The sequence below is a fragment of the Moorena sp. SIO4G3 genome, assembly GCF_010692305.1.
Classification (GTDB): domain Bacteria; phylum Cyanobacteriota; class Cyanobacteriia; order Cyanobacteriales; family Coleofasciculaceae; genus Moorena; species Moorena producens_A.
Genome location: NZ_JAAHIG010000010.1, coordinates 1 through 90,713, shown reverse-complemented (window position 1 = coordinate 90,713; position 90,713 = coordinate 1). Strand labels below are relative to the sequence as shown.

88 protein-coding genes, 2 tRNA genes and 1 pseudogene are annotated in these 90,713 nt (G+C 44.0%); 37 read left to right on the top strand and 54 right to left on the bottom strand.

Annotation, left to right across the window (positions count from 1 at the left end):
• From F6J99_RS03465 to F6J99_RS03455, 3 genes are all read right to left on the bottom strand, one after another.
• Nucleotides 1-680 (bottom strand): effector-associated domain EAD1-containing protein (locus F6J99_RS03465; protein WP_293111714.1); only part of this gene is annotated, 680 nt, incomplete at its 3' end.
• 43 nt (nucleotides 681-723) lie between these two features.
• Complete coding sequence (locus F6J99_RS03460; protein WP_293111713.1) at nucleotides 724-2,430, bottom strand: CHAT domain-containing protein; 1,707 nt, start codon at nucleotides 2,428-2,430, stop codon at nucleotides 724-726.
• Between the two features lie 240 nt (nucleotides 2,431-2,670).
• Entirely contained in the window at nucleotides 2,671-3,054 is a 384-nt protein-coding gene (locus F6J99_RS03455; RefSeq protein ID WP_293111712.1) for a trypco2 family protein, read from the bottom strand.
• A 274-nt stretch (nucleotides 3,055-3,328) separates the two neighbouring features.
• On the opposite strand from F6J99_RS03455, the gene F6J99_RS03450 reads away from it, so the two are divergent.
• Nucleotides 3,329-3,472: a hypothetical protein gene (locus F6J99_RS03450; RefSeq protein ID WP_293111711.1), complete on the top strand. Its 144-nt coding sequence runs from the start codon at nucleotides 3,329-3,331 to the stop codon at nucleotides 3,470-3,472.
• Between the two features lie 45 nt (nucleotides 3,473-3,517).
• Here the strand turns inward: F6J99_RS03450 and F6J99_RS03445 are convergent, their stop codons facing one another.
• Together F6J99_RS03445 and F6J99_RS03440 are read right to left on the bottom strand one after the other, a co-directional pair.
• Nucleotides 3,518-4,582 carry a ThiF family adenylyltransferase gene (locus F6J99_RS03445; RefSeq protein ID WP_293111710.1) on the bottom strand — a complete coding sequence of 355 codons (1,065 nt, stop codon included), beginning with the start codon at nucleotides 4,580-4,582 and terminating at the stop codon, nucleotides 3,518-3,520.
• A complete protein-coding gene (locus tag F6J99_RS03440) occupies nucleotides 4,575-5,168 on the bottom strand; it encodes a hypothetical protein (protein ID WP_293111709.1) in 594 nt (197 codons plus the stop codon). Before F6J99_RS03440 ends, F6J99_RS03445 begins: the two co-directional genes overlap by 8 nt.
• A 216-nt stretch (nucleotides 5,169-5,384) precedes the next feature.
• Between F6J99_RS03440 and F6J99_RS03435 the strand changes: the two genes are divergently transcribed.
• On the top strand, nucleotides 5,385-5,525 hold the full coding sequence (locus F6J99_RS03435) for a hypothetical protein (RefSeq protein WP_293111708.1): 141 nt from the start codon (nucleotides 5,385-5,387) through the stop codon (nucleotides 5,523-5,525).
• On the opposite strand, the gene F6J99_RS03430 is transcribed toward F6J99_RS03435, so the two are convergent.
• The 7 genes and pseudogenes from F6J99_RS03430 to F6J99_RS03400 all read right to left on the bottom strand — a co-directional run bounded on the left by F6J99_RS03430 (nucleotide 5,522) and on the right by F6J99_RS03400 (nucleotide 11,381).
• Complete coding sequence (locus tag F6J99_RS03430; RefSeq protein ID WP_293111707.1) at nucleotides 5,522-5,755, bottom strand: radical SAM-modified peptide, FtsH ternary system-associated; 234 nt, start codon at nucleotides 5,753-5,755, stop codon at nucleotides 5,522-5,524. The two genes, F6J99_RS03435 and F6J99_RS03430, sit on opposite strands and share 4 nt — an antisense overlap.
• Nucleotides 5,756-5,821: 66 nt before the next feature.
• Nucleotides 5,822-6,025: a hypothetical protein gene (locus F6J99_RS03425; protein WP_293111706.1), complete on the bottom strand. Its 204-nt coding sequence runs from the start codon at nucleotides 6,023-6,025 to the stop codon at nucleotides 5,822-5,824.
• A gap of 210 nt (nucleotides 6,026-6,235) precedes the next feature.
• Nucleotides 6,236-7,678, bottom strand: a complete 1,443-nt coding sequence (locus F6J99_RS03420) for an SUMF1/EgtB/PvdO family nonheme iron enzyme (protein WP_293111705.1) — start codon at nucleotides 7,676-7,678, stop codon at nucleotides 6,236-6,238.
• A gap of 128 nt (nucleotides 7,679-7,806) precedes the next feature.
• The gene (locus F6J99_RS03415) at nucleotides 7,807-8,931 is read right to left on the bottom strand and encodes an SUMF1/EgtB/PvdO family nonheme iron enzyme (protein WP_293111717.1); all 1,125 of its coding nucleotides are present in this window, start codon (nucleotides 8,929-8,931) and stop codon (nucleotides 7,807-7,809) included.
• 42 nt (nucleotides 8,932-8,973) lie between these two features.
• A pseudogene (locus F6J99_RS03410) lies at nucleotides 8,974-9,228 on the bottom strand (effector-associated domain EAD1-containing protein); the annotation flags it as partial.
• A gap of 113 nt (nucleotides 9,229-9,341) precedes the next feature.
• Complete coding sequence (locus tag F6J99_RS03405) at nucleotides 9,342-10,820, bottom strand: SUMF1/EgtB/PvdO family nonheme iron enzyme (protein ID WP_293111704.1); 1,479 nt, start codon at nucleotides 10,818-10,820, stop codon at nucleotides 9,342-9,344.
• Between the two features lie 96 nt (nucleotides 10,821-10,916).
• Complete coding sequence (locus F6J99_RS03400) at nucleotides 10,917-11,381, bottom strand: hypothetical protein (RefSeq protein WP_293111703.1); 465 nt, start codon at nucleotides 11,379-11,381, stop codon at nucleotides 10,917-10,919.
• 310 nt (nucleotides 11,382-11,691) lie between these two features.
• Here F6J99_RS03400 and F6J99_RS03395 point away from each other — a divergent pair, with 310 nt between their 5' ends.
• Complete coding sequence (locus F6J99_RS03395; protein WP_293111702.1) at nucleotides 11,692-11,823, top strand: hypothetical protein; 132 nt, start codon at nucleotides 11,692-11,694, stop codon at nucleotides 11,821-11,823.
• 2 nt (nucleotides 11,824-11,825) lie between these two features.
• Here the strand turns inward: F6J99_RS03395 and rbsK are convergent, their stop codons facing one another.
• Entirely contained in the window at nucleotides 11,826-12,755 is a 930-nt protein-coding gene (rbsK, locus tag F6J99_RS03390; protein ID WP_293111701.1) for a ribokinase, read from the bottom strand.
• Between the two features lie 251 nt (nucleotides 12,756-13,006).
• Here rbsK and F6J99_RS45390 point away from each other — a divergent pair, with 251 nt between their 5' ends.
• A complete protein-coding gene (locus F6J99_RS45390) occupies nucleotides 13,007-13,393 on the top strand; it encodes a PT domain-containing protein (RefSeq protein ID WP_365972518.1) in 387 nt (128 codons plus the stop codon).
• Here the strand turns inward: F6J99_RS45390 and F6J99_RS03385 are convergent.
• From F6J99_RS03385 to F6J99_RS03375, 3 genes are all read right to left on the bottom strand, one after another.
• Nucleotides 13,282-14,364, bottom strand: coding sequence for a phosphotransacetylase family protein (locus F6J99_RS03385; protein ID WP_293111700.1), 1,083 nt, complete (start codon nucleotides 14,362-14,364; stop codon nucleotides 13,282-13,284). The genes F6J99_RS45390 and F6J99_RS03385 overlap by 112 nt on opposite strands.
• A 37-nt stretch (nucleotides 14,365-14,401) precedes the next feature.
• Nucleotides 14,402-14,776, bottom strand: a complete 375-nt coding sequence (gene ebsA, locus F6J99_RS03380) for a type IV pilus biogenesis protein EbsA (RefSeq protein WP_075899729.1) — start codon at nucleotides 14,774-14,776, stop codon at nucleotides 14,402-14,404.
• A 235-nt stretch (nucleotides 14,777-15,011) separates the two neighbouring features.
• The gene (locus F6J99_RS03375) at nucleotides 15,012-15,419 is read right to left on the bottom strand and encodes a DCC1-like thiol-disulfide oxidoreductase family protein (RefSeq protein WP_075899731.1); all 408 of its coding nucleotides are present in this window, start codon (nucleotides 15,417-15,419) and stop codon (nucleotides 15,012-15,014) included.
• 986 nt (nucleotides 15,420-16,405) lie between these two features.
• Here F6J99_RS03375 and F6J99_RS03370 point away from each other — a divergent pair.
• Complete coding sequence (locus F6J99_RS03370) at nucleotides 16,406-18,094, top strand: NAD-binding protein (RefSeq protein WP_293111699.1); 1,689 nt, start codon at nucleotides 16,406-16,408, stop codon at nucleotides 18,092-18,094.
• Between the two features lie 144 nt (nucleotides 18,095-18,238).
• Here F6J99_RS03370 and F6J99_RS03365 read toward each other — a convergent pair whose 3' ends face one another.
• Nucleotides 18,239-18,610: a hypothetical protein gene (locus F6J99_RS03365; RefSeq protein ID WP_365972508.1), complete on the bottom strand. Its 372-nt coding sequence runs from the start codon at nucleotides 18,608-18,610 to the stop codon at nucleotides 18,239-18,241.
• Between the two features lie 518 nt (nucleotides 18,611-19,128).
• On the opposite strand from F6J99_RS03365, the gene F6J99_RS03360 reads away from it, so the two are divergent.
• Nucleotides 19,129-19,554: a DUF2780 domain-containing protein gene (locus F6J99_RS03360; protein ID WP_365972516.1), complete on the top strand. Its 426-nt coding sequence runs from the start codon at nucleotides 19,129-19,131 to the stop codon at nucleotides 19,552-19,554.
• A 422-nt stretch (nucleotides 19,555-19,976) separates the two neighbouring features.
• Here F6J99_RS03360 and F6J99_RS03355 read toward each other — a convergent pair whose 3' ends face one another.
• A complete protein-coding gene (locus F6J99_RS03355) occupies nucleotides 19,977-20,852 on the bottom strand; it encodes an MBL fold metallo-hydrolase (protein WP_293111698.1) in 876 nt (291 codons plus the stop codon).
• Nucleotides 20,853-21,019: 167 nt separating this feature from the next.
• Between F6J99_RS03355 and F6J99_RS03350 the strand changes: the two genes are divergently transcribed.
• Nucleotides 21,020-21,772: a sucrose-phosphate phosphatase gene (locus F6J99_RS03350; protein WP_293111697.1), complete on the top strand. Its 753-nt coding sequence runs from the start codon at nucleotides 21,020-21,022 to the stop codon at nucleotides 21,770-21,772.
• 355 nt (nucleotides 21,773-22,127) lie between these two features.
• Entirely contained in the window at nucleotides 22,128-22,763 is a 636-nt protein-coding gene (gene ruvA, locus F6J99_RS03345; RefSeq protein ID WP_293111696.1) for a Holliday junction branch migration protein RuvA, read from the top strand.
• Nucleotides 22,764-22,778: 15 nt separating this feature from the next.
• On the opposite strand, the gene F6J99_RS03340 is transcribed toward ruvA, so the two are convergent.
• Complete coding sequence (locus F6J99_RS03340; RefSeq protein ID WP_293111695.1) at nucleotides 22,779-25,676, bottom strand: ATP-binding protein; 2,898 nt, start codon at nucleotides 25,674-25,676, stop codon at nucleotides 22,779-22,781.
• A 1,161-nt stretch (nucleotides 25,677-26,837) separates the two neighbouring features.
• Here F6J99_RS03340 and F6J99_RS03335 point away from each other — a divergent pair.
• A complete protein-coding gene (locus F6J99_RS03335) occupies nucleotides 26,838-27,569 on the top strand; it encodes a response regulator transcription factor (protein ID WP_293060811.1) in 732 nt (243 codons plus the stop codon).
• A gap of 2 nt (nucleotides 27,570-27,571) precedes the next feature.
• Here the strand turns inward: F6J99_RS03335 and F6J99_RS03330 are convergent, their stop codons facing one another.
• Nucleotides 27,572-27,982, bottom strand: coding sequence for a hypothetical protein (locus F6J99_RS03330; RefSeq protein WP_293111694.1), 411 nt, complete (start codon nucleotides 27,980-27,982; stop codon nucleotides 27,572-27,574).
• Nucleotides 27,983-28,252: 270 nt separating this feature from the next.
• Entirely contained in the window at nucleotides 28,253-30,178 is a 1,926-nt protein-coding gene (locus F6J99_RS03325; protein ID WP_293111693.1) for a caspase family protein, read from the bottom strand.
• A gap of 289 nt (nucleotides 30,179-30,467) precedes the next feature.
• Here F6J99_RS03325 and F6J99_RS03320 point away from each other — a divergent pair, with 289 nt between their 5' ends.
• From F6J99_RS03320 to F6J99_RS03310, 3 genes are all read left to right on the top strand, one after another.
• Nucleotides 30,468-31,010 carry a hypothetical protein gene (locus tag F6J99_RS03320; protein WP_293111692.1) on the top strand — a complete coding sequence of 181 codons (543 nt, stop codon included), beginning with the start codon at nucleotides 30,468-30,470 and terminating at the stop codon, nucleotides 31,008-31,010.
• 44 nt (nucleotides 31,011-31,054) lie between these two features.
• Nucleotides 31,055-31,225: a 50S ribosomal protein L32 gene (gene rpmF, locus F6J99_RS03315; RefSeq protein WP_293027472.1), complete on the top strand. Its 171-nt coding sequence runs from the start codon at nucleotides 31,055-31,057 to the stop codon at nucleotides 31,223-31,225.
• A gap of 615 nt (nucleotides 31,226-31,840) precedes the next feature.
• Nucleotides 31,841-32,683 (top strand): universal stress protein, encoded by an 843-nt coding sequence (locus F6J99_RS03310; protein WP_293111691.1) that lies wholly within the window; start codon nucleotides 31,841-31,843, stop codon nucleotides 32,681-32,683.
• A 720-nt stretch (nucleotides 32,684-33,403) separates the two neighbouring features.
• Here F6J99_RS03310 and psbM read toward each other — a convergent pair.
• The 3 genes from psbM to F6J99_RS03295 form a co-directional block, all read right to left on the bottom strand.
• Nucleotides 33,404-33,517, bottom strand: coding sequence for a photosystem II reaction center protein PsbM (gene psbM / locus F6J99_RS03305; protein ID WP_044495836.1), 114 nt, complete (start codon nucleotides 33,515-33,517; stop codon nucleotides 33,404-33,406).
• A gap of 370 nt (nucleotides 33,518-33,887) precedes the next feature.
• Nucleotides 33,888-34,217, bottom strand: a complete 330-nt coding sequence (locus tag F6J99_RS03300; protein ID WP_070393096.1) for a 2Fe-2S iron-sulfur cluster-binding protein — start codon at nucleotides 34,215-34,217, stop codon at nucleotides 33,888-33,890.
• A 366-nt stretch (nucleotides 34,218-34,583) separates the two neighbouring features.
• Nucleotides 34,584-36,431: a TolC family protein gene (locus F6J99_RS03295; protein ID WP_293111690.1), complete on the bottom strand. Its 1,848-nt coding sequence runs from the start codon at nucleotides 36,429-36,431 to the stop codon at nucleotides 34,584-34,586.
• A gap of 251 nt (nucleotides 36,432-36,682) precedes the next feature.
• On the opposite strand from F6J99_RS03295, the gene F6J99_RS03290 reads away from it, so the two are divergent.
• Complete coding sequence (locus F6J99_RS03290; RefSeq protein WP_293111689.1) at nucleotides 36,683-36,835, top strand: hypothetical protein; 153 nt, start codon at nucleotides 36,683-36,685, stop codon at nucleotides 36,833-36,835.
• A 734-nt stretch (nucleotides 36,836-37,569) separates the two neighbouring features.
• Here the strand turns inward: F6J99_RS03290 and F6J99_RS03285 are convergent.
• Both F6J99_RS03285 and F6J99_RS03280 read right to left on the bottom strand, forming a co-directional pair.
• Complete coding sequence (locus F6J99_RS03285; protein WP_293111688.1) at nucleotides 37,570-37,752, bottom strand: hypothetical protein; 183 nt, start codon at nucleotides 37,750-37,752, stop codon at nucleotides 37,570-37,572.
• A gap of 192 nt (nucleotides 37,753-37,944) precedes the next feature.
• Nucleotides 37,945-39,006 carry a mannose-1-phosphate guanylyltransferase gene (locus tag F6J99_RS03280; protein WP_293111687.1) on the bottom strand — a complete coding sequence of 354 codons (1,062 nt, stop codon included), beginning with the start codon at nucleotides 39,004-39,006 and terminating at the stop codon, nucleotides 37,945-37,947.
• Between the two features lie 455 nt (nucleotides 39,007-39,461).
• On the opposite strand from F6J99_RS03280, the gene F6J99_RS03275 reads away from it, so the two are divergent.
• Together F6J99_RS03275 and F6J99_RS03270 are read left to right on the top strand one after the other, a co-directional pair.
• Nucleotides 39,462-40,901 carry an LCP family protein gene (locus F6J99_RS03275; protein ID WP_293060766.1) on the top strand — a complete coding sequence of 480 codons (1,440 nt, stop codon included), beginning with the start codon at nucleotides 39,462-39,464 and terminating at the stop codon, nucleotides 40,899-40,901.
• Between the two features lie 30 nt (nucleotides 40,902-40,931).
• On the top strand, nucleotides 40,932-41,441 hold the full coding sequence (locus F6J99_RS03270) for a pentapeptide repeat-containing protein (RefSeq protein WP_202972101.1): 510 nt from the start codon (nucleotides 40,932-40,934) through the stop codon (nucleotides 41,439-41,441).
• On the opposite strand, the gene F6J99_RS03265 is transcribed toward F6J99_RS03270, so the two are convergent.
• On the bottom strand, nucleotides 41,427-42,137 hold the full coding sequence (locus tag F6J99_RS03265; RefSeq protein ID WP_070393100.1) for a GDSL-type esterase/lipase family protein: 711 nt from the start codon (nucleotides 42,135-42,137) through the stop codon (nucleotides 41,427-41,429). The genes F6J99_RS03270 and F6J99_RS03265 overlap by 15 nt on opposite strands.
• Nucleotides 42,138-42,814: 677 nt before the next feature.
• Here F6J99_RS03265 and F6J99_RS03260 point away from each other — a divergent pair.
• From F6J99_RS03260 to F6J99_RS03235, 6 genes are all read left to right on the top strand, one after another.
• Nucleotides 42,815-43,045 (top strand): DNA-directed RNA polymerase subunit omega, encoded by a 231-nt coding sequence (locus F6J99_RS03260; protein WP_070393102.1) that lies wholly within the window; start codon nucleotides 42,815-42,817, stop codon nucleotides 43,043-43,045.
• Nucleotides 43,046-43,155: 110 nt separating this feature from the next.
• Nucleotides 43,156-43,800 carry a hypothetical protein gene (locus F6J99_RS03255; RefSeq protein WP_070393103.1) on the top strand — a complete coding sequence of 215 codons (645 nt, stop codon included), beginning with the start codon at nucleotides 43,156-43,158 and terminating at the stop codon, nucleotides 43,798-43,800.
• Between the two features lie 29 nt (nucleotides 43,801-43,829).
• Nucleotides 43,830-44,195 (top strand): DUF1818 family protein, encoded by a 366-nt coding sequence (locus tag F6J99_RS03250; RefSeq protein ID WP_070393104.1) that lies wholly within the window; start codon nucleotides 43,830-43,832, stop codon nucleotides 44,193-44,195.
• A gap of 48 nt (nucleotides 44,196-44,243) precedes the next feature.
• Nucleotides 44,244-44,317, top strand: a tRNA-Pro gene (locus tag F6J99_RS03245).
• Nucleotides 44,318-44,780: 463 nt separating this feature from the next.
• Nucleotides 44,781-45,101: a hypothetical protein gene (locus F6J99_RS03240; RefSeq protein WP_293111686.1), complete on the top strand. Its 321-nt coding sequence runs from the start codon at nucleotides 44,781-44,783 to the stop codon at nucleotides 45,099-45,101.
• Nucleotides 45,088-45,546, top strand: a complete 459-nt coding sequence (locus F6J99_RS03235; protein ID WP_293111685.1) for a PIN domain-containing protein — start codon at nucleotides 45,088-45,090, stop codon at nucleotides 45,544-45,546. Before F6J99_RS03240 ends, F6J99_RS03235 begins: the two co-directional genes overlap by 14 nt.
• Nucleotides 45,547-45,827: 281 nt before the next feature.
• Here F6J99_RS03235 and F6J99_RS03230 read toward each other — a convergent pair whose 3' ends face one another.
• From F6J99_RS03230 to hslO, 5 genes are all read right to left on the bottom strand, one after another.
• Nucleotides 45,828-46,283, bottom strand: coding sequence for a DUF29 domain-containing protein (locus F6J99_RS03230; protein WP_293111715.1), 456 nt, complete (start codon nucleotides 46,281-46,283; stop codon nucleotides 45,828-45,830).
• Nucleotides 46,276-46,410, bottom strand: coding sequence for a hypothetical protein (locus tag F6J99_RS03225; protein ID WP_293111684.1), 135 nt, complete (start codon nucleotides 46,408-46,410; stop codon nucleotides 46,276-46,278). The genes F6J99_RS03230 and F6J99_RS03225 overlap by 8 nt, the downstream gene beginning before the upstream one ends.
• A 349-nt stretch (nucleotides 46,411-46,759) precedes the next feature.
• Complete coding sequence (locus F6J99_RS03220) at nucleotides 46,760-48,187, bottom strand: ion transporter (RefSeq protein WP_293111683.1); 1,428 nt, start codon at nucleotides 48,185-48,187, stop codon at nucleotides 46,760-46,762.
• A gap of 109 nt (nucleotides 48,188-48,296) precedes the next feature.
• Nucleotides 48,297-50,582: a chromosome segregation ATPase gene (locus F6J99_RS03215; protein WP_293111682.1), complete on the bottom strand. Its 2,286-nt coding sequence runs from the start codon at nucleotides 50,580-50,582 to the stop codon at nucleotides 48,297-48,299.
• Between the two features lie 224 nt (nucleotides 50,583-50,806).
• Complete coding sequence (gene hslO / locus F6J99_RS03210) at nucleotides 50,807-51,691, bottom strand: Hsp33 family molecular chaperone HslO (RefSeq protein WP_070393109.1); 885 nt, start codon at nucleotides 51,689-51,691, stop codon at nucleotides 50,807-50,809.
• Nucleotides 51,692-52,518: 827 nt separating this feature from the next.
• On the opposite strand from hslO, the gene F6J99_RS03205 reads away from it, so the two are divergent.
• Nucleotides 52,519-52,914, top strand: a complete 396-nt coding sequence (locus F6J99_RS03205; RefSeq protein ID WP_293111681.1) for a hypothetical protein — start codon at nucleotides 52,519-52,521, stop codon at nucleotides 52,912-52,914.
• Here F6J99_RS03205 and F6J99_RS03200 read toward each other — a convergent pair.
• From F6J99_RS03200 to F6J99_RS03190, 3 genes are all read right to left on the bottom strand, one after another.
• A complete protein-coding gene (locus F6J99_RS03200; RefSeq protein ID WP_293111680.1) occupies nucleotides 52,911-53,255 on the bottom strand; it encodes a metal-sensing transcriptional repressor in 345 nt (114 codons plus the stop codon). The genes F6J99_RS03205 and F6J99_RS03200 overlap by 4 nt on opposite strands.
• A gap of 262 nt (nucleotides 53,256-53,517) precedes the next feature.
• Nucleotides 53,518-53,652, bottom strand: coding sequence for a hypothetical protein (locus tag F6J99_RS03195; protein WP_269087024.1), 135 nt, complete (start codon nucleotides 53,650-53,652; stop codon nucleotides 53,518-53,520).
• 87 nt (nucleotides 53,653-53,739) lie between these two features.
• Complete coding sequence (locus F6J99_RS03190) at nucleotides 53,740-53,964, bottom strand: hypothetical protein (RefSeq protein ID WP_293111679.1); 225 nt, start codon at nucleotides 53,962-53,964, stop codon at nucleotides 53,740-53,742.
• Between the two features lie 259 nt (nucleotides 53,965-54,223).
• Between F6J99_RS03190 and F6J99_RS03185 the strand changes: the two genes are divergently transcribed.
• The 6 genes from F6J99_RS03185 to F6J99_RS03160 all read left to right on the top strand — a co-directional run bounded on the left by F6J99_RS03185 (nucleotide 54,224) and on the right by F6J99_RS03160 (nucleotide 62,493).
• Entirely contained in the window at nucleotides 54,224-55,432 is a 1,209-nt protein-coding gene (locus F6J99_RS03185) for an HhoA/HhoB/HtrA family serine endopeptidase (protein ID WP_293111678.1), read from the top strand.
• 224 nt (nucleotides 55,433-55,656) lie between these two features.
• Complete coding sequence (locus F6J99_RS03180; RefSeq protein ID WP_293111677.1) at nucleotides 55,657-56,580, top strand: LicD family protein; 924 nt, start codon at nucleotides 55,657-55,659, stop codon at nucleotides 56,578-56,580.
• A 316-nt stretch (nucleotides 56,581-56,896) separates the two neighbouring features.
• Nucleotides 56,897-58,585, top strand: coding sequence for a phosphoenolpyruvate mutase (aepX, locus tag F6J99_RS03175; RefSeq protein ID WP_293111676.1), 1,689 nt, complete (start codon nucleotides 56,897-56,899; stop codon nucleotides 58,583-58,585).
• A complete protein-coding gene (aepY, locus tag F6J99_RS03170) occupies nucleotides 58,586-59,731 on the top strand; it encodes a phosphonopyruvate decarboxylase (RefSeq protein WP_293111675.1) in 1,146 nt (381 codons plus the stop codon). It begins immediately after the preceding gene.
• A gap of 51 nt (nucleotides 59,732-59,782) precedes the next feature.
• On the top strand, nucleotides 59,783-60,595 hold the full coding sequence (locus F6J99_RS03165) for an aminotransferase class V-fold PLP-dependent enzyme (RefSeq protein ID WP_293111674.1): 813 nt from the start codon (nucleotides 59,783-59,785) through the stop codon (nucleotides 60,593-60,595).
• A 620-nt stretch (nucleotides 60,596-61,215) separates the two neighbouring features.
• Entirely contained in the window at nucleotides 61,216-62,493 is a 1,278-nt protein-coding gene (locus F6J99_RS03160) for a hypothetical protein (protein WP_293111673.1), read from the top strand.
• Here the strand turns inward: F6J99_RS03160 and F6J99_RS03155 are convergent.
• The 11 genes from F6J99_RS03155 to F6J99_RS03105 all read right to left on the bottom strand — a co-directional run bounded on the left by F6J99_RS03155 (nucleotide 62,464) and on the right by F6J99_RS03105 (nucleotide 73,242).
• Complete coding sequence (locus F6J99_RS03155) at nucleotides 62,464-62,805, bottom strand: hypothetical protein (protein WP_293111672.1); 342 nt, start codon at nucleotides 62,803-62,805, stop codon at nucleotides 62,464-62,466. The two genes, F6J99_RS03160 and F6J99_RS03155, sit on opposite strands and share 30 nt — an antisense overlap.
• A 144-nt stretch (nucleotides 62,806-62,949) precedes the next feature.
• Nucleotides 62,950-64,224, bottom strand: coding sequence for a sodium:proton antiporter (locus tag F6J99_RS03150; RefSeq protein ID WP_293111671.1), 1,275 nt, complete (start codon nucleotides 64,222-64,224; stop codon nucleotides 62,950-62,952).
• 169 nt (nucleotides 64,225-64,393) lie between these two features.
• Entirely contained in the window at nucleotides 64,394-65,047 is a 654-nt protein-coding gene (locus F6J99_RS03145; RefSeq protein WP_293111670.1) for a CPBP family glutamic-type intramembrane protease, read from the bottom strand.
• Between the two features lie 67 nt (nucleotides 65,048-65,114).
• Entirely contained in the window at nucleotides 65,115-65,279 is a 165-nt protein-coding gene (locus tag F6J99_RS03140) for a hypothetical protein (protein ID WP_293055420.1), read from the bottom strand.
• A gap of 56 nt (nucleotides 65,280-65,335) precedes the next feature.
• Complete coding sequence (locus F6J99_RS03135) at nucleotides 65,336-65,899, bottom strand: GNAT family N-acetyltransferase (RefSeq protein WP_293111669.1); 564 nt, start codon at nucleotides 65,897-65,899, stop codon at nucleotides 65,336-65,338.
• A 311-nt stretch (nucleotides 65,900-66,210) separates the two neighbouring features.
• Nucleotides 66,211-67,272, bottom strand: a complete 1,062-nt coding sequence (locus F6J99_RS03130) for a DMT family transporter (protein WP_293111668.1) — start codon at nucleotides 67,270-67,272, stop codon at nucleotides 66,211-66,213.
• 231 nt (nucleotides 67,273-67,503) lie between these two features.
• Complete coding sequence (locus F6J99_RS03125) at nucleotides 67,504-67,932, bottom strand: DUF3574 domain-containing protein (protein ID WP_083305243.1); 429 nt, start codon at nucleotides 67,930-67,932, stop codon at nucleotides 67,504-67,506.
• A gap of 165 nt (nucleotides 67,933-68,097) precedes the next feature.
• Nucleotides 68,098-70,779, bottom strand: coding sequence for a glucosidase (locus tag F6J99_RS03120; protein WP_293111667.1), 2,682 nt, complete (start codon nucleotides 70,777-70,779; stop codon nucleotides 68,098-68,100).
• Nucleotides 70,780-71,290: 511 nt separating this feature from the next.
• Nucleotides 71,291-71,404, bottom strand: coding sequence for an amylo-alpha-1,6-glucosidase (locus F6J99_RS03115; protein WP_229424469.1), 114 nt, complete (start codon nucleotides 71,402-71,404; stop codon nucleotides 71,291-71,293).
• Nucleotides 71,405-71,445: 41 nt separating this feature from the next.
• Nucleotides 71,446-71,679 (bottom strand): amylo-alpha-1,6-glucosidase, encoded by a 234-nt coding sequence (locus F6J99_RS03110; RefSeq protein ID WP_293111666.1) that lies wholly within the window; start codon nucleotides 71,677-71,679, stop codon nucleotides 71,446-71,448.
• A 126-nt stretch (nucleotides 71,680-71,805) separates the two neighbouring features.
• Entirely contained in the window at nucleotides 71,806-73,242 is a 1,437-nt protein-coding gene (locus tag F6J99_RS03105) for a glycoside hydrolase 100 family protein (protein WP_293111665.1), read from the bottom strand.
• A gap of 214 nt (nucleotides 73,243-73,456) precedes the next feature.
• Here F6J99_RS03105 and F6J99_RS03100 point away from each other — a divergent pair, with 214 nt between their 5' ends.
• Nucleotides 73,457-73,768 carry a hypothetical protein gene (locus F6J99_RS03100; RefSeq protein ID WP_293111664.1) on the top strand — a complete coding sequence of 104 codons (312 nt, stop codon included), beginning with the start codon at nucleotides 73,457-73,459 and terminating at the stop codon, nucleotides 73,766-73,768.
• Here the strand turns inward: F6J99_RS03100 and F6J99_RS03095 are convergent.
• Complete coding sequence (locus F6J99_RS03095) at nucleotides 73,765-74,271, bottom strand: hypothetical protein (protein WP_293111663.1); 507 nt, start codon at nucleotides 74,269-74,271, stop codon at nucleotides 73,765-73,767. The two genes, F6J99_RS03100 and F6J99_RS03095, sit on opposite strands and share 4 nt — an antisense overlap.
• 233 nt (nucleotides 74,272-74,504) lie before the next feature.
• On the opposite strand from F6J99_RS03095, the gene F6J99_RS03090 reads away from it, so the two are divergent.
• Together F6J99_RS03090 and F6J99_RS03085 are read left to right on the top strand one after the other, a co-directional pair.
• A complete protein-coding gene (locus F6J99_RS03090) occupies nucleotides 74,505-75,890 on the top strand; it encodes an AAA-like domain-containing protein (protein ID WP_293111662.1) in 1,386 nt (461 codons plus the stop codon).
• 878 nt (nucleotides 75,891-76,768) lie between these two features.
• Complete coding sequence (locus F6J99_RS03085) at nucleotides 76,769-77,806, top strand: cupin domain-containing protein (RefSeq protein WP_293111661.1); 1,038 nt, start codon at nucleotides 76,769-76,771, stop codon at nucleotides 77,804-77,806.
• A gap of 340 nt (nucleotides 77,807-78,146) precedes the next feature.
• Here F6J99_RS03085 and F6J99_RS03080 read toward each other — a convergent pair.
• Nucleotides 78,147-78,219, bottom strand: a tRNA-Ala gene (locus F6J99_RS03080).
• A gap of 239 nt (nucleotides 78,220-78,458) precedes the next feature.
• Between F6J99_RS03080 and F6J99_RS03075 the strand changes: the two genes are divergently transcribed.
• Nucleotides 78,459-79,292, top strand: coding sequence for a rhodanese-related sulfurtransferase (locus tag F6J99_RS03075; protein WP_293111660.1), 834 nt, complete (start codon nucleotides 78,459-78,461; stop codon nucleotides 79,290-79,292).
• Nucleotides 79,293-79,559: 267 nt separating this feature from the next.
• Here the strand turns inward: F6J99_RS03075 and F6J99_RS03070 are convergent, their stop codons facing one another.
• Both F6J99_RS03070 and F6J99_RS03065 read right to left on the bottom strand, forming a co-directional pair.
• Nucleotides 79,560-80,231: a class I SAM-dependent methyltransferase gene (locus F6J99_RS03070; RefSeq protein ID WP_293111659.1), complete on the bottom strand. Its 672-nt coding sequence runs from the start codon at nucleotides 80,229-80,231 to the stop codon at nucleotides 79,560-79,562.
• Between the two features lie 79 nt (nucleotides 80,232-80,310).
• On the bottom strand, nucleotides 80,311-80,433 hold the full coding sequence (locus tag F6J99_RS03065; RefSeq protein WP_293111658.1) for a hypothetical protein: 123 nt from the start codon (nucleotides 80,431-80,433) through the stop codon (nucleotides 80,311-80,313).
• 268 nt (nucleotides 80,434-80,701) lie between these two features.
• Between F6J99_RS03065 and F6J99_RS03060 the strand changes: the two genes are divergently transcribed.
• Nucleotides 80,702-82,057: an N-acetylmuramoyl-L-alanine amidase gene (locus F6J99_RS03060; RefSeq protein ID WP_293111657.1), complete on the top strand. Its 1,356-nt coding sequence runs from the start codon at nucleotides 80,702-80,704 to the stop codon at nucleotides 82,055-82,057.
• Nucleotides 82,058-82,142: 85 nt separating this feature from the next.
• Here F6J99_RS03060 and F6J99_RS03055 read toward each other — a convergent pair whose 3' ends face one another.
• Nucleotides 82,143-82,268 (bottom strand): hypothetical protein, encoded by a 126-nt coding sequence (locus F6J99_RS03055; protein WP_267876302.1) that lies wholly within the window; start codon nucleotides 82,266-82,268, stop codon nucleotides 82,143-82,145.
• Between the two features lie 106 nt (nucleotides 82,269-82,374).
• Between F6J99_RS03055 and F6J99_RS03050 the strand changes: the two genes are divergently transcribed.
• Nucleotides 82,375-82,503 (top strand): hypothetical protein, encoded by a 129-nt coding sequence (locus tag F6J99_RS03050; protein ID WP_293111656.1) that lies wholly within the window; start codon nucleotides 82,375-82,377, stop codon nucleotides 82,501-82,503.
• A gap of 134 nt (nucleotides 82,504-82,637) precedes the next feature.
• On the opposite strand, the gene F6J99_RS03045 is transcribed toward F6J99_RS03050, so the two are convergent.
• Nucleotides 82,638-83,408, bottom strand: coding sequence for a hypothetical protein (locus tag F6J99_RS03045; protein WP_293111655.1), 771 nt, complete (start codon nucleotides 83,406-83,408; stop codon nucleotides 82,638-82,640).
• Nucleotides 83,409-83,570: 162 nt separating this feature from the next.
• Nucleotides 83,571-83,714: a hypothetical protein gene (locus F6J99_RS03040; protein ID WP_293066837.1), complete on the bottom strand. Its 144-nt coding sequence runs from the start codon at nucleotides 83,712-83,714 to the stop codon at nucleotides 83,571-83,573.
• Nucleotides 83,715-83,984: 270 nt separating this feature from the next.
• Between F6J99_RS03040 and F6J99_RS03035 the strand changes: the two genes are divergently transcribed.
• Both F6J99_RS03035 and F6J99_RS03030 read left to right on the top strand, forming a co-directional pair.
• Nucleotides 83,985-85,226: a DUF3747 domain-containing protein gene (locus F6J99_RS03035; protein WP_293111654.1), complete on the top strand. Its 1,242-nt coding sequence runs from the start codon at nucleotides 83,985-83,987 to the stop codon at nucleotides 85,224-85,226.
• A 1,253-nt stretch (nucleotides 85,227-86,479) separates the two neighbouring features.
• Complete coding sequence (locus F6J99_RS03030; protein ID WP_293111653.1) at nucleotides 86,480-88,090, top strand: FG-GAP-like repeat-containing protein; 1,611 nt, start codon at nucleotides 86,480-86,482, stop codon at nucleotides 88,088-88,090.
• A 613-nt stretch (nucleotides 88,091-88,703) separates the two neighbouring features.
• Here the strand turns inward: F6J99_RS03030 and F6J99_RS03025 are convergent.
• Entirely contained in the window at nucleotides 88,704-88,847 is a 144-nt protein-coding gene (locus F6J99_RS03025) for a hypothetical protein (RefSeq protein WP_293111652.1), read from the bottom strand.
• Between the two features lie 649 nt (nucleotides 88,848-89,496).
• On the opposite strand from F6J99_RS03025, the gene F6J99_RS03020 reads away from it, so the two are divergent.
• A partial coding sequence (locus F6J99_RS03020; RefSeq protein WP_293111651.1) for an Ig-like domain-containing protein occupies nucleotides 89,497-90,713 on the top strand: 1,217 nt, incomplete at its 3' end.

Genomic DNA, 90,713 nt, shown 5'->3' with positions numbered 1-90,713 from the left:
TTGGCAAATCGGGCTTGATCTGGTCCCTCAACAAAGATGCGACTGATGAGATAGGGTTGGGGGTCTTCGGTTAATACATTAACTCGTACGGAATTTTGGTTAGATTGGAGGATAGTTTGAAGTCCTCCAGCAAAAGATGCAACTGCTTCAGAACTACAGTGGTTGAGTCCTAATAAGACAATATTATTTCCTGAGAATCGTAAACTAATATCTTCCGGTGAGATCTGTTGTCCTGGGGCAACAATTTTAGCTGATGCTAGAAGATGATTGGGATCATCTCGACCCTGTATCGAGATAATAAATAAGTTATCGTTACTTGTTTGTTGGGTTTCTGATGTGGGGGTATTTGTTTGTTGGCTGCTGTTAGGGGCATTACTAGCAGAGTTAGAAGGTTGAGATTGAGAGCTAGAATATTGACTAAAAATAGGGTTATTTGGATAGGATTGTGCAGCAGCTTCAACAAGAGGTAGTAAGTCAGTCCCTGTCGGCAAAACACCCGCTTCGATTTGATTACAAATTTCTCGCCAATACCCTAAAGTCCTATTGTTAGTAGGAAACTCAGGACGCAAATGCTCAGGAAAATCAATTACATCTAGAACAATATCAGCCAGATCTTGCTCCCGAAATAAGGCTGCAAATTGATTTAGTATGCCATTTTTAATTAGCTCCTTTTTGTCCATAGTTTACTTAGCTAAAAAAAAATATCCTCTCTATCATCAACCTCTAATTATCTCGATCATGACTGCAATATTTATTGAAAATAGGATTATTAGGATAAAGAACCATAGCCGCATCTACAAGTGGTTGTAGATTATTTCCTGTAGGCAAAACTCCATTCTGAATTTCCTTACAAATTTTCTGCCAATAACCTAACGTTCTACCTCCAGTCGGAAAAATCGGACGCATATGCTCAGGAAAATCAATTGAGTTTAGTAAAAATTCAGCCATTTCCTCTTCCTTGAAGGAGGCTGCTAACTGATTTAATATTCCATTTTTTATAAATTCTTGCAAATTCATATCTTTTGATATTGAAGACCTAACACACCCTGTTTGCTGATCTGGTTGCTCATGATTAATTCCAACCGCATGATCAGGTGATGCTAGTTGCTCAAACACAAACAACTGTCCCCCCTCTTGATCATACCAACGTAGGTAAAGCACTGGACGATACCATTGATTTCCCTCTCTACCCATTGCACTCTGTCCCATACTCAGGGCAGTAGTTAGGACTTTTTTGTTCCCTAATGCTCGATAAAAGCGTTCAGCAAAAGCAGTTGCACCCGTTACAGTAACATTGTATTGCATAGCTACCACGGCTGGGATCTGTTGCTCAATCAATTTTTGAGCGACACCATTGAACACGGAATCACTTCCCAGTGCCATCCCCGTTTTACAGGCACTCATAACCACTAAACGAATGCCTTGGTCTGGCTGTTGTTCTAAATCCAGATTACTTTTTTGAATCAGGTCACTAATTTCTGTAGCACTAATATAATCGGCGTCTTTGTTCCAATCTTCTGGGTTAGGTTCAAAAAGTAAGTAACCTTGGGGAGATGGGTCTAAAGGAGAGCCACATTTTCGGCATTGAGTCGCTCTGACTTGGTTATGGATAGTACGGCATTGCTCATTATTGCAACGTTTACCAAAAACGCCATGACCATCGAAGTGAATGATATGAGGAGTTTTGTCTCCAGAGATTTGGGTGAGGTAATCTCCAAATTCTTTGAAAGTCGGAGATTTGAGCTGTTCTACCTCAATTTTGCCTTCTGCTTCAGCTTGTTTGAGTCCTCTAAGTATAGCTCTTTGCTCTTGAGAGTCAAGGGGCGGTAAATGCATTGCGCTATCCCCAACAGGGGATGAGACGAGCAAAACCTTTATTTTCTTTACTGCTGGAAGCTTAGGTATATTTTCGACAAAGGCGATTAACCGTGAAAAGGTCACTTGTCGTCGAGCCAGAAATCCGCGATCGTCACAGGCTAATTCCCAAGGATAATCGGGTAAACGTCCTCTCTGGTCAATTTCTTCACTAAATTGAATTTGAATATGTAGTTGTTCATTTGACTCAAGGCGGGCTAACATTCTCTGTAATAAATCCCTGCCCTTTCCTGGGGGAAAAAGAGTGTTATAGATACCTTGTCCAATCTTCTTTAATATTTCAGCATCGAAATAATTCCCCTCTGGGGTAAGCCACCCTTGCGCTACCATCCAGTTCACTTCTTCAGACTTAGGAAACGTATCTGATTGAAACACTACAGCACCAAGGGCTTTAATCATAGTAGTTCGCCATCGGTCTGGAACGTTATGTCCATCGTCAAAAAAGGGTAGGCGCGAAGGATAAACCGCCTGACCAGCCTCTCCTTGGGCATTAATTTGGATTTCTCCTGGTTCTGCCCTTTGCGGTACAGTTAAAAACAAATTCAGTAGTTTCATCGCCTAAGCTGTTGTGCCTTTAAACTGGATATGAATGAAATCAACAACTACAAAGGATAGATATCAATCCAATTTTGCCTTTTGCCTTTTGCCTTGCTAAAACCCATTTTAAATTCGTTTTAGCTTATAGCGTTTCTAGGATTTATGAGGTACGCTTTTCAACCTCAAAGTCCCCCTTGATAAGGGGGATTTAGGGGGATCCCTTTGTACATCATGGCATAGCTAATTGGTATAGCTTTTCTACACAACTCCTCCATCCCCAGAGTCATTCCCTTTCATTATTCCGTTTATACTATTGTTGATTGAAGGTATAACCGTCTCTGGATGTAACTCTGTGCAGTATTTTTTCATTTCCTCTTTGCTATACAATGGTGATAGCTTGACCTTCACTTTTTGAATCTGATCCTGACCAATACCACCACCAGCTTCCGCCCCACCAACGGATAAAACATTCATTTTAATGCCAGCTTTTCCTTCTTTTTTGAAAGTTACTTGAAGCTCTAGTTCAACTGATTCCACAAACAGAAAAGGAGCTGTTGTATCTTGTGCAGGTGTTAGTAATTCCCCTTTGACTTGCTCAATCAATTCGGCAAGTCCAATAGAACCAGTTTCGTTATCAGTCATGACTCTGTTGAACACTATTGTACTTTCGTCTTTCAGGTTAACCTACATTGCTCTAGAGTAATAAGCTGGTCTTCATTTAAATTTGATGGTTCTGACAGCTGGGGAGCTGGGGAGCTGGGGAGAGGGTTTGACGGTTTTTTTTATAACTGAATAATACCCAATTTAAATGCGCAACAGCTTACCAAATCGGGGTTAGCCACCCCCGTTGCCTATTGCCTATTGCTAGCATGCCTATTGCCTGTTGCCTGTCCCCACTATAGCGGCTTTTAGTTTAATGAGGTACATAGGATTTTTTCCCTGTTCCCTGTTCCCTGTTCCCTGTTCCCTGTTCCCTGTTCCCTGTTCCCTGTTCCCTGTTCCCTGTTCCCTGTTCCCTGTTCCCTGTTCCCTAAAAAACCAAAAATTGTACCTTACCTAATTGAAAACCGCTATAATCTATGCAACCCAACCGGATAAGGAACTGCTAGTAATCCAACTCAAACCACTTCAAACCATCCTGAGTTCTCACCCCAAGGATCTCGCCAGGAGGAATTCCCAACATTGAAAGGATCAGATCCTCTGGAACTTGATCTAACTCAAGAGTCGTTCTTGGTCGCAACGGTTTTTGACACTGAGGACACATCTCAACAGATGGCAAGCCCCACCGATTTTCAGCAAAGCCACAATAGAAACATTCAACACCCTGTTGCACTGGCTCCCAAGCCAGAGGGACTGCTAATTTAGGAAGGGCATTTCGTAATTTTAGCATCGTATCCATTGAGCCCACGCCAATTCTGGTTACGGAGTCAATGGACATATGTAGGGGACAATTAGAATCTCGTGTTTGTTGAATTACAACGGTTGTTCCTCGACAGCCATCGATTTTCAGGATCCCAGAGGGACAAGACATCCCCATCAGAAAACGAACAGCAATCATACCCATCCATGTCCCCACCAAAGCAGATGAGGGAATAGCTGCTCCAGTAGGATTTTCTTGTCTTGTATCTAGACAACTCCAAGGGACATCAGCAACGCTACGCTCCTCTGCACTGAGACCACATCCATAACATGGACCATCTGGATCGAGGTAAGGTCGCACTTCTCCTCCCCAGGGATGAGTTCCCCCATCAATATAGGGAGCGCGAACCAACTGACAACGACCTGTAAGTTGTAAGCGAGCTGAACGACTGTCTAAACAACTAAGAACAAGGGAAGCATCTCGAAGTTCACCTAGTCCCACACCATGAACCAGTGGCAGAGGTCGCTGCTCAATGGTAAGTTGAGGATTCAATTCCACTAAAGCCGCCGCTGCCGCTTCCACCTTGAGGCGACTGATATCTGACTGACGAAACAAAATAGTTCGGCTGAGGTTAGATTCTTCTATTCGGTCTGGATCACAAAGAATCAAGTTGCCAACCCCAGACATAGCCAGAATTCTAGCAACTTCGTTTCCCAAAGCACCCATGCCAACAATAACCACAGTCGCATCCGCCAGGTGTTGTTGATTCCAGCCTGGAATCAGATCATGTCGAGCATAACGATTAGCCATCAAGTTTTCGTGAGGTTACAGGACAATACAGTTGACCATTAGCCCCTGGATTCCAAGCATCAAAGCAATGGAGACCATGAATTAGATCTCGATGGACAGCGATCCTACACAGAGGTTTATGGGGACTACAGGGACAAATAACCACGTGATCATTCAACCGTAAGGTATGACCACACACCACACAAGTATGGCGTTGAAAACCAGCAAGGGGTGGAGCAAGAAGTTCATGACCTGCCTCCAGTCGCACAATAGGCATATCTTTAGGTGGCGGCCAAGCTGTATCTAATCCCGCGAAAAAAGCTGAAGTCTCTGGGGATGGTTCAGACCCAGTAGCATTGCCTTGAGCGCAAGGCAGTAAGGCATTATTGTGCCGAACAGTTCTATCTTCAGCAATGTACACTTCATCACCCAATCGAAAGGTATGAGAGCAAACTGGACACCTCTGATGTAACCAGTAGGAATTCAAAGTAGTTATCGCTTCCCCCCCCTGCTGAATCGCCACATTATTGGCTGGATCTATGGCAACAGCAACGCCTTGGTCAAACGCTTTACGAAGATTAAGTGAGGTTTTGGTTTGCTCAGTCATAAGCTGGTCTTCATTTAAATTTGATGGTTCTGACAGCTGGGGAACTGGGGAGCTGGGGAGCTGGGGAGCTGGGGAGCTGGGGAGAGGGTTTGACGGTTTTTTTTATAACTGAATAATACCCAATTTAAATGCGCAACAGCTTATCAATACTAAACTAAGTTGACATTATTCCAAGTCTTTTATAGCGTTTATCGTAGCTATGAGGTACAGTCTTCTTTGACACTGATTCCCTATCTTGATGCAGCGCATCCCGATTCCCGATTCCCGATTCCCGATTCCCGATTCCCGATTCCCGATTCCCTGTTCCCTGTTCCCTGTTCCCTGTTCCCGACTTCTGCAAGAAGTCTAATAAGCTAGCCACAAAGCATTCGTTCGATCTCCTCTGCACCTAATTGAGCGAGTAGTTCTTCTACAAGATGGGCATACATACTGTCCCCTAGAATCTCGACTCCTTCATCAGTTATATCAATACGCACACGGAGCTTTTGTTGTTTAGGGGAATCTAAATAATCCTCTTGTGTAATCAAATCGGGTAGATAAGCCACAAAGCGTGGCTTCGGAGGTAGATTAGAGTCTGAGTGATCCATGATAATAGGGTTTTTATATAGGTGGTCAACATATAGCAATTCTAGGACTTGTGAGGTACACAATTTCTAGATTTTAGGGAACAGGGAACAGGGAAGAGATAAGAGTGAATAGCGATGCGCTGGATTAAAACAGGGAATCAACGTCAAAGAAGACTGTACCTCATGATTCCTAAACGTTGTTACTCCCATTATTCGCTCTAATTTACCAGGGCTAATTGCTTTACGCACAGCGTCTGAAGCCGACTCAAAGATTATTTTTGGTGGCAGCAATACTGAAGCAGCTTATTTGTTAGGTAAGGGAGATTTATTATATCAAAAGGGTGGTAAGTTAGAGCGATTGCAGAGTTTGTTTGCTGAGAGGATTATATGGCCTTGATCAAAGTTTATTCAAATAAAGTTTGACCCTGTGGTGCGTTACGGGGCAGACTATCCAAAAACTGGCTACCGTAAAAATCAAGGCAAGTCCACCCCTAACACACCCTACCCAAAACCCCGAGCCACACGAAAACCGACATTGGTTTTGATGGCATCGCGCGTCAAATTGTTGTCGCGGTGGGCAGAACGGCAAAACCAAGGATAGCTGACCCAGGAGCCGCCCCGCAGAATAGAAAGTTTAAAAGGATGAAATTTTATACTCCAGACACTCCCATCTGTAGGGGCTCCAAAGTAATTACCATGGTAAGGATCCCCACACCACTCCCAAACATTGCCGTGCATATCGTATAAGCCAAAACCGTTGGGGGGAAAACGTCCTACTGAAGTGGTTTCTTCTCGATATTCCCCTTCTGCTTCCTCTGCATAAGTATAGTTACCATTATAATTAGCTAATTTAGTGGTTATGGTCTCTCCATAATGGAATGGTGTGGTAGTTCCAGCTCTACAGGCGTATTCCCATTCTGCTTCACTCGGTAATCTGTATTCCGTTCCTGTGTGATGAGAAAGGCGATCGCAAAATTCCACTGCATCGTACCAGTTGACTTGCTCTACTGGTCGATTGTCTCCTGGAAAGTAAGAGGGGTCTGGCTTTAAGTCCCGCTTAATTTTAGGTAGGTTGGCCACAGCTCGCCATTGCGCCTGGGTTACCTGATATTTCCCCAGGAAAAAGGGTTGGATGGTTACTTGGTGCTGAGGTCTTTCCCTGTCAAGACTCTCCCTCTCGCCTTCAGGGGAACCCATTAAGAAGCTTCCTGCTGGGATATACACCATGTCTAGGTCTACTCCATTCCCGAGATTTTGAGTGAAATAACTTGCTTGTTTATTTTCTCCCTTGATTATTGCTCCTCTAGGGTTAACTGTCACTACTTGAAAGGAAAACTGCTTTAAACCTTTTGGCTCTGCTGGTGGATTTAAGTTTTGTTTGTAAACTAATAAATTATAAAACTTATTGGCATTTTTTTCTAACCATTGCTTGAGTTGCTCAGCCTTTGACTTGGAAAGATTTCCAGTTAATAATAAATAATCGACAAATTTGACAATCAGTTTTTCCTCATCAGTTGGTTGATATATCTCATCCAAATTTTTGAGAATCTCATCAAAACTGCTAGGAATTTTATCTTGACCATCGGGACAGCAAGCTTGATAAGCCTGTTGCATTTGGTTTATAAATTTACTTTCTAAAGGACGCAATATTTTGACTAAACTAGTCGTAATTTTAAAATTTTCAGCGATTGCTTTTAATTGACCATTATCTGGATTATAGTTAAGTGCTCTATCAATTAATTTATCTAACTTATTATAAGCCTGACAATGCTGTATTAATTTGTCAACAATTTCCTGTAAATTTCCACCGCTAGCCACCTCGTTCAGATTTATATTTAATTCACGATAAACCATCATTTCTAATTTAGGTTTATCAGGGAAAGCACTACACAGTGCTTCGTTTATCTTTTCGATGAGATAACCAGGGGTATGTCGAGTATTCATGGATGGTTATTTCAAGACCTGTGAACAATAGAATTTGATACTTTGACTCTAATTTAGTATCTACACTGTGATTATACGGCAGCAACAAATAGAGAAAAAGGAGTAAAAAGTACAAAAAGGGCAAAGGGCTAGCTCCTTGCAACAGCCCTAGCAACACGAAAACCGACATTGTCGTCGATGTAATCATTCGGGTCAGAGAAGTCGCGATAGGCAGAACGGCAATCCCTAGGACCGAAGAGCCACGAGCCGCCCCGCAGTATATAAGAATCAGTATAATTATTATCAATACTCCAGATCCTCCCATCTCTAGGGGCTCCTTTGTAATTAAGATGGTAAGGATCCCCACACCACTCCCAAACATTGCCGTGCATATCGTATAAGCCAAAGCCATTGGGGGGAAAACGACCTACGTCGGTGGTTTCTCGTCGATATCCCCCTTCTGCTTCCTCTGCATAAGTGTTACCGTTATAATTAGCTAATTTAGTGGTTATGGTCTCTCCATAATGGAATGGTGTGGTAGTTCCAGCTCTACAGGCGTATTCCCATTCCGCTTCACTGGGTAATCTGTATTCCGTTCCTGTATATTCGGAAAGGCGATCGCAAAATTCCATCGCATCGAACCAGTTTACTTGCTCTACTGGTCGATTCTCTCCTTTAAAGTAAGAGGGGTCTGGATCTAAGTCCCGGTTAACTTTTGGGAGCTTGGCCACCGCTTGCCATTGCGCCTGGGTTACCTGATATTTCCCCAGCAAGAAGGGTAAGATGATTACTTCGTGTTGAGGTCTTTCCCTGTAATGACTCTCTCTCTCACTTTCAGGGGAACCCATTAAGAAGCTTCCGGCTGGGATATACACCATCTCTAGGTCTACTCCATTCCCCAGATCTTGAGTGAAATAACTTGCTTGTTTATTTTCTCGCTTGATTATTACTCCTCTACGGTCAACTGTTACTACTTCAAAGGAAAACTGCTTTAAAGTTTTTTCCTTTACAACGTTCTTGGCACTTTTTTCTAACCATTGCTTTAGTTGATCAGCCTCTGACTTAGTAATCTTATTATTTACTAATAAATAATAAACAAATTTGACAATCAGTTTTTCATCATCATTTGCTTGAGGTATATCATCCCAATTTTCTAGCATTCCAGCTAAACTGTCAGGAAAGGTATTTTCACAAATATCCCAGAAATCATCGGGACAGCAAGCTCGATAAGCCTGTTGTATTTGGTTTATCAAGTCTTTTTCTAAAGGAATCAATATATTAACTAAACTAGTGGTAATTTTTACTTTTTCCTTGATTGCCTTTAATTGTTCATTATTGGGATTTTGTTTAAGTGCTCCATCAATTAATTTTTCTAACTGATTGGAAGCACGACAATGCTTTATTAATTGGTGAACGATTTCCCTTAAATTTTCACCGCTAGCAACCTCGCTCAGATTTATAGTTAATACATCACTCACCATCATTTCTAATTCAGTTTGATCAGGGAAAGCACTACACAGTGCTTCGTTGATCTGGTTGATAAAATAACCAGGGGTATATCCAGTATTCATTGATGGTTAGTTCAAGACCTTATTTTCCGGCGGGCAGGATGCCCGCTCTACTGCTATTAATTCAAAGACTGACGCAACACCGAAAATGAGGGCGAGCCCTTCCCTAACGTACCCTATTCAACACTCTGAGCCACACGAAATCCGATCAGGTCGCCGATGCAAAAGGGCCCGAAACCGTTGCTGCGGTAGGCAGAACGGCAATTACTAGGAACGAAGTGACACGAGCCGCCCCGCAGAATATAATAATCAAAATGAATATGATGAATTTTCCAGATACTCCAATTAATTTTCCAGACACTCCCATCTGTAGGGGCTCCTTTGTAATTCCAATGATCAGGATCCCCACACCACTCCAAAACATTGCCATGCATATCGTATAAGCCAAAGCCGTTGGGAGGAAAACTTCCTACTGGGGTGGTTTCTCCTCGATAGTATCCTCTTGCTTCCTGTGCATAAGTATCGGAAGCATTATAATTAGCAAATCTACTGGTTATTGTCTGTCCACAATGGAATGGTGTGGTAGTTCCGGCTCTACAGGCGTATTCCCATTCCGCTTCACTGGGTAATCTGTATCGCTTTCCTGTATGTTCAAAAAGGCGATCGCAAAATTCCACCGCATCATACCAGTTTACTCCCTCTACTGGTCGGTTCTCTCCTTTAATTTTAGAGGGGTCTGGATCTAAGTCCCGGTTAACTTTTTGTAGGTTGGCCACAGCTTTCCATTGCGCCTGGGTTACCTGATATTTCCCCAGCAAAAAGGGTTGAATGCTTACTTTGTGTACAGGTCTTTCCCTGTCATGACTGTCCTTCTCAGTTTTCGGGGAACCCATTAAGAAGCTTCCTTCTGGGATAGACACCATCTCTAGGTCTACTCCATTTCCCAGATCTTGAGTGAAATAACGCGCTTGCTGTGATTCTCGGTTGATTATTACTCCTCTACGGTTAACTGTTACGACTTCAAAGGAAAACTGCTTTAAACCTTTTGGATATACTGGTGGATTTAAGTTTTGATTGTGAACTAATAAATCAGAAACGTTCTTGGCATTTTTTTCTAACCATTGCTTGAGTTGCTCAGCCTGTGACTTGGGAATATTTCCATTAAATAATAAATGATCGACAAATTTGACAATCAGTTTTTCATCATCAGTTGGTTGAGGTATATCATCCAATTTTTTAAGAATATCATAGAAACTGTCAGGGAGTTCATCTTTCCTATCATCCCGGAATTCATAGTGACAGCAAGCTCGATAAGCCTGTTGCATTTGTTTAATCAATTTCATTTCTAAAGGAATCAATATATTAACTAAACTAGTGGTAATTTTTACTTTTTCCTTGATTGCCTTTAATTTAACATTATTAGGATTTTGTTTAAGTGCTCCATCAATTAATTTTTCCAACTCATTGGAAGCGTTAAAATGTATTATTAAGTTGTGAACGATTACCTTTAAATTTCCAACGCTAGCAATCTCGTTCAGATTTTTATTTAATTCATAAAGCACCATCATTTCTAATTTATGTTTATCAGGGAAAGCACTACACAGTGCTTCATTTATCTTGTTGATGAGATAACCAGGGGTATGTCCAGTATTCATGGATGGTTAGTTCAAGACCTGTGAAAAATAGAACTTAATACTTTGACTCTAATTCAGTATCTACACCCTGATGATCCTGAATTGAAACCCGCTATACTAACCCCATACTAACACAGCATACACTCCATAGATAAAATAAACACTAAGTACAATCGCAATAATAATCCGAGCGGTCATCGAAGTGTGGCGTCTCCACAATACAAAGCATCCCACTATCACAGCCAACACTTCTAGGGGAGTAAAAATATGACCATAATGACGAGAATCCCAATAAGACACAGGGCTTTCAAAGCGCCAATTTGATAATGGGAAAAAGTGACGGTGGGCATCGTCAGCATGAACAGGAAAATCCCCCAATCCATGAAGAGCCATGCTAGCAAACATAGCAATCAGAAAGGTTTGACCAAAATAGTAGGCTAACAATCCACCTATTAGTATCAATGGAAAAGAATTAAAAATATCGAAAAATACTTGCCAGCTTGGGTTATAATAAGATTCAGACCAGATTACGTTTTCAGAAATTCCTCTGATTAATTTTTCATATATGTAAAAAATTACCATTGGTAAATCCGGTAAGATCGCACCGAACACAATTGGGAAATTATTTTCGGGCTTTCTTTTTTTTCCTAAAATTAGGAGATTGACGATGGCGTGAGCAGGAGTATTCACAAATTAGGGAGTAGGGAGTAGGGAGTAGGGAGTAGGGAATTAAGAATTGAGAATTAAGAATTAAGAATTAAGAATTGGGAATTGGGAATTGGGAATCGGGAATCGGGAATCGGGAATCGGGAATCGGGAATCGGGAATCGGGAATGAATTCAAAATTTTGCTGCTAAGAATCGAGCAATTGTATTTAAAGTAAATTATTGGTTTGGGTTATAGAGCTGGTAGTATTCCGATAATCATCAGAATCAAGCTTTCCTATCGGATTCCCTTCCCTGCTCCGAAGTCCCTGTTCCCTGTTCCCTGTTCCGAAGTCCCTGTTCCCTGTTCCCTTTGCTAAAGCTAATAGCTAATACCTAATTCTGTGAGAAAGGCATTGAATGTCTCTTGATCAGGCAAAGAGGGCTGAGCCCCAGCCTTAGTAACAGCAAGCGCCCCAGCTGCAGCTCCCCATATTACCGCTTGCCGCAACGGTAACCCTTTGGCTATTGCCACAGCCATTGCACCATTAAACGCATCTCCAGCCGCCACAGTATCCACAGCCTCAACAGAAAAAGCGGGGACGAAGAACGATTCAGAACCAGTGGCACAGAAAACCCCCTGCTCCCCTAAGGTCACAATCACCGTATCCACACCTCGTTGCAACAGTACTTCTGATGCGTTCTTGGCTGACTCTATGGTATCGACAGGAAAATCCACTAGTACAGAGGCTTCCAACTGATTCGGTGTCATAATATCCACCATGCCATACAGTTCCTCTGGCAACTCCTGAGCTGGTGCTGGGTCAAGAATCACTGGACAACCCACTTTCTGAGCTGCGGCTGCTGCTAAGAGCACGACGGACATGGGAATCTCCAACTGTATCAATAAAACAGCGGCTTCTGGCAACAAACTACTGAGGCGTTCCACATCAGTTTCATTAACATGCCCATTAGCACCAGCCACGAAAATAATGGTATTCTCCCCAGCCTCATCCACCGAAATCACTGCAATCCCAGAACTCACCCCCTCCTCAACCAAAACACTATCAGTGTCAACACCGGTTACGCCTAGACTGTGGCCTAGCTGAGTTCCAAAATCATCACTACCAACGCGCCCCACCATTTTAGTGGGGATACCCAACCTTGCCACCGCCACAGCTTGATTTGCCCCTTTCCCACCAGGGGCAGTAAAAAATTCATGGCCTTGTAGTGTTTCACCTAGAACTGGTAACCGGGGAGTTTTGGCTACCAAATCCATATTGATACTGCCGAAAACAATAACTGGTTTCATCGTTAACAGAATTAAAAGTTAGCAAGTTGAAAGTTTAAAAGAGTTACAAGGCAAGGAAGCTTAAGTTGTTCGCGTAGCGTGGCCATAGGCCAAGGTTGAACCTTTTAACCTTAAACATTATAACCTGACAACCTTCAAAATTAATGGTGACAAAAACCAGAATTGGTTTCATATTTAGTTGAATAGAGTTACCTTTAACAGAGTTAGAATTTATTTAGTAAGTTTAAAGTTGAAGGTTCAAACGTTGGCCAATAGGCCACGCTACCCGAACAAGCTGCCAATCTGCCAACCTGCCAACCTGCCAACCTGCCAACCTGCCAACCTGCCAACCTTGGCCAATAGGCCACGCGTGCGCGTTCAACCTGCCAACCTGCCAACCTGTCAACCTGCCAACCTGCCAACCTGCCAACCTGCCAACCTGCCAACCTGCCAACCTGCCAACCTGCCAACCTACCAACCTACCCTACACCGAATACGGGGCGAAGAACCTTCTAACCTTTGAACCTTCAACTAATGCATCTTGCATCTATAAAGCTGGGTTCAAACCAAGTAGCTTGATCAACCGCTCAATGTCGAAATATTCATTCATCATCTGTTGCATACACTCCACCTTAATTGCTTCATGGAGATGTACTTGACCAAAAGAATTGTCAATAATCTCAACAGTAGTGAGGGTGTCTAAATCAACGGAAAGTACTGGAATTTCAAACTCTTCAGCACGTCTGAGAATAACCGATTGAGGCTGAACTTGACCGGTGAGGATTAAACAGTGGGTTGAGGTTTCTAGAGCAGCCATCTGAAGGTCTGGGCGATCCCCTCCCGTCACCACTGCCATATTAACGCCCTTGCGTAGATACTTCAGAGCAGCATTGACATTCATCGCCCCAATGGTCAAGGTTTCCACCATCAAATCCAAACGGTCAGGGCAGCATAGCACTTTAGCTTGCAACTGATGTACTAGTTCCCGAACACTAACACTGCGCAACAGATTATTTCTAGGCATCATTCCCAATACTGGGATTTCTTGCCGTTCCAGAAACGGTTTCAATGTTGTTTTTACCTTTGATAGCTTGTCTTGGGGAATATCATTAATTAAAACTCCCAGTAAGCTTTCTCCCAGACGTTGCTTAGCAAATAACAACGCATCTGCTAGTAAAACCGAGTGAAAACGAGCCACCAATAAGACAGCAGCATCAATTGTCTGAGCAACTTTTGGTAATGATAAGTTAAACAGAGTTCCTGCACTCAAGGTTGCTGCTCCTTCCACCAAAATTACATCACTATTTAGTGGTTGGAGATAGTCTTGAAGAGACTGACGGTAATCGGTTGAGTCTTGTCCTCCCAAACGTTTTTCAATGGTTTCAGCATCCATAAACAGCAAAGGCGATCGCACCATGTTCTCTGGCAACTTAAGTATGTCAGTGATAAACTGGACATCTTCCTCTATGGTTGACCCTTGATTGCTACTTAAAAAGGTACCTAGTGGTTTACAGTAGGCAATCGTTATCCCTTTTGCTTGCAGTTGATCGGCAATTCCTAGGATCGTTGCTGACTTACCGCTGTAAGCTTCTGTTGACCCAATTAGTAAATACTTAGCGGATTTTGCCACCCCTTATTTACACTCCTATAACTAGAGAACTGGTTGTTTATTCATCAATGCGTAGCAGTTTGCGGTAGAATGCCTTGGAAAAATCCGTTATGCGCGATCGCTTAAAGTTCATAATCACTTCGATTAAGTAATTCACAAACTCAGAATTTTGCATAGTCAGTTCGTAACTGAGATCCGCGTTACCATCAAATTGTAATCGGCAACGAGTTAGTTCAGAAGGAAGATTAGATACAAACCAACTAGCAACGAAGGGAATACTATCACCGCCTTCTATCTGGCGACGACCTTCTAAAGACCCTTGTTGGTAGAGGCTAATTGCTATAGGTAAAAGATTGCGTTTATTACCCTGGTAGTAGGGAACATAAATCCCGACAGCTCCTTTGTCGGCAGGCTTAAGTTTTTCGATCGACATGGCTGAATATCACTCAATTGCCGTTTCTGGTATTGATATAACTATTCCTATGGAACAATCTCCGTGATGCAAAACCCATCACGATCAGATGATCAGTCCAGGAAAATAAGTATTTTAATACATTACATTGAACTTTCCTATAGGTTAAGCTTATCCCCACAGTTTATAATAGGGGATGGTGTGTTTATTCCTATAAGAAGCGTGGATAAAAGTTGATTGAGTCTCTAGTCTAGCCTCAACTCGGATTAGCCTTGCAACCTACTGGGTAAACTGATTTATACGTAGTAGAACGCTTACCAAACCAAGTGTAACGATTATCCCGAATCTGCTCGTAAACCTGATCGCCTAACGACTTCACCCCAGGCATTGCCCGATAAGCCGATACAAAGATATTACCCAATGGCAATAGACGCCCAATCTCTTCAGCGGCATCACTTCCTTGCCATCGGCAATCATCAGAAGAAGCATCGATCAAAATCATACCCATCTCACACTCAAGAGGTGTTACCCGTAATTTGCCGCAAGCTTCTTTATCCTGCATGGGTATGTAATTAAATAGCTTGCCCTGATCCAGATTTTCTAATAGCTGTACCAGAGTCACACAAAGATTACAGTCGCCATCGTAAATAACGTGATATCCCATTGCTGCCTCTTTCCTAAATCCTAGTTTATCTGCCCCAAAATAGCTTATAACGCTATGTTTGACTACTACTGTAGTCCTAAACATTGCCGAAGCGTGCCCTATCAAGTTTGAATTGAATCGAAAACCCACGCGGAGCGGACCCGTGGCGAATTTAATTCGACGACTGTAAGCACACCGGGACTGTTCGTTGAGGTAAGTTTTGCGAGTTATACACAAATTCAACATTTTGCCAACAGAATCAGCCACATCAGTATTCAAGACTGTAACTAGCTTCCTGGGACCGGACCCGTGGCGAATTTAACTCGACGACTGTAAGCACACCGGGACGGAATTGCTCCATACCGCGCGCATAAAAGACAAAATTGAGGCTGATAACTTAATTGAACAGATTATTACAACTATAAACCTAACCTCCCTCACCTATACTCAGGAGGTCTGATGCAATGATAATACGATGGCGGCAATTATTGGTTAGAATAACAATTTGGCTAGCAGCTGAGATCATCCTCAACTTTCTGGGGCTGGACAATCTAGCTGACTACAGCGAGTTCATATACGAGCAGGAGGTTGCCCTATTAAGTCAATACAGGGTTCCAGCCATTGAGAGGCTACCCCTTTCCTAGTAAACCTTGGTAGATATTTATAGCCAGTTCCTGTGAAGATGAAGTGATCAGGGGGTGACGGGTCGAGGGAGTGATAAGCTTTGAGGCATCTACATCATCTAATTTATATATCTAATTTATTGATTTTATTTTAATTTATATATTGAATCGGCTTGCGAAGCAGGCACGCAGAGGAGCAGGGGATAAGGTTAATCGGTATGCGCGAGCTTACCTCAATCGCTTACGGGGCGAGATTTTACCCTTTCTTTCCCAGCAGCAGTGTCTTCGGCTACAGTTCTTTGAGCTATCTTGGATAAGAATTGTAAAAGAACACTTAGCTAGATGCAAAACGACAACAATTATTTCGGTCAACAAGGTTGACACATGAAACCCCGCATCATTATCTGTGGCTTGGGTCGCACTGGATACAAAATATTCCGCTTACTGAAGCAGCAGGGAGTAGCTGTTGTTGGCATCAGCAACAGAGTAATGCCTGGTGACGAAAACAATATTATTATTGGAGACTTGCGGGCTGTTTCTACCCTACTTGCCGCTGGACTCGAACATTCCCAAACCCTAGTTCTCGCCTGTAATGACGATGCTCTCAATCTGGCAATCCTGACTCAGGCACGAGTGATTAATCCCCGGATTCGGATCGTTAACCGATTGTTTAATAGCAGCTTGGGTACTCGTTTAGATCAGACCCTACCGGATCATGTCAGCATGAGTGTTTCTTCTCTAGCAGCACCGGTATTTGCCTTCGCAGCAATGGGGAATCAAGCGATTGGGCAACTCAAGCTACACAATCAAACCTGGCCGATACAGGAAGAAATTATCACCGAAAGCCACCCTTGGATGGGAACACAGTTGAGTGACCTTTGGGATGAGCGTACGCGAATGTTGATCTACTACCTACCGATGGACTCGAACTTAGATCTAGTTTCCGCAGTAGCTCAGGGCAAACAGTTACAACCTGGCGATCGCTTAATTATTGGTACTCAGCCTCGGTTTCGTCCTAAACGCCAATCCTGGCTACAGAAACTGCTGAAAGTTTTCACAAACTTACAACAGTTTCAGCATCATGCTCAACCAATGTTAGTAGTGACCCTTTTCCTACTCCTGATAATTTTTACAGCCACATTGACTTATGTGTGTGTCAACTTAGAAACCTCTATTGTTGATGCTCTATATTTTTCTGTGGGTATGATTACGGGTGCTGGTGGTCAAGAAGAAGTAGCAGAAAAGTCCCCAGACACTATTAAGGTATTTACTGCTGTGATGATGTTAGTAGGGGCTGGTGTGATTGGGATTTGCTATGCTCTGCTAAACGATTTTGTCTTAGGTACCCGACTCAAACAGTTTTGGGATGCTGCGAGAGTTCCCTACAAAAATCACTACGTTGTATGTGGACTGGGAAATGTAGGAGTCCAAATCCTCTACCAACTTCATGCCCAAGGCCATGAATTGGTGGTGATTGAAAGTAACCCCAACAATCGTTTCCTGAACATTGTTCGTTCTCTTGGTATTGCAGTCATTCACGGAGATGCCAGTTTACCTGCTACACTCACCGCAGCACACATCCAACGAGCAGAAGCCCTTTTAGCAGTTACTAGTGATGATACAGCCAATTTAGAAATTGCTCTTAGTGCCAAAAGTCTAGCTTCAAAATTGTCAGTGGTTGTCCGCAATCAAGACCCGCACTTTTCCCACATGGTACAGCAAGTGTTTGAATTTGAAGCAGTATTGTCTCCCACAGAATTAGCCACCCCTTCCTTTGCAGCTGCCGCATTAGGTGGACAAGTGTTAGGCAATGGTATGATTGGTGATACGCTTTGGGTTGCCTTAGCCACTAAAATTACCACCGAGCATCCCTTCTGTGGACGCCGTGTTAAAGATGCTGCCAGATCTGCTGACTTTGTGCCATTGTATGTAGAAACTAAGTATCAAACGATTCATGGCTGGGATTTATTGGAACTTAACCTAGCCGCTGGTGATCTGTTGTATCTAACTATGCCAGCAGTTGGTTTAGAGCAATTGTGGCGCACAACACCGCCTCAAATGATGGTTAGGTAAGTTAAAAATGGAACCCATGGCATCTAATCGAATCTAATCTGCAAATCATGAACCATGAAGGATGAATGATACAACCCTAGCTATTCTCTAAGGTTCATCATTCATCACTCATTATCCATCATTACTCGTGCAGGATTAGTGCAGTTAGAAAATACCGACTAGGACAATGGAAGTCATTAAGAAACCAGCCAATATTACAAGCATACCAGGTAGGTTCAACCAATGTTTAACTTCCTGTGATCCTTGAGGCCATTCTTCTTGCTGAAGTTGCATCTGCCGAATCAGATCTGAAATTGCTTCAGCATCCTTCACATGGTGTAGTGCCTTGGTGTCACCATCAGGGTATTTCACTACGAAGTAAGTGGGAACTTTGATGTGATCCCCTGTAATATCAATCGTATCCACAGCAACCTGCTTCGCTTTTTCCTCAATAGTTTGGGGTTCAGTGGCAATTCTATCCCCTGGGTTAGCTGTTAACTTAACTCCCATTCCCATTGGTGATGCGTAGCTGACCATAGAAACCTCCAGATAGGTCAAAGTCTTTTATTAGGTGCGCTTTCCAATGGGCGAGTAAATCGCCCTTGGGTCGCACCTCTGGATTTTATTTTACGTAACTTGGAAAACAATTATTCAGCTTAAGCGCGATATTTTATTTATATTATCAATACTTTAGATTTTTTAGTAATTTAGCTAAGATTCGAGCGGTTTCCTGTAATCAAATGTAATCTAGTAAATGTAATTTAGCAATTTTTTCTTGAAAATCGCCCTGACTCCGATAGTTCCTGAATCCTGAGTAAAACCTGTTACTGTTCACGAATCCGATCGGATTGCTATAGATTAATGATTAATTTTTTGTTAATTTCCTTAACCCTTAAATTCACCTAGCTTATAGCCCAAAAAGGAACTTACTGCTCTAAGTCACTAGTTGTGTATAAATTTTATGGGTTGTGTTAAAAACTATAAACTATAAATAGTAATAGATAACTATGTTAAAAAAATGTAAATAAATGATTATTTTTGCTATCGGATGTTAAATTAAGGCGGCAACGATATCGCAATCCAACAAGAGAGCATCTATGGAACTGATTCAACTGTTAACTGAAAATCTGGGAGTGCAAGAAAATCAAGCCCAAGGCGGAGCTGGACTTATTTTCCAACTGGCCAAGGACAAGCTGGGAGATGAGAGTTTTGCCCAAGTAGCGCAATATATTCCAGGGATAAATGATTTGCTCCAAGCAGCACCAAAAAGTGGTGGCATGATGGGAGCCTTGGGAGGATTAGCGGCATCAATGGGCGGTGGCGTTGGACAATTAGGCACTATAGCTAGCCTCGTAGGAGGTTTTGATCAACTAAAAATGGATAGTGATATGATTTCCAAATTTCTACCGATTGTCCTCTCTTTCGTTCAAAGCCAAGGTGGGGACGAGATCAAAAACCTTTTGGCAAAAGTGTTGAGCTAGAGTGATTGGTTGGATGGCTGAAATGTGATGGTAATCAGGGATAAACCCAAGACTTGGGTATGTTTTCCGAAAGTAGGGGCATCAAAGGGATGAGGGGGATGATTTTAGCTTCATCCGCTCTTATGCCTCACAACGAACATGCTACGCCATGAGTGTCAGATGAATCGCGGACAAGATCTTTGCCGTTTTGAGTACCAAGATCTATACTGAAAGTAGTAGGGAAGAAAATTTTGAGCTAACCGCCACCTACTAATTAAAATAGAACTTTTTTGTATTGTTCCGGTGCGGAGGGGCATCCCGTATCGTTAATAAAGCTTACCGAGTATCCGAACCGATAGGTGGAGTTGGTAAGAAGCCCACACTCAACCGGTAGGTCAGTGTGGGAGTATGTCACGTAGTAACTTAATTTGCTCCTTGATGCTTCATCCTTGATGCTTCATCCAGACAAGACACTGGTTCAGCTGATCTTGCATAGTCTTAATATCAGTATGATACCGGCGTCCATGTCCTGGTAATACCCACTCGAAAGAGTAGTTGGTTAACCTCTCCATTGACTTGATTAATTCCTGCCAGGAGTAGAAGCAGTAGCGACGAAAGGCAATCAGTTGCTGAAGTTGATCAGACCAAGCAAGATGGTCACCGGTAAAGAGAAATTTGTTGTTGTACAGTAGAACAGTGTGACCTTTGGTGTGACCAGGAACTGGGATAATCAACAGGTCATTGTCTAAGGGATAAGGCTCAGAACCAGTGAGCTGAATTTCCACATCACGGGTATCAGTGGTAATTTCATCTATATGCAAAATGCGTTCGCACTGGAAATGCTGTCTGTATTTGTGATGATCTGCCACATCATCCTGATGGGTCAGGTACATGTGGCGAATCCCACCCATTGCCTCTAGAGCTTTGACCAGTGGTGGTGTAAAGCGGGGAGAATCGATTAAAATATTGCCTTGGGGGCGTTGGATAAGGTAGCTAGCAGCACCATAAGAGTTTTCTGAATGGTAGCCGCAATGGTAGACATTGTCTGCCACTGGTATCGGGAAACTCTGCTGAGCGTCTTTAATCTCTTTAGGTTTCTCAACAGTACCAATAGAAGAGGTGGGACAAGATAATAGGGCTTGAAGAGCTCTCAAGCGTTCTGTCTCATTAGCAGGTTGATGATAAACGGCAGACTGCTGATCAGCACGATGGAACACTTCCGGAGTCATCCAACGGCAGGCATCACAATCAATACAGCTGCTATCGACGTAAAAGTCACCACTGATATTTTGAGGGCGGCGTTGCTTGAGATGAGCCATAACTTTCTAACTCTCGTTCGTCATAGGGATTGCGCTTGGTACCAGGGGATATAGCTATTTCAATTGTAGCCAAAACGCGATTAACCAACTATGATTTTTAACCCAACTATGATTTTTAACCCAACTATGTAGGACAATAAGGCAATACCCGAACCTCTTAGCATCTCGTGACTAAATTTCTGTTTGTAACTGACCTTGACAATACTCTAGTAGGGGATGATGAGGCTCTGCTTAAACTGAACCCTCTGCTAAGTCAGCATCGCCAAGAACATGGTACAAGAATCGTTTATGCTACAGGGCGATCCCATAGTTCCTACCACCAGCTGAAAGCCGAGAAGCCACTTCTTGATCCAGATGCTCTGATCACCTCTGTGGGTACAGAAATTTATGATAATGATGGCCAAGATACGCCCAATCCAGACTGGTTCTCCAAGTTATCTGAAGGCTGGGATCGGGACATGATTGTGGAAACCGCTGCCCAGTATCCTGACTTAATTCCCCAAGTAGAATCAGAACAACGTCCCTTTAAAGTCAGCTATCACCTGACCGAAGAAGCAGCTTTGAGGGTGCTACCTCAACTGGACTCTGAGCTTCAAGGAAGGGGTGTTAATTTCAAGTTGATCTATAGTGGTGGGAAAGACTTAGACATTCTACCCAGCAATAGTGATAAAGGTCTAGCAGTAGAGTTTTTACGGCAACAGTGGGGAATTGATTCGGAACGGACAGTGGTTTGTGGCGATTCAGGAAATGACATTGCCTTATTTAGCGTTGGCTTTTCCCGAGGAATTATAGTGGGTAACGCCCGACCAGAACTTCGCCAGTGGTACGAAAACAACTCAGCAGATTACCATTACCTGGCTAAAGCTAACTGTGCAGGTGGTATAATCGAAGGTTTGAATTATTTTAGCTTTTTGAGTTAGCTTTTTGAGTTATTAGTAATGATCGCCAATAAATAAGAAATAGTTAATAGTTACAAGTTGCAGGTTAATCGAGTTACAAGTTGCAGGTTAATCGAGTTACAAGTTGCAGGTTGGTAGGTTGCAGGTTATGCTCTCAACTATCCTTCAGTATTTTCGTGGTGGAGTACAACCTTAAACCAAGCGTGGCCTTTTGGCTACGCGTGCGCGTTCAACCAACAAACCTTGGCCTTTTGGCCACGGGTGCGCGTTCAACCTATCCTACACCGAACACCAAAGGCGAACAACCTTAAACCAAGGTTAAACTAACATTCAACCTTAAACATTCAACCTTAAACGAACCTTAAACCTTCAACTAATGATCAGCTATCTCAAGGGGACAGTAGCTAGCATTCAAAAAAGCACTGGTAATCGCGTCACTCTGATTCTAGATGTCAACTACATTGGGTATGAAATACAAATCACTCGCCGTTTGTCCCAGGAGTTGCCCGTAGCTTTATCGGAAAAAACCGTGCAAATCTTCACCCATTTGCAAATCCGGGAGGAGCAACAGGTGCTATACGGTTTTGCTTCAGCCGCTGAGCGGGATTTGTTTCGTCAGTTAGTTAGTGTCAACGGTATTGGTGCTCAATTAGCGATCGCACTACTAGACACCTTGGGATTGCCTAATTTAGTCCAAGCGATTGTCACAGGTAATATTCGTGCCTTATCCAAAACCCCTGGTGTGGGTAGCAAAACCGCTGAACGCATTGCTCTAGAACTGAAAACGAAGTTGGCTCAATGGCATAAGGTATCGGAGGTAGAGTCCCCACTATCTCCTAATGGACTCTCACCAGGGATTCAGGAAGATGTCGAGATGACCCTGTTAGCTTTGGGATATGAAAATGATGAAATTGCTCAAGCACTCCATGCTATTAGTGAGGATGCTCAGGTAGCTAAAAGTAAGAATGCGGAAGATTGGATTCGAGAAGCGATCGCTTGGTTGAGTCGCTGATGATTTTCCTGAAACCTAATAAATTACCCTTCCAGCACGAAATCCTTTAAGAGTCTGGGGCAAAAACGAACAAGCTAGGGTTTTAGATTTTGGTAGATCGCAATCAAGACAATCGGGAGTAGAAGCTTTTACTCGTCGAGGAAACTTGACATGGAAGGTAGACCCCTTACCCACCTTACTCTCTACCGTAATCGTTCCTTGCATCAACTTGACTAAAGATTCTGTAATTGCCAGTCCTAAGCCGGTACCCGAGTATTTGCGAGTTGTGGTTTGATCAATTTGTTGGAACTCCTCAAAAATATGCTCTAAGTTATCCTGGGCAATTCCAATTCCTGTATCCCTAACAGTGAGAATCAGCCAGTCGGTGGAAATTTCCTTGACTACCACCTCTATCCTGCCAATTTCGGTAAACTTAATGGCATTGGAAACCAGATTGGCCAAAATCTGCCGCAGGCGGAGGCTATCATTGATTACGATGGGATTTTGTAAATTGGTTTGGATATATAACCCTAAATCCTTCTGATCGGCTAGGCAACGGAATTCATTGATGGTTTCTTTGATCAACCTGTCCAAATGCAAACTTTCCAAGGTTAACTCCAGACAAACTGCCTCAATTTTGGACAGGTCAATCATATCCTTGATTAGAGTCAGTAGATGTTGAGCATTATTCACAATGCGCTCGATTATATCTGCTTGTTGGTGGGTCAAGGATCCCTGACGCTGACGCAATAGCAGCTGAGAAAAGCCAATAATGGCATTCATGGGAGTTCGTAACTCATGGGATATCGTAGAAACAAACTGGGATTTCAATCGTGCTGCTTCCAACAATTGCAGGTTCTGTAGCTTGAGGGATGCATCTCTCCTTTCGAGTTCCCGATTCTGGCGAGCCAGCATAGTGTTCTGAAACTCTAAACGTGCTTCTTGCTCCTCTAAGGCTTCAATCATACGAGCATTATCAATTGCGATCGCGGCTTGTTCATTAATCATGCGAGCATTATCAATTGCGATCGCAGCTTGTTCACCCACTGCTCCTAGCAGATTCCGACCTGATTGGTCTAATGCCTCTGGGTCTTCCCAATTGCCAATAGCTAGTACTCCCAAGCGTCCTGCTTGCACAGACTCAATCGCCACAGCGTAAATAGCTGTAGGTACTTCCTCTTCCGGATGCCGGTAATCCCAACTCTTGCGCTGAATTAACTGAGATTTTCCAGTTAAAAAGACTTGAGAGAGTAACCCTTCCTCAAGGGGCAAGATGTCTTCCCAGAGGAACTTTTGTGTATGAATTCCCTCGGTAACCCTTAAGACTTCAGGGTTACCGAGGGAATTATTGAGAATGATGAAACAAAATTCAACCCCAGCAATCGCTTTAACTACCTCAGATACGATCTCTTGCAACAGATTTGGAAGGTTAGTCAGCCGTTGATTGAGGAGATTAGTCAACTGGTGTAGGGTTCTCAATTGCTGTTGCTGTTCATTGAGAATCGTAATTACCTGCCTGAGATCATCACTCGCCTGGTTTGCCTCTCGGTATAACCGCGAATTTTCAGTGCCTAGGGCAGCGCGACTAGCTAAATCCTCAGCCAACTTGACATCGAGCTCATTGTAGCGGCGACCTGAGTCACTCCTGACAAACCAAATTGAGCCCAAGATTTGTGAACCCATTCGTAATGGTACACAAATGTAAGACTTAATTTTCAATGCCTGTAACATCCTGAGATGGTCAGGATCCTCAGCAGCAGCACTTAGGAATTGATCAGAAACCTCAAAATAGGTATCCGTACAACCTGTACGTAAAACCTTGCCATTGCCATACTCTTCATCCCCCTGGGGAGGGTAGCAACGGTGCAGTTTCCAAATCAACTCCTCTTGCTCTGGGTTAACATGGGCAACCGCAAGACGCTGGTAAGACTCGGGAGTATCATAGCTATCAATTGGCGATACTACATCAATGGCACACCAATCAGCAAAGCGAGGGATTACCAGCTGCACTAGATTGTCCAATGTAGTCTGGTAATCGAGGGAAGCTGAAAGTACAGCAGAAGCCTCCGCCAGAAATCGCTGGGATTGTTCTGCTCGCTTCTGCTGAGTAATATCAGTAATTACACCAGACATCCGGAATGGTACTCCTTGATCATTCAACTGGGCTTTGCCACGAGCAGTACAGTAGCGATCTTCTCCAAAAGCAAAGGGTAGGTGAAATTCTACATCCAGTTCAAGATAATCTTGTTGGTAACTAGCTACCGCCTTAGTAACTTTGAGTAGATCTGAGGAATTTAGTAACTTAAATAACAGATCAGGAGAAAAGTTATGGTGGTACTTCCCTATCTGTTCAGCCGACAAGCCAGTAATTTCATAGAAGCGGTCATTACAATACAGTTGTTTAGTGATCAGGTTCCAGTCCCAGATCCCGTCATTGGAACCTTCTAGCACCAAGCGGTAGCGTTCTTCGCTTTCTTTGAGCCGCTGATGAGCTATGAGCGCTTCCCGTTCTGCGCGGTAGAGGCGAACCGCATTAGAGATACTACGTAAAAGCTTTTCGGGTGAGATTTGGCTTTTGGTCAGATAGTCCGATGCTCCAGATTTGATCAGCTCAACCGCAATTTGCTCGTTAATTTGCTCGTTCCCCTGGTTACTCAAAACAATCACAGGCACTTCAATGCCAGCATCACGGATTTGTTGAACCAGAGTCAATCCGTCGCCATCCGGTAAGTTATAGTCCAATAGAATGCAGTCCAAACTCGGTTGGGTAAGGGTAGAGTTGGCGCAGCGTGATGCGATGATCGACAAGGCGCTTTTGCTGTCAACTGCAACAGCTATTTTTACGGGTATACCCCCTCTGTTAAGAGCTTTAATGATGGCTTTGCAGTTAACTTGATCATCCTCTACGATAAGTAGTCTGATAATCTCGTCCATGATTTAGCGGTTGAGCTGTTGTCATTGATTATTGGCTAATGATTAGTGGATAGTTGGTAGTAACAGTTCTTGACTGACAACCGACACCTGAGGAGGCTAATTAATTATATTGAGCATACTCTATTGATTGAGTTTAGATATTCCACGAATTTAGTCAACCATTAGGACTTGACAATCTCTCCACGTCCCTTTAAATTGTAGGCTTCTACCTTACCTCGGTACTAGTCAGAGAGCTTCAGTAAAAATACTGATCTGACTAGGTAGAGGAAATCCCAAGGTTGTGTAGTATCACCAGAACATTTGACTAGTCGATTATCATCGACTACGCATGAGTATACTTGTCTAAAAACTCACGCTGCTTAGTAATTTCACTGACCTAGGGCATGAACCAATCCGATTGGAATGAATCAATCCTAATTTTCCAGTGGTATTTCCTGAGAAACAAACTCCCTGAGATAGATTTTTTATGGGGTTTTACCCCCTATTTTATCCTGCTGTTGGATCACGGTGCGTAGGATGCTCTGCAGATGACCATAAAGAGTAGGATTTATGGGAATTAGTCATTTTCTGGTGGTGAGGCTACCGCGCGTTACTTAATAAGCGCATTTGATCCGCCTGTGGGCCGAAGCTAAGCAAATGGCTACGCTAGGTGATAGGTGCGCTTTCAGCTGTTTGTGCGCTTTCTGCATTAAGAATCAAATTCCCGGGTCGGTGCGCCTTTCGGCAAAGCTGACCCGGGGCGCGAACGGGCGCGGACCTGTTGAGAATTTCCTCTCACCGTTGGAATGGGAAATCGTGCCAACCCCTATGACAAGTCGTTTTGGCACCACTAACCCCTTATACTCATAAAGTGTAAAGATTATAATAAGTAACTACCCATAGGTGCGCTCTTACTTGGCGAATTAAATTCGCCAAGGGTCGCACCTCCTGTAACTTCTCAAGAACTTTATATCTGATACCGTAATAGTTTTTGACAAATGCTTTCATTCCAGCTAACTTTAAGTGATCGTTGCCAAGAGATGCTCTTTTGGAAACTCTATCCCAAACTCATAAATATCTACAACTACCAATAGGTGGAGATAATGAGGATTTTTACCAAAACTTTACAAAATTACTCTAAAAATCAATAAACTATAAATCTCACACCCCTAGACGTTAATGATGGGTAAAATTCGTGTGGCTCTCATTGAAGACCATGATCTGACTCGGATGGGTCTGCGAACAGCCCTCCAACAAAACGGTGAAATTGAATTGGTGGGCGAAGCAGCCAATGCTACTGAAGGACTAAAGTTACTCGCGGAATCTAGACCAGATATCGGAATTGTCGATATTGGTCTTCCTGACATGGATGGAACTGAATTAACTAGACAATTCAAAGAGTTTCAAGCTAAACAGGATGATTCTAAACAGGATGATTTCCCCACCAAGATTATGGTACTGACCTTGCAGGATGATCAAGAAGCTGTACTAGCAGCTTTCGCTGCTGGAGCTGACTCTTACTGCATGAAAAATATAACTTTTGATCAATTGGTAGAAGCTCTGAAAGTGACCTATGAAGGTAATGCTTGGATTGATCCAGCCATTGCCAGAATTGTACTTGAGCAGATCAAACCAAGTAAACATACTCAGCATGCTGACGCTAGTGAAACGATCGCTATCCATGCTGCTCCCAATGAATACAATCAAATGATTGAAGCTTATCCTTTAACGGAAAGGGAATTAGAGGTTTTGCAGTTGATTGTAGAAGGTTGCAGCAATGCTGTTATTGCAGAAAGGTTATATATCACTGTGGGAACTGTCAAAACTCATGTCCGAAATATCTTGAATAAACTCTGTGCGGATGACCGTACTCAAGCAGCTGTCCGTGCCCTCCGCTCTGGCTTAGTTATTTGAGATTATACCATAGAGTAACCTTTGACAGTTATAAGGTTGAAGGTTCGTTGGTTGTTCGCGTAGCGTGGCCAATAGGCCAAGGTTCGTTGGTTGTTCGCGTAGCGTGGCCAATAGGCCAAGGTTCGTTGGTTGTTCGCGTAGCGTGGCCAATAGGCCAAGGTTAGATGGTTGAAGGTTAGATGGTTGTTCGCGTAGCGTGGCCAATAGGCCAAGGTTCGTTGGTTGTTCGCGTAGCGTGGCCAATAGGCCAAGGTTAGATGGTTGAAGGTTAGATGGTTGAAGGTTAGTTGGTTGTTCGCGTAGCGTGGCCAATAGGCCAAGGTTAGTTGGTTGAAGGTTAGTTGGTTGTTCGCGTAGCGTGGCCAATAGGCCAAGGTTAGTTGGTTGTTCGCGTAGCGTGGCCAATAGGCCAAGGTTAGATGGTTGTTCTCCCTAGGGGTCCGGTGTAGGGTAGGTTGAAGATTAGAGCCTTAACAACTGAAAGCCGGATGTATAATTGGCAACCTGTAACCTGTAACCTGTAACCTGTAACCTGTAACCTGTAACCTGTAACCTTCAACCTGTAACCTTCAACCTGTAACCTTCAACCTGTAACCTTCAACCTGTAACCTTCAACCTGTAACCTTCAACCTGTAACCTTCAACCTGTAACCTTCAACCTGTAACCTTCAACCCAAATGGCTATCAAGGTCTACCTTGCTCCCATCTAGCGATCGCTTCTTGGGCAGCCTCATAGTAAGGGGTATCTTTGGGGACTAATTTTGCTGTGTTAATTGCGGAGAGAAACTTGCCTCGCGAGGCACGGGACTTAGCAATCCCATAAATCTTATCGCTAGCTTGAGCAATTAACGCTTGTGCTGTGGCATACTTCGGTTGACCCGGTGGAATCTTACGCAGGGTTGCGATCGCACGATTATAACTAGACGCTTGATTACGTTGGACTTGTTTGATGGCTGTTTGGATAGTCTGTTGATTCTGAGACTTCTGTTGGGCGAGAATCTGCCACTGTTTAATGGCATCGTTAGCCAAAGCATAAACAGAAGGGTTATCTTCAGGAACTAGCTGGGCAGCTGCGATCGCTCCTTCAAAATCACTTTTTTTTGCCCGTTTCGTGGCTAGAGCCAAAATTGACTGACTCCAACGAGTGATATATTTTTGTGTCTGCTCATAAAGAGGATCCCCAGGTTTTACCTGACGGGCAATTGCGATCGCATCGCTATACACAGATGCCTGTTTCGGTTCAACTAATTGTCTTGCCTGGTCCAAAGCTGCTTGATTCGCCTTGATCAGACTCGGTTCCAGGGATTTCTGTGGTTTAGTTTCCAGGGGTTTACTCTTGGAATTTGGCAAGGGAGCTGGAGTTGCCTGGGATTTTGACGCTGTAGGCAATGTTACTGGGGAATTCCTGACCTTAGTAGTCTCTGGTAATTTGGTAGTTAATGTGCTAGTGTCTGTTTCTTTAATCACCTGCTGGCTAATCAAGCCTTCCTGGTTACGGACAACAGTTAAGCTCACTAGTCCTAACAACAAAGCTATACCACTACCCCAAAACAACCATTCTCGCCATGACGATAACTCTTCTGTATCAGTTTGAGGCTGGCTGTCTGAATAAGAAACTAAAGCTACTGAGTCAGATAACCTTTGGTTTGAGCTGTCAGTGTTAGTGGGTAAAGAGCTATTCGGGTTTTGCTTTACCACCGATAAAGGTTTTTTCGTAAATTCACTCTCAAGGTGCGCGCCTCCAAGGCCGGGGAACCCGGCCTTGGGTCGCACCTCAAGATTATTCCCATCTTCGGAAAGAACTACCTTGGTAGCTTCTGAGTCAGTGTTCGGGTCAGCCCATTGATTTTCTGGTGGTGAGCTTGCCCCTTCAGGCCAAATTTGTTGTTGTCGATACTCCTGTAAAGGAATCACCGTCAGAGGAATCTGAACTGGTCGCCAATGGTGTTGGCTCAACTCCGGTAGGCGCTCCCTTAGATACTCTTCAAGATTCTCAAGGGTAATGTCAGTATGATAGTAACGCAGTGCTTCTAGAAGTGCTGAGGTGAATAAGCCATTCCCTAGAGCCGAAGCTTCGTGAGAAAACTGGTTGAGTTGACTAGAAAGTATCAGGGAAATACCCATTTGGTAGGCTAATTCCACTGTTTCAGCACCAACCGGTTCACCAGATGGCATTCCCGGTGATCGGTTTATGTCTAACAATACCAGGATTTTATTGCTCCCCATAGTCTTGAGAGAGGAAAACAGGCATTCTATTGGTATACCTGTTCCTGGAATGTCATCTGGGTTGCCATCAATCGGCATGAGGTAGTCAACTTTATCCCAACTGACCCCGCAGCCACTGAACAAGAACCAACGCCAACTTTCTCGGGAAGCTGGACTCTGGCGAATCCTGTCGAGACATCTTAAAATATTTTCTCGGTTGGGGTAGGTTAAAACATCATCAATCGGTGGTGAAGTATCAGTTAATAAAAGAAACTCACTGGGTTGCAGATGAGCTTGCTCTACAAAAAAACCTTGTAGTCTTTGAGCATCTGCTTGACCATAGTTTAGAGGTTGTAAGAACTGATAGTGGTTGATGCCAATTGCTATACCAGCGTAATTTGCCATTTACCCCATACCCTAGCGGCTGAAACTCGTAAATTTTATACCTAATTTTAGGTATGCCTAAATTTATTACTATTGCTGTAGTTTCCCCTTACAGGCAAATTCTAATTTAACCCTGTTTAGCTTAACCTAACGGCTTAACTTTATTTATTAATTAATCAATTATAACACTATCGAACCTAGTCCACCTTTCAAGGCTCTCGAAGTACTTTCTGTCAATCTAGTTGACTTAAAGATTTTCCTTCATGATAAGAATTGACCTTTTTTCAGCCTAATCAAAGGATACAATACTATGTTGTCCAAAGTAATCCGGCTATTGGTGTTACCAGGCTTAGTAGGGGTTAGTTGCTTGACCACAGTTGCCATTGTTCCCCAAAGCGCCGAAGCCAAGACAGCTCGTATTAATGTTACCCTGAATCGTGAGCCTGACGAAACTTACCAAGGCTTTATGCGCCGTGCTGAAGTAGTTGCTAGAGCAGCAGCTCAACGGAGCTTCGATAGTGATATTTTGACTACAAAGGTAGCGATTACTATTCTAGGGCAAAATCAAGGAGAAATTGCCCCAGTCTTGTTGTTAGAAGTCAGCCGTCCATCCTGGCAAAGACGACCGGATGCCAAGTATTGGGCAACTTATTTTCCCAATACCCAGTTCCTACTGCGAGTTGAGGAACCTGATTTTTCTGCTCAAACTCAGCCACAGTCACTGGAAACAGCTTCCCCAAGTCCTCAAGCACCGCCAGCCAACAACCAGGCTCCTGAGCCGCCAGCCAACAACCAGGCTCCTGAGTCATCATTACCTGACAACGAGATAGAAGACCGAGATACAAGACAATGAAATAAGATAGAAAAGCTGTCTAACAATTTAAATAAATTACACTTATGGCTGTTCCTAAGAAGAAAACCTCCAAATCCAAACGGGATAAACGTAAAGCTAACTGGAAGCGCAAAGCGCATCTGGAAGCACAAAAAGCCCTCTCTCTCGGTAAAGCAGTCCTGAGTGGGCGTTCTAGCTTTGTTTATCCAACACAGGAAGAAGAAGACGAAGACTAGGTTTACTACTCCCCACCGGGCTTCGGACGGCGTATCGCTTTTTTCCCATGGTTCCGGTGGGTTAGGTATAACGAAGACAACGCGCTATACACCCTGTTGCCCTAACACCTCTGAGACTTTGGAGTCTCCAAGCTACTTACCTAGCTTAATAGATCTGAAGCTAATACTGAAGCTAGGCGTGATAGTCCTCACTTATCAAGGAGTGCTGTCTTCTGAGCGCCGTTAATAAATTTTCAAAATTTTCTAGCCTCATTATCAGTATCCTGGTCAGTATATACCAGGTAAAGTCAAACCCCCAACCCCTACCGGACAACTATCTGATGTCACGGGTTGCTGGGGATTGAACTGGCATATCTAAACTTGATTTCTGTTCGTTAACTTTTGGTGGTTAACAATTAACAGAAAATCAGGATTCGCGCTGTGGCAATTAGATGTACCACAGCTTAATACCATTGAGTTGAGTTTGAAGTAAGTGCCAGACAATTTACCAAAAATTTTTAAGGGTTAATTGTTAGATTTTGCAACTCAATTTTGCAACTCAATTTTGCAACTCAATTTTTCATCTCAATGGTCAGTAACCAATCATAATTTAGTAACTCCAGCAAGAATTGCCCAATGATAAGAAAAATTTTAATATCTGTAGCTGGTCGGGGACTGTGTGAAGAAATGTTCAACATGTTGGCCGAAATTCCTGCCATACAACAGGCATCGGTCACAGTCCTACATGTGGTGCCTCCTCAAGTCACAGCTGAAGCCATGTCAGCTAAGTTAAAAGAGGGGGGTAAAATATTAGCAGATGCGGTCAAGTCGTTAAAGGTTGACCCCAGCAAAATCACTCCCAGACTGAAACAAGGAGACCCTAAAAATATCGTTACCCAAGTGGCAGACGAAGAAGAAACCGACCTGATTATTATGGGTTCGAGAGGACTAACTCGCCTAGAAGCGATTTTAGAAAACTCCGTTAGCCAATATGTGTTCCAATTGTCCTCCCGCCCAATGTTGTTGGTCAAAGACGATGTCTACGTCAAACAAATCAGACGGGTTATGGTCGCAATGGATAAATCTGATGCTGCTCAAAATTCCTTCGAGTTGGCTCTATCCCTAGTGCGAGATATGAAGAATGCTCAACTATATCTAGCTCGTGTCATCCCCGAAGCCAAACCTGACCAACTGATGAGCAATGCAGAAGCAGACCCAGTTCTGGCAGACGCAGCAGCAAAAGCCAAAAGGCTAGGTGTTTCTTACCGTTGTGTTCTAAGTGGCGGTAAGGCCGGACCAGGAATCTGCGAGTTAGCAGAGGACAAGAACATCGACTTGCTGATTCTCGGTTCTCCTGACCGTCGCCCTTCTATCGCCAAGAGTTTAGTAGATTTAGATCGATTACTGGGGAATTCTTTATCAGACTACGTCAGAGTCAAAGCCAATTGCCCAGTGTTGTTATCACGCACAACTACTTGAAGCAGTCAGTTATTAACCATTAGTCATTAGCCATTAGTCATTAGTATTGCCAGTAAACCTCTTGTTGCTTACAAGTTGCTTAAAAAGGGTTTCTGATCAAGGCTTAATGACAAAAGGTTAATGACTTTATACTTAAACTTCCACCTACTTGAGATTTCACTTACTTTAGTGGTGGGAGGGAGAGTCATAAATCGAGTAACAATAGCTGACTTATCCCGCCTACTTTAGTGGCGTGATAAGTCAACTTCACCGTTATTTAATTGAAATTAATTAGACAACGTTAGACAACGTTAGACAAAAAACCCCTTGGACTTTCATCCTGGTAAGAATCCCACGCTGACCTTTAGGTGACATACTCCTACACTGACTGTTACTGGCAGTGCCAGACGCTACGCGAACGATTTCAGTGTAGGCTTCTTGCCAACTCCACCCAACGGTTAGGATACAAGGCCGTAGGCCACGCGGGGCGCGTTCGGCAAGCTTTATTAACGACAAGGGATGCCCCTCTGCACCGGAACAATACAAAAGGTTCTTTTTTTTTAATTAGTAGGTGGCGGTTAGCTCTTAATTTATTTCCCTACTACTTCCATTATAGACGATTATAGACGATAGCAAAGTATCAAAGTTCCGCCTCCGCCATTCATCCCACGCCGATCTTGCTCCTAGGTCGCCGTGCGGCTCGAAGGATTCGGAAGTGGGGCTTCTGGCGGATGAAGCTAACTAGTTTCCTGAGCCTTCACGGCTCGCGGTTTGAATATAAAGAATTAGTAGGAAAACCGCAGGAACCAGCACAAACAAAATGCTGGCAACAAACCCTAGATCGTTTACTTGCATGATTATTACTTCCTCTAAATCGTTTTTAACCAACCAGCTATAGGATACCATTCAACACCGCTGGTAGAAATAGAAGATAAAAATCGAAGCCTGGCAGGGCGAAATCAGGCTAATGCTAGTTAAGTGCGTTGGTTGATAATACTTGTGAGGTACATTCAATTACCCTAGCTTTACTCCCTACTCCCTACTCCCTAGCCTTGGCCTTTGGGCCACGCCTTCGCGAATGGGCCACGCGTTCGCGTTCAAACCCACGACGAAAGCACCTAACCCAATTGATAAATGCTATAAACCCTATGTACACCTCTATATCTACACGTCTATATCATCTGTATATAAGCAGGGGTATTCAGCTGACAATCCCTCGCTATGGTTAGATGGCACCAGATGGGGATTTGCTCTTCAGGGTTGGTTTAGTTTTAACACTCACCGGTCCATTCACCAAGACTTGACAGGCTAATCGGTAAGTATCTGGCTTTTTCTTTAGTTTCCGATTTTCTACCTCAGTTCTAGGGGATAGATTTTCTATGCCTGCCACAATTTCCACAATACAGGTACCACATTGGCCATAACCGCCACAGTTCACCAGTTTGCCCCGAAACGTGTAGAGATCTATGCGATTTTGCAGCATTTTCTCTCGTAAGTTCGCTCCATTGGCAGCAATGACTTCTTGGTCTTCCTTGACAAATTTGATATTAGCCATGATTTGTCCCAAGTCTGATCTTATTTTCTGATAGTATTTCTATTTTATTAAGGAATGTTAAAAAATAAGCATCCCTGGTCAATGGTTCATGGCTAAGTTGGCCATAAACCATTAACTCTAAACCAGAGCAGGTATTCTGTCAATTTAGTTTTGCGAGTTAGGGCAAGGTTAATTCTATTAGATATTAGAGATTAGTCCTTAACCTCTAATACCTAGGGTCTAATACCTAGGGTCTAATACCTAGTTCCTAATACCTAGTGTCTAATACCTAGTGCCTAATACCTAAGATCTAATACTTAGGGTCTAATACCTAGTGCCTAGTTGGGACAAGTCTAGTCTACCCCTTAATTCAATTAAGATGAAATACTAGGGAATATCACTAACTTTACTGTCTGGTAGATTACTCACTGCCCGTTGCAAGTTGGCCAAAGCGCGGTTGTAGCCCAGAATTGCAGTAAGTTGGTTAATCCTAGCCCGGGTAAGGGCAGTTTGCTGGTTAATTACGTCGGTTTGGGTACCAACCCCTGCCTGAAATCGTAACCGAGCTAGCCGGAGACTCTCTTCTGCTACTTCTAGGGCAAAGGATGCGGTTTCAATACTCTCTTCATTGGAGTTTAATTGAGAATAAGCTTGTTCGATCTCAAAGCGTATTTGATCCCGTTGGTTAGCAAAACTGCTTTCAGCTACGGCAACATCAATATCTTCCTGCTTTGCTCTGGCCATGGCTGCTCCGCCATCAAAGAAATTCCACTGGAATTGTGCCCCTACCGAGTAACCATCACCAAAACCCAAAGTATCATTTAAGTCATCCAATAGGTCGATTTGACCAAATACACTCAACTGGGGCCTGACCGCAGCCAGAGCAATGGTGCGCTGTTCCTTGTTGATCTTTCGTTGTACCAGTTGCTGTTCTAACTCAGATCGGTTTTTATAAGACAGGATCAGGCTCTGTTCTAGAGATAAATCCCAACTTCCAGCAATTTCGATGGGATCGGCTGCGGTAATTTCTGCGGATTGAGATAAGTTTAATAACTCCGCCAGCTGACGTCGGGCTATACGTTGGTCACTCAGAGCGTTGGTCAACCCTTGAGAGTCATTGGCTAGCTCAACCTGCTGTTGCAAGACCTCAAATCGGGTTCCTAAACCAGCTTGTTCCAGTAACTCGGTATCCCGTAGAATCTGAGCGGATTCGGTGACTGCCGCTTGGGAAATCTCAACTCGAGCATCAGCTTCTTGCAAATTGTAATAGGCAAGGGTGACCTGAAGTCGAATCTCTTCAGAGAGGCGTTCTACCTCCAGCTGCTGTAAGTTTAGCTGTTCCTCAGCTAGACGGACTTGTGCTGGTCGTTGCCCACCAGTGTATAGGTTATAATTTAAACTTAGGGTTGCAGTGAAACTTCCTGACGGCCCAGGGTTTGGCGTACGCTGAGCTGGTGGCACAGTCTCTTGACCTTGAGCGTCACGTGTTGCCTGAGCACTTATCTGGCCTCTTGCACCCTGTCCATAATTAATTTGCGCACTTGTTGACAAACTGGGATACCAAGCAGTTAAGGCTTCTTGAAGAACAAACTGATTACGTTCCAAGGTCAGTTGCGCTTGCTGTAATTCCTGATTATTACGCTTTGCCAATTCTATGGTCTGTTGGAGGGTAATTGGCTGTGTGACATCTATCTGCACTTCCTGGCTTTGGGTGGGAAATGATAACGGATTGGGGTCAGGATCAAGAAACTCTGGCGCTGAGGTTCCAGAGGTTCCTGAGCTTCCAGAGGTTTGTGACATTAACTCAGGGTTTTCCCCTGTGGCAGATTCAACTACCGTATCCTCACCAACGTCTACGGATTGCGATGGCGCTGCCAACTCAGCCACAGCAGGAATCGACTCCTCCTGCGTTGCCTGATCACTAGGCAGGATGGTTTGATCAATAATTTCTTGGACTAATTCTGCTTCTGAAGGTGAGGAATCTACAGAGGAAATAGACTCCTGTTGCTCTGGTTGTTTGGGAGCTGGGTTAGTGTTATTGATGACTTCTAGCACTAGCTCCCCTCCCTCTGGGTTTGGGGCTGCTTCTGTTAAGGATTCTGGGTTAGGTGTAGCTACTGAGTTATTCTGAGGCTTAGTAAGTGATGGTAAATCTTCTGAGGCTCCGGATTCCATGCCGCTCAAGGCAATTGCCGTCCCCACACCTACAGCTAATATATAACGAAAAGTTGGCATAGATTTTACAGTTGATTTTAGTCTTAGCAGAACTACTTCTCTTGCTCAATTTAGCAACCAATGGCAGGATAATGGCTTGCTATTGGGTTTAGCAAAGGAATATTCCCGGTTTGCATATCTAAATCAGGATTGAGCCTCAAATTGCCATTTTTTCTAGGAGTTGCTCTTTAACAAGACTTTATTATAGTGGGCAATGGCTTCACAGTATCCTCATATTGGCAATTTTCTGTTGCAGGGAGAAAAGTGACTAGATGCGTTCGCTTTTAGCGGAAGCGAAGCTTCATCGCATAACCCCTATCTCACACATTGAAATTGTGAATAGGGGCGCTTTGGGGAGATGGGGAGATGGGGAGATGGGGAGATGGGGAGATGGGGATACTGGTAGATGGTCTGCTTTTGCATAAGGGTCGCGATTGGGAATTTCAATGCATATTAGCTAACTGCTTGTTGTGATCGTCAAACTGGGTTGAGTAGGGATGGGAAGATAGGGAAATGGCAGGATGGAGGGATGGGAATCGAGCAATTTTTTGTCAATCCACATATCGGGTTAATCGGTTAATTTTTATTACTGAGCCGATGCTCTAGTATCAGTAATTTGGCTCAATTAGGGTAAAACTATTGTTTTTTAACCTTAGGTTAGATTGGGGTAAGGTTTAACCGCCGGACAAGTTTTCCAGTCTGCCACAATACCAAAGCATTATTTCTGTTTTTGTCAAGATTACTTTATGTTCAGGGTTAGTTGTGTTCCAAGGTTTTTGCGTTCGCATAAGCGCGGAAGCTTAGCGTGACTCGCGTAGCGGATCTTACCGAGCATCGCCTTCTCTTGCTTACTATCTATTAATCCTTTATATTAATCATTCACAAATAAACAAAACTTTGTATCACTAAGGTGTATGGCTAAGGATTGACAGTGGGATAACCTTATTTATTTAAAAAAGGCGTTAGTAATCTAGCCAGAGACCTTCCGATATTAAAAACACATAATTTTAAATAAGCAGACATAAAATTTATTCACCCATGCCGCAAAAAAACATCAATTAAAATAATTTAAAATACTTAGTTTTATGGATTAGATTGATATTAGTCATAATAGATTATTATTGGTTATAGTTTGTTAGGCATTTATATGATATGTTAACTATTTCCTAAAAATCCATACTTTTTCGGTTCCCTGTTCCCTGTTCCCTGTTCCCTGTTCCCTGTTCCCTGTTCCCTGTTCCCTGTTCCCTGTTCCCTGTTCCCTATTCCCTGTTCCCTGTTTCCTGTTCCCTGTTCCCTGTTCCCTGTTCCCTGTTCCCTGTTCCCTGTTTATACACTTCATTGAATATCGCCTAACTTTGTATATTTTTAATTTATCTTTTTTTCTAGTTCAGATTAGATAAATTAGTCAGTAAATTAAGAGCACCACTGACTCATAAATAATGATAAAACTCTGAACTATATATTCTGAAGCAATCTGAGGTTAATCGTAATTATAATGTGGCTCAACCTAGGAATTATTACAAGCGATTAATCACAAAAAATCTTGTAAAATTGAATTATCTTTGAGAATTTTGAGCGCTTGTTTTATGTCCTGGGTACGGTCTTTTTTGGCAATTAACGTAGCATTGCGATCGCGTACCACCAGCACATCGTCTAAACCAATAGTAACAATCACCTCATCATCACTACTGGAGTAGACAATTGCTCCTTGAGTATCCAGTTCCACATGATTAGCCATTGCCACATTTTTAGCATCGCCATTATGCAGGCGTTCTAAAGCATTCCAATCTCCCAAATCATCCCAACCAAAGGAGGCTGGTAAAACATAAGCTAGCTGTGTTTTTTCCATCAAAGCGTAGTCAATACTTTTCTTCTCTAGCTCAGCATAAGCCGCCACACCTTTTTCTTCTAAAGGGGCAATAATTTCTGGTGCATAGGTGCGCAATTCATCTAAAACTACCCCAGCCCGGAAAATGAACATCCCACTGTTCCAGCTGAATCGACCAGTAGACAAAAATTCCTCAGCGGTCTCCTGGTTTGGCTTTTCGGTGAACCGACTGACCTGATACACTGGCAATCCCTCAAACGTGCCAGTCTTCTCACCTTGCTCAATGTAACCGTAGCCCGTGGAAGGGTATTGGGGCGTGATGCCTAAGGTCACAATCGATGACTCAGCGGCAGCCAATTGAGCAGCCGCCTTGATAGTTTGCTGAAACCCTTGCTCATCTTCAATCCAGTGGTCAGCAGGGAAAAAGCCCACTACCGCATCTTCTCCGTAAGCCTTGGCAATTTCTAGAGTTGCCCAAGCCACTGCTGGTGCTGTATCCCGTCCTTCTGGTTCCGCTAATAGATGCTTCTGGGGTAATGATGGTAGTTGTTGAGTCACCCCCTCAGCTAACATAGCAGAAGTAATCACCCACAACTGTTCTGGCCCGACCGTCAGCTTACTCAATCGGTCAGCCGTTGCCTGCAAAAGACTCTTGCCACTACCATCCAAACATAAAAACTGCTTGGGTCGGTGCTTACGGCTCAACGGCCAAAACCGTTCACCTTTGCCACCAGCAAGAATCACAGGGATGAGAGAGTTATCCATGATGTAGGCTTAACTGTAGTTTTCTGCTACATACTAACCTCACTTTCCCTGATTCAGCTGGTATAGGCTGTAGATTATGAAAAATGGTTAAAGTACTTGTTTAGCCATTACATTAGTCGTTACATTAGTCCTAAAATTAGTCATTTGTCCACCAATTCCTTCATCCCTATTCAGGTATTCGTGTTGTGCATTGATCACAAAGGACTAATCACTCTTAGATGTTCCTCAAAGCGCTTTCACCAAGAGCTTTAGCCGTGGGTAGCCAAAGCGCTTTTTTCAATGAAGCCACTTTGAAGGTAGGCAAAATGGTTTATTGGCTTTGACTTCTAGACTTATAGACTAATAGGCCAACAACAATATCTTAAACTGTAGCCAAAGGCTACAGTTTAATTGGATAGCCAACTATAGGCTTGGAACTTGAATCCTTTAATAGTCATCACAATTCATAGGTAAATTTGGATACAGGTGTGATTAATAATGCCTCAGCTTCAACACCCCAACCATCACCCCAAGAGGGTGATACAGGAGTCTCTTACTCTCAGCTTGACCTGACTACAGACCTAGACGCTTCTGTCTCTGGATTAAGATTAACCCTTGCCCCCTATTTGCGGTGGGTATTCTGGAGTAGCGCTTTTGTCCTGACAGCCGTTATTTCTGCGGCTTTGGGAGCGACCTTAGCCCTAGTTACCCCATTGTCGCCCCTGATTAAATCCCATTCTCAACCCGAAAAGGCTAAAATCCCCCAGAATCAACCAGCTGCTTCTGACCACAAATCTTCTCGTAGAAATTTTCCCTACAACCTGTCACGACCAGTCAATATCCTGGTGATGGGTATAGACCGAGTCCCAGATGCGTTGCCAGGTTCCCCAGAGGTTTTTGGTGGTCGCAGTGATACCCTGTTGCTGTTGCGCTTAGACCCCAAAGACCACTCCGTGAATATGCTTTCAATTCCACGGGATACCAGAATAGAAATTCCGGGTGTTGGGATAATTAAAATTAACGATGCCAATGTCAAAGGTGGATCTACTTTAACCGCAGAAGTGGTTAGCCGTACCTTAAATGATGTACCCATTGATAGGTATGTGCGCATTACCACTGATGCATTTCGGGAACTTGTGGACTTGGTCGGTGGCCTGGAAGTCTTTGTGCCTGAGAAGATGGAATATGTAGATCTCACTCAGAAACTGGAAATTGATTTAGAACCAGGGTGGCAAACCTTGAATGGAGACCAAGCGGAACAATTTGCTCGATACCGAAAAGACAATGGTGATATTGCTCGGATACAGCGGCAGCAGATCTTACTCAAGGCACTGCGCCAGCGTTTAGTTACTCCCAGTGTAGTGCCTCGTTTACCAAAAATCCTGCGAGTGATGCAGCAGTATATTGATACCAATCTCAGCTTAGAGGAAATCTTGGCACTGGTTGGTTTTGGTCTAGAGGTTGGTAAAGATAATATCAGAATGGTACTCTTGCCCGGTCGATTCAGCAACGCTGATGAATACATTGCCAGTTACTGGCTGATGAATTCACGAGGGCGAGACCGAGTGATGAGTGACTATTTCGAACAAGAGCCCAAATACAAGAGTTCATTAAGGCGCCGCCGTTCACCCCATCGGGTCAGAATTGCGGTTCAAAATGCTACCGATGACCCAGAACTTGGTCGCCGTGTTGCCCGGTATTTAGCCAGAAATGACTTCTACAATGTCTATTATGTCTCAGATTGGCCTGACCGCTTGTCCCAGACTGAGATTATTGTTCAGCAAGGGGACATAAAAACAGCAGATATTGTCAAAAAAGTCCTGGGACTAGGTAGAGTAGAAGCATCCTCTACTGGTCATCTCAAATCTGAGCTGACGATTCGAGTCGGTGAAGATTGGTTAGAGAGGGAGTTTTAGGCTTTAAGTTTTAAGGAGTCAGGTTCACAAGTGATTAGGGTTATTTGGCGACGCTTATTGGGACTATTTTTAGTTCTGGTTATGGCTTGGCTATGGGTGCTTTTATCGGCTACTCCTGCCTATGCTCAGGAGAATACAGTAAATTATTCTCTTACAGATTTGAGTTATCGTAACTTTTCCCATAAGAATTTAGTTGGTGGCGTATTTGCAGGCGCTGAAATGCGAGGCACAAACTTCCAAGGTGCTGACCTGAGTAAATCTATCTTCACCAAGGGAAATTTATTGAAAGCGAATCTCGAAGGTGCAAATCTGACCAATTCTTGGGCAGATCGGGTAATTTTAGACCAAGCTAATTTGACCAATGCTATTTTGACCAAGGCAATGATGATTAGCACCAGGTTTTACGATGCCGAGATAACTGGTGCTGATTTTACTGGTGCCGAGATTGACCGCTATCAGGCTAAACTGATGTGTGAGCGTGCTACGGGGGTCAATCCTGTAACTGGTATCTCCACACGGTATAGTTTAGGCTGTCCCTAGGCTTAAGGAGTTAAGCTGAGCTAAGGGGTTCCAGAGCAGGATGTCTTGTAATAATTGCTGATAACCAGCCACATTGGGATGGAGACCATCTGGAGATAGGTGTTGGAAGCACCAATCATAACCACGGGATGTCCATAAATCAAAAACGTCTAGATAGGGAATTTGACGCCTCAGACACGCAAGGCGAGTTGCTTCTTTGTAGTAGTACTGGTCAGCATGATTGTAGTAAAAACAATCGAGAAAGGGCATTTTCCTTTCATCCACTGGTACCATACCCACAAATAGCACTGGACAGAGTTGCTGGGCTAGCTCGAGCAGATGGGCTAGTTCTTCCTGGAAACTCTCAAAATTAGTAAAATTTTTGCCATCGGGACGCGCCTTACGGGCTGAATCGTTAACGCCCACCGATAAAATAATGGCATCTGGTACACGGTTTCTGAGTTCACCACGACTGCGAAATTCATGCTCTAGTCGCTTGTGGACTTGGGTAACCCCATCACCCCGAACTCCTAAATTGTAGAGTACATGACCAGGACTATCGGGTAACATCCACTGACGTCGCAGTCGCTCTACCCAGCCGCCACCTTCTGGGTCTCCAAATCCATAGATCAGACTATCTCCGAGGACAACGAACTTCAGGGGAGTTATTTGGCGCTGATGGAATGACTCAAAGCTAGGAGCGGCAAGTGTTTGCATAGACAAGATTTATTTGGTCAGATAATTGTTAACAACTCGACACACTCAAGATAGCTTAGCAATGGTATGATCTTTTGTATATGTAAAAGGTAAATGTACCACAGGAGTAAATCAAGGTACTCTCACCACTAAGGTCGCCTTTCGATGCGATCGCATCCAAGGGATACTATTTAGAGATACCATGTAAAGACTCCATTTACACAAAAATTACCCATTGCCCCCTAGAGGTCTCTTGCCTTGGGAAACTTTAGTCAGTAGTAACTCCCAGAGCAAGGAGGGTTAAGGGGTGAAAACCAACTAAACTCCGTAAGTCCTATTACAGATGGCATTTATACATAATCCGATTTACAGATGACCCCATTTACACATAAGTAGGCTGGGATAGTTTGGTAGAACTTCCCAGCCTTGGTTAGATATATAGTTTCGGTATAGTTAGTAGATTCGGTATAGATAGTACAAATTGACTGTTCTTTCTTATTATTGTCATAGATACCAAGCAATGTAAGTAGAAATCCCCCAACTTCACAAATTCTTTCACTTTTTGATGGTATATTATTAACCTCAAGAAAACTTTTGTGACTTGTATCAAGGGTAACCCCTAGTTGAGAAGTCAAGTATGCTAGGCTAGAGGGGGCGATACTGATTTTAAGCAGAAATAGCAATACCTGATAAATCTTATGCTGCACAAAAGCTATAACTTTGATTCAATCGACATTCTGCAACGGACGGAGCAGCTAGTAAGTGCAGCTTCTAATCGTTATCGGATCACTGTACAACTGGCCAACCGTGCCAAGCGCCGTCGCTTCGAAGATTTTGAAAGTCTAGATGAGCCATCCATGAAGCCAGTGCTGCGAGCAATTGTTGAGATGTCTGATGAACTGACACAGCCAGAGATTATTGCGGACTAAGTTACCGTGGTGAGTTAGTCAGGGCGTCAGGGCTTCAGGGGCAAGAATAGTTCTTTCACCTAGTTTTATCCCAAAGTTGTGTAGGAATGTTCCATAGCCGTCTCTAAGCAATGTACAAGACTAAAGGAATTAAACTAGCGCTAGGTTTAGCTCTTACCACTATGACCAGTGGTTTACTATTGCTGTGGAAATCCCACGACCAAGCGCCCTCTGTCTTCCAGCTCCTTGGAGCACAGCCTGCTGTCGCCCAGTTTTTTATTCCCCCAGAGATTAGCAAGGTAGTATATAAGCGTTTACCGGATTTACCACAACAGAACCAATACATTAGTAAAGAAAGCGGTGAAGTAGCTGCCAATAATACCCTGGTTAACCGCTTAATTCGGTATCACGTCTATGAGAAAAAACGGTTGCCCAATTTCCGTTTTGATTGGAAATTGACCATGGCTGACTATCTAGGTGCATACGATTACCTAGAAGCATCCCAGTATCCCAGTGGGGATACCTTAACCGAAAATCCCATGGAAGGGGATATTGCAGCAATAGAACAATTAACTCGTGCCGAACGGGATGCATTAGTAAGCGTTTTGGTCAACATATTCAATCCCAATCGCAGTGAAACTGTGGCACCAGAGTCGAGCACACAACCATCACCTGCAACAACCTCCAATCCTACATCACCGGCCACAACCTCCAATCCTAGAAGAGGAGTATCTTTACCTAAACCAGGAGATGCTCAGTTACTCAAACCTAATTGACGTCTGGTTAATTGGGCAGAATCAGGTTTATGGAACGTCTGGTTAAACATGGAGAAGGCTGGCGTATTGGTTGGGATCCTGAGGCTCCTAACTATAAAGGTCTAGTGGGTGGTGAGGACTGGGCATTTGAACTAACGGAGTCAGAGTTGAATGACTTTTGTCGGTTGTTGCTGCAATTAGCTCAGACTATGAGTGAGATGGCTAGTGAGTTGATGGATGAAGAGAAAATCACTTGTGAAGCAGAAAGCGATTGGCTGTGGATGGAGGTAGAGGGCTATCCTTCTGCTTATACCCTACGCTTGATTTTGAATCAGGGACGCTGTTGTGAGGGGAGCTGGGTGGCAACAGCGGTTCCAGGGTTGCTAGCAGCAGCTAAGTCTCTGAAAGTTTTTTAGTTTGGTTGTTCAGATCTCGAATAGTGTGGTATATTAAATAAGGTTTTCCGGGGCGTAGCGCAGCTTGGTAGCGCACCACTTTGGGGTAGTGGGGGTCGTGGGTTCAAATCCCGCCGCTCCGATTCATTTCAGAAATCGGGTATGATCGTCAGACTCAGTTTGTGACTGTTGTGTGATTAATGTGATCTGGACAAAGTATCTGTGAAAAACTAAAAAAGCTATGTGAGCAATAATCCTTAGCTAAAAGGACGAGCTACTAAAGCATACTGAGCATAGTTCTTAGAGGATATCTCCCAAGTTTTTTTATACTGAATTTTGCCCCCCTAGCCCCCCAACTTTGGGGGGAACAAGAGTCAATTTGCTTCTAAAAGTCCCCCGCCCCCCTAACCCCCCAATTCGGGGGGAATTAGCGGATGCTTCGCTTTTTTACAGATGGGGACCAACGGGGGCTTGGATGTAGCAAATGAGACTTCTCAGACAACCTCTTAGAATTTAGGGCTTAAACTGGGAGTAATTGATGCAGCTAAAAATTTACCATTTGACCTCAGGGTTAATCAAGATGATATCAAGGGTTTAGGAAGTAAAATGCGTACCAATTTAAAAGATATTTTCACACAAATTGATAGATTGAATAAGAAAGAACAGCTTGAAGTTTTTAATTATTTAGAACAGCGTTTTCAGAAAGAATTAGATGCTGATAAAAGTCAATATAATGAGTCAGATTATGAAAATTTGCTGCAGTATATTACTGATAATTCCTATCAAGAATGTAAACGGCCTCTGGGAGAGTTTAGAGGGATTGCACCAAACTTGTTAGAAGGTCAAGATGCTCAAGAATGGGTCAATCAGCAGCGTGATCAATGGGCAGAAAGGGGATCTGGAGGTCAGCAGAGTGAGCTTAGATGAGGCGTTAGAGGGAGTTAAGACTATTTTTATTGATACTTCTCCAGTGATTTATTATGTAGAGAATCACCCTCTTTTTGCCGATGTAGTACAAGGGGTAATCAATAAGTTAGATGGGGGAGATTTACAAGGAGTAATTTCTCCGGTGACGTTGGCTGAATGTTTGGTCAATCCTTTGAAGAATCACGATCAGAAGTTACAGCGAGATTTTGTTGATTTCCTCCTGCGTCATAAGTCAATTAGGATAGTAGAAATTGAGACAAAAATTGGACTTTTGGCTGCACAGTTACGAGCAAAATATGGTTTGAAACTTCCTGATGGGTTTCAGGTGGCAACGGCGATGACAAACGGGTGTGAGGCTTTGTTGACGAATGACGACCAATTCCGGCGCGTTTCTGATTTACAGGTGTTAGTGGTTAAGGATTTTGTGACAGGGAATATTTTGTGATGGGTGAGGGGAGGTTAAAACCTGGGTACCTTGTGTGGTGTTCGGTAGCCCTCAAGCTCCTGAAGTTCGGGAATATAAGGGCTATCGAGTTGTTTAATTTAATCCCAGTAGTGCGATGAAGCGTTTCGGCAAAGCCGACGCTACGCGAACGCAAAGCCTGGCCTACGGCCTCAGCTTCCGCTTTTAGCGAACGCACTCAGTTCTTCAAGGATTGGAAAAGGGTAGGTGTCTTTGGAGAAGCGATTAGCCCAAAGGGCTACGCTACGCGAACGCATTTTCAATTAATCTCCATAAAAGTCTTCATCTAATAGCTGTTCAATTGTAAAAGGACATTGATTGGGATAGTCTTCAGGGTTGGGCTTACGAATGCCAAAGCTGGCTTTTTTACCTTCCTTTATAGCTAACTTTCGAGCATCTTGATAAGCGTTAGCGATCGCTTCTTCTAAATAACGTTTAAATGAAGGACTGTCTTGTAAATCTTTTTGGATACGAAACCGATGTTCTGTAACTGAACTATACCAACTTCCTTTCATGGACTCAGGAGCGTCAGTTTGAACCATTATTTTCAGTAAATGGGCAATCAGGATGGTTAAATTGCTAATGAATGCTCGCTTTTCAGCCTTTCCCATGTCCTCTAACTCAATCAGCAAATTATCCCAATCAATTGCCGATAAATTTCTAGCTTTTATTTGTTCAACGATGATTTCTCGCCAACGGTTAAAATCTTGTTCATACATATAGCAAAGGGAATAGGGAACAGGGAACAGGGAACAGGGACCAGGGAGCAGCGATGCAGCGCGGTCTTGGGGAGGCAGTGCGGTCTTGGGGGTTCCCCCCATGAGCAACTGCCGTGGTTTCCCCCATGAGCGACTGCATCAAGACGGGAGTAGGGAACAGGGAACAAACATTCTCTCAATTGATTTAGGATTGCTATATAGGTAAGTTTTAAAAAATCGTAACTGCCCAGATAGGCTATCTAGACACAGACAAGCGGAATCTGGGTTTAAAAAGTTGCAATCATGGTAAACTCCAAGGGTATCCTAATTTGCGATGAAGCGTTTCGGCAAAGCCGTTCGCTTTTAGCGTGGCCAAAGGCCTCCGCTACGCGAACGCAAAGCGTGGCCTACGGCCTCAGCTTCCGCGCTTATGCGATTAGCCCTTTGGGCTACGCTACGCGAACGCACTATAAAAGACCTGCCAAAAAGTTGAGACTTTATCGGACTGGCACCCCAATTTTCGGGAGACTACGAGCAATAATAACTAAGTGATCGCCAGATAGTAGTGTTTGATCTTTAGGGGGATTAATTAGGGTTTCCCGATTTCCATTGCTATGGCGCTCTATTGCAATCAACGTTGTATCAAACTCCTCTTTCAAGCGCCGAGCAGCTTCCCAGAACGAAATGTCAACCCACTTCTGTGGTAAAACAATTTTGTAGAATTGGTTTCCCACTTGCACAGTTAGCAACTCTGCCAACACATCTACAGCTCCTAGGTTCCGAGCTGAGGTAGCAATTAAGTGACTAGCTAATTCATCAACAACAATGACATCTTCAACGCCAGCTACTCGCAGTTGGACATTGTTTTTCCGGTCAAGGAGTTGAGCACAAGTGTAGATTTCCGGTTGGAGTTTTTCAATGGTCAAGGCCGCTAGGACTGTTCGTGCATCCCGGTCTTGATCACTTCGAGGACGGGTAGAATCAGCAAGGAGGATTGCCCGTGAGGCATGATAGATCCCCACACTTTCGAGTACATCAATAGTCGTGTAATCACCAATATAGAAATATATTTGGGAACGGTTTACTCCCTTGAGTTCCGACTCTGGTGTGTCGGTAAACTCAGCCACAACCACCATTGGATAGTGCTTTAGGTCAGAGTCTGCCTGGAGTTCCTCAATCAGTAGGTGACCACCTCGGTTCCAGCCGCAGATAACAATGTGATTGCGCAGTTCATCCAGTTCCAAGTATTTCACCTCCATCACTGTTCTAAGTCGTTGCACCATTACTGCTGAAACTACACCGGTGAAGACGGCAAACATAGTTAACCCGCCAATGACTACCATCAGGGTAATCAAACGTCCAGCATCAGTCTGGGGTTCACCACCGATGGGTTCTCCTGAGATTAGGGTAAAAAAACTCCACCATAAAGAGTCTCTTAGGGAAGCAAATGACTCATTCTGTCCTCCCTCCAGCAGATAAATCCCTAAAGCACCGACTAATGTAATTAAGCCGATAATCAGAAAAACTCCAATCTGAGCACTAATACTAGCAGCGAGTGAGGAAGAGATGCGGTTGAGGTTACGGTTTACCAAAATTCCGACTCTGAGCAGCCTTAACATCCGTAACACTCGCAATAAGCGAAATGCCCGTAACAAAGGCAGCACAGCAATAATATCCAGCCAGTAGTGACGCAAGAATCGACGTTTGTTTCTTGCCACTAGGTAGCGGATTGTTAATTCTACGATAAATATGCCCGTCAGTAGCTCTTCGCTGACATAGACCAGTCCATATATGAAACCTGTACCCTCGAGACTTGTTTCAAGAACCACTAAAACTACCGAAAGTAGAATTAGCAGAATGAGGGTGAATTCAGTTTGGGGAGCGTGAATGAACTGGTCAAGACGGGACTTGAGGGTTGATGACAAGTTAAAGTATTCTATATTAAATGGAATTTATTCCATTTAATATTAAGAATTTTTAATGTCCAATTTCCATAGGTTTTATCCTAGTCGGTTCTACTACCCTCGGAGACTCTTAAGAGTCAGTATCAATTAACTCAATCTTCCTACCAGCGGGGGGATTAAACCTAGGCGGCTCTAGCTGAGTCGGTGGTTTTACAATACCCGATGGTGAGATAACTTCCGGTGGTGGAACCACAATTGGGTAGGAGCGGGCTGGTGGTGATGGTGGTTTTACCACTGATGGTGGAGAGGGAGCTGGTTTCGGGATCACCACTTGTGGGGGAGATGCAGGCGGAACTGGTCTTGGTCGTCTTACGGGCACAGGAGGTGGGGGAGGTGGAGCTAAAATCTTGCGCCATGATTGAATTTGCCGTTGGGCTTCCTGGTAAGGGCGAGTACCAGACGGAACTATGTTTGCGATCGCAATGGATTGAGACAGGTTATAGGCAGAACGACTTCTGGCTATGGATAGGATTTTGTAACTCCAGCGATTGACTACTGTTCTCGCCTCGCTACGGGATTTGGTTGAGGTTGGCACTTGCCTAGCTACTCGAATCGCTTTTCTTAGGGCTTGTGGAGTTCCAGCCTCAGCAATTTGGTAAGCTTCCCGTAAACGCTGCTGACCCTCTAGTTCTAACTTCCAGCTTCTGACTTTGCTTTGGGCTTCATTGTACAGAGCTCGACCTGACTTAATTTGTTCAGCAGTTGCCACGGCTGCATATAGATCACCCCGGATTGCCAGAGTGCGTGCTTGGTCTAAATAAGGTTGGTCTTCTTGCTGCTGGATACTTCTAGACCACTGATTAATTTTACTTTGAGCTTCCTGGTAAAGACTACGACCTCGGGAAATTTTACGGGCTTCTTGAACAGCAGCTTGCAAAGAATCAATGCTGCCATAACTAGCCAGTTGTGCTGCCCGGTCCAGGAATGGTCTGTCTTCGATCAGCTGAATTTGACGAGTCCAATCTCGAATTTCGTCCCGTGCTTCCTGATAGCGGGGATTACCACGAGGGATCTGTTCCACTTCAGCCACTGCCAGTCTTAAGTCATTGGCTAAACCCGAGGTAGCATAGGTTCGGGCTCGCTCTAGTCGCGCCACATCTTCTACTTCTCGTTGCCAACGGCTAATTAATTGCTGCCCTTTCTTATATAGGGGACGTTCTGAGTCGAGCTTTTGGGCAGATGCGATCGCTTCTTCTAAATCCCAGGTTGTACCGGACTCAGCACGAGATAGGGCATGAGCTAGGTCAATTAAATCAGATTTGAGTTCAGGTACTTTAATCGTTTCGGGAAGTTTATAGGCAATGTCAAGAACTTCAGACCACTTCCCTTGCTCTAGCTTATTCTGAGCTATCTCCACCAGCTTGTTACCAGAGTCTTTTATTAAATCCTGAGCTTCTTTGTAAGCATAACTTTGCTCTGTGATTTCCTTAGCTTTGTCAATAGCTTTCAGGATCTTTTCTATATTGCCACTTCTACTCAGCTCAAAAGCTTTATCCAGCTTAGCCGAGTCTTCCCGTCCCATCTTAATCTTATCCGTTAGCTGGTTATACTTAGCCGTAGCCCAGTAGTCATTGTCCACATAGGTCAATCGTACTGCTTCGCGAAATGCTAAGTTCCAGTTTGATAACCTCAACTGTTTTTCTGCTTGCTCATAAACTCCCTCTGCCCTTGACCAGATTTTCTGCCAACGTTTTACCCGCTTTTCTACTATCGCGCCAGCTACAGATTTTGAAGGAATACGTTTAGCAATCTTAAGAGCTTCATTGAGCTGACCAGCTTGAAATTTAGCTTCCCCAATCTCGAGGATTACTTGTGACCACTCTTCGATATGTTGGTTAACTTGTGGCCGTAATGGGTGATCTTCGGGCAGGGCATCCACTAATGCGATCGCTTTTAGCAACTGCGGCACAGTTTCCTGATTTGCTGCCACCTGAGCGCAAGATAGGCGCATCGATGCTGAAGCCGTTGGCCAAAACACAGCACGGCAGTTTGGTACAGCTGGCAACCTTAACAACATCATTGCTGAAGCAAATCCAGCACTACCGAAAAGCAACACAACTAAGGCTGACCAAAACTGCCAACTGCGAGGCAATAGGTTTTTTACTCCAGTCGTTTTTCCTGAGGGAGCTTGTCTCGGGGTAGTTCGTGCTGTATTTAATCCAGAGTTAGCTACTGGTTGACCAACAAATTTTTCAGATTGCTGGGGGGGCTGTGTCGATGGGTTTCCTAGGTTAGGATAGTTTACGCTCGGTTGAGTGACCGGTTCGCTATGGTTAGGTTGCCATCCATTAAACTTACCTGAACTTGAACCATTTGACGTTGGCCAACGGTCTGGAAATTCTCTATTTCTGGTCATAATTCACTTCCACACTCCCTACACCGGAAGACAGCAGGTTGTTTACAGCAACCTCAGTTGTTGAGATTTTACCCACCTTACACATATAGAGTCTACACCCTATCTTATAGTAGTGTTCTTAGAATTCTGCTTGAGTTTTTATACTGATCCATATTTCTTGCAATCCTTTACAAGTCAGGATTCTAATCTTCCAGTTACAGTAGGAAGTCCAGTAGCTACTCAATTTACAATTCTTTTATCAATTGAGAAAGTTGATCCGGATTGGCATGATAGACCTCTGAGCAAAAATGACAAGTTGCCTCAGCGCCACCGTCTTTTTCAATCATATCCTGAAGTTCCTCTTTTCCGAGCATTTTCAGAGCCCCCAACATCCGGTCAAAGGAGCAACCACAGTTAAAATGCAGCATCTGGGTTTCTGGAAAAATCTCTAGCTCCATATCCCCCAACAACTGTTCAAAAATCTCTGGTAAGGTCTGGTTAGCTTGGAGTAGCGGTGTAAAACCTGATAGTTTGGTAATGCGAGATTCCAAAGTTTGAACTAATGCCTCATCCGTTGCTGCCTTAGGCATAACTTGGATTAAAATACCCCCAGCCGCAGTGACCCCTTGAGCACCTACAAACACACCAACCACCAGCGCTGACGGGGTTTGTTCCGAATTTAGCAGATAGTTAGCGATGTCATCACCTATTTCACCAGAAACCAACTCTACTGTACTTGAATAGGGATAGCCATAACCCACATCCCTAACTACATATAGGAAACCATCCCTACCAACAGCACCACCCACATCTAATTTGCCCTGCTTATTTGGTGGCAGTTCCACCTCTGGGTTGTCTACATAACCTCGAACTTTACCATCTAATCCTGCATCCACCATAATTCCACCCAGTGGACCATTGCCGTTAATCCGAATATTGACCCTCGACTCGGCTCGTTTCATACTAGAAGCCAGCAGAAGACCTGAAGACATGGTACGACCTAGTGCAGCCGTTGCCACATAGGATAGTTGGTGACGTTGTCTAGCTTCTTCCGTCAGGCGTGTAGTAATCACACCCACTGCGCGAATACCCCCTGAAGCTGCTGTGGCGCGAATTAACTGGTCAGCCATAGAAAACTCTTACACTTCTTAATATAATTAATGTTTATTTTACAAATTATCGAGAAAGTATCGAGCCCCTTGCTTGCCCTATCCCTTTAGCTAAGGCATTAAAACAACAGACGGGATTTATCCCATCGGTTCATTCAAAAGAATAAAACTGCACAAACACTTATCTAAACACCCAAACTACCTAAATACCTTTAAAAAGGTAACTTGCCACTGGTAGCATACCCCAAGCAATCACTGAGCTTAAAATCTTTTGGAATTAGCGTCCTGGTAGGGAAACAAGTTACTGTAGCAACAAGGGTTTGATCAGTTCTGGTTAATTTGAACTGTTGTTGATCGGCTCAGTCACACTAATCACCAAAAATAGGGGGCTCGGGGGATAATCCCCCGTAGCCAACCGTTCGCGCAGCGTGACCGAATGGTCAAGGGTTCAATACCCTTGAGGTTGGCGTCGAAATCTTTCGGAATAGCCAGTATTTTCTGGTAGAATATATATAACTGAAATGAGCTAAGGCACTCTTAACTTCGGAGAAACGGCTAAGCCAGTAGGTTAGTATCGGCGAGTGATGCGTAAAACGAAGTATTGGGGCTGTCCGAGAATTGACTCGGTTGTAGAAGCTACAGATGCGAGGAATCCCTCGCATCTGTAGAGTAAGCCAGGCTGGAGGTTCGGCGCTTAACCCTTAAATTCAATCAATAACGAGTTTAGGCGCGTTAAGTCTGCTAGGGCTACTGAAACCAACACGCTCTGGGATCCGGGAAAGCCCCCGGCTTCCAACCGTGGGGAAGCTTACAAATATTTCCTACGAATAAGGACGATAAATACCAAAATGCTAGGAATCTTTCAAAAAAGTCATCTGAGGATTGAAGTCGAAGCACCACAAACTGTTATCCGGGAGAGTCTGCTCTATACCGCGCAACTGAACCAGTGGTTGTGGCCAGAGAATTTATCTTCCAAGTTACCCGAACAGCTCGATTTAGGATTGACCTTTACTTCTTCCATCGGGCCAGTAGCAGTACAACACAAGGTTGAGCTTGTTCAGCCGAACTGTTTAAGACTGCTCTTGAGTCAGGGAATTGATGGTTATCATGAATGGTATTGGGGAGATGCTTGGGTACAATCTCGCCTAGAAGGGGTGTCTTTGTTACCGTTGAATTGGGGTCAAACCTTAAGTTTGATGAGGCTACGTCAGTTTCTAGAGCAGCATAGAGCCTCTGATGATTAACGTAAAAATTGATCTAAAGCCGCTTTCAACTCCTCAATTTCTACCTCAATGTTGCCCTGCTCAGCGGCTCGACCGATACACTCGCTTAAATGTTCATCCAGGATAATTCGTGCCACTTTATCCAAAGCCCCTCGAACTGCAGCAATCTGTACCAAAACATCAGGACAGGGGCGACTTTCTTGCACCATAGTTTTAATCCCTCGAATATGCCCCTCGATTCGAGACAGGCGATTGATAATTCGCCTCAGAGATTCTTCATCATGAACGTGACCATGAGTATGTTCACTATGGTTGTGATTCAGCTCTTGGGTCAGGGCATAATCCCTATCTTTCGAGATCATAGCGGTTTTATTATTGAACTCTCCCCGCTTTGAAAAGACGGGGATTCTGAGCGGATGTCGTTGCGCGGGTTAAAACCGCGCTCCACGAGGCTCACGGTCTGATCTAGAAGTGAATCTAGTATACCGTTGCGGCAGATTCAAAACTGCCCTACCTCCCTGGCCTATGGCCACGCTACGCGAACGCATTAACAGAGAAGTTAACCTGTGGATTTACTTTTAATTTAATTGCACAATAGCTTTCGGAGTGGTTGTACCAAACAAATCAGGGCAATAAATCACTACTTTTTGCTGCATTGTTTGCCTGTTCCATGGTCGTAGGATATACCCCGTCTCCTTCTGGCCGGAATCTCACCGAAAAGCGCAAAATATAAACGCGACCAACCTTGTTCTTACTCACGATTCTATTTTAACACGATAGCCGTATGGGAATCCCGGCGCGCTGGCCTATGGCCACGCGGGGCGCGTTCGCTGTCCACCCAATAAATTAGGTGGCTAACTCTCGCTTGTGATTTTTCTGTTTGAGTAGTCCAAGGTTAACGAACTTTGTCGGTCTATCATTATCGATAATTCTTAGGTTAACTTGTTCGAGGCTCTTGGGCTGATCATCCCTTGAGGTCACCTCTCTGACTCTCGGTGCGCGCCTCCAAGGGCGAGTAAACCCCCCTTTGGTCGCACCATCTGGAACTAGCCCAGGTAGTATTAACGTCATAGGAATAACTCTTAAAAGAGCGATTAGATGCTTGTAGCAACTAATCCACAATCCTAAAATCTGCCTCGAAACCCACTCCTGGCTCTGGGTGGGAGGAATCTCAGGGAGGGTAAACTTGAGTTAGGGGTTAACAGTAAGGGTCAGCAACCACTGACTAGTAACCACTAGCCCAAGCCAAGTAAATCCCATAGGTTTTAGGTCGTGGGATTTGCTTAGCAATACTATTCCCCAAAATTAACCAGAAGAATACGATAATACTATGTCATCAACTAAATTTTCGATTTGGCTTCGCTCAATTAGTAACTATCTCTTGGCTATCTTACTTGGAGTCTTATTGACAGTTGGCGTTTATCGTGTATCTCCCTCCAAGGCTGCTCCTGTACCCAGCACAGACTCAGTAACTCCCCCACTGATCGCCCAACAACTGCTGATTCCACAGCCAGCTACTAATAGCAGTTTTGTAACAGCAGCGGTGAATCGGGTGGGATCAGCAGTGGTGCGTATTGACACCGAGCGCACAGTTTCCAGGCGCGTCGATCCCTTTTTTGATGACCCCTTCTTCCGGCGCTTTTTCGGTGATGACTTTTCAGCCCAAATTCCCCAAGAAAGACGTTTACAAGGTCAAGGCTCTGGGTTTATTATTGATAACAGTGGCATTCTACTGACCAATGCCCATGTTGTGGAAGATGCAGATAAAGTAACCGTTACCCTCAAGGATGGGCGCAAGTTTAATGGTCAAGTCAAGGGTGTGGATGAATTCACCGACTTAGCTGTTGTCAAAATAAACGGTACTTCCTTACCCATAGCCTCTCTAGGGGATTCCAGTCAAGTTCAGGTTGGAGATTGGGCTATTGCTGTTGGTAACCCCCTAGGGCTAGATAATACAGTGACTTTGGGAATTGTCAGCACCATAGGACGTTCCAGTGCTCAGGCAGGTATTCCTGACAAGCGACTAGACTTTATTCAAACCGATGCAGCTATTAATCCTGGAAACTCTGGTGGTCCGTTGTTGAATGCTACAGGGGAAGTAATTGGCATCAACACTGCTATTCGGGCTAATGCCATGGGAATTGGTTTTGCTATTCCCATCAACAAAGTCAAAGAGATTTCCAACAAACTAGCCCAAGGACAAAAAGTTGTCCATCCATATATCGGCGTTCGGATGACAACCCTAACCCCGGAACTAGCACAAGAAAACAACAATGACCCCAATTCTGTTTTCCTATTACCAGAAGTCAATGGTGTCTTGGTAGTTCAAGTAATGCCGGATACACCAGCCGCTGAGGCTGGTATGCGTCGTGGGGACATAATTGTTCAAATTGATGGAAGACCTGTTACTAATGCTACACAACTACAGCGCCTTGTGGAAAATAGTGGAGTAAATAAGGTACTAGAAATAAAAGTAAGGCGCGGTAAGCAGACTACTAGCGTGTTTGTGCGCACCGATGCACTAAAAAATCCTACTTAGTGATTACCGGGCGTAATCTAGAAGTGCTCAAACCCGAGGGAAGGTCTGCAAATCTTTAAGGGTTGGCCTTCCTCCGGAATCAAACCTAGGTGCAGAAGCGATTATAGGACAGGACTAAGATAAAAGATACACTAATAAATCCACGCGATGATCTAGCGCAGGCAATCGCCAACACCCAAAAAAACATTGAGCTGCAACCAGATAATCCTCAACTTTATCTAGAATTGGCAGAGCTCTACTGCCCACAAGGTGAGTGGGTCGAATCAATTGCCTGTTACCTGAAAGCGATTAAACTTAAACCGGACTGTGAGGACTTTCACGAGCAGCTGTGGTACCTATTGTTGTCTGCTCAGATCTCATTACAGCGATTAGAAGAAATTGATCGCTGTGCCCGTCAAGTGATAGAAGCAGCCACCATTTATAAGCAAGCCGTTGCGCTAGAGTCAGATGTGTTATCAGCGCAACCCCACGAGGCGCTGACAAAACAAGAAGGACTTGCTGAAGCGATCGCCCATTACAACTATGCCATCGAGAAGGGCATTGAATCAAAAAAAACAGGGACAATCGCCGACATGGTCGTTGCTTTGGCTGAGAAATTAAAACCAATACATTGGCAATTGCGCCAAGACTTCCAGTTTCTTGATGCCCTACTTAGACAGCATGATATCCCTTACTGGGCTATTTCAGGAACATTAATCGGTGCTCTGCGACACGAAGGAGTCATTCCCTGGGATGATGACATTGATATTGAGATGACAGAGGCAGATTTCCAGAAATTATTTAGTTTAGAAACTCTCCTCAATGATCATGGTTTCTACTTTAGAAAGATCGACAAAAATCTTTACAAAATAACTGACGGGATTGACATTTATATCTATGACCAAAGGAGATTGCCCTCTGAAGGGGGAAATCCTCAGTATCCAGATCTCGATGAAATCTTTCCTTTGCGAGAGTTTCAATTCTACGATTTTAAGATTTATGGACCCAACCAGGCCGAGACGTATCTCAAAAGAGGATACGGGGAAGACGTTTTAAAGGTTTGCAGGATTTGGAATCATAGTTTGAATGTCGCCCTAGGACCTGATCACGATCCGAAGCGATATTCATTGAGCACAAAAAAGGTTAAAATTATTTTAAATTTAGCTTAAAGGCTAGTTAAACGTGGTCAGATAAGGCTATTGAGCCTTTGCACTGGTTTCCCTAACTCCCCTGATTTCTTGCCCACCATGGAAGGGCTCGGAGCTAGGCAAGCTTGTCATGTTTATAAACACTGCTAGTCAAACGGCTAGTCAAGTAGTCTTGAAAGGCTATGAGCCGACAGTAGCATCAGGGTAGGAAGAGCTAATCCTGAGTTAACTGTGTTTTGAGTGGCTCATGATCGATTCAGATCCTTAACAAAGATGAAAATATTGCCTATCTCCTAGACCACTTTGGTTCAACATTGTTGCAATTTTAGGATGCCAAATGAAAACAACAGCACAATTGACAAAAACGACAGAACCTAGAAAAGCAACGCAACTTAGAAAAACAACACAACCTAGAAAAACGACACAACTTAGAACACTGCTGAACTCTAAACAGTTAGAGTTTCTGATAGAGGCCCATGATGGAATCAGCGCTAAGATTGCTGAAGAGGCAGGCTTTCAGGGCATTTGGGGCAGTGGTCTCAGCATTTCTGCCCAGTTGGGTGTGCGTGATAACAACGAAGCAAGTTGGACTCAAGTCTTGGAAGTAGTTGAGTTCATGTCCGATGCCACTTCTGTCCCAATTCTGCTGGATGGGGATACGGGCTACGGAAATTTTAACAATGTCCAACGCTTGGTCAAAAAATTAGAGCAGCGTGGTGTGGCTGGTGTTTGTATTGAGGACAAACTCTTCCCCAAAACCAATAGCTTTATTAAGGGGACAGCTCAGCCCCTGGCTGACATGGACGAGTTCTGCGGCAAAATCAAGGCCGCTAAAGATGCCCAAAGTGATGATGATTTTGTTCTGATTGCCCGGGTAGAAGCGTTTATTGCCGGTTGGGGGCTTTCAGAAGCATTAAGGCGAGCCCAAGCCTATTACGATGCCGGAGCGGATGGCATTTTGATCCACAGTGCCTTGCGTGTGCCTGATGAAGTGTTGGCCTTCAAACGAGAGTGGGGCGATCGCGCACCGGTGGTAATTGTACCGACCAAGTACTACGCAACACCGACTGAAGTCTTTAGGGATGCTGGCTTCTCCATCGCCATTTGGGCCAATCAACTACTCCGCGCTTCAGTAACGATGACCCAAAAGGTGGCTCAGCAGTTAATGGTAGAGCAGAACCTGCTGAATGTTGAAGACAAGATCGTTCCTGTAGCTGAGATCTTTCGGCTGCAAGGTGTCGCCGAACATGCAGAAGCGGAGCAGCGCTATTTACCCCAGAACGGGGGTGGGATTCGCACAGTTCTGCTAGCAGCTTCCCGTGGGATTGAATTGGGTCAATTCACTAAAGATAAACCCAAGTGCATGGTAAATCTGCAAGGTCAACCCCTGCTATCAAGGATTGTCCATGAGTATCACAGTGTTGGGATTCAAGACATCACTGTCGTGCGTGGCTACAAAAAGGAAGTTGTCAACTTACCTGGCCTCGATTTTGTAGATAACGACGAATATGACACCACAGGTGAACTCGTTTCCCTGAGTCGAGGCTTGCAGGAATTGCCCCAGGATGGACAGGATTGGATCATCGGCTACGGTGATGTTCTGTTCAAGAAGTACATTCTGCAAATGCTGTCAGGGGTTGATCATGACTTTGTGGTCATTATAGATTCGAGTCAGCACCGCCAAACCCAGCAAATCCGACCCGATTACGTTGCTTGTTCTCTACCTGACTCGACCCAAGCATTTTATCAACATGTTGATCTACAGCAAATCAGCCATGAACTGCCCGAGGGCGAAATCTGCGGCAGATGGACCGGATTGCTGAAAGTGTCCCAGCAGGGGCAGCAGAAATTACGGGATACCCTTAATACTCTGCTCCAGTCAGAGCAGGTGCGGCAACAGGGGCGAATGCCGACTCTGATTAATGAGTTGATCACCCATGGCTATCGGGTACATGTGCTTTATATCAAAGGGCATTGGCTCGATGTCGATCAAGTCGAAGATCTGTTCAAGGCTGGAAGTTTCTAGATGATCAAATCCGAATACTTTATCCAAGCGGCTCAGGAAAAAGGGTTTGGGTTGTACACGGGGGTGCCCTGCTCCTACCTCAAATCTTTTATTAACACCGTCATTGACTCTGATCATCTCCGCTATGTGGGGGCTGCGAATGAAGGGGATGCTGTGGCGATCGCCTGCGGTGCCGAATTGGCTGGAGTGCCCAGTGTGGTCATGTTTCAGAATTCGGGGTTTGGGAATGCCGTCAATCCCCTCACCTCCCTGACTCACACCTTTAAGATTCCCATCTTGGTGATTGTGACCTGGCGAGGACAACCCAGTGGGGCACCGGACGAACCCCAGCACCAGCTGATGGGAGCCATTACTCCCCAATTGCTAGACCTGATCCAGGTGCCATGGGAACCTTTTCCCACGGAAATAGACCAGGTTGAGCCGACTCTAGACCGGGCGATTGCCCATATGCGGCAGCATCAGACGCCCTATGCCCTGGTGATGCAAAAGGGTTCGGTGGAATCTTGCCCCTTAAGCTCTCAATTAACCGTCAAGCCCCTGTCGATCACCCCGGCTGATGCTCTCCCCGTTCAAAAGGACCCCTGCTTCACCCGTCGTGACATGCTGCAAGCCATCCAAGCTGCAACTGGGCCTCAGGACATTCTGTTGGCCACCACGGGCTACACCGGTCGGGAATTGTATGCCATTCAGGACCAAGCCAATCAACTTTACATGGTTGGTTCCATGGGATGTATCTCCAGTCTCGGCCTGGGCATAGCCCTGGCTCAGCCCCACCGTCGAGTGATTGTGGTCGATGGGGATGGTGCCGCTTTGATGCGCCTAGGAGCGTTAGCCACCGTTGGCTATGAACGTCCGCCCAACTTGCGGCATATTCTCCTAGACAATCAGCGCCATGAATCGACAGGGGGACAGTCTACCGTGTCGGCCTCCATTGATTTTGGTGCGATCGCAAAAGCCTGTGGTTACGAACAAGTTGCTTTTGCCACAACCCCTGAAGACGTAAAAGCTTTGACCCAAGACCGATCCGAGCAATTAATGTTCATTCACGCCAAGATTAAGCCTGGTATTCCTGACAAATTACCTCGGCCCCACATTACCCCCCTAGAGGTTGCTAAACGTCTACGGCAGTTTATAGAAGCCCGATAATCACACCTTGATTCGATCTGAATCTAGCCCAACTCTAAGCTTTACATCAACATGAACCGGACGATCTTACTCAACCCTGGCCCTGTTACCCTCAGCGATCGCGTGCGCCGTGCCTTACTCCAGCCAGACCTGTGCCATCGTGAACCTGAGTTTGCTGAGCTCGCCCTAGATATCAAAGCCCGCCTAGCCAAGGTGTATCCCTCAGCAGCTGAGGACTATGACGCTATTTTACTTACCGGTTCCGGCACTTGTGCCGTAGAGGCAATGCTATCAACCCTTGTGCCTCAGGATGGCAAGGCTTTAGTGGTAACAAATGGGGTCTACGGTGAGCGCATGGCAGCAATGATCAAGGCTCATGGTAAGTCCCTGGAGGTGGTCACTGCCCCCTGGCACGAGCCCATGAACCTGAAGGAGGTTGAAACGTGCCTGAGCCAGGATTCAGCCATTACCCATGTGATTGCCGTTCATCACGAAACCACCACTGGACGACTCAATGATGTCGCCCAGTTGGGTCAACTGTGTCAGGGCTACAATGTCGCACTGCTGCTCGATAGTGTCTCTAGCTTTGGTGCCGAGGCCATTGAGTTTGCCCCTTGGAATTTAGAAGCCTGTGCGGCAACGGCGAATAAATGTCTGCATGGTGTGCCTGGTCTATCGTTTGTGTTGGTAAAGCGATCCATTTTTGAGGCTCGCCCCTCTGCCGCTGGCAGCGTTTACTTAGATCTCTATCCCTATCATCAAGAGCAGGCAAAGGGCTATTCTCCCTTTACCCAAGCTGTACAGGTAGCCTATGGGCTCCAGGAGGCTCTCAAGGAAATGGAGGACATGGGTGGGCATGACGTACATTGGGTACAGCTTTTTTGATCTTTAGTGTTTCGGGTCTTACCTCTACTAGAGTATTTGTTAGAGTTAATAATGTAGTAGTAGGGGAAATTACTCCTAACCAAAGTAACCTTACTTGGTTNGTGGAGCCTTTATAGTTAGCAGGTTATGCAGAAAAGGGTTAAATATTTGTTAATAAGGCTCCACTATCTTACGGTAACTTCAAACCATGAGCAACTGCCGTGGTTTCCCCCATGAGCGACTGCATCAAGACGGTAATAGGTAATAGGTCTTCAGGGGAGCTAGTCCTGGATGAATATTTGTACATTATCTATAGCCCCCTCATGGGTTTAAGCTTGCTCTACTAAAAAATAGTACTAATGTTTCAGCAAATTTGACCTGCTCCCGAGCAGGGAAAAGGGAAGAGCGAAGAGGTAAGAGGTAAAAAATATTGTATACCTCATAACAATAATAAACGCTATATAAGAATATCTAAAAATAGATAAAGTCTCTACTCTGTTTATTGATCAGGGATTGCATAGATTCGCTGAACGCTGATAGGTGACCGCTGAAATAATAGCTAATAGCTAAAGATTCGTTGGTTTGAAAGCCAAGACAACACCCTGAAATTACTAGTTAGTTGTAAACAGAAAGATAGCTATATGACAAATCTAATCATACGTTCCATATACGACATCCAAGGTGAAGGTCATATATCACCATTTGTTGGTCAGTCTGTCGCCACTACAGGTATTGTGACTGGGGTAGCGAGCAACGGCTTTTACCTACAAGACCCTTATGGAGATAATAATGATGCCACCTCAGACGGAATTTTTGTCTTTACCGATTCTACTCCTACAGTCAGAATCGGTGACGAAGTGCAAGTGAGTGGTGATGTCGAAGAATTTCGGCCTAGTAACCGTTCCAATGACTTAACCCTGACTCAAATTACTAACCTAACTAATATTAGGGTCTTATCATCGAACAACCCTTTACCTACTGCAGTGGTTATCGGTGAAGACCGTACACTACCTACAGAAATTATTGATGATGATGATTTAACTGACTTCTACGAAAGCCTAGAAGGGATGCGGGTGCAAATCAATAATGCTGTAGCGGTTTCTGCTACCAATAGCTTTGGTGAAATTTGGGCGGTTCCAGGTGATGGCATTGCTATTAGTGACGGTGACTTCAATCCAGAGCGAATTCAGATTGATGACACTCTATTGAATGGCACCTCTCCTATGGTTAATGTGGGTGACGAGCTCGGTACTGTAACAGGGGTACTTAGCTACAGTTTCGGTAACTTTGAACTCCAGTCTACTGAACCAATTAGTGCTACATCCGGTAACCTAACGCCAGAAATAACGAATACAGAAACGTTACCAATTGTCGATGTAAAGATAAAGAGTGAGTTTGCTGAGGAAGCTAGCGACAATGACCTAATTTTGGCTCCCTTGACCTTACCTGAGCCAACTATTATCAATGGCACCGCAGGTAGTGAGAAGCTGACTGGTACTGATAACAATGACATTATCACTGGTTTCCAAGGTCGAGATCTGCTCACTGGTGGTGGTGGTAATGATCAGTTTGTTTACACCTCAGAGCGAGATGCTGGCGATCAGATCACCGACTTTGAAGTGGGAAGTGATAAAATTGTTCTTACTGAGTTATTTAATAATAACGGAATTACAGTTGCTAATTATGCGGATGCGATTAATCAGGGCTTTCTGAGTTTTGCTTCAGAGGACAATTATGCTGTTATTTTGTTTGACAAAGATGGCTCTGATGACAGCAATTATCAAGGGGTTTTCAGGGAATTAGAACAGGAATTTCCGTTTCCTTCTTTAAATACTAACTCAGATGGAAGTCAGATATTTCTGGTTCTAGAAAATGTTGATGTTGTTGAGCTACATGATGCTAGTAATTTTGTGATATGAAAGGTTGTTCGCGTAGCGTGGCCAATAGGCCAAGCTTAGGAGGTTAAAGGTTGAAGGTTGGGAGGTTAAAGGTTGAAGGTTGGGAGGTTGAAGGTTGAAGGTTGGGAGGTTGAAGGTTGAAGGTTGGGAGGTTGAAGGTTGAAGGTTGGGAGGTTGAAGGTTGAAGGTTGGGAGGTTAAAGGTTGGGAGGTTGAAGGTTGAAGGTTGGGAGGTTAAAGGTTGGGAGGTTGGGAGGTTGAATAATGTTGAATAATGTTTATACTGTTCCCAATAATTTTTAACGTTATTTAGCTGATTTTCGGTGCTTCTCAAGGGCTACAATAAATCCCGCTCCTGTTAGATTTGGTAGTCTACTAATAAGACCTTTTGCAAAGTTCCAAAACTATTGCTAGCTTGCCTACTCCCGACTCCCTAATCCCGACTCCCGACTCCCGACTCCCGACTCCCTACTCCCTATCATTTACGCCAAGATAAACGAACAGGCATTTCCGACCGTGGCATCAATTCTGGGATCTGATGGGTAGCTTTAAATCTTGCCATACGCTTACCGTACCAGTTAGCTCCTGGAAAAGCCGTTAAACCATGAGCAAACACACTGATCAAAACAGTCACTACCATAGTGCTAAACATCACTTCACTACCCTGAATTCCATCCCCCTCTAAAATTAGTAAACCATATAATATTGAAGCCACTCCCCTCGGTCCAAACCAGCCCAGAAATAAGATAGTATACCAACGCAACTTCATGCCAATCACACTAATAGCAACCCCTGCCATCCGAGCAATGGTCAGAGTAGCAATGGCGTACAATACAATCTGCCAACTCACCTCATCCAGAGCAGGAAACACCATCATTGAGCCATAAATCATAAAAATCAGCAGCACCAGCAACTGTCCCTCTGCTTCTCCAAACTCATACAAACAATCACAAATTGATGGAGCCGTATTCCCTAGGGTTAAGCCAGCACAAAACGCCGCAATAAAACCATTTCCCCCCACTAATTCTGCGATCGCATAAGCGCATAAGGACAGTCCTAATACCGATAAATCTTCAAAACTATGAGTAATCCACTTGCGGCGAACACTCTGTGACACCAACCAACCGCCAATATAGCCAACTGCTACCCCAAGGATTGGCCCTAGAATCACTTGCATCGCAGCAAAGCGAAACCAAAAGCTTGCTGTTCCCGTTCCTTCCATTGTTCCAGCTAAGGAGAGGAAAATTAATAGAATCGGTAAGCAAATACCATCATTCAAACCACTTTCAACATTGAGGGATTGACGAATACAAATCGGAACACGAGGGCTGCTGACCACCGCTTGTCCTAAAGCCGCATCAGTGGGAGCCAGAATTGTTGCCAAGGCTGCTGCTTCCCAGAATTCTAACCTACCTCCAAGCAACAGTACTGCCACAATTGTTCCTAGGATAATTGTCAGCGGTAGACCAATACCTAACAAACGTACCGGTAAATTGTAGTCTCGACGCAACAGTTTAAGATTAATCCGAGAAGCATCAGTGAATAAAACCAGAATTAAGGTAAATTCAGCAATTATCCGAACAAATTCATGCTCTACCTCCAGATTCAATAAACCCAATAATGGCGGACTCAATAAAAGTCCAAAGATAACAAAAGCCATCGGTGGCGTAATTATACTTTTCTCAATGCGCCCAGAAATTAAACCAAAACCGAGGATAAATAGGGCAATAATCGCAAATAGTTCAGTGTTCATGGAATTTCTCTAAGTCCTGAGTGCGTCAGTGCTATAGCAAAGGGAACAGGGAGCAGGGAGTAGGGAGTAGGGAGCAGGGAGTAGGGAAAAAAACCTGTGTACCTCATAGTTATGAAAAACGCTGATAGCTGATAGCTGATAGCTGATAGCTGATAGCTGATAGCTTAAGTTACAAAAGTCTCTTCTTTCCACCCAAGCAAATCAGCCATATCACAACAAACAACCAGTGAATGACTACAGCTGTCCAGATGGAGCCACTTTGAAGATAAGCAATAGTACAACTAATTCCTAAAAGTGTGGCTAGAAATATAAAAATAGGTTTAAAAAATGTTTCCCGTGCCGCCGGATAGAAGGTGATAGCATTCAGCGGATGATAGATAACAAAAATGACTACACTGACTGTAGACCAAGCGAATATTGAAATTAATGAAGGGTTTTCTGAGGGATGAGGTAATAATAAAACCCGGAAAAATATTTCCTCAGCTATTGCTGGCGTAAACAGAGCAGTTATCATAATCTTTAGCACTATAGGCCAAGAGGTTTTGACATTAACCGCACTTAAATCAGTTTCCCTCAATAAAGGGGATAATGGGGTATCATGATCAGTTGTTTTTGAGAAGGGGTATAATGGGGATTGATCAATAGTAAGTAAGTTTTGATCTAGTTGCAGAAAGCCATTACGTAAACCAATCGGTAAAGCAATTAAACCATATATCATAATTAAGATAACTACAATTACCCAAGCTTGACCATCAGGAAACGTTAATATCCCAGCCATCAAGCGCTCGGTAACTCTTTCAGCAAATTTTGCCGATATCTCCATAGTGACATCTCCATACTGACATCTCTATAACGTAAGCATTCAGCCGTCAGCCATCAGTAGTCAGTAGTCAGTGTTTAGTAGTCAGTTGTGAGCGGTCAAGCCTTGGCCTTTGGCACCTCAAGTACCATGCACGTAGCCCATTAGCTGATAGCTGATAGCTGTTCGCGTTCGCGAAGCGTGGCCATTCGCGTAGCGTGGCCAACGGCCAAGGCCAAGCGTGCGCGTAGCGCATAAGCTGATAGCTTACTCTATAACTATTAACATAAGCATGTTAATACTTCTAAAGATTTACCAAACCATGACGCGATCGCGTAGCGTAGCCCTTCGGGCTAATCGCATAAATTTAATCACTCCAGGTTCAGACCCTCCAGCAATCTTAATAAATCCATTTTTTTCCAAAACTCGGATAGATGAAATCAATTCCGGTAACGTCTCTGCTATCACTACCTCAATTGTCACATGGGAAAATGCCCAACTAATCAGTGCATTAACTGCTTCCGTAGCGTATCCAAACCTTTGAAACTCTGGTAGCACAGAATAGCCAATTTCTACCATACCATCCGGGGTAGCTTGTCCCTTAAAACCACCAATACCGATTAATTTTCGTTCATTTTTGCTCTTGTCTAGAAGAACAAAATACCAGCACCACCAACCAATCTGATCCGAGCCCTCCCTTAACCGTTGTGCAGTCAATTCCATAGTGCCAGCATGATGGCCTTCTGGGGGCCAAGTTTTTGGAATGTGAGCATCAATTAAAGCAGTAAACCGTGAGGGAGTCATTTCTGATTGCACCAGTTCTGGTGTACCGGCAATAAGTTCCAATCGATCGGTGGTGATGCTGATGTAAGTCAAGGTTGAAAATTCCCCATATCCAATGTTTAAAAAAGTTTAATTTAATGGTTAAATCAACCAACGTTTAAATTTTGGTTTTATTAACATCATTTTTTTATTTTTAACCAGAATTCATACTTAAGCTATCAGCTATCAGCTATCAGCTATCAGCTTATGGGCTATGGGTAAGCTACGATAACAGCTTTTCAATCAAACAGGTAACCTTCATTTAATCTGATTTAAGTCTGCACCTCAAGTAGCTTCAGCTAAAGGCTGACGGCTGAATGCTGACGGCACCTCAAGCAGCGTGCGCGTAGCGCATATGCTTACATTTAGACTCCCTTAAACCCGACTTGCATTTCTTTAGTCGATGCTCTCACAATTAGAGTATCAGTTTTAGGAAGTTTGCGAGAAATACCAATTTGATTTAGGAGAATGCCGCAAATAATTACAGCACCCCCAATATACTGAGCTATTGTTGGTACTTCTGAGAGAATCAAGTAAGCTGCTAAAATGCCCGCTACTGGACTAAAGGAACTGGCCAGAGAAACATCGGATGCAGTAGTAGTCTTCAAACCCTTAAACCAACAGAGTTGACCCCCTACTACAATCACAGCCCCATAGAGGATCATCCATTGCCACACAAACGGTGAGAAAGCATTCATAAAGTGACCTACTCCAAATAACTTAATCACCACAACAAAGAAAATCACTGTACCTGTAGCGGTTCTGAACACCGTAAAGATTCCCAAAGGGATTTGGCGCAGTTTCACTTTACTAATAATCGTAGAAATTGCTAATGCGATCGCACCTGCTGCTGCCATCAATTCACCGACACCAATCCTAAAGCCTCCCGCCATAGTAATCATGTTTTCCTGGGGAGGCTGAAGCACAATAGTCAGGATGACACCAATAAATGAAACAATCGCACCAGCTATCACCCAACGATTTACCCGTTCTTTGAGAAGTAAAACTGACAAAGCCAAAGCAAGAGGAGGCTCAATGCGTCCAATCAGCACTACATTATTAACAGCAGTGCGCTCAAGAGCGATAAATATCAGAGATGGTGCCAGTGCTCCTGACAAAACTGAGACACCCAGTAACCCTAACCAATCTGTTCCAGACAGTTGTCTTAGGGATCGAAAATTCCACTGTCGCCCATAAATAGCAATCAACCCTAGCAACGCGCAAAGATTGCCAACAAACAAAACATTACAGAACGAAATAGGATTTCTACCATCAATTAAATTATCTGCACCTAGTTCAGTCAGCTTACGAATGACGGAATTCGCTGCTGCAAAAATTAGGATAGCGATCAATAAGTAACCACGCCCTGGAATCCGATTCAACCAATCTGTTATTTTAGCAATGAAACTTGACATAGACGTTGACAATAGCAAAGTTTAAATGACAGGGTAAGCGCAAGAATCAATAAGCCTAGGCTTATTGATAAAAAAACCGCGCCATTCTCAACAAATTAATTCTATTGCGAGTACAGTTCTACTAGATTATAGGGGTTTCGAGCCACGATCAACCGATATCCATCCAATGCACATTATGGGCAATTTTTTCTTGCGCTTACCCTAGTTTCAATGAATTATATCCTGTCCAGATGTACCATCGATTCAAAATGAGACACAGTTTATCTCATCAAGACGCATAACTGAGTCTTGTTGGAATTGTGACTTATAGGCGGCACGGATATCTTCAATAGCTTGCTCTGCCTTTGCAGAGCGCTTATAAAGGATCATCACCATACGGGACTCCTCCTGTATTGTCTTGTCTGTTTTAGCATCTCGCCATTGTCCTGATATTTTGTCAATGCTTAGCCCATCTGGAAATCGAGGGCTTATTACATTATCAAGGAACTTTTGCCATACTAGAGGTTCCACTTTTCCGCCACCAGGGATGTTTAAACCAAAATAGAGTTCAACCTTAGACATGGTTTGGCCTTCTACTGGACAAGATGATGATGCGAGATTGCTTTGAGGGAAAGTCAACAAAAATAATACAAAAATTACTACGACACAAATGAAGTTACTTAATGTTTTCATAGTTAGACAATGAGCTCTTATAGCACTATAGCACCGTAGCACAATTTAACGTTTATTTATGCCCACCTACTTAATTGAGCCAGAGTTATGTAATAACTATACCGGTAGGATGGGTTAATAACGCACCCTACCACTGACGTCTTAAATAAAAGTATTGTCCAGAAATCATTTAGACTCACTATAGTCAGCACATTGTTGGATCAGTTTGGCAATTAATCCAGTCCAACCAGTTTGGTGGCTTGCTCCAATTCCTAAGCCGCTATCGCCATGAAAATATTCATAGAACAGAATTAAATTGTCCCAATTCGGATCAGTTTTAAATTCAGTAATTTTGCCATAAATAGGACGATGACTGGATTGATTTTTCTGGAAAATCCGAATCAGACGCTGGGATAGTTCTACAGAAACTTCCCCAAGGGTCATCAGATTACCTGACCCTGTAGGGCATTCCACTTTAAACGTATCTCCTAGATAGTAATGGAACGTTTGCAAAGATTCAATTAAGAGATAGTTAAGGGGCATCCAAATTGGACCACGCCAGTTAGAATTTCCCCCAAATAACCCATTACTAGATTCAGCGGGTTCGTAGTCTACACGATGTTCATGATCATTGACATAGAATCGATAAGGATTATCCTTATGAAACTTAGAAATGGCTCGGATACCATAGTCACTTAAAAACTCATTTTCATCCAATAACTTGCTCAGAATGCGGCGGAATTTATCACTTTCTACCACTTTTCCAAGAGTCAGATAACATAGAGCAAGCATCCGCTTTTCGCCTACTCCCTTAGTTTCCATACAAGCAACATTGCGTTTGAGATCAGGGCGATGTTGAATAAACCACTCCAATCGTTTTTTAAAACTCGGAAGTTTATTGAGCGTCTCTGGTTCTATAGTAGTGACAGCAAACAGAGGAATTAATCCTACCATGGAGCGTACTTTCAGGCGCAATTGTTCCTGATTAGGTAAGTGGAGCACATCATAGAAAAAGCCATCCTCTTCATCCCACAATTGCGTCTCATCTTCCCCAATATTATTCATAGCAGCAGCAATGTAGAGGAAGTGTTCAAAAAACTTAGTAGCCATGTCTTCATAGACAGGGTTTTCTAACGCTAATTCTAGGGCAATAGTGAGCATATTGAGACAGTACATTCCCATCCAGCTGGTGCCATCAGATTGCTCAATATACCCGCCGACTGGAAGCTCTGAACTGCGGTCAAATACTCCAATATTATCTAAACCTAAAAACCCCCCTTCAAATACATTGTTGCCGTCGAAATCTTTCCGGTTAACCCACCAGGTAAAGTTAAGCAGAAGCTTTTGAAAGACCCGTTCTAAAAACTGGCGATCGCTTTTTCCATGGAACTGTTTTTCCAGCTGATAAACTTGCCAGGTTGCCCACCCATGCACGGGAGGATTAACATCTGAAAAGTTCCATTCATAAGCGGGAATTTGCCCATTGGGATGCATATACCACTCCCGCGTCATTAAGTCAAGTTGATTCTTAGCAAAATCTGGATCAATCATTGCTAAAGGGATGCAGTGGAATGCCAAATCCCAGGCCGCAAACCAGGGATATTCCCATTTATCGGGCATCGAAATAATATCGGCATTGTTGAGATGATTCCATTGCTGATTCCTGACTTTGACGCGTTCTGGTGGAGGTGGGGGTTGATTGGGGTCACCCTTGAGCCAGGTTTCTACGTTGTAGTAATAATACTGTTTACTCCACAAAAGTCCTGCGAAGGCTTGACGCTGAATATTACGCTGATCATCATTGAGTCCGGGTGGTGCGATCGCATGGTAAAACTGATCTGCTTCTGAGCGACGGGTGGCAATAATCCGTGAAAACTCACTGCCAAAGGGTTGGGGGATATTGGGAGCATCACTCAGCCACAGCTTAATCACCCGAGTCTCCCCAGCACCAATAGTAAATCGGTAATGGGGAGCAACTTTTGTGCCGACTTTGCTAGGATTGACGGCATTCTTGTCACCGTGAACCACATAGTTGTTAATGCCATCTTTAACATAGGCAGACTGATTCTCTACCCCAAACAAGCGCTGATAATTGGTTTCGTTATCAGTAACTAATAATTCTGGTGAACCCTCACAGTAAAACCAGCGTTGTCCCAATGTGGGATGGGAGGCTTCCAGGACACTGAATTGCTGATCAGATTTAGCAACCTTGATTAAGGGTTTGGGAGAATTAGCATTCCAAGACCAAGTATTGCGGAACCATAGAGTAGGTAGGATATGGAGGGTTTCAGGATCTGGTCCTCGATTAATGGCAGTAATTTGGATTAGAATTTGCTCCGCCGAGGCTTTGGCATACTCTAGGAATACATCATAGTAACGATTTTCCTGGAATACCCCTGTATCCAGCAGTTCAAACTCTGGTGCTTGCGGTCCCCGACGTTGGTTTTCCTCGACTAGCCAAGTATAGGGAAACTCAGCTTGGGGATATTTGTACAATCCCTTCATGTAGGAGTGGGTAGGAGTACTATCTAGATAGAAATAATACTCTTTAACATCTTCCCCGTGATTACCTTCAGTGCCCGTTAAACCATAAATCCGTTCTTTAAGGATCGGGTCTTTGCCGTTCCATAACGCTAGGGCAAAACACAAATACTGTTGATCATCACAAATACCCAAAATACCATCTTCGCCCCAACGGTAAGTACGCGATCGCGCCTGGTCATGGGTAAAATAATCCCATGCTTGTCCATCCGGGCTATAGTCTTCCCGTACTGTTCCCCACTGTCGCTCACTTAGGTAAGGCCCCCAGCGTTTCCACTGGATAATGTGATTTCGAGCTTCTTCCAGTCTTTGATATTCTTCATTCATAACTCAGGCCAGCTACATCGCTTTTAAAATTTTTAGCTTAGTTGTGATTTGGTTTAAGGTTAGTTAGTTGAAGGTTGAAGGTTAGTTAGTTGAAGGTTGAAGGTTAGTTAGTTGAAGGTTGAAGGTTAGTTAGTTGAAGGTTTAAGGTTAGTTAGTTGAAGGTTTAAGGTTAGTTAGTTGAAGGTTTAAGGTTAGTTAGTTGAAGGTTGAAGGTTAGTTAGTTGAAGGTTGAAGGTTAGTTAGTTAAAGGTTGATGCCATCAAGTATAGTTTGACCAGTTACTAATTAGGCATTACCAATTAATAATTATTAATTATTAATTAGCAATCAGCAATTAGCAATTATCAATTACCAATCATCAATTACCAATTATCAATTATTACGAGGTACACTCAAATTTCTTATCCCGATTCCCGACTCCCGACTCCCGACTCCCGACTCCCGACTCCCGACCCAAATGTAAAAAACCTACCCCTGTCAGGTGTCCCCGTATTCCCCTGTAGCCCTTCACTTATGGGTAATTATTCCAATTTGAGATCAGCAACCAAGCACGAAGCACTTCTGCTACACTCCAAGCTTGGGCAAAACACCCTCGTGGGGTCATGGGGGCATCCCCGTCGAAAATTTCACTAATGCTCCCTACACAAGCAGCTTGGAGGTGATTAGCTATGGGGTCAATCCTGGCAGGGTAATAATGGTATCACGCCCCCAATCCCCAAACCAAGGATACACTGCCATAATCGTTTTATCATCAGGTGCATCTACTAAGGGGCGGTTGACTATAAATTGGTCAGCCGCCCATACTAATTGCTGGATCCAACTGGGGGTAGTTTTGAGCTCATGGGCAGCATCCCAACGGTTGATTAACTGCTGCTGGTAAAATTTCTCGTCCCAAGTCATTAGTCATTAGTCATTGGTACTTGGTACTTGGTAATTTTGGCAATTGTTAAATTAAAATTGGTACTAACCAAGTACCAATTTTAATTTAGTTTAAGTTAAATTAAGTTAGTTTAAATTAATTTAAAGTTATTTGTTCATGGCAACAATTTCCGCAATATCCATAGAGCAAATCATCACAGCAGTGTCCTCAAAACTGACTAAGTTAAGATGTTCAGGATTATCTATCAACTGTTGTGCTGCTAATAATCCAGCAATTGTCCAGGTTTGAACTTTCCTGGCTTTCTTGCCAATCAGGCGACCATTTTTACCATCATAGTACTCTGGCCAGTTATCCTTAAGCAGGCATTGGGAAGCAATGGTTAAGGCTTTACGGGCCAGTTCAGATTTGCCAGTTTTTTGTGCTGCTGCTGCTAATTCCCACAACAAGAACGGCCAATTCCCCGCATTATGGTAAGACCAAGGAGTATTTTTGGGATCACAACCTGTGATAATTTGCCAATCCCGACCTTCCAAAGCCGGAAAACAAACTTTCATGGGCATTTCTCCCACTAAATCCTCCCACCGTTCCTCGATCAAGTCCATAATGGCTTGGGATTGTTCTTCAGTAGCTAGGGAAGTAATAATTGCCATTAAATTACCTTGGGCAAAAAAGCGAAAATCCATCCGCCCTGGTCCAAGGTTACCCACAAAATATCCCCCTGAATCTGGCAACCATTGCATTAGCCAATCAGGAATAGTGTCAGCATAGACATTAAACTTATTGATTGCCGCTTCACCGAACTCTTCCACATCGTAGCGATAGATTTCCTTGAGGCGGTCTAAATTCAACCAATAGTAATTCCGAATATGATAAGTCAGATGACCCAAGCGCTCCTTGACCACAGGAACATAATCATCCTCTGGCAACAATAACTCACTCGCCGCCTGCAACGCAGTGTAGAATAGGGCTTGAATATCCAACGGATACCCATCAACTCCCATCCGTCGGTCAATCATGAAGGCACCATCCGGCACCAACATCGTGGGAAACAGATCAAATCGCTTAGTCAGACACAGATCTAGAACTAATTTGATTCCCCCTTGGAACCGTGTCTGGTGGGCAAGGGCTTGATCACCAGTTGCCTTGACATAAGCCCTTAAAATCAGCAACCACCATAAGCCAGAATCTACTGGAGCAACTCGTGCGATCGCATGTTCCCCAAAATCCGCCCCTAAATACTCCTGTTCCTTCTTATGTATTACTTTAAAGCTGGCTGGCATCAATCCTTGACCCGCCTTAAAGCAATCCATATGCTTTTCACGGCTTTGAAGCCCTAGGGTTTCGATCAAGAAATTGCGCACAATTTCTCCCTTGCCCCTCATCAGCAATGCCATAGCCGACACCGCGAAATCCCGCGTAAAGCACTGGTCATAATTCAGGGCTTCCATATCCGGGTCTTTCGACGCTACTGTGCCTACGGGATGTCCTTGATAATAGATAATCGAATCTTCCAGGGCTTGCCAAGCTGCCTCGATCAGATTACCTTCGCTTCCCATATAAAACTTCTCCTTTAAGTTGTCCATCTGGTTGATGCTAGCTTAACTCCTTTGAAAAAATCCTGAAGTACTTGGCTCGGATATCGAAAGACAGAGAAATTCGGGAACTTGGGATAAAGGAACTTCGGATCAAGGAACAGGGAATAGGTCAGAAGAATTGACGCATTTTATATCATAAAAATACTAATGCTGCAAGGTATCAGCAAACAAAATTGAACCTTCAACCAAACAAAATTCAACCTTGGCCTATTGGCCACGGGTGCGCGTTCAACCTTCAACCAAACAACCTTGGCCTATTGGCCACGGGTGCGCGTTCAACCTTCAACCAAACAATCTTCAACCTTCAACCAAACAACATTCAACCTTCAACCAAACAACCTTCAACCTTCAACCAAACAACCTTCAACCTTCAACCAAACAACCTTCAACCTTCAACCAAACAACCTTCAACCTTCAACCAAACAACATTCAACCTTCAACCAAACAACCTTCAACCTTCAACCAAACAACCTTCAACCTTCAACCAAACAACCTTCAACCCTATGGACTCTAGTCATTCAAGACCGGCTCCAGCAACATTGCCGTACCTACAGGAAAAGGATAGGATATATTGTCGGTCAGAGCAGACACTCGATAAAGCATCGCTCCCCCTTCTCGATTTTGTTCTACCCCATCCATCACAATGCGCAGCACATTACCTGGTTTGACCGGTTTATTCAAGGTCACCGTAAGAGCCATACCACCTTCAGGACTCTGAGAAACTGCTGTGGTTGCTGCCACTCTCTCACCAAACTGATTAGTAACCGTTGCTTTACGAACACCAGCCAGATTGGTACATTCAATCACAACAGCATTGATTGGAAACGCAGCCACAGCAACGGTAATAAAATGCCTATCCCCTGCAGCTCCAGCAATTCCAGCGCTGGCAACATAGGGAGCATTCGGCACAAAACCCGCTTGAGCCTGAGCCGCTGGTACCAGACTAGGGATGGCTATAGGCAGCACAGATGCGGCGAATGCTAGGGCTGAAACTGCTCCGAAAACTTGTTTTTTCATCACTCAATCGTCTTGGGATACCAGACTTAAAGAACTGTTGAGTTGATTTTAAAGAAGACCTATGGAAATTGTCTGCCTGAAAAAATCGGGAATTTGACCTAGATTTGACTGGGGCATCTGCTGGTAATAGTCGTAAAAAATTGGAAAAAATTGCTTGATTGCACGGAAATTTTGGCAATTCTATGTCAAAGTAAAGCTAGTGTTTGGTGTGTTGGCTTTCAACCTAGTCAATGATGGCAGACGAAGCCCTAGCTGTTTTGGACACAATTTTGCCCGATTACTCCTTCAGTAACCTTCAAGAGACCGTCTTCTGTGAAGTTTGGGAAGGTAAGACTTACGCTGAGATTGCGGAAAGCTGCGGGTATGAGCATAGTTACATTAGAGATGTAGGATTCAAACTTTGGCAACGTCTCTCTGTGGCTCTCAAACAAAAAGTTACCAAAAGTAATGTCCGCTCAGTTTTGAGGCGGTACTCCCGAGCTCAGCTATCCTCTCTAGGGATTTATAGCTATCACGACAGGATCAAAAGTAGCTTCGGGAATTCCCTATACCCTGCTCTGGTACCAGAGCTAGACTTTCCCAGTGGACCGGTACCACTAAACTCCAATTTATATATCGAACGTCCTCCTATTGAAGCACTCACCTACGCAGAAGTTAGGAAACCAGGTAGCCTGATTCATATTAAAGGCCCCAGACAGAAAGGAAAGACTTCCCTAGTGCGAAGGATTGTAGCTTATGCCAAGAAGCAGGGCTTTCGTACTGTTACTTTAAGTTTACACCGAGCTGATTCCCAAGTTTTCACCAACCTGGATAAGTTCTTACGTTGGTTTTGTGCCAACGTCACTCGGCAATTGGGTTTATCCCTCCAACTCGATCACTATTGGGATTCTGACATTGGCTCTAAGGTGAGTTGCACCACTTACTTTGAAGACTATTTACTAGAGGAAGTCGATAGGCCAATTGTTATTGCTTTAGATGAAGTCAATCAAATTTTTGAGTATCCAGAACTTTCTAGGGATTTTCTGTCTTTGCTACGCTCTTGGTATGAGGATGGTAGGGAACTGGAAATTTGGCAAAACGTAAGATGGGTGATAGCTCATGCTACAGATGTATATGTGCCACTAAAACTTAATCAGTCTCCCTTTAATGTTGGCCTAGCCATTAAACTCCCAGAATTTACCAATGAGCAAGTGCTAGACTTAGCCCAGCGTCATGGTTTGGATTGGGCAAAAGGTGACCAAGCCATGAAACGTCTTGCTCCTTTAGTGACTATGGTAGGTCGTTGTCCGAGTTTAATTCGTCTTGCCCTGTATCATCTCAGCAAACAGGATGTTAGCTTAGAAAAATTACTAGAGGAAGCCCCAACTCAAACTGGAATTTATAGTAACTATTTGCGTTACTATTTAGCCGCTTTGTTACCTCATACTGACCTAGTCGCTGCGTTTAAGGAAGTAGTCATGGCCACAGAAAGTGTGGAATTAGAAGCGCTCACTGCTTATAAATTGGAAAGCTTGGGTTTGATCATAATTCAGGGTAATCGAGCCACAGCTAGTTGCGAACTATATCGTCTATTTTTTAGAAATCAATTTCTGAATGGAATCAGAGTTAGTGGTTATTAGTGATTAGTCCTGTCAACGAGATACAAAAAAGCGATCGCATTTTCGCTGGTATTACTATAGCACTATTTATAACCGTTAGGAGTACAGGCTAGGTATGATTGAAAATCAGTAACACCAGTCAAACAAAGTGAACTAGAATACATCTATAGCAATCCTAAATCATTTGCAAAAATCAAAATACTATAGTACAGTGATTTTGGTCAACAACTGAGGGGGTGACATGAGCCATGAAAAGCTTACTAGATTAGGCTTCGAGGTTTGAGGCCAATTATCTATGGCTTGATACAGTCCCAAATTGACCCTACGAATGATTGTCTTGATGCAGTCGCTCATGGGGGTTTACCCCAAGACCGCGCTGCATCGCTTCATGAAGCTCAAACCCTTATAAATACGCTAAGGTCGCGCCCAAAACGGCATGTATCTTTAAGCGCAGCTTAAGTAACTTATGGGCTGAAGTTATTGCTAAGGATTTTACCTTACATCTCACCCCCCCAGGGTCAACAAGAAAGATGTATAGTTCATCTTTTTTGATGCATCAAATCTACTTATAACGCGAGATTCTCATGCAAAACTTTAAAGGGCAAATGATATCGCTGTGTAGTGTTTTCATTTGTACAGTTTTGATAGCACTGTTCATTTCTTTCGGGCCTGTCTCTGCACCAGCAATGGCTCAAGAAACGACACTAAGCTCCAATGAACAGGTTGTCCTTCCCCAATTAACATTGCTACCGCCGGGGCCAGAGCTACTGGTGGCACCACCGCCATTCCTACCGCCGGGGCCACCGCCATTCCTACCGCCACCGCCAGAGCTACTGCCGCCACCGCCAGTCCCATCGCCACCGCCATGCCTTGATGATCAACAGTGTCTAGCTCCAAATATGGCCTATAAAGTTGATCGGACACCGGAAAATATAGATGAAGAATATATTAAGAATCGGGATTGTTATGGGAAGGTTGCTAACGTCAAGTTTCACTTTGAAGATCCTCAATTCGAAGGCGGTGTGTTTGAAGAAATTTATCCTATCCAAGATGGTTGGGACTTGTTCTTCAATACTCCCAGCGAGTTCACTAAGGGTTATTTCCAAGACATGAGCGGCTGCGGTTTAATTCCCAGGAAAAGTAGACTGGAATTATTATCTGGCTTCAAGGCACAAGACGAAGTCTCAGACGATCCGAAGGAAAATATCGCGCATTTCGTGGTTGCAAAAGACTATTATTACCTTAGTCCTGATTCTCATGAATATGAATATCTGGGTAGTCTAACGGCCATTAGCGGGCAAAATTTTCCTGCTCTGGGAGGAGCGGCTGTCGGCCAACTCATTATTGCACCGGGTGGAATTCGCGCTCCCCACTGGCACCTCAATTCTGCGGAGGCCGGTTATTGTTATGAGGGCCTAGGGCAAGTGGGAACCATTGTCCCAGCCAAGAGTATACCAACTGGAGAAAACGGAACGTTTTTTGAATCAAAGAGAATTGAAGAAGCTTTTGTTAGGCCGGGGGAACTATTCCTCTTTCCTGAGGGAAGTCAACATTACCTGCGCAATGTTGCGCAGAATGAGAATTTCTCCTGCGTCCTTTTCTTCTCGGAAGACCCATCTCTGAACCCAGATCAACTCCTCACAATTACATTATCTAATGTTGTCGGGAATACACCTGCAGAAGTCTTAGGACCTATCCTTGTCACAGATAAACGTGATGGGCCTGACAGTGGCAGACCCTATAATGCTGCAAGGGTTTCACAAGCACCACCTCAAGTGTATTCATTCAAGGGTCAAGGTCCTGATGTTGTCCCGGTTATTGAGGTCTGTAAGGGAGAAGAGCCTAATCCTGAGAATCCAGGTTGCCCGTCTGCTACTACTAAAAGTGCAATGGGCAAGACTTTAAACCGTTCTAAGTACTCTTTCCTAGAACCATAGGTTTCAGACAGCAAAGCTCTAGTTTTTTCCTTCTAAGAGTCTTGCTGGTTGAGAACGAGGCTTTGCCCCAGGTGGTTTGTCCCTGGGGCAATTTCATTAAAAACAACAACAGCTCCCAATCGCTCTGACAAAGCGGCTCATGGAGAAATGCGAGAGGAAGTCAAGCCACTAAGCTACAAGGACTTACCAGAGTTGTAGTCCATTTTTTTAGACTACCTTTAGAAATAAGCTCTAAAACCTGATCAACTACATGGAATTGGCCGCAGGTCGTGGAGTTATACAACTTTGTTTCTACTACAAAGCTCACCCTCGCCATCAATCTATAAATACCTATAACTAGTGGAGGTAAGCGGACTCGAACCGCTGACATCCTGCTTGCAAAGCAGGCGCTCTACCAACTGAGCTATACCCCCAGCTAATGACAACTCAAGCTAAATCAAGCTTAGTTAATCAACTGCACTTTTGTTATTATACAACATCCAAGTGGAAAGTCAAGCAAGATAGCCAAAAAATTTTCCCATAGACATCGCAACAGTACTATTACCATAGCAGGTTAATGCGGGGTCTTACCATACGCCAATATAGTAAATAGTGAGGCACTTTCCGACTCAGGACTCAAAACTCAGCACTATTTTCACCCCTTAACCGGATCATGACCCAGGTAGTAGCAACATTTTACAAATTTGTCAGATTGCCAGACTTTGCCGATAAACGACCCTCCTTACTAGCTCATTGTCAAGCTCAAGGCATCACAGGAACGATTCTCCTCGCAGCAGAAGGCATTAACAGCACCATCGCAGGCTCCCGTCAAGCCATTGATTCAGTCCTAGCGTTTCTCCGTTCCGATCCCCGTCTGGCCGACTTAGAGCATAAAGAATCCTACACCGACTCCCCCCCATTCAACCGCCTGAAAGTCCGGTTAAAGAAAGAAATTGTCACCATCGGTTTGCCAGAGGTTGACCCCAATCAGCAGGTAGGTACCTATGTTAACCCCCAGGACTGGAATGCTCTCATTTCCGATCCAGACGTAGTCCTGATTGACACCCGCAATACCTATGAAGTAACTATCGGAAGCTTCAAAGGTGCCCAAAATCCCCATACTGAGTCATTCCGACAATTCCCTGATTATGTTCGCCATCACCTCGATTCCACCAAAGACAAAAAAGTAGCCCTGTTTTGTACAGGGGGTATTCGCTGTGAAAAAGCCTCATCGTTTATGTTGAGTCAGGGGTTTAAACAGGTCTATCATCTCAAAGGTGGCATTCTCAAGTATTTAGAACAAGTCCCAGAAGACGAAAGTTTATGGGAGGGCGAGTGCTTTGTTTTCGATCAACGAATTGCTCTCAAGCACAGGTTGGAAGCTGGAACCCACCATATGTGCTACGGTTGTGGCAATCCAATTTCCCAAGCTGATCTCAATTCCCCTAAATATATCAAAGGGATTTCTTGCCCTTACTGTTTTGATAATCTCACCAATGAAGCATAGAGGTCAGTGGTCAGCGGTTAGCGGTCAGCCGTCAGCTAAAGGCTCACGCTACGCGAAAAGCAGACTCAACTGAGATTAAACGAATGGTTACTTGTTTGATTCAAAAGCACCTCAAGTAGCGTGCCCGTAGGGCATTAGCTGATAGCACCTCAAGTAGCGTGCGCGTAGGGCATTAGCTGATAACTGATAACTGATAGCTGAATGCTTACCTTCATACTTCTGACTTCTTACTTCTGACTTCTTACTTCATACTTCTTACTTCTGACTTCATACTTCTGACTTCTTTAGCGCTAGGGTCAATCCATCAGCAATCGGTACCAAACTAAGGGTTATCCGTTGGTCTTGAGAGAGCTTTTGATTAAATGCTCGAATTGCCTCAGTTCTGTTATCGACTACCTCAGGATCTGCTACTCGCCCCGACCAGAGGACATTATCCACAGCAATAAGTCCACCATTACGCACCAGTTTCAGTGCCTGCTCGTAGTAGCTTTCGTAGTTCCGTTTATCAGCATCAATGAAGGCAAAATCAAACGTACCTGCCTGTCCTTCTTCCAGCAACCGATCCAGAGTGTCCAGTGCTGGGGCAATTTGCAGGTCAATTTTGTCAGCTACTCCAGCTTGTTGCCAATAGCGACCTGCGATCGCAGTATACTTCTCACTGATATCACAGGCAACCACCTTTCCCTCTGGTGGCAAAGCTAAGGCTACAGCTAAAGCACTATAGCCCGTAAATACCCCCACCTCTAGAGTTTTCTTAGCTCCCATCAACTGCACTAGTAAGGCCATAAACTGCCCCTGTTCAGGAGCTATTTGCATCCTAGCCATGGAATGCTCTGCTGTTTCGACCCTCAGCTGGGTCAAAACGTCTGGCTCTCTTACGGAAACAGATTTTAAGTAGTCGTTAAGCTGGTTGTCTAGTCCAAAGGTTTGATTAGCCATTAATAGTTAGCCATTGATATTTAGTTTGCTCAAAGCTATTATTTTCCAGAGGTTGCTCAATCTCTAGCGTTGATCATACTTATGAGGTACCTTCAAGTTTCTTATACCAAGTTGCGCTCAAAGGTACAACTTTCTCTTCCGCCAATCTCCCTATCTCCCCATCTCCCCATCTCCCCATCTCCCCATCTCCCCATCTCCCCATCTCCCCATCTCCCTATCCAACCAATCTACTCTCTTTGAATGCAACTCTGTATTACCCCTACTCCCTACTTCCTACTCCCTACTCCCTTTGCTAAAGGATAGTATTCATCGTTAATTTTTCATCAGTCTATGTTGCTTTGGTTATTCCTTGCTGTTCCCTATTGGTGGGATGATTTGTACAGTCGAACTTCCCCTAGCCATAGGGAAAGTAAATCCTTATCCTGGAAAAAGCAAGTGCTCAATTAAGGGCTGAGGGCAAAAAGCAAGACATGGGACGTATATTTATTTCAGCAGGTCACGGTGGCATGGAAAGCGGTGGTCGTGACCCAGGGGCGATTGCCGGTGGGACAACAGAAGCCGAAGAAATGATTCGGCTGCGAGATATAGTGGTGCCAGAATTGCGATCGCGTGGGTATGAAGTATTATCTGTTCCTGATGAATTAAGTTTAAGGCAGACAATTCAATGGATTAATGACCGTGCTCGTTTTGGTGATGTAGCGCTAGAGATTCATGCTGATGCCTTTGCCAATCCTAACATCCGAGGTGCCTCTGCCTTCTACATTTTCAATAACACTGAGCGCAAGAAGCATGGTGAACTAATGCTACGCTATTTGATCACACGCCTTCCTGAACTGCCCAATCGAGGAGCAAAACCCGATACGGACTCAGGTGTTGGGCGTCTTGCCTTTTGCCGTGATGTTATCCTGCCCTCTCTACTGCTCGAAGTTGGCTTTCTGACTAATCCCCAAGACCGTGCTCTGCTCCAGAATCGACGTCGTGACATGGCCCTAGGCATAGTTGATGGACTGGCCCAATGGAGTAGTTTGATTTCTGGTGAACAGCCACCCGATCAATTCAATCCCGTTTATCCGATCATTGATATTAAAATCAATAATCAGACTTACGATGATCGAGGTGTTCTAATCAATAGCAATTCTTACATTCCCATTGACCTAGCCGATCGCCTAGGAGTCGATTTGACCACCGCTGACAATGTCCGTCGTGTGCAATATCGGGGAGTCGTGTATGTTAAAGCCATTGAACTAAGAGATTATAACATCTTCGTCGGTTGGGATGCTGCCACCCGCACTGTGATTTTGCGCTCAATTTCCCAGAAAATCTGTCCAGGTCTGATTGACCGGATTATGGGTCATGGTAGCACCTCCGAAGTCCAGTTACAGATATTTCTTAAAAACAATAATCAGAACGGCCTGACTCAGTTTCCTGACCTACCTAGGCTCTATCGAGAAGAAGCCTCAGTGGAGGGAGTCAACTATGACATTGCCTTTGCCCAAGCTTGTGTAGAAACTAACTTCCTACGCTTTAGCGATCGCCTTAGACCTGAGCAAAATAATTTTGGTGGTTTGGGAGCAGTGACTAGTGACGAAGAAGCGACTTTTCCTAGCGCTAGAATTGGAGTCCGTGCTCATATCCAACACTTGAAAGCCTACGCCAGTCAGGAACCCCTAGTCCAACCCTTGGTCGATCCCCGGTTTCGCTTCGTTACCCGAGGGATTGCTCCCTTAGTGGAACAGCTCAGTGGGCGCTGGTCAGCTGACTTAGATTACGGCAAGCGAATTATCGCCGTTATCAGGCGTTTATATGAATCATCTAACCTGCTTTGATCCCGATTCTCGATTCCCGATTCTCGATTCCCGATTCCCGATTCCCGATTCCTGATTCCTGATTCCAACTCAAGCAACTCTTTAACTAGTGACATACTCCCACACGCTCATCAGAGATTACAGTGTGGGCTTCTTGCCAACTCCACCCAACGGTATCGGCTTTCGCCGACGCTGCGCGAACGGATACGTAGGCTTGCTTTATTGACGACACGGTCAGAAGTTACCGCTTAAAGAGGGTCGCCTTTATGGTTAGTCGGCTATGGATAAAAGGGTTAAAACTTTATGATTAAGGCGACCCTGTCTTGATGCAATAGCGAGTGGGGGAAACCCCCAAGACCGCGCTGCATCGCTCTTCTAAGGTTTCGTCTCCGGGATGCCCCGACCCACCGGAACAATACAAAAAAATTATGTTTTTCAGTTATTTTCAGTTAGTAGGTGGCGGTTAGCTCTTCATTTGTCTTTCCTACTTCCTTTATTATAGACAATATCAAATCGTAATTGTTCCCCTATTACATTATCTTGTGCAAAAGAAGCCCCACACCTAATGCGCATTAGGTGTGGGGCTTCTTTTGCCGGACAGCTAAGCTGTCTTGAAAAATCGGATAATTTCTCGAACATGATCCAGGAATTGACTATCTGCAGTTAATTGCGCGATCGCATTTTCAGAATCCCGAGCTAAACGCTGGTGTTCTGCATTGTTATGAGCTTCCAGTTGTGCCATTGATGCTTCAAGTTGGGCTAAGCCTTTGCGAGTCTCTTCCCAGTAACGCTGATGGGTTGCCACCCAAGAGTAAGGTTCTTGTGGGTCTAGTTGCTCTTGTAGACCTTTGACAGTTCTTTCGAGAGCTTCAAAACGATTCCGTAGTTCCATTACATCTCGGCGAGGATAGGTAAACTCTTGCCGGATCATCCTTAATCGGGCTGCTAAATACTGGTAAAAACGTACCGCTGGACGCAAAGCAGTTAAAAGCAAAGCTGCTCCGGAACTGACGTAGCCCACAGCACTAATCCCAGTAGCAGCAAGGATGTACAAACCCACAGCAGATAAGACGTGAAGGGCGATTGCAACAGTTAGCGATCGCTTAGCTATCATTTCCACATAGTTTAATTGCTTCGGGTCAACCGCAATCTCATTTGCCCTGGAAGCCGACCCCTCTGCTAAAACTTCCCTAGCTTCCAAGTGGACATTCCACGGAACTGTCACAATCACCAACAGCCACCAAAAGCTAGCCACACCAATCACCCAATCTAGGAAATGACCAGTACTGATGTGCAACCATTGCAACAGCCCAAACACCAATAGGGTTAGAATTCCTAACCCAGTCCCTACACCAGCAATATTAAATAACATCCTAGCGACCTCCGACGGATTTTTAGCCTTGATCCCATCATGCTTAGAGATCACCCTCAGGCTCGAAAACCTTGTGATAGTTTCGCCAGCTTCACACTGATATTTAGGTAAGTATATGCGCTACGCGCACGCGTGCGCGTTCAGCTATCAGCCGTCAGCTAATCAACGGTAGGTAGTTGCTAGTGCTGCTTCAGGGACGGACTCACCCTCATTTTCTCGGTAGCCAGTGTTGGGACAATCCGCCTGGGGATGAAACGGGCAAGATGCCCGTTCCACGCCTGATGCCCATTCCACCCACCAGGTCAAACAGTTTTTAGGAGATGCACCCTGCTCCTTTTACTCATCCGACCCCGTGCAGTTAAAGCGCCTAATAGCTGATAGCTGATAGCTGATAGCTGATAGCTTATGTATCCTTAGCTACTTTTGCTCAAATTTCATGAATCAAAAATAAAACTTAAACAATTAGAACCAGAAACATTTAATCTAAAAGTTAATCATTATAGCTTGAAGCAGTTGTCTTAAAATTGACAAATCTTAAAAGCTCAGTACAGATGCTGAAAGAGAGAGGTAAGTAGCATGAAAAATTGTTTAAAACAAAAATTACCACAAAAACTAGCCACCTTCGCCACCGTTGCCCTAGCCACTGCCTTCTCAGCAATCAGTCTTGGCAACCAAACCTCCGCCGCGACCTTCGAGCAAAAACAAGTTGAACAAGGCAAGTTTATTGCTGTAGCTCAACCCTTTGGGGCAAATTCTCATCAACTGCTGATCATAGAACAAAAATCCAACAAGCGAGCCTGTTGGAGCGAAAGTGGTACTAACCCAGTGATCGTAGACCCACTGCTGTTGAACTTTGACTTTACTGGCATTTGCGGACGCAGTACTGATAGCAATGGCTATTCCATGCGCATGGCTGGTGAAGATCTAGGACTCGATTACATCCTCAGCATTGTTGAGCGTAATGGTGAACTGTTGCTAGTGGGTAAGCACCGTCTTGATCGTAAAGCTCCTGAAGTCATCATCGGCAGAACTGGTGGTATTAGCCAGGGCTTTATGAAAATTTTTCTGCAGCCCGGTTGGGAATTTGCCAAGAGAATGTTCAATGGCAAAGAGCTAGGTCACGTCTACCTTGCTACTAATTCACCCCTAGGTAACACAGGAAGTAGTGATCCATCCGACCTTCCCCCACTTCCGCCACGGGAAACTTCTAAATTTCGGGATATTACTAATGATGTCTATGCCTCAGAAATTGAAAAAGCTGTAGCAATGGGATTTATTGCTGGATTTCAGGACAATACCTTCAGACCTCAAGGGTTTCTAACCAGAGAACAACTCGTGTCTATGGTCATTGAAGGCTTAGGTAAACTGCCAGGTGCTAATATTACTGTCCCCACTCAAGCATCAGGGCGGCCCTATCAGGATGTTGAGGCTGGGCGCTGGAGTGCTGCCAAAATTCAATGGGCGAGGGACAACAACATTGTTAGTGGCTATCCTGATGGCACCTTTCGACCAAATAAGTCCGTAACTCGCGCCGAATTGATGGCAGTACAAAAAAAAGCTGCTGAATTTGCCAAAAGCCTCCAAGGGCAGCCAGGGGTACTCGTTTCTAATGGGTCAGTCACACAATTTTCCGACACTGAAGGTCACTGGGCTGTCGCTCTGATTTCTGAAATGTCTGGCTACTGCCAAGTGGCATCTCCCCTAAACGAAAGGGGTAACGCTTTCTTCCCCAATTCTGAAGCACGCCGGAACTATGCCGCTGCTGCTACTCTGCGTATGCTCAACTGTGTGCAGCAGCCCATTACTCAGAATCAGTAGGACATTAGCCTTTAAGAAGGCAGCAAGAAACGCCTGTTGCTCACAAGATCAAGTAAACAACGTCAGGTATCAGCTAATGCGCTACGGGCATTAGCTGATAGGTCATAGCTGATAGCTTACATCAGCCCATTCTAGCTTTTTTCGCAGTTATGAGGTACATTTTCATTGACATTGATTCCCTGTATTGATGTACCAAATCGCTATTAAATTTTCCCTGTTACCATATCCGCTATTCCCTAAAATATATAAATTGTGTACCTCATAGCTATGATAATTGATAGATATCAATTCCGGTAGTCTGGGATTTAACACAAACTCAATTGAACACTGCCGTAAAGTCTATAGTGTTTTGCTACCTTCCTGAACTCTGCCTCTTGGGCGTTTTCCTTCTCTTGTCACCAACCTATAGAGATCTAAACGAGAGATCTAAACGTGAAGACTATTAAAGAATCCGGAAAAAAAACTGTAAAGATTTAATAAAGTAAGTAATTTTATAGTGACATTTACTCATAATTATGTCATCTATAGTAATGGTTATTTGTGCTTATCAATAACAAGTCATAGACTTACTATAAAAATCTAATTTTAGCTATTGTTCAATCATAAGCAATATAGTTACTTAAGTGAAAGTGAACAAGATTTCGATTACAAAAATTGTCAGATCCAATCTAGTAATTTGTAGTTAGCAATTCCTGTAGTAAGTGTGATAATTTTTGTACCCATATCTGCTGTTCACTACTCCCTAATCCGGGAGCAGGTCTTGCGTTGCTGAAACATTAGTACTATGTACCATGAGAGCAAGCTTAAACCCATGAGGGGGCTATAGATAATGTACAAATATTCTGCATAAGTGACATGCTCCCCCTATTACCTATTACCCATTACCGTCTTGATGCAGTCGCTCATGGGGGAAACCCCCAAGACCGCGCTGCATCGCTATTACCCATTACCTATTACCCATTACCTATTACCCATTACCTATTACCCATTACCGTCTTGATGCAGTCGCTCATGGGGGAAACCCCCAAGACCGCGCTGCATCGCTATTACCCATTACCTATTACCCATTACCCAGATAAGCGTACAAATGTTCTGCATAAGTGACATGCTCCCCCCTAATCCCTACTCCCTTTGCTATAGACTATAAACTCCAATACTGATTTTCCATAACCCCAAAAACTACTCTGATCTCTTTTCTACTGTTCCCTATTCCCTGTTCCCTATTCCCTAAAAAGTAGAGGATAATAGTAATTATGCCAAAATTTGAGGCAGAAGACACAACTAGGCTGAGTCTAGAGAACTACATAGTTTTTGAGAGTGACATTGCTTCCGGTGGCCAAGCTATCGAGATTTCCAAAACCAATACTACTGAACCAGGATTCATTCGTTTAACCTGGACAGAAGCTGACGGTCCTGCTGGTAACTATAATTTTAATATTGCCCATTTTGATGAATTAGATGGCCGATCTACCCTGACACTTCGTGTCAACAATATCCCAATTAGTAGATATATTTTCAATAAAAACCCCGGAGAACAGGGCAATCCACCCATAGACATACCCAGCTCTAGTAATTATATCGGGTTGACTGGTTCTATATTTGATGGTTTATCCAATCCTAATCCGGTCTTTGAAAACGTAACACTGGCTCCAGGGGATCAGATTGAAATCTCTGCCGTGGCGGATAGTTTGGGGAATCAAACCGATGAACTAGCACGGATCGACGTTATTGAAATAACACCAGCACCGTTAGCTGATCCAGTTATTAATGTTCCTGAACTTACCATTATCCCTACTGATGGCACATTAGCCGAAACTGTGCCAAAAAGTGGTGGTATTACCATCAGCCGCACCGGAGACATTAGTCAAAGCCTAGAGGTAACTTACACGGTCAGTGGCACCGCTAGCCCCTCAGATTACAAGCCCATCCTAACTGGTACCGTTACTATTCCAGAAGGTCAGCAGTCAGTAGATCTCAAGCTTACCCCAATCGCCGATGGTCTAGTAGAAGGGGAAGAAACTGTCATTATTACCCTTGAGAATAGTCCCAACTATCAATTAGGTCAGACTCCCAGTGCCACTTTCACCATTACCGACAATGACCAATCCACGATCACCGAGAGTGTGACTATTTTCTGGCGTAATCAGGAGACCGGAGTCAATGGTGCTTGGCTGATGGATGGTCTCGACTTAGCTCAAGCCGTGACAATTCCTTCACCAACAGAACCAGCCGACAGTCCCTGGCAGATGCAGGGTGCAGGGGATTTTAACAGTGATCAACAACAGGATATTCTCTGGCGTAATACCTCTACTGGTGAAACTGGCATCTGGTTGATGGCAGGATCGGTGTTTGAAAATTCAGTGTCCATAACCCCAACTCCAGACCTGGACTGGGAAATTCGTGGCACCGAAGATTTTAACAGTGATCAACAACAGGATATTCTCTGGCGCAATACCTCCACTGGGGAAAATAAAGTCTGGTTAATGAATGGCACCACTGTGGCTGAGGAGGTGTTGATTAAATCGGAACCAGTCACTAGTATTTGGGAAATGAGGGCAGCGGGAGATTTGGATGGAGATGGTGATGGGGATATTATTTGGCGCAATACTCAAGACCAAACTATTTACTATTGGAGGATGGAAGGGACTCAGTACATTGAATCAGTGTTGATCTCCTCACCAATCAGTAGTGGTCAGGAGGTAATCCATGGCACCCTCGACATCGATGATAATGGTTTCGATGATATCCTCTGGCGCAATCTCGACGATGGACAAAATAGTGTCTGGCTGATGAATGCCAATGGGTTCGATCGCCTGGAGAAGCTTGATCCACTAACCGATACCAGTTGGCAAAGTTATGTGTGAAATACGTAATTTAAAATACAAAATTTAAATTACCTAATTTAAAATTACCTAAGTATTTAGCCAAGGGCAATCAGCTAACGCGCTAAGGGCGTTAGCTGATTGCTTATATATAGAAACCTTATATAGCGTTTGTATTTGATATGTAAACGTAGGAGGTATTTTTTTTTAATAAAATAAAACTACGTATCTCTTTCCCCTCCTGGGAGCAGTAGGGGTGGGTTACTCTTGCCATAGGCCATAGGCCATAGGCCTTTTAGGGAAAGAAGTTTGTTTACAACCCAGATAGAAATGCTATATAGCCATCAATTTTAAATATTTATAAAATTTCAAGATTTAGAAATTAATAATTTTTGTTCATAACTTATTCAAGACTGAATTCGAAATTATATCACTGTAAGCGCTATCAATCCAAATCCTATAAGTAGTAGGAGGCGTTATTAAATAATCATCAAAGTAGAGTTCTTGTATAAGTAATGCTTATAATAAAATCTATGGTTGGTTAACCTAATGGATTAGTTTTCGATGAAAGATCAACTCAATATTTTTATATTAGTTATTTTCTGGATAATTATATGTATTTTGTAATCACAAATTTAAGACTTATATAAAGTATCTATAAAGGAGATTTTGGGGATTGATTGTTTATACCCGTAGAATTATAGGAATGGATGTAATGGTGTTTAAAAATTAAAGGGACGAAGGGATGCAGCGAGCTAGCACGGTCTTGGGAAGCCAGTTGCTTATCTAAAATCCCCATCTCCCTGACCATCTCCCGACACTTTCCTCTTTTTCCCTATTCCCTATTCCCTATTCCCTAACCGCAGCGCTCCGGAAGCGTTTCGGCAAAGCCGACGCTACGCGAACGCAAAGCGTGGCCTACGGCCTCAGCTTCCGCGCTAAAAGCGAACGCATTAATTATTCTCTAGTAATCGAAAATATTGAGCAATTATCATATCAGTAACAATAGGATAAAGATTTGATAAAATTACAAAAATTAATGGTGACATAGTATCCAATTCATGTCATCAATAAATAAAGGAATTGTTTGACCGCAAAAACTAAAGCTCTTGGTGGAAGACTATAGTATAGTGCTCAGACTATCTCAACAAAATAATGTTGGGGGAGCATCTACGTCCTCAGCGATAGGTTTGAAAACACGGAAATTCAAAACTGTGTAACTAATACAGCGGCAGATTTATGAGATTTTTGATTAGCTGTAATAATCGGTGCTTTGGTGAACGTTTAGCATAGTATTCTACTCTTGCCCATGGCTCTGTAAAGGGTATCGGAATCATGGGGTTTGAGTGGATATCGAATTGCTAGGGTATTACTTGCTGCCCAAATAAACTTCCTAAATAAAATTACCATAGCTTTAAACACAGATAAAGGTTGGAGACTACAACACTATGACGAGAATTGAAGCCGAAAATTTTTCTAGTATAACTAACTTTGTAACTACTAGTAATCCTGATGCCTCCGGGGGCGCAGTAATCACTCTATTTGATGCGGTTAATAATACTGCTTTCCCCCCTGGTACTGCTAGCACAAGCTTTAATCAACCCACTGGTACCTATGAAGTAATCATTGGCACCTTTGACGAAATAGATGGAGAAGGCTCAATCGATGTCACCATTGGCAGTACCGTTTTTCCCACCATCACTCTTAATAATCCTACCTCTACTGCTAGTGGTATCCCCGAAGCCTTGAGTTTCGTCGCTTTGGAAATTAGCCCCAGCACGTTTATCCGTAATGGAGACTTGATCGAGGTTAAAGGTACCGCTGATGGTGAAGAATTCATCCGATTTGACTATATTGAATTCAACCTGACCAACGAACTCCCGGTAGCTGTCGATGATACTGCCACTACCACTGAAGATACAACAGTTAACATTAACGTATTAGATAATGACACGGATACTGAGGGAGACAGCACTCTAACGGTTATTAGTGATCCTAGTAATGGCAGTGCAGTAGTAAATGACAATGGTACCCCTGATGATCTAACCGATGACGTTATTACTTACACTCCGAATCCCAACTACAATGGACCGGACAGTTTTACTTATCAGTTAAATGATGGGGTTAACCCTGCTGACACCGCTACTGTTAACGTTACCGTTACTTCTGTTAATGATGCACCAGAAGCCGGAGATGATAGTGCCATAAGTAATGAAGATATCCCAGTTAATATTAATGTTTTAGACAATGACATTGATATTGACGGAGATTCCCTGAGTCTAACAATTGTCAGTAATCCCAGTAATGGTAATGCGGTAGTTAATAATAATGGCACTCAAGGCGATACCACCGATGACTTTATTACTTATACTCCCAATCCCAACACTAACGGTAATGACAGTTTCACCTATCAAGTGGATGATGGGAATGGTGGTATTGACACAGCTACGGTTAATCTTACTATTAATCCCGTTAATGATGCACTGGAAGCTGGAGATGATAGTGCTACGACTGATGAAGATACAGAAGTTAGTATTAATGTTTTAGAGAATGACTCGGATATTGAGGGAGATTCCCTGACTCTCGCGATTGTTAGTAATCCCAGTAATGGTAGTGCTGTAGTTAATAATAATGGCACTCCCAGCAATCCGACCGATGACTTTAT

Bases quoted from the DNA above. Each gene is read 5' to 3' on its own strand.
- F6J99_RS03460 (WP_293111713.1), bottom strand. From the start codon at position 2,430: ATGAAACTACTGAATTTGTTTTTAACTGTACCGCAAAGGGCAGAACCA.
- F6J99_RS03455 (WP_293111712.1), bottom strand. From the start codon at position 3,054: ATGACTGATAACGAAACTGGTTCTATTGGACTTGCCGAATTGATTGAG.
- F6J99_RS03450 (WP_293111711.1), top strand. From the start codon at position 3,329: ATGAGGTACATAGGATTTTTTCCCTGTTCCCTGTTCCCTGTTCCCTGT.
- F6J99_RS03445 (WP_293111710.1), bottom strand. From the start codon at position 4,582: ATGGCTAATCGTTATGCTCGACATGATCTGATTCCAGGCTGGAATCAA.
- F6J99_RS03440 (WP_293111709.1), bottom strand. From the start codon at position 5,168: ATGACTGAGCAAACCAAAACCTCACTTAATCTTCGTAAAGCGTTTGAC.
- F6J99_RS03430 (WP_293111707.1), bottom strand. From the start codon at position 5,755: ATGGATCACTCAGACTCTAATCTACCTCCGAAGCCACGCTTTGTGGCT.
- F6J99_RS03420 (WP_293111705.1), bottom strand. From the start codon at position 7,678: ATGAATACTCGACATACCCCTGGTTATCTCATCGAAAAGATAAACGAA.
- F6J99_RS03405 (WP_293111704.1), bottom strand. From the start codon at position 10,820: ATGAATACTGGACATACCCCTGGTTATCTCATCAACAAGATAAATGAA.
- F6J99_RS03400 (WP_293111703.1), bottom strand. From the start codon at position 11,381: ATGGTAATTTTTTACATATATGAAAAATTAATCAGAGGAATTTCTGAA.
- rbsK (WP_293111701.1), bottom strand. From the start codon at position 12,755: ATGAAACCAGTTATTGTTTTCGGCAGTATCAATATGGATTTGGTAGCC.
- ebsA (WP_075899729.1), bottom strand. From the start codon at position 14,776: ATGTCGATCGAAAAACTTAAGCCTGCCGACAAAGGAGCTGTCGGGATT.
- F6J99_RS03375 (WP_075899731.1), bottom strand. From the start codon at position 15,419: ATGGGATATCACGTTATTTACGATGGCGACTGTAATCTTTGTGTGACT.
- F6J99_RS03370 (WP_293111699.1), top strand. From the start codon at position 16,406: ATGAAACCCCGCATCATTATCTGTGGCTTGGGTCGCACTGGATACAAA.
- F6J99_RS03365 (WP_365972508.1), bottom strand. From the start codon at position 18,610: ATGGTCAGCTACGCATCACCAATGGGAATGGGAGTTAAGTTAACAGCT.
- F6J99_RS03355 (WP_293111698.1), bottom strand. From the start codon at position 20,852: ATGGCTCATCTCAAGCAACGCCGCCCTCAAAATATCAGTGGTGACTTT.
- ruvA (WP_293111696.1), top strand. From the start codon at position 22,128: ATGATCAGCTATCTCAAGGGGACAGTAGCTAGCATTCAAAAAAGCACT.
- F6J99_RS03340 (WP_293111695.1), bottom strand. From the start codon at position 25,676: ATGGACGAGATTATCAGACTACTTATCGTAGAGGATGATCAAGTTAAC.
- F6J99_RS03335 (WP_293060811.1), top strand. From the start codon at position 26,838: ATGGGTAAAATTCGTGTGGCTCTCATTGAAGACCATGATCTGACTCGG.
- F6J99_RS03325 (WP_293111693.1), bottom strand. From the start codon at position 30,178: ATGGCAAATTACGCTGGTATAGCAATTGGCATCAACCACTATCAGTTC.
- F6J99_RS03320 (WP_293111692.1), top strand. From the start codon at position 30,468: ATGTTGTCCAAAGTAATCCGGCTATTGGTGTTACCAGGCTTAGTAGGG.
- rpmF (WP_293027472.1), top strand. From the start codon at position 31,055: ATGGCTGTTCCTAAGAAGAAAACCTCCAAATCCAAACGGGATAAACGT.
- F6J99_RS03310 (WP_293111691.1), top strand. From the start codon at position 31,841: ATGATAAGAAAAATTTTAATATCTGTAGCTGGTCGGGGACTGTGTGAA.
- psbM (WP_044495836.1), bottom strand. From the start codon at position 33,517: ATGCAAGTAAACGATCTAGGGTTTGTTGCCAGCATTTTGTTTGTGCTG.
- F6J99_RS03300 (WP_070393096.1), bottom strand. From the start codon at position 34,217: ATGGCTAATATCAAATTTGTCAAGGAAGACCAAGAAGTCATTGCTGCC.
- F6J99_RS03295 (WP_293111690.1), bottom strand. From the start codon at position 36,431: ATGCCAACTTTTCGTTATATATTAGCTGTAGGTGTGGGGACGGCAATT.
- F6J99_RS03290 (WP_293111689.1), top strand. From the start codon at position 36,683: ATGCGTTCGCTTTTAGCGGAAGCGAAGCTTCATCGCATAACCCCTATC.
- F6J99_RS03285 (WP_293111688.1), bottom strand. From the start codon at position 37,752: ATGAAGTGTATAAACAGGGAACAGGGAACAGGGAACAGGGAACAGGGA.
- F6J99_RS03280 (WP_293111687.1), bottom strand. From the start codon at position 39,006: ATGGATAACTCTCTCATCCCTGTGATTCTTGCTGGTGGCAAAGGTGAA.
- F6J99_RS03265 (WP_070393100.1), bottom strand. From the start codon at position 42,137: ATGCAAACACTTGCCGCTCCTAGCTTTGAGTCATTCCATCAGCGCCAA.
- F6J99_RS03260 (WP_070393102.1), top strand. From the start codon at position 42,815: ATGCTGCACAAAAGCTATAACTTTGATTCAATCGACATTCTGCAACGG.
- F6J99_RS03255 (WP_070393103.1), top strand. From the start codon at position 43,156: ATGTACAAGACTAAAGGAATTAAACTAGCGCTAGGTTTAGCTCTTACC.
- F6J99_RS03250 (WP_070393104.1), top strand. From the start codon at position 43,830: ATGGAACGTCTGGTTAAACATGGAGAAGGCTGGCGTATTGGTTGGGAT.
- F6J99_RS03240 (WP_293111686.1), top strand. From the start codon at position 44,781: ATGCGTACCAATTTAAAAGATATTTTCACACAAATTGATAGATTGAAT.
- F6J99_RS03230 (WP_293111715.1), bottom strand. From the start codon at position 46,283: ATGTATGAACAAGATTTTAACCGTTGGCGAGAAATCATCGTTGAACAA.
- F6J99_RS03225 (WP_293111684.1), bottom strand. From the start codon at position 46,410: ATGGGGGAAACCACGGCAGTTGCTCATGGGGGGAACCCCCAAGACCGC.
- F6J99_RS03215 (WP_293111682.1), bottom strand. From the start codon at position 50,582: ATGACCAGAAATAGAGAATTTCCAGACCGTTGGCCAACGTCAAATGGT.
- hslO (WP_070393109.1), bottom strand. From the start codon at position 51,691: ATGGCTGACCAGTTAATTCGCGCCACAGCAGCTTCAGGGGGTATTCGC.
- F6J99_RS03205 (WP_293111681.1), top strand. From the start codon at position 52,519: ATGCTAGGAATCTTTCAAAAAAGTCATCTGAGGATTGAAGTCGAAGCA.
- F6J99_RS03200 (WP_293111680.1), bottom strand. From the start codon at position 53,255: ATGATCTCGAAAGATAGGGATTATGCCCTGACCCAAGAGCTGAATCAC.
- F6J99_RS03190 (WP_293111679.1), bottom strand. From the start codon at position 53,964: ATGACGTTAATACTACCTGGGCTAGTTCCAGATGGTGCGACCAAAGGG.
- F6J99_RS03185 (WP_293111678.1), top strand. From the start codon at position 54,224: ATGTCATCAACTAAATTTTCGATTTGGCTTCGCTCAATTAGTAACTAT.
- aepX (WP_293111676.1), top strand. From the start codon at position 56,897: ATGAAAACAACAGCACAATTGACAAAAACGACAGAACCTAGAAAAGCA.
- aepY (WP_293111675.1), top strand. From the start codon at position 58,586: ATGATCAAATCCGAATACTTTATCCAAGCGGCTCAGGAAAAAGGGTTT.
- F6J99_RS03165 (WP_293111674.1), top strand. From the start codon at position 59,783: ATGAACCGGACGATCTTACTCAACCCTGGCCCTGTTACCCTCAGCGAT.
- F6J99_RS03160 (WP_293111673.1), top strand. From the start codon at position 61,216: ATGACAAATCTAATCATACGTTCCATATACGACATCCAAGGTGAAGGT.
- F6J99_RS03150 (WP_293111671.1), bottom strand. From the start codon at position 64,224: ATGAACACTGAACTATTTGCGATTATTGCCCTATTTATCCTCGGTTTT.
- F6J99_RS03145 (WP_293111670.1), bottom strand. From the start codon at position 65,047: ATGGAGATATCGGCAAAATTTGCTGAAAGAGTTACCGAGCGCTTGATG.
- F6J99_RS03140 (WP_293055420.1), bottom strand. From the start codon at position 65,279: ATGCGCTACGCGCACGCTTGGCCTTGGCCGTTGGCCACGCTACGCGAA.
- F6J99_RS03125 (WP_083305243.1), bottom strand. From the start codon at position 67,932: ATGAAAACATTAAGTAACTTCATTTGTGTCGTAGTAATTTTTGTATTA.
- F6J99_RS03120 (WP_293111667.1), bottom strand. From the start codon at position 70,779: ATGAATGAAGAATATCAAAGACTGGAAGAAGCTCGAAATCACATTATC.
- F6J99_RS03110 (WP_293111666.1), bottom strand. From the start codon at position 71,679: ATGACTTGGGACGAGAAATTTTACCAGCAGCAGTTAATCAACCGTTGG.
- F6J99_RS03105 (WP_293111665.1), bottom strand. From the start codon at position 73,242: ATGGACAACTTAAAGGAGAAGTTTTATATGGGAAGCGAAGGTAATCTG.
- F6J99_RS03095 (WP_293111663.1), bottom strand. From the start codon at position 74,271: ATGAAAAAACAAGTTTTCGGAGCAGTTTCAGCCCTAGCATTCGCCGCA.
- F6J99_RS03090 (WP_293111662.1), top strand. From the start codon at position 74,505: ATGGCAGACGAAGCCCTAGCTGTTTTGGACACAATTTTGCCCGATTAC.
- F6J99_RS03085 (WP_293111661.1), top strand. From the start codon at position 76,769: ATGGCCTATAAAGTTGATCGGACACCGGAAAATATAGATGAAGAATAT.
- F6J99_RS03075 (WP_293111660.1), top strand. From the start codon at position 78,459: ATGACCCAGGTAGTAGCAACATTTTACAAATTTGTCAGATTGCCAGAC.
- F6J99_RS03070 (WP_293111659.1), bottom strand. From the start codon at position 80,231: ATGGCTAATCAAACCTTTGGACTAGACAACCAGCTTAACGACTACTTA.
- F6J99_RS03065 (WP_293111658.1), bottom strand. From the start codon at position 80,433: ATGGGGAGATGGGGAGATGGGGAGATGGGGAGATGGGGAGATGGGGAG.
- F6J99_RS03060 (WP_293111657.1), top strand. From the start codon at position 80,702: ATGGGACGTATATTTATTTCAGCAGGTCACGGTGGCATGGAAAGCGGT.
- F6J99_RS03045 (WP_293111655.1), bottom strand. From the start codon at position 83,408: ATGTTATTTAATATTGCTGGTGTAGGGACTGGGTTAGGAATTCTAACC.
- F6J99_RS03035 (WP_293111654.1), top strand. From the start codon at position 83,985: ATGAAAAATTGTTTAAAACAAAAATTACCACAAAAACTAGCCACCTTC.
- F6J99_RS03030 (WP_293111653.1), top strand. From the start codon at position 86,480: ATGCCAAAATTTGAGGCAGAAGACACAACTAGGCTGAGTCTAGAGAAC.
- F6J99_RS03025 (WP_293111652.1), bottom strand. From the start codon at position 88,847: ATGGGGATTTTAGATAAGCAACTGGCTTCCCAAGACCGTGCTAGCTCG.